At 71.3% G+C, this 113,456-nt stretch carries 98 protein-coding genes, 1 tRNA gene and 1 pseudogene (1 of these 100 running past the window's edge); 40 read left to right on the forward strand and 60 right to left on the reverse strand.

Annotated elements, in window-relative coordinates; all coding sequences use genetic code 11:
- Nucleotides 1-627: 627 nt before the first annotated feature.
- Nucleotides 628-1,674 (forward strand): tryptophan--tRNA ligase, encoded by a 1,047-nt coding sequence (gene trpS / locus ACZ5K7_RS38100; protein WP_468921214.1) that lies wholly within the window; start codon nt 628-630, stop codon nt 1,672-1,674.
- Nucleotides 1,675-1,726: 52 nt separating this feature from the next.
- Here trpS and proC read toward each other — a convergent pair whose 3' ends face one another.
- The 7 genes from proC to ACZ5K7_RS38135 all read right to left on the reverse strand — a co-directional run bounded on the left by proC (nt 1,727) and on the right by ACZ5K7_RS38135 (nt 6,813).
- Nucleotides 1,727-2,539, reverse strand: coding sequence for a pyrroline-5-carboxylate reductase (gene proC / locus ACZ5K7_RS38105; protein WP_468921216.1), 813 nt, complete (start codon nt 2,537-2,539; stop codon nt 1,727-1,729).
- Nucleotides 2,540-2,607: 68 nt separating this feature from the next.
- Entirely contained in the window at nt 2,608-3,390 is a 783-nt protein-coding gene (locus tag ACZ5K7_RS38110; RefSeq protein ID WP_351712220.1) for an ABC transporter permease, read from the reverse strand.
- On the reverse strand, nt 3,387-4,196 hold the full coding sequence (locus ACZ5K7_RS38115) for an ABC transporter ATP-binding protein (protein WP_468921219.1): 810 nt from the start codon (nt 4,194-4,196) through the stop codon (nt 3,387-3,389). Before ACZ5K7_RS38115 ends, ACZ5K7_RS38110 begins: the two co-directional genes overlap by 4 nt.
- Before the next feature lie 448 nt (nt 4,197-4,644).
- A complete protein-coding gene (locus ACZ5K7_RS38120) occupies nt 4,645-5,442 on the reverse strand; it encodes a class I SAM-dependent methyltransferase (protein ID WP_468921222.1) in 798 nt (265 codons plus the stop codon).
- Nucleotides 5,443-5,551: 109 nt separating this feature from the next.
- Nucleotides 5,552-6,070, reverse strand: coding sequence for an EamA/RhaT family transporter (locus tag ACZ5K7_RS38125; RefSeq protein ID WP_468921224.1), 519 nt, complete (start codon nt 6,068-6,070; stop codon nt 5,552-5,554).
- Nucleotides 6,071-6,125: 55 nt separating this feature from the next.
- Entirely contained in the window at nt 6,126-6,473 is a 348-nt protein-coding gene (locus ACZ5K7_RS38130) for an SH3 domain-containing protein (RefSeq protein ID WP_468921227.1), read from the reverse strand.
- Nucleotides 6,474-6,492: 19 nt separating this feature from the next.
- A complete protein-coding gene (locus ACZ5K7_RS38135; protein ID WP_468921230.1) occupies nt 6,493-6,813 on the reverse strand; it encodes an SH3 domain-containing protein in 321 nt (106 codons plus the stop codon).
- Nucleotides 6,814-6,994: 181 nt separating this feature from the next.
- Here ACZ5K7_RS38135 and ACZ5K7_RS38140 point away from each other — a divergent pair, with 181 nt between their 5' ends.
- Nucleotides 6,995-9,103, forward strand: a complete 2,109-nt coding sequence (locus ACZ5K7_RS38140; protein ID WP_468921233.1) for a serine/threonine-protein kinase — start codon at nt 6,995-6,997, stop codon at nt 9,101-9,103.
- Between the two features lie 69 nt (nt 9,104-9,172).
- Here the strand turns inward: ACZ5K7_RS38140 and ilvD are convergent, their stop codons facing one another.
- The 4 genes from ilvD to ACZ5K7_RS38160 all read right to left on the reverse strand — a co-directional run bounded on the left by ilvD (nt 9,173) and on the right by ACZ5K7_RS38160 (nt 13,647).
- Nucleotides 9,173-11,026, reverse strand: a complete 1,854-nt coding sequence (ilvD, locus tag ACZ5K7_RS38145; RefSeq protein WP_450973352.1) for a dihydroxy-acid dehydratase — start codon at nt 11,024-11,026, stop codon at nt 9,173-9,175.
- Between the two features lie 109 nt (nt 11,027-11,135).
- Nucleotides 11,136-11,756: a TetR/AcrR family transcriptional regulator gene (locus tag ACZ5K7_RS38150; protein WP_468921236.1), complete on the reverse strand. Its 621-nt coding sequence runs from the start codon at nt 11,754-11,756 to the stop codon at nt 11,136-11,138.
- A complete protein-coding gene (locus ACZ5K7_RS38155; protein ID WP_351712206.1) occupies nt 11,753-12,583 on the reverse strand; it encodes a sugar phosphate isomerase/epimerase family protein in 831 nt (276 codons plus the stop codon). Before ACZ5K7_RS38155 ends, ACZ5K7_RS38150 begins: the two co-directional genes overlap by 4 nt.
- Nucleotides 12,584-12,714: 131 nt before the next feature.
- On the reverse strand, nt 12,715-13,647 hold the full coding sequence (locus tag ACZ5K7_RS38160) for a Ppx/GppA family phosphatase (RefSeq protein ID WP_351712204.1): 933 nt from the start codon (nt 13,645-13,647) through the stop codon (nt 12,715-12,717).
- An 84-nt stretch (nt 13,648-13,731) separates the two neighbouring features.
- On the opposite strand from ACZ5K7_RS38160, the gene ACZ5K7_RS38165 reads away from it, so the two are divergent.
- Nucleotides 13,732-14,589, forward strand: coding sequence for a DUF3109 family protein (locus ACZ5K7_RS38165; RefSeq protein WP_351712202.1), 858 nt, complete (start codon nt 13,732-13,734; stop codon nt 14,587-14,589).
- A 381-nt stretch (nt 14,590-14,970) separates the two neighbouring features.
- Here the strand turns inward: ACZ5K7_RS38165 and ACZ5K7_RS38170 are convergent, their stop codons facing one another.
- Complete coding sequence (locus ACZ5K7_RS38170) at nt 14,971-16,653, reverse strand: BACON domain-containing protein (protein WP_468921240.1); 1,683 nt, start codon at nt 16,651-16,653, stop codon at nt 14,971-14,973.
- Between the two features lie 210 nt (nt 16,654-16,863).
- Between ACZ5K7_RS38170 and radA the strand changes: the two genes are divergently transcribed.
- Nucleotides 16,864-18,273 carry a DNA repair protein RadA gene (gene radA, locus ACZ5K7_RS38175; protein WP_351712198.1) on the forward strand — a complete coding sequence of 470 codons (1,410 nt, stop codon included), beginning with the start codon at nt 16,864-16,866 and terminating at the stop codon, nt 18,271-18,273.
- Between the two features lie 79 nt (nt 18,274-18,352).
- Nucleotides 18,353-19,477, forward strand: coding sequence for a DNA integrity scanning diadenylate cyclase DisA (gene disA / locus ACZ5K7_RS38180; protein WP_351712196.1), 1,125 nt, complete (start codon nt 18,353-18,355; stop codon nt 19,475-19,477).
- Between the two features lie 259 nt (nt 19,478-19,736).
- Here the strand turns inward: disA and ACZ5K7_RS38185 are convergent, their stop codons facing one another.
- Nucleotides 19,737-20,582: a hypothetical protein gene (locus ACZ5K7_RS38185; RefSeq protein WP_351712194.1), complete on the reverse strand. Its 846-nt coding sequence runs from the start codon at nt 20,580-20,582 to the stop codon at nt 19,737-19,739.
- 279 nt (nt 20,583-20,861) lie between these two features.
- Here ACZ5K7_RS38185 and ACZ5K7_RS38190 point away from each other — a divergent pair, with 279 nt between their 5' ends.
- The 5 genes from ACZ5K7_RS38190 (at nt 20,862) to cseC (ending at nt 25,313) form a co-directional block, all read left to right on the forward strand.
- Complete coding sequence (locus tag ACZ5K7_RS38190; protein ID WP_468921244.1) at nt 20,862-21,737, forward strand: HhH-GPD family protein; 876 nt, start codon at nt 20,862-20,864, stop codon at nt 21,735-21,737.
- A gap of 267 nt (nt 21,738-22,004) precedes the next feature.
- Nucleotides 22,005-22,544 carry a SigE family RNA polymerase sigma factor gene (locus ACZ5K7_RS38195; RefSeq protein ID WP_351748657.1) on the forward strand — a complete coding sequence of 180 codons (540 nt, stop codon included), beginning with the start codon at nt 22,005-22,007 and terminating at the stop codon, nt 22,542-22,544.
- Nucleotides 22,532-23,200 (forward strand): hypothetical protein, encoded by a 669-nt coding sequence (locus ACZ5K7_RS38200; protein ID WP_351712188.1) that lies wholly within the window; start codon nt 22,532-22,534, stop codon nt 23,198-23,200. The genes ACZ5K7_RS38195 and ACZ5K7_RS38200 overlap by 13 nt, the downstream gene beginning before the upstream one ends.
- A 29-nt stretch (nt 23,201-23,229) precedes the next feature.
- On the forward strand, nt 23,230-23,934 hold the full coding sequence (cseB, locus tag ACZ5K7_RS38205) for a two-component system response regulator CseB (RefSeq protein WP_351712186.1): 705 nt from the start codon (nt 23,230-23,232) through the stop codon (nt 23,932-23,934).
- 11 nt (nt 23,935-23,945) lie between these two features.
- Nucleotides 23,946-25,313, forward strand: a complete 1,368-nt coding sequence (cseC, locus tag ACZ5K7_RS38210; protein WP_468921248.1) for a two-component system sensor histidine kinase CseC — start codon at nt 23,946-23,948, stop codon at nt 25,311-25,313.
- Nucleotides 25,314-25,612: 299 nt separating this feature from the next.
- On the opposite strand, the gene ACZ5K7_RS38215 is transcribed toward cseC, so the two are convergent.
- Nucleotides 25,613-27,217, reverse strand: coding sequence for an MDR family MFS transporter (locus tag ACZ5K7_RS38215; protein WP_351712182.1), 1,605 nt, complete (start codon nt 27,215-27,217; stop codon nt 25,613-25,615).
- Between the two features lie 159 nt (nt 27,218-27,376).
- Here ACZ5K7_RS38215 and ACZ5K7_RS38220 point away from each other — a divergent pair, with 159 nt between their 5' ends.
- On the forward strand, nt 27,377-27,976 hold the full coding sequence (locus ACZ5K7_RS38220; protein ID WP_351712180.1) for a TetR/AcrR family transcriptional regulator: 600 nt from the start codon (nt 27,377-27,379) through the stop codon (nt 27,974-27,976).
- Nucleotides 27,977-27,989: 13 nt separating this feature from the next.
- On the opposite strand, the gene ACZ5K7_RS38225 is transcribed toward ACZ5K7_RS38220, so the two are convergent.
- A complete protein-coding gene (locus ACZ5K7_RS38225; RefSeq protein ID WP_468921252.1) occupies nt 27,990-28,541 on the reverse strand; it encodes a M23 family metallopeptidase in 552 nt (183 codons plus the stop codon).
- Nucleotides 28,542-28,985: 444 nt separating this feature from the next.
- Between ACZ5K7_RS38225 and ACZ5K7_RS38230 the strand changes: the two genes are divergently transcribed.
- Entirely contained in the window at nt 28,986-29,588 is a 603-nt protein-coding gene (locus tag ACZ5K7_RS38230) for an HAD family acid phosphatase (RefSeq protein ID WP_351712176.1), read from the forward strand.
- 149 nt (nt 29,589-29,737) lie between these two features.
- Here the strand turns inward: ACZ5K7_RS38230 and ACZ5K7_RS38235 are convergent, their stop codons facing one another.
- Nucleotides 29,738-32,263, reverse strand: coding sequence for an ATP-dependent Clp protease ATP-binding subunit (locus tag ACZ5K7_RS38235; protein WP_351712174.1), 2,526 nt, complete (start codon nt 32,261-32,263; stop codon nt 29,738-29,740).
- Nucleotides 32,264-32,837: 574 nt separating this feature from the next.
- Here ACZ5K7_RS38235 and ACZ5K7_RS38240 point away from each other — a divergent pair.
- Nucleotides 32,838-33,575 (forward strand): SCO3374 family protein, encoded by a 738-nt coding sequence (locus ACZ5K7_RS38240; protein ID WP_468921256.1) that lies wholly within the window; start codon nt 32,838-32,840, stop codon nt 33,573-33,575.
- Here the strand turns inward: ACZ5K7_RS38240 and ACZ5K7_RS38245 are convergent.
- The 10 genes from ACZ5K7_RS38245 to ACZ5K7_RS38290 all read right to left on the reverse strand — a co-directional run bounded on the left by ACZ5K7_RS38245 (nt 33,554) and on the right by ACZ5K7_RS38290 (nt 42,182).
- Complete coding sequence (locus ACZ5K7_RS38245; RefSeq protein WP_351712170.1) at nt 33,554-33,889, reverse strand: histone-like nucleoid-structuring protein Lsr2; 336 nt, start codon at nt 33,887-33,889, stop codon at nt 33,554-33,556. The genes ACZ5K7_RS38240 and ACZ5K7_RS38245 overlap by 22 nt on opposite strands.
- 279 nt (nt 33,890-34,168) lie before the next feature.
- On the reverse strand, nt 34,169-34,702 hold the full coding sequence (locus tag ACZ5K7_RS38250) for an amino-acid N-acetyltransferase (RefSeq protein WP_351712168.1): 534 nt from the start codon (nt 34,700-34,702) through the stop codon (nt 34,169-34,171).
- Nucleotides 34,703-34,711: 9 nt separating this feature from the next.
- Entirely contained in the window at nt 34,712-35,125 is a 414-nt protein-coding gene (locus tag ACZ5K7_RS38255; protein ID WP_468921445.1) for a BlaI/MecI/CopY family transcriptional regulator, read from the reverse strand.
- Nucleotides 35,126-35,307: 182 nt separating this feature from the next.
- Nucleotides 35,308-35,499 carry a hypothetical protein gene (locus tag ACZ5K7_RS38260; protein WP_453028967.1) on the reverse strand — a complete coding sequence of 64 codons (192 nt, stop codon included), beginning with the start codon at nt 35,497-35,499 and terminating at the stop codon, nt 35,308-35,310.
- A 468-nt stretch (nt 35,500-35,967) separates the two neighbouring features.
- A complete protein-coding gene (locus ACZ5K7_RS38265) occupies nt 35,968-36,585 on the reverse strand; it encodes a hypothetical protein (protein WP_468921448.1) in 618 nt (205 codons plus the stop codon).
- Nucleotides 36,586-36,727: 142 nt separating this feature from the next.
- Entirely contained in the window at nt 36,728-37,525 is a 798-nt protein-coding gene (locus tag ACZ5K7_RS38270; RefSeq protein ID WP_351712162.1) for a type III pantothenate kinase, read from the reverse strand.
- 4 nt (nt 37,526-37,529) lie between these two features.
- The gene (gene nadC / locus ACZ5K7_RS38275; protein WP_468921262.1) at nt 37,530-38,507 is read right to left on the reverse strand and encodes a carboxylating nicotinate-nucleotide diphosphorylase; all 978 of its coding nucleotides are present in this window, start codon (nt 38,505-38,507) and stop codon (nt 37,530-37,532) included.
- Between the two features lie 5 nt (nt 38,508-38,512).
- Complete coding sequence (locus tag ACZ5K7_RS38280) at nt 38,513-40,234, reverse strand: L-aspartate oxidase (protein WP_351712158.1); 1,722 nt, start codon at nt 40,232-40,234, stop codon at nt 38,513-38,515.
- Nucleotides 40,231-41,253: a pantoate--beta-alanine ligase gene (panC, locus tag ACZ5K7_RS38285; protein ID WP_351712156.1), complete on the reverse strand. Its 1,023-nt coding sequence runs from the start codon at nt 41,251-41,253 to the stop codon at nt 40,231-40,233. Before panC ends, ACZ5K7_RS38280 begins: the two co-directional genes overlap by 4 nt.
- Nucleotides 41,250-42,182: a Rossmann-like and DUF2520 domain-containing protein gene (locus tag ACZ5K7_RS38290; protein ID WP_468921266.1), complete on the reverse strand. Its 933-nt coding sequence runs from the start codon at nt 42,180-42,182 to the stop codon at nt 41,250-41,252. The genes panC and ACZ5K7_RS38290 overlap by 4 nt, the downstream gene beginning before the upstream one ends.
- Nucleotides 42,183-42,379: 197 nt before the next feature.
- Here ACZ5K7_RS38290 and ACZ5K7_RS38295 point away from each other — a divergent pair.
- Nucleotides 42,380-43,637, forward strand: a pseudogene (locus ACZ5K7_RS38295) (threonine aldolase family protein).
- A gap of 425 nt (nt 43,638-44,062) precedes the next feature.
- Nucleotides 44,063-45,163 carry a DUF5937 family protein gene (locus ACZ5K7_RS38300; RefSeq protein ID WP_468921269.1) on the forward strand — a complete coding sequence of 367 codons (1,101 nt, stop codon included), beginning with the start codon at nt 44,063-44,065 and terminating at the stop codon, nt 45,161-45,163.
- Nucleotides 45,164-45,216: 53 nt separating this feature from the next.
- On the opposite strand, the gene ACZ5K7_RS38305 is transcribed toward ACZ5K7_RS38300, so the two are convergent.
- Together ACZ5K7_RS38305 and ACZ5K7_RS38310 are read right to left on the reverse strand one after the other, a co-directional pair.
- Nucleotides 45,217-45,891 (reverse strand): response regulator, encoded by a 675-nt coding sequence (locus ACZ5K7_RS38305; RefSeq protein ID WP_468921272.1) that lies wholly within the window; start codon nt 45,889-45,891, stop codon nt 45,217-45,219.
- 86 nt (nt 45,892-45,977) lie between these two features.
- On the reverse strand, nt 45,978-47,183 hold the full coding sequence (locus ACZ5K7_RS38310) for a sensor histidine kinase (protein WP_351712144.1): 1,206 nt from the start codon (nt 47,181-47,183) through the stop codon (nt 45,978-45,980).
- A 118-nt stretch (nt 47,184-47,301) separates the two neighbouring features.
- Between ACZ5K7_RS38310 and ACZ5K7_RS38315 the strand changes: the two genes are divergently transcribed.
- Nucleotides 47,302-48,324 carry an SAM-dependent methyltransferase gene (locus ACZ5K7_RS38315; protein ID WP_468921280.1) on the forward strand — a complete coding sequence of 341 codons (1,023 nt, stop codon included), beginning with the start codon at nt 47,302-47,304 and terminating at the stop codon, nt 48,322-48,324.
- Nucleotides 48,325-48,498: 174 nt separating this feature from the next.
- Here the strand turns inward: ACZ5K7_RS38315 and ACZ5K7_RS38320 are convergent, their stop codons facing one another.
- Complete coding sequence (locus tag ACZ5K7_RS38320) at nt 48,499-49,650, reverse strand: NADH-quinone oxidoreductase subunit D (protein WP_382533880.1); 1,152 nt, start codon at nt 49,648-49,650, stop codon at nt 48,499-48,501.
- A gap of 31 nt (nt 49,651-49,681) precedes the next feature.
- On the opposite strand from ACZ5K7_RS38320, the gene ACZ5K7_RS38325 reads away from it, so the two are divergent.
- Together ACZ5K7_RS38325 and ACZ5K7_RS38330 are read left to right on the forward strand one after the other, a co-directional pair.
- Nucleotides 49,682-50,185 (forward strand): PH domain-containing protein, encoded by a 504-nt coding sequence (locus ACZ5K7_RS38325; RefSeq protein WP_468921284.1) that lies wholly within the window; start codon nt 49,682-49,684, stop codon nt 50,183-50,185.
- Nucleotides 50,182-51,510: a PH domain-containing protein gene (locus ACZ5K7_RS38330; protein ID WP_351712136.1), complete on the forward strand. Its 1,329-nt coding sequence runs from the start codon at nt 50,182-50,184 to the stop codon at nt 51,508-51,510. Before ACZ5K7_RS38325 ends, ACZ5K7_RS38330 begins: the two co-directional genes overlap by 4 nt.
- 152 nt (nt 51,511-51,662) lie before the next feature.
- Here ACZ5K7_RS38330 and ACZ5K7_RS38335 read toward each other — a convergent pair whose 3' ends face one another.
- Nucleotides 51,663-52,850 carry a hypothetical protein gene (locus ACZ5K7_RS38335; protein WP_468921288.1) on the reverse strand — a complete coding sequence of 396 codons (1,188 nt, stop codon included), beginning with the start codon at nt 52,848-52,850 and terminating at the stop codon, nt 51,663-51,665.
- A gap of 97 nt (nt 52,851-52,947) precedes the next feature.
- A complete protein-coding gene (locus ACZ5K7_RS38340) occupies nt 52,948-54,075 on the reverse strand; it encodes an alpha/beta hydrolase (protein ID WP_468921291.1) in 1,128 nt (375 codons plus the stop codon).
- 224 nt (nt 54,076-54,299) lie between these two features.
- Here ACZ5K7_RS38340 and ACZ5K7_RS38345 point away from each other — a divergent pair, with 224 nt between their 5' ends.
- From ACZ5K7_RS38345 to ACZ5K7_RS38370, 6 genes are all read left to right on the forward strand, one after another.
- Nucleotides 54,300-56,111 (forward strand): phosphatidylglycerol lysyltransferase domain-containing protein, encoded by a 1,812-nt coding sequence (locus tag ACZ5K7_RS38345; protein ID WP_351712130.1) that lies wholly within the window; start codon nt 54,300-54,302, stop codon nt 56,109-56,111.
- A gap of 112 nt (nt 56,112-56,223) precedes the next feature.
- The gene (folP, locus tag ACZ5K7_RS38350; protein ID WP_351712128.1) at nt 56,224-57,258 is read left to right on the forward strand and encodes a dihydropteroate synthase; all 1,035 of its coding nucleotides are present in this window, start codon (nt 56,224-56,226) and stop codon (nt 57,256-57,258) included.
- Nucleotides 57,255-57,758 carry a nuclear transport factor 2 family protein gene (locus ACZ5K7_RS38355; RefSeq protein ID WP_351712126.1) on the forward strand — a complete coding sequence of 168 codons (504 nt, stop codon included), beginning with the start codon at nt 57,255-57,257 and terminating at the stop codon, nt 57,756-57,758. The genes folP and ACZ5K7_RS38355 overlap by 4 nt, the downstream gene beginning before the upstream one ends.
- A 256-nt stretch (nt 57,759-58,014) precedes the next feature.
- On the forward strand, nt 58,015-58,374 hold the full coding sequence (folB, locus tag ACZ5K7_RS38360; protein WP_351712124.1) for a dihydroneopterin aldolase: 360 nt from the start codon (nt 58,015-58,017) through the stop codon (nt 58,372-58,374).
- Nucleotides 58,371-58,982, forward strand: a complete 612-nt coding sequence (gene folK / locus ACZ5K7_RS38365) for a 2-amino-4-hydroxy-6-hydroxymethyldihydropteridine diphosphokinase (RefSeq protein WP_351712122.1) — start codon at nt 58,371-58,373, stop codon at nt 58,980-58,982. Before folB ends, folK begins: the two co-directional genes overlap by 4 nt.
- A gap of 50 nt (nt 58,983-59,032) precedes the next feature.
- Nucleotides 59,033-59,521, forward strand: a complete 489-nt coding sequence (locus ACZ5K7_RS38370) for a DUF3180 domain-containing protein (RefSeq protein WP_351712120.1) — start codon at nt 59,033-59,035, stop codon at nt 59,519-59,521.
- Between the two features lie 17 nt (nt 59,522-59,538).
- Here the strand turns inward: ACZ5K7_RS38370 and folE are convergent, their stop codons facing one another.
- The 6 genes from folE to dacB form a co-directional block, all read right to left on the reverse strand.
- Entirely contained in the window at nt 59,539-60,144 is a 606-nt protein-coding gene (folE, locus tag ACZ5K7_RS38375) for a GTP cyclohydrolase I FolE (RefSeq protein ID WP_351712118.1), read from the reverse strand.
- Between the two features lie 135 nt (nt 60,145-60,279).
- Nucleotides 60,280-62,319 (reverse strand): ATP-dependent zinc metalloprotease FtsH, encoded by a 2,040-nt coding sequence (gene ftsH / locus ACZ5K7_RS38380; protein WP_468921301.1) that lies wholly within the window; start codon nt 62,317-62,319, stop codon nt 60,280-60,282.
- Nucleotides 62,320-62,526: 207 nt separating this feature from the next.
- On the reverse strand, nt 62,527-63,087 hold the full coding sequence (gene hpt, locus ACZ5K7_RS38385; RefSeq protein WP_351712230.1) for a hypoxanthine phosphoribosyltransferase: 561 nt from the start codon (nt 63,085-63,087) through the stop codon (nt 62,527-62,529).
- A gap of 49 nt (nt 63,088-63,136) precedes the next feature.
- The gene (gene tilS, locus ACZ5K7_RS38390; protein WP_351712114.1) at nt 63,137-64,231 is read right to left on the reverse strand and encodes a tRNA lysidine(34) synthetase TilS; all 1,095 of its coding nucleotides are present in this window, start codon (nt 64,229-64,231) and stop codon (nt 63,137-63,139) included.
- A gap of 191 nt (nt 64,232-64,422) precedes the next feature.
- Entirely contained in the window at nt 64,423-65,556 is a 1,134-nt protein-coding gene (locus ACZ5K7_RS38395; RefSeq protein ID WP_351712112.1) for a zinc-dependent metalloprotease, read from the reverse strand.
- 142 nt (nt 65,557-65,698) lie between these two features.
- The gene (dacB, locus tag ACZ5K7_RS38400; RefSeq protein ID WP_468921306.1) at nt 65,699-67,297 is read right to left on the reverse strand and encodes a D-alanyl-D-alanine carboxypeptidase/D-alanyl-D-alanine endopeptidase; all 1,599 of its coding nucleotides are present in this window, start codon (nt 67,295-67,297) and stop codon (nt 65,699-65,701) included.
- 124 nt (nt 67,298-67,421) lie between these two features.
- On the opposite strand from dacB, the gene ACZ5K7_RS38405 reads away from it, so the two are divergent.
- On the forward strand, nt 67,422-67,913 hold the full coding sequence (locus ACZ5K7_RS38405; RefSeq protein WP_351712108.1) for an inorganic diphosphatase: 492 nt from the start codon (nt 67,422-67,424) through the stop codon (nt 67,911-67,913).
- 163 nt (nt 67,914-68,076) lie between these two features.
- A complete protein-coding gene (locus ACZ5K7_RS38410) occupies nt 68,077-69,732 on the forward strand; it encodes a threonine/serine exporter family protein (RefSeq protein WP_468921310.1) in 1,656 nt (551 codons plus the stop codon).
- 137 nt (nt 69,733-69,869) lie between these two features.
- Here the strand turns inward: ACZ5K7_RS38410 and ACZ5K7_RS38415 are convergent, their stop codons facing one another.
- Nucleotides 69,870-70,832, reverse strand: a complete 963-nt coding sequence (locus ACZ5K7_RS38415; RefSeq protein ID WP_468921451.1) for a DedA family protein — start codon at nt 70,830-70,832, stop codon at nt 69,870-69,872.
- A 141-nt stretch (nt 70,833-70,973) separates the two neighbouring features.
- Here ACZ5K7_RS38415 and ACZ5K7_RS38420 point away from each other — a divergent pair, with 141 nt between their 5' ends.
- Entirely contained in the window at nt 70,974-71,348 is a 375-nt protein-coding gene (locus tag ACZ5K7_RS38420) for a YbjQ family protein (protein ID WP_351712102.1), read from the forward strand.
- Nucleotides 71,349-71,430: 82 nt separating this feature from the next.
- Here ACZ5K7_RS38420 and ACZ5K7_RS38425 read toward each other — a convergent pair whose 3' ends face one another.
- Complete coding sequence (locus ACZ5K7_RS38425) at nt 71,431-72,192, reverse strand: MerR family transcriptional regulator (protein ID WP_468921315.1); 762 nt, start codon at nt 72,190-72,192, stop codon at nt 71,431-71,433.
- Between the two features lie 129 nt (nt 72,193-72,321).
- Here ACZ5K7_RS38425 and ACZ5K7_RS38430 point away from each other — a divergent pair, with 129 nt between their 5' ends.
- A complete protein-coding gene (locus tag ACZ5K7_RS38430; protein WP_351712098.1) occupies nt 72,322-73,608 on the forward strand; it encodes an ion channel protein in 1,287 nt (428 codons plus the stop codon).
- A 47-nt stretch (nt 73,609-73,655) separates the two neighbouring features.
- Nucleotides 73,656-75,065 carry a glutamate decarboxylase gene (locus ACZ5K7_RS38435; RefSeq protein WP_468921318.1) on the forward strand — a complete coding sequence of 470 codons (1,410 nt, stop codon included), beginning with the start codon at nt 73,656-73,658 and terminating at the stop codon, nt 75,063-75,065.
- Between the two features lie 20 nt (nt 75,066-75,085).
- Here the strand turns inward: ACZ5K7_RS38435 and ACZ5K7_RS38440 are convergent, their stop codons facing one another.
- The 3 genes from ACZ5K7_RS38440 to ACZ5K7_RS38450 all read right to left on the reverse strand — a co-directional run bounded on the left by ACZ5K7_RS38440 (nt 75,086) and on the right by ACZ5K7_RS38450 (nt 78,367).
- Nucleotides 75,086-75,625, reverse strand: coding sequence for a DinB family protein (locus ACZ5K7_RS38440; RefSeq protein ID WP_468921321.1), 540 nt, complete (start codon nt 75,623-75,625; stop codon nt 75,086-75,088).
- Nucleotides 75,626-75,914: 289 nt separating this feature from the next.
- A complete protein-coding gene (locus tag ACZ5K7_RS38445) occupies nt 75,915-77,375 on the reverse strand; it encodes an aldehyde dehydrogenase family protein (protein ID WP_351712092.1) in 1,461 nt (486 codons plus the stop codon).
- A 167-nt stretch (nt 77,376-77,542) separates the two neighbouring features.
- On the reverse strand, nt 77,543-78,367 hold the full coding sequence (locus ACZ5K7_RS38450) for a helix-turn-helix domain-containing protein (protein ID WP_351712228.1): 825 nt from the start codon (nt 78,365-78,367) through the stop codon (nt 77,543-77,545).
- A 333-nt stretch (nt 78,368-78,700) separates the two neighbouring features.
- Between ACZ5K7_RS38450 and ACZ5K7_RS38455 the strand changes: the two genes are divergently transcribed.
- Nucleotides 78,701-79,201, forward strand: a complete 501-nt coding sequence (locus tag ACZ5K7_RS38455; protein ID WP_468921325.1) for an ATP-binding protein — start codon at nt 78,701-78,703, stop codon at nt 79,199-79,201.
- Nucleotides 79,202-79,291: 90 nt separating this feature from the next.
- Here ACZ5K7_RS38455 and ACZ5K7_RS38460 read toward each other — a convergent pair whose 3' ends face one another.
- From ACZ5K7_RS38460 to rpmG, 4 genes are all read right to left on the reverse strand, one after another.
- Nucleotides 79,292-79,561 (reverse strand): DUF397 domain-containing protein, encoded by a 270-nt coding sequence (locus ACZ5K7_RS38460; RefSeq protein WP_351712088.1) that lies wholly within the window; start codon nt 79,559-79,561, stop codon nt 79,292-79,294.
- A gap of 659 nt (nt 79,562-80,220) precedes the next feature.
- A complete protein-coding gene (locus ACZ5K7_RS38465) occupies nt 80,221-81,432 on the reverse strand; it encodes a CobW family GTP-binding protein (protein ID WP_468921329.1) in 1,212 nt (403 codons plus the stop codon).
- The gene (locus tag ACZ5K7_RS38470) at nt 81,432-81,683 is read right to left on the reverse strand and encodes a type B 50S ribosomal protein L31 (protein ID WP_351712084.1); all 252 of its coding nucleotides are present in this window, start codon (nt 81,681-81,683) and stop codon (nt 81,432-81,434) included. The genes ACZ5K7_RS38465 and ACZ5K7_RS38470 overlap by 1 nt, the downstream gene beginning before the upstream one ends.
- Nucleotides 81,684-81,692: 9 nt before the next feature.
- Nucleotides 81,693-81,857 carry a 50S ribosomal protein L33 gene (gene rpmG, locus ACZ5K7_RS38475; RefSeq protein ID WP_351712082.1) on the reverse strand — a complete coding sequence of 55 codons (165 nt, stop codon included), beginning with the start codon at nt 81,855-81,857 and terminating at the stop codon, nt 81,693-81,695.
- Nucleotides 81,858-81,919: 62 nt separating this feature from the next.
- Here rpmG and rpmB point away from each other — a divergent pair, with 62 nt between their 5' ends.
- The 4 genes from rpmB (at nt 81,920) to ACZ5K7_RS38495 (ending at nt 83,902) form a co-directional block, all read left to right on the forward strand.
- Nucleotides 81,920-82,156, forward strand: coding sequence for a 50S ribosomal protein L28 (gene rpmB, locus ACZ5K7_RS38480; RefSeq protein ID WP_351747271.1), 237 nt, complete (start codon nt 81,920-81,922; stop codon nt 82,154-82,156).
- Nucleotides 82,157-82,174: 18 nt separating this feature from the next.
- Nucleotides 82,175-82,480, forward strand: coding sequence for a 30S ribosomal protein S14 (gene rpsN / locus ACZ5K7_RS38485; protein ID WP_468921333.1), 306 nt, complete (start codon nt 82,175-82,177; stop codon nt 82,478-82,480).
- Between the two features lie 149 nt (nt 82,481-82,629).
- Nucleotides 82,630-83,214 (forward strand): hypothetical protein, encoded by a 585-nt coding sequence (locus ACZ5K7_RS38490; protein WP_468921336.1) that lies wholly within the window; start codon nt 82,630-82,632, stop codon nt 83,212-83,214.
- 172 nt (nt 83,215-83,386) lie between these two features.
- Entirely contained in the window at nt 83,387-83,902 is a 516-nt protein-coding gene (locus ACZ5K7_RS38495) for a DUF4232 domain-containing protein (protein WP_351712076.1), read from the forward strand.
- Nucleotides 83,903-84,055: 153 nt separating this feature from the next.
- On the opposite strand, the gene ACZ5K7_RS38500 is transcribed toward ACZ5K7_RS38495, so the two are convergent.
- A complete protein-coding gene (locus ACZ5K7_RS38500) occupies nt 84,056-85,186 on the reverse strand; it encodes a DUF2786 domain-containing protein (protein ID WP_468921339.1) in 1,131 nt (376 codons plus the stop codon).
- A gap of 197 nt (nt 85,187-85,383) precedes the next feature.
- Between ACZ5K7_RS38500 and ACZ5K7_RS38505 the strand changes: the two genes are divergently transcribed.
- Together ACZ5K7_RS38505 and ACZ5K7_RS38510 are read left to right on the forward strand one after the other, a co-directional pair.
- Nucleotides 85,384-86,187, forward strand: a complete 804-nt coding sequence (locus ACZ5K7_RS38505) for a Clp protease N-terminal domain-containing protein (RefSeq protein WP_468921342.1) — start codon at nt 85,384-85,386, stop codon at nt 86,185-86,187.
- An 80-nt stretch (nt 86,188-86,267) separates the two neighbouring features.
- Nucleotides 86,268-87,956: a bifunctional 3'-5' exonuclease/DNA polymerase gene (locus ACZ5K7_RS38510; RefSeq protein WP_468921345.1), complete on the forward strand. Its 1,689-nt coding sequence runs from the start codon at nt 86,268-86,270 to the stop codon at nt 87,954-87,956.
- Here the strand turns inward: ACZ5K7_RS38510 and ACZ5K7_RS38515 are convergent, their stop codons facing one another.
- Together ACZ5K7_RS38515 and ACZ5K7_RS38520 are read right to left on the reverse strand one after the other, a co-directional pair.
- Nucleotides 87,957-91,301 carry an AfsR/SARP family transcriptional regulator gene (locus ACZ5K7_RS38515; RefSeq protein WP_468921348.1) on the reverse strand — a complete coding sequence of 1,115 codons (3,345 nt, stop codon included), beginning with the start codon at nt 91,299-91,301 and terminating at the stop codon, nt 87,957-87,959.
- Nucleotides 91,302-91,713: 412 nt separating this feature from the next.
- Nucleotides 91,714-92,607, reverse strand: a complete 894-nt coding sequence (locus ACZ5K7_RS38520) for a glycosyltransferase family 2 protein (protein WP_468921351.1) — start codon at nt 92,605-92,607, stop codon at nt 91,714-91,716.
- A 510-nt stretch (nt 92,608-93,117) separates the two neighbouring features.
- Between ACZ5K7_RS38520 and ACZ5K7_RS38525 the strand changes: the two genes are divergently transcribed.
- From ACZ5K7_RS38525 to ACZ5K7_RS38535, 3 genes are read left to right on the forward strand one after another with little or no spacing between them, the layout of a single operon-like run.
- Nucleotides 93,118-93,336 (forward strand): hypothetical protein, encoded by a 219-nt coding sequence (locus tag ACZ5K7_RS38525; RefSeq protein ID WP_468921354.1) that lies wholly within the window; start codon nt 93,118-93,120, stop codon nt 93,334-93,336.
- Between the two features lie 5 nt (nt 93,337-93,341).
- Entirely contained in the window at nt 93,342-93,518 is a 177-nt protein-coding gene (locus ACZ5K7_RS38530; protein ID WP_468921357.1) for a hypothetical protein, read from the forward strand.
- On the forward strand, nt 93,515-94,474 hold the full coding sequence (locus ACZ5K7_RS38535) for a D-2-hydroxyacid dehydrogenase family protein (protein ID WP_468921360.1): 960 nt from the start codon (nt 93,515-93,517) through the stop codon (nt 94,472-94,474). The genes ACZ5K7_RS38530 and ACZ5K7_RS38535 overlap by 4 nt, the downstream gene beginning before the upstream one ends.
- A gap of 168 nt (nt 94,475-94,642) precedes the next feature.
- Here the strand turns inward: ACZ5K7_RS38535 and ACZ5K7_RS38540 are convergent.
- The 11 genes from ACZ5K7_RS38540 to bldG all read right to left on the reverse strand — a co-directional run bounded on the left by ACZ5K7_RS38540 (nt 94,643) and on the right by bldG (nt 111,510).
- A tRNA-Thr gene (locus tag ACZ5K7_RS38540) sits at nt 94,643-94,719 on the reverse strand.
- A gap of 107 nt (nt 94,720-94,826) precedes the next feature.
- Nucleotides 94,827-96,458, reverse strand: a complete 1,632-nt coding sequence (locus ACZ5K7_RS38545; RefSeq protein WP_468921364.1) for an alpha/beta hydrolase — start codon at nt 96,456-96,458, stop codon at nt 94,827-94,829.
- A 106-nt stretch (nt 96,459-96,564) separates the two neighbouring features.
- Complete coding sequence (locus tag ACZ5K7_RS38550; RefSeq protein ID WP_468921367.1) at nt 96,565-97,770, reverse strand: DNA polymerase III subunit delta'; 1,206 nt, start codon at nt 97,768-97,770, stop codon at nt 96,565-96,567.
- Nucleotides 97,771-98,014: 244 nt separating this feature from the next.
- Nucleotides 98,015-101,299, reverse strand: coding sequence for a dTMP kinase (gene tmk / locus ACZ5K7_RS38555; RefSeq protein WP_468921370.1), 3,285 nt, complete (start codon nt 101,297-101,299; stop codon nt 98,015-98,017).
- 180 nt (nt 101,300-101,479) lie between these two features.
- The gene (topA, locus tag ACZ5K7_RS38560; RefSeq protein ID WP_468921373.1) at nt 101,480-104,302 is read right to left on the reverse strand and encodes a type I DNA topoisomerase; all 2,823 of its coding nucleotides are present in this window, start codon (nt 104,300-104,302) and stop codon (nt 101,480-101,482) included.
- A gap of 255 nt (nt 104,303-104,557) precedes the next feature.
- Nucleotides 104,558-104,755 carry a hypothetical protein gene (locus ACZ5K7_RS38565; protein ID WP_351713407.1) on the reverse strand — a complete coding sequence of 66 codons (198 nt, stop codon included), beginning with the start codon at nt 104,753-104,755 and terminating at the stop codon, nt 104,558-104,560.
- 331 nt (nt 104,756-105,086) lie between these two features.
- Nucleotides 105,087-106,616 (reverse strand): DUF7059 domain-containing protein, encoded by a 1,530-nt coding sequence (locus ACZ5K7_RS38570; protein ID WP_468921376.1) that lies wholly within the window; start codon nt 106,614-106,616, stop codon nt 105,087-105,089.
- A 237-nt stretch (nt 106,617-106,853) separates the two neighbouring features.
- Nucleotides 106,854-107,462, reverse strand: coding sequence for a small secreted protein (locus ACZ5K7_RS38575; protein WP_351713403.1), 609 nt, complete (start codon nt 107,460-107,462; stop codon nt 106,854-106,856).
- Nucleotides 107,463-107,760: 298 nt separating this feature from the next.
- Nucleotides 107,761-110,169 carry a sodium-translocating pyrophosphatase gene (locus tag ACZ5K7_RS38580; RefSeq protein ID WP_351713401.1) on the reverse strand — a complete coding sequence of 803 codons (2,409 nt, stop codon included), beginning with the start codon at nt 110,167-110,169 and terminating at the stop codon, nt 107,761-107,763.
- A 327-nt stretch (nt 110,170-110,496) separates the two neighbouring features.
- A complete protein-coding gene (locus ACZ5K7_RS38585) occupies nt 110,497-110,931 on the reverse strand; it encodes an ATP-binding protein (RefSeq protein ID WP_351713399.1) in 435 nt (144 codons plus the stop codon).
- A gap of 237 nt (nt 110,932-111,168) precedes the next feature.
- The gene (gene bldG / locus ACZ5K7_RS38590) at nt 111,169-111,510 is read right to left on the reverse strand and encodes an anti-sigma factor antagonist BldG (RefSeq protein ID WP_010986038.1); all 342 of its coding nucleotides are present in this window, start codon (nt 111,508-111,510) and stop codon (nt 111,169-111,171) included.
- A gap of 83 nt (nt 111,511-111,593) precedes the next feature.
- Here bldG and ACZ5K7_RS38595 point away from each other — a divergent pair, with 83 nt between their 5' ends.
- A protein-coding gene (locus ACZ5K7_RS38595) for a DEAD/DEAH box helicase (RefSeq protein WP_468921382.1) crosses the window boundary here: on the forward strand, nt 111,594-113,456 show its 5' portion. 606 nt of this gene lie beyond the right edge of the window; the window shows 1,863 of its 2,469 coding nt (coding positions 1-1,863); it begins with the start codon at nt 111,594-111,596; its stop codon lies off the right edge, out of view.

A 113,456-nucleotide genomic window follows, 5' to 3' on the forward strand; every position in this document is an offset into this window, starting at 1 on the left:
CCTCTCGGGCTTTCCTCCGGGCTTCCCTTCGGTCTTGCGTTTCCGACTCTATCAGACCGTTTTCCGATCCGATTTCCTCGGTGCTTTCCAGGTTTTCGCTCTCGCGTTTCCCTTTCCGGCGGTTCCGACTCTATCAGATCCTTTCGGCGTCTGATTCCCAGTCAGCGGGTGTTGCCTTCCCGGCTGTTGGGCCGTTCCGACGAGTGAGACTTTAGCGGATTCCCAGCCTCCGAGCTAATCGGGGGCCGCGTCCTTTCGAACGTGGATTCCTTCATTTCGCACATACGCGCGCCGAAGCAAAGCGACGACGGATCGCCGACTGCTGGCAGGTACTTGCGGAATGGCTGTCCGGGGACCGACCGGAGTCGGCGCTCACGTCGGACAACTCGGAGAACACTACGTAACCGGTTGGGGTGTGTCAACTCGCGGCGGGGCGACCCCCGGGGCGTATGGTGGAGGTCATGACTACGCGTACGTGCACCCAGCAGTGGTGGGCCGCCTGACGGCGGCCGCGCTCACGTACGCATTCAACGGCCGCCATCTCGGCGGCCGTTCGTGTATCTCCCTCCGGAACCTCTGAGGGTCGGCCGCTCGGGACGGCGGCTCCGACCAGGAGGTGGAGAGGGAATGACACGGGTCTTCAGCGGGATCAAGCCGACCGGGCACCTGACGCTGGGGAACTACCTGGGGGCCATGCGGCAGTGGGCTGCCGTGGACCAGCACCAGGCGGACTCCTTGTTCTGCATCGTCGATCTGCACGGGATGACCGTGGACCACGATCCGGCCCGGCTGCGCCGGCTCACCCGGCAGGCGGCGACCCTGTTGCTGGCGTCCGGGCTGGATCCGGAGCTGTGCACCGTGTTCGTACAGAGTCATGTCGACGAGCACACCCGGCTGTCGTACCTCATGGAGTGCGTGGCGACCGACGGGGAGATGCGGCGCATGATCCAGTACAAGGAGAAGGTCGCGAGCGAGGCGGTGCGCGGGCGCGGTGTGCGGCTGTCCCTGCTGACGTATCCGGCGCTGATGGCGGCCGACATCCTGGCCTACGGGGCGGACGAGGTGCCGGTCGGGGACGATCAGGCGCAGCACGTGGAGTTGACCCGGGATCTGGCGGTGCGGTTCAACCAGAGGTACGGGCACACGTTCGTGGTGCCGAAGGCGACCGTGCCGAAGGTGGCCGCGCGGGTGATGAATCTGCAGGACCCGACGTCGAAGATGGGGAAGAGCGACGACTCCGGGGCGGGCATCGTCTATCTGCTCGACGAACCGGAGGTGATCCGGAAGAAGATCATGCGGGCCGTGACGGACAGTGGGCAGGAAGTCGTCTACGACCGGGAGGAGCAGCCCGGGGTCGCGAATCTGCTGGAGATTCTCGCTGCGTGCACAGGCGGGAACCCTGAGTCACTGGCAACCGTTCACGATTCGTACGGCTCTCTGAAGCAGGCCACTGCGGATGCGGTGCTGGACCTGATCGGTCCCGTGCAGGCCAGGCACAGGGAGTTGTGTGTCGATCCGGGATATGTGGAGGAGGTGCTGCGGCATGGGGCGGAGAAGGCCCGGGCGATCGCCCGGCCGATTGTCGACACTGCCTATCGGGCGATCGGGCTGTTGCCGCCCGGTGCCTTCTCGGGAGCTGCTGCGGCGGAACCCGCGTTGAACGCCGTGCGGTAGGCGCGGGCTCAGTTCCTCTCGGTCCTGTTCTGCTCAGTCCTTCTTGTCCTTCTCAGTCCTTCTTGCCGGAGGCGAGTTGGCGGCTGCGGTCGCGGGCGGCTTCGAGGGCGGCGATGAGGGCGGCCCGTACGCCGTGGTTCTCCAGTTCGCGGATGGCGTTGATGGTGGTGCCGGCGGGCGAGGTGACGTTCTCGCGGAGCTTGACGGGGTGTTCGCCGCTGTCGCGGAGCATCACGGCGGCGCCGATCGCGGACTGGACGATGAGGTCGTGGGCCTTGTCGCGGGGCAGGCCGAGCAGGATGCCGGCGTCGGTCATGGCCTCGACCAGGTAGAAGAAGTACGCCGGTCCCGAGCCCGACAGGGCGGTGCAGGCGTCCTGCTGGGACTCGGGGACCTGGAGGGTCTTGCCGACGGCGCCGAAGATCTTCTCGGCGGTGGCCAGGTGGGCGGCGGTGGCATGGCTGCCGGCGGAGATGACGGACATCGCCTCGTCGACGAGGGCGGGGGTGTTCGTCATGACACGGACGACCGGGGTGCCGGTGGCGAGGCGCTCCTCGAAGAAGGAGGTGGGGATGCCCGCCGCGCCGCTGATGACGAGGCGGTCGGCGGGGATGTGCGGGGCGAGTTCGTCGAGGAGGGCGCCCATGTCCTGCGGTTTGACCGTGAGGATCAGGGTGTCGGCGGTCTTCGCGGCCTCGGGGTTGGTGACCGGGGTGACTCCGTAGCGGGCACGGAGCTCTTCGGCCCGTTCCGGGCGGCGGGCGGTGACCAGGAGGTCGGCGGGTGCCCAGCCGGCCCGGATCATTCCGCTGAGCAGGGCTTCGCCGATCTTGCCGGTACCGAGGACTGCGACTTTCTCACTCATACGGTTCAGTCTGACACCGGGAGTAGGAGGCGGGGGGCGGTTGTCCGCTGGGCGGACGTCGTCGGTGGCTATGCCGTGCGTCGCCTCAGGGTGGCCGCTCCCAGGGTCAGCACGAGCAGGGCGCAACCGGCGACGATCAGGATGTCCCTGAGGAAGGTGGCGGTCATGTCGGTGTGGTGGAGGACTTCGTTCATGCCGTCTACGGCATAGGACATGGGGAGGACGTCGGAGAGGGCTTCGAGGGCGGGGTGCATCTGAGAGCGGGGCGTGAAGAGGCCGCAGAGCAGGAGTTGCGGGAAGATCACCGCGGGCATGAACTGGACCGCCTGGAATTCCGAGGCCGCGAAGGCCGAGACGAAGAGACCGAGGGCCGTGCCGAGCAGGGCGTCGAGCAGGGCGACCAGGAGCAGGAGCCAGGGGGAGCCGGTGACGTCGAGGCCCAGGAACCAGACGGCAAGGCCGGTGGCGAGGGCCGACTGGATGATCGCGAGGACGCCGAAGGCGAGGGCGTAGCCGGCGATGAGGTCGGCTTTGCCGAGGGGCATGGCGAGGAGGCGTTCGAGGGTGCCGGAGGTGCGCTCGCGAAGGGTGGCGATCGAGGTCACCAGGAACATCGTGATGAGCGGGAAGATGCCGAGGAGTGAGGCGCCGATGTTGTCGAAGGTGCGCGGGCTGCCGTCGAAGACGTAGCGGAGCAGGACCAGCATCAGGCAGGGGATGAGGAGGAGCAGCGCGATCGTGCGGGGGTCGTGGCGGAGTTGGCGCAGGACGCGGGCCGCGGTGGCGGTGGTGCGGGCGAGGTTGAGGGCGCTGACGGGGGCGGTCGTGGTGGTCGCCGGCTGAGTGGTCATCGTGCGCTTTCCTTCGTGCGGGAGGTGGCGGCCGCTTCGTCGACGAGGTGCAGGAAGGCCGCCTCGACCGTGTCGGAGCCGGTGCGGGTGCGGAGGGACTGGGGCGTGTCGTCGGCGAGGATCTCGCCCTCGCGCATGAGGAGGAGGCGGTGGCAGCGCTCGGCCTCGTCCATGACGTGGGAGGAGATGAGGAGGGTGGCGCCGCGGGTGGTGGTGATGGAGTGGAAGAGCTGCCAGAGGTCGCGGCGCAGGACGGGGTCGAGGCCGACGGTGGGTTCGTCGAGGACGAGGAGTTCGGGGGTGCCGAGCAGGGCGACGGCGAGGGAGACGCGGCTGCGCTGACCGCCGGAGAGGTTGCCGGCGAGGGCGTCGGCGTGGCTGATGAGGTCGACTTCGCCGAGGACGCGTTCGACGTCGGCGCGGCGGTCGGGGGCGGGGCGGGTGGGGTCGAGGATCGAGCCGAAGTAGTCGAGGTTTTGGCGGACTGTCAGATCGTCGTAGACGGAGGGGGCTTGGGTGACGTACCCGATGCGGGTGCGGAGGGTGGGGTGGCCGGCGGGGCGGCCGAGGACGTTGAGGGTGCCGGTGACGTTGGCCTGGCTGCCGACGATGGAGCGCATCAGGGTCGACTTGCCGCAGCCGGAGGGGCCGAGGAGGCCGGTGATCTGGCCGCGGGGGACGGTGAAGTCGAGGCCGCGCAGGACGGTGCGGGGGCCACGGACGGCGGTGAGGCCGGCGGCCTGGATGGCGGGGGGCAGGACGGAGTTGCCGGGCGCCTCGGTCGGCTCCGGCGAGTAATTCACCATGTGATGAATAATCCTCGGCAAGGTAGGGAGCGTCAAGGGGACTGGGCGAGGAGGCAGTCGACGGCACGCCCTCCGTGAGGGCCGCACGGGCGCTGGGGCATGGCCGGAGTCGGTCCCTCGCCGGGACGGCTGAAGTCAGTCCGTCATCGGGACTGCTGGACTCGGCTCGTCACCGGAACACCTGGCATCAGCCCTTCGCCGGGACAGCTGGCGTCGGATCCTCCCCGGGACAGCAGGACTCGGCTCGTCACCCGGACTCCGGGCGCCAGCCCAGCACCGGGACGCCTGGCTTCCGGTCCCCACCGGGACAGCTGGCGTTGGCTCGTCGCTGGGATCGGTTGTCGTGGGAAGGGGTGGCCGCGAGGCGGGTGGGTTTGTCGTGTGGGTGCGGTGGGGCGCCGGTGGCCCGCTGCTGTGTGGGGGCGGCGGGCCGGGGTGCGTGTGTTGGTCAGGTGTTGAGGGCGACCAGGAGGAGGACGTCGTACGTCTCCTCGACCGTTTCCTCCGGGAAGACCTTCAGGAGGTGGGCGCGCTCCTCCGCGAGGAAGGCGGCGCGGCGGTCCTCGGGGGTGAGCAGGAACGCCGAGTGGCTGCCGATGTTGGCGAGGTGGGTGTCGAGGGGGACGCGGCGGCTCCAGCGGACCTCGCGGCGGGTGAAGCGGAGGCGGCCGCTGGGGTCGGCGAGGTCCGTACGGTCGGCGGTCTTGCGCCTCTCCGCTGCGGCGTCCACGCCGAAGAAGCGGCTCATCCGCTCGTTCTGCCCGGCGATCCACTCGATGTCGAGGGCGTCGGTGTTCCACCACAGCGCGAGCGCGCCGCCGGGACGCAGTACGCGCAGCGCCTCCGGCACGGAGTGGGCCGGGTCGGTCCAGTGCCAGGCCTGGGCGTAGGTGAGGAAGTCGGCGGTGTCGTCGGCGAGCGGGAGGGCGTTGCCGTTGCCGCGGACGAGCGGGACGCCGGGGAGCGTGGCCCGGAACTGCGCCGCCATGCCCTCGCCCGGCTCCACCGCGACCACGTCGGCGCCGCGCGCGTGCAGGACGGCGGTCGCGATGCCGGTGCCCGCGCCGACGTCGACCACCCGGGCACCGGTGAGGGTGCGGCCGGCCTCCTCCTCGACGGCGTCGAGGAGAGCGAGCGGGTAGGAGGGGCGGTTCGCGGCGTACTGGGCCGCGGCGGCGTTGAAGGAGTGCGCGCGGGTTGCGTGCGAGGGGGCCGGGTTCGGGGGGCGCGACTGGCTTGTGGTCATACGGCCATGGTCCCGGGGGCGGGGCGGGAGGCGACAGGGGTTTCCGATGGGCGGGCGATGTCGTACTCCGCGCGGTGCCGTACTCCGCGCGGTGCCGTACCGGACGGTGTCAGCGCTTGCGCTTCTTCTTCGACGGGTTGCCCGTGCGGCGCGTGGTGCGGCGCTCGTGTTCCTGGCGGGCGGTGTCGTACTCGGTGCGGTGGAGTCGTTCGCCGGGGGCCTCTGTCAGGGAGCGGAAGAAGTAGGCGAGGAGGGAGCCGACGAAACCGATGGCGAGGAGGCCGCGCAGGGAGGCCTGGCGTTCCGGGTCGGGGCGCTTGCCGAAGCCGTCCCAGGTGTGGCGGAAGGCGAGGGCGCTGCAGATGGCGAACATCGCGACGACCAGGACCGTGACGAAGGACCCGGTGTCGGCGAGTTGCACGCCCTGGTAGGCGAGCCGGAGGACCAGGCAGGAGGCGGCGGCGGCGGCGAGCGAACCCACGGCCACGCTGATGCGGCGGACGATGTAGCCGTCGTCATGGTTGACCCAGGACGTGCCGAAGAAACGGAGGGGCTCGGGGCGGGGGCCGCTCGGGGCCTCGCCGGTGGAGCCCGCGGGGGTGTCCGGGGTGCCTGGTTCGTCGCTCACATGACGATTATGGTGCCGGGGGCCGCGGGCTCCGGGTCGGGGTCGACGTGACCGGTCAGGCGCAGCGGTCGGCCACGTAGCCGTCGCTGCCGGTGTTGACGTAGGTGTCCGAGACGTATTCGCCGTTGTCGATGTTGTCCCAGATGTTCGACGTGCCGTAGTACCCGGACACCGTCGTACCCGGCGTCTGGCAGAAGATCGGAACCTTGGTGCCCTCGGGGAGGGTGCGGGTGATGTTGTAACTGGTGCCCGGGCCGCTGCGGACGTTCAGACGGACGCCCGGGGCGACGGAGTATGTGTTCACGGTGGCGGCCGCGCTGGCGACGGAGGCCGACCCCATGATCATGAGAAAGGCTCCGGCGGAGCCTGCGAGAAGGAGGGAAGCGCGTCTTCTGGATGTCATCCCAGTCCTCCTGGACCGGTCAGGAGCAGCGGTCGGCCACGTAACCGTCGCTGCCCGTATTGACGTAGGCGTCTGACACGAACTCGCCGTTGCTGATGTTGTCCCAGATCTTGGACGTGCCGTAGTACCCGGAGACCGTCGTACCGGGCGTCTGGCAGTAGATCGGGACTTTGGCGCCCTCGGGGAGGACGCGGGTGATGTCGTAACTGGTGCCGGGACCGCTGCGGACGTTCAGGCGGAGGCCCGGGGCGACCGAGTAGTAGCGCACGGACGCCGTCAGCGTCGTGACGGCCTCCTCCTCACCGCTGCTCTCGGCTTCCTGCGCGTGATCAACAGACATGTAGAACTCCCCCCACCGGTCCCATGAGTGCCATGGAGTCCCGTTGATTCCCCCGGATCGAGCCACGAAACACATGTGCGCAACTCGCACGCGGAGGCTAGCAAGCCGCCTCTGTATCGCACGAGTCATCGACTAGGCTCCGTGCGTCGCGCGCCGCGAGGAACAGCACGGGGGTGATCCCATGACGCCACAGCGCAACACCGGAGCGGGCGCGGAAGCGGAACTTCCCGAGTACGCCGGGCACTACCGCCTGGAGTCCTGCCTGGGTTCGGGCGGCATGGGCGTGGTGCACCTGGCCCGCAGCACCTCGGGGCTAAAGCTCGCCGTGAAGGTCGTGCACGCCGAGTTCTCCAAGGACCGTGAGTTCAGGGGCCGTTTCCGGCAGGAGGTGGCCGCCGCGCGCAAGGTCAGCGGCGCCTTCACCGCACCCGTCGTGGACGCCGATCCCGAGGCCGAACGGCCCTGGATGGCCACCCTTTTCATCCCCGGCCCCACTCTGGCCGAGCACGTGAAGCGGAACGGCCCGATGCCCTCTGCCCAGTTGCGTCGGCTGATGGCTGGGCTCGCGGAGGCGCTGCGCGACATTCACAGGGTCGGGGTGGTGCACCGGGATCTCAAGCCGAGCAACGTGCTGCTCGCCGAGGATGGCCCGAAGGTCATCGACTTCGGCATTTCCCGGCCAAAGGACAGCGAACTGCGGACCGAGACCGGCAAGTTGATCGGTACGCCGCCGTTCATGGCGCCGGAGCAGTTCCGGCGGCCGCGTGAGGTCGGGCCGGCCGCCGACATCTTCGCGCTCGGGTCGGTACTGGTGCACGCGGCGACCGGGCGTGGGCCGTTCGACTCCGACAGTCCATACGTCGTCGCCTACCAGGTTGTGCATGACGAGCCCGACCTCACCGACGTGCCGGAGGAACTCGCTCCGTTGGTGCTGCGCTGCCTCGCCAAGGAGCCCGAGGACCGGCCGACGCCCGACGAATTGATGCGGGTCCTGAGGTCGTTGGCGGCCTCGTACGATACGCAGGCGTTCATACCGGCACAGCGGACCAGTGCCACCGGCGACAGCAGTGACATGCCGGAGCCGAAGGAGAAGGAGCCGGAGCGGCGGCGCTGGCCACGCCTCAGCAGGCGGGTCGCCTCGGCCACGGGTGCTGTCGTGCTCGTGCTGGGCGGGGCCGCGGCCTTCGTCCAGTGGGGGGCCGGGAGCGGTCCGGAGCAGCGGGAGAGCAACCCGAGAACCACTGCCGCCGCTTTCGCCGCCTGGCAGGCTAACCCGGTCACCAAGGGCGCGGCCACGCCCCAATGTGCCACCGGTGACGGGAAGTTGTTTTGCACGGAGACGTCTGTGGCCCTCGCCCTGGACCCGGTAACGGGCGCCGTGCTCTGGCGGCACTCCGTCACCGACGCCCACTGGAACAGGCCCCCGGTCCTCTCCGGCGGCCTCGTGCAACTCGTCACGGACGAGGCCCGGCATGTGACGGCGCTCGATCCGGACTCGGGCAGGAGCCGATGGCAGCGGGCCCTGCCCAAGAACAAAGGGATGAAGTACGCCGGCGACATGCTTCTGCTCGCGCGCGCGGACGGCACGGTCACCGGGGTGGACAGCGCGACTGGCACCAGCAAGTGGAGCCGGCCCACAGGGGGGCACGGCACACCGCGGATCGACTTCTTCCCCTCGGATCCGTCGTCGGCGTATGTGACGAGTTCGTCCGCTGACGGGGGCAGCACCCGGGTGACCGCCGTGGACCCGGCTACCGGAGACGTACGGTGGGACACGCCTTTGCATGGTCTGCTACGGCCGGTCGGCGCGCAGGACGGGACGGTCTTCCTGCTGGCCGCTGATCCGGTGTACGGCGACACCGATGCGGTGGTCCGCTACACGCCGGGATCCGGAACCACCCGCCGGGTCAAGCTGCCCGTACCGCGTGCGGACGCGCAGGCCGGCGTGCACGACGGCGTGGTCTACCTGCTGGCCGCCACCGGGTCTCTGGACGCCGTCGACTTGGACGCAGGCAAGCGGACATGGCACCTGGAGACTGCGGTGAGCCGGGGCTCGGCGCCCGTCGCCGACGACCGGCACGTGTACTTCTCAGCCGCCGACGGACGGCTCATGGCCGTGGACACGCATGACGGGAAGGTCGCCGGACAGACCTCGCCCCGCTTCGGAACGGCCTCGGGCGGGGTCACCGCCGCGCTGCCCGCCCCCCTGATCCTCGACACCCACGTCTACGCCACCGCCCCCGACGGCACCGTCTTCGCCGTGGACGCGGGGGATCCCGCCGTCTGGTGATGGCGTACGGCGGAAGGGGCCGCCCCCTTGTGGGAGGCGACCCCTGTCGCATCTGTCACCTGCCCGGCGTCAGCCGAGCTTGCTCACGTCGCGCACCGCGCCGCGGTCCGCGCTGGTGGCCATCGCCGCGTAGGCCCTCAGGGCCGCCGAGACCTTGCGCTCGCGGTTCTTCGGGGCGTACACGCCGTTCAGGGCCTGCTCGCGACGGGCCAGCTCGGCCTCGTCGACGAGGAGTTCGATGGTGCGGTTCGGGATGTCGATACGGATGCGGTCGCCGTTCTCGACGAGGGCGATGGTGCCGCCCGAGGCCGCCTCCGGGGAGGCGTGGCCGATCGACAGACCCGACGTGCCGCCGGAGAAACGGCCGTCCGTGATCAGCGCGCAGGTCTTGCCGAGGCCGCGGCCCTTGAGGAAGGACGTCGGGTAGAGCATCTCCTGCATGCCGGGGCCGCCCTTGGGGCCCTCGTAGCGGATGACGACCACGTCGCCGTGCGTGACCTGCTTGTTGAGGATCTTCTCGACGGCCTCTTCCTGCGACTCGCAGACGACCGCCGGGCCCTCGAAGGTCCAGATCGACTCGTCGACGCCGGCCGTCTTCACCACGCAGCCGTCCACGGCGAGGTTGCCCTTGAGGACCGCGAGGCCGCCGTCCTTGGAGTACGCGTGCTCGACGCTGCGGATGCAGCCCTCCGCCGCGTCCTCGTCGAGGGCCTCCCAGCGCTCGGACTGGGAGAAGGCCTCGGAGGAGCGGACGCAGCCCGGGGCCGCGTGCCACAGTTCCACCGCTTCGGGAGAGGGGGAGCCGCCGCGCACGTCCCAGGTCTTCAGCCAGTCCGACAGGGACGGGCTGTGCACGGAGTGGACGTCCTCGTTGAGGAGACCGCCGCGGTGCAGTTCGCCGAGGAGGGCGGGGATGCCGCCGGCCCGGTGCACGTCCTCCATGTAGTACGTGCGGGTCTTCGCGACGTTCGGCGCGACCTTGGCCAGGCAGGGCACCCGGCGCGAGACCTCGTTGATCTCCTCCAGGCCGAAGGAGACGCCCGCCTCCTGGGCGGCGGCCAGCAGGTGCAGGATCGTGTTGGTGGAGCCGCCCATCGCGATGTCGAGGGCCATCGCGTTCTCGAACGCGGCGAAGGTCGCGACGTTGCGGGGCAGGACCGTGTCGTCGTCCTGCTCGTAGAAGCGGCGGGTGATGTCCATGACCGTGCGGGCCGCGTTGACGTACAGCTGCTTACGGGCCGTGTGGGTGGCCAGGACCGAGCCGTTGCCGGGGAGGGAGAGACCGATGGCCTCGGTCAGGCAGTTCATCGAGTTGGCGGTGAACATGCCCGAGCAGGAGCCGCAGGTCGGACAGGCGTTCTCCTCGATCTTGAGGACGTCCTCGTCGGAGATGTTCTCGTTGGCCGCGTCGACCATCGCGTCGATCAGGTCGAGGGTGCGGACCGTGCCGTCGACGAGGGTGGCGCGGCCGGCCTCCATGGGGCCGCCGGAGACGAAGACCGTAGGGATGTTGAGCCGCAGCGCGGCCATCAGCATGCCCGGCGTGATCTTGTCGCAGTTGGAGATGCAGACCAGGGCGTCGGCGCAGTGTGCCTCGACCATGTACTCGACCGAGTCCGCGATCAGGTCGCGGGACGGGAGGGAGTACAGCATGCCGCCGTGGCCCATGGCGATGCCGTCGTCCACGGCGATCGTGTTGAACTCGCGCGGGATGCCGCCCGCCTCCTTGATCGCCTCGCTGACGATCCGGCCGACCGGCTGGAGGTGGGTGTGGCCCGGCACGAACTCCGTGAAGCTGTTGGCGACCGCGATGATCGGCTTGCGGCCGATGTCCGCGCCCGGTACACCGGAGGCGCGCATAAGGGCGCGGGCGCCCGCCATGTTGCGGCCGTGGGTGACTGTGCGGGACCTCAGCTCGGGCATCGTGGCTCGCTCCTTCAGACAGATAGGGCTGTCATCGAGCGTACGCCCGTTGCCCAGGCCTCGGGACGATGTGTCCGGAATGCGGGACGGGTGTCTCGTCGCGCCGGTCCTACGGCCCGGTCAGATGCCCCTGAACCACCGGCGCCACCCGCGCCACGATCTGCTCCAGATCCGCCGACGCCAGCGGCTCCACCTTGATCACGTACCGCAGCATCGCGCACCCCACCAGCTGCGCGGCCGCCAGTTCGGCGCGCAGTTCCCCGTCCGGGAGATCCAGCTGCTCGGCGATCCGGCGCAGCAGCTGGGCGGCGATCAGCCGGCGGAACACGGCGGCGGCCGTGTCGTTGTTCACGGCCGAGCGGAGGATCGCCAGCAGGGGCGTACGGCTGGTGGGGTTCTCCCAGATGCCGAAGATGAAGCGGGTCAGGCGCTCGCCGACGCCGTCCAGCGGGCCGTCGGCGATCGCGACGGGGGCGTTCAGCGCGGGGGCGAAGGCGATCGAGATGGCGGCCTCGAAGATCTGCTCCTTGGTGCCGAAGTAGTGGTGGACGAGGGCCGAGTCGACGCCGGCGGCCTTGGCGATACCGCGGACGGACGTCTTGTCGTACCCGCGTTCGGAGAACTCCTCGCGGGCGGCGACGAGGATACGGTCCCGGGTGTCCGCCGACTCGGTGCGCGGGGGACGGCCGCGACGGCGGACGCCGGTGCCACCGCTTTCGGTACCGGTCACCGGCGGGGCACCTTCACCGCCGAGGCCAGGTGCAGGCGGGTGAAGGCCAGGGCCTCCGCGAGGTCGGCCTCGCGCTCGGCGCCGGACATCGCGCGCCGGGTGTTGACCTCGATGACGACATGCCCGTCGAAGCCGGTGACCGCGAGGCGCTCCAGGAGTTCGGCGCAGGGCTGGGTGCCGCGGCCGGGCACCAGGTGCTCGTCCTTGGCGGAGCCGCGGCCGTCGGCGAGGTGGACATGGCCGAGCCGGCCGCCCATCCGGTCGAGCATGGCGAGCGCGTCCGTCCGCGAGGTCGCGGCATGGCTGAGGTCGATCGTGAAGTGCCGGTAGTCGTCCTTGGTGACGTCCCAGTCGGGGGCGTACGCCAGCATCTCGCGGTCGCGATAGCGCCAGGGGTACATGTTCTCCACCGCGAATCGGACGTCCGTCTCGTTCGCCATGCGCCAGATCCCCTCGACGAAGTCGCGGGCGTACTGGCGCTGCCAGCGGAACGGCGGGTGCACCACGACCGTGCTCGCGCCCAGCTTCTCGGCGGCGGCCCGGGCCCGCTGGAGCTTGACCCAGGGGTCGGTGGACCAGACCCGCTGGGTGATCAGCAGGCAGGGGGCGTGGACGGCGAGGATCGGGATGCGGTGGTAGTCGCTCAGCCTGCGCAGGGCCTCGATGTCCTGGCTGACCGGGTCGGTCCACACCATGACCTCGACACCGTCGTAGCCGAGGCGCGCGGCGATCTCGAAGGCCGTCGCCGTCGACTCCGGATAGACGGAGGCCGTGGAGAGCGCGACCTTCGCATCCGGGATGCGGACGACGTCCCTTGGTTTTGCCACGAGGGACAGGTTACGGGGTGGGGTTGGGTGGGAGCGGGGCTTGTCTTCGCCGGTGTGACGATCGTCGCGTCGGGGGTGGGGCCGGGCACCTGCTCGCCGTCGCGGGTCGCCCGCGCCCCCCGAGGGAGTGCCTACGCCGAACCCATGTGATCGAGTCGCCGCAGGATCACGCCCTCCCGCAGCGCCCACGGGCACACCTCCACCGTCTCCACCCCGAACAGGTCCATCGCGGCCTCCGCCACCAGCGCGCCCGCCACCAGCTGGCCCGAGCGGCCCTCGGAGACCCCGGGGAGTGCGCCGCGCTGGGCCGTGTTCATGGCCGCCAGCCGCGGGACCCAGGTCTCCAGGGAGCTGCGCTTGAGTTCGCGCTGGACGTAGAGGCCGTCGGCGGAGCGGGCCGCGCCGGCGATACGGGCCAGCTGCTTGAAGGTCTTGGAGGTGGCGACCACGTGGTCGGGGGCGCCGAAGCGGCTGAACTCGCCGACCGTGCGCGCGATCTCGGCGCGTACATGGCGGCGCAGCGCCCGTATGTCGTCCGAGGCCGGCGGGTCGCCGGGGAGCCAGCCGGCGGTGAGCCGGCCGGCGCCGAGCGGCAGCGATACGGCCGTGTCCGGCTCCTCGTCGATGCCGTACGCGATCTCCAGGGAGCCGCCCCCGATGTCTAGGACCAGCAGCTTTCCGGCCGACCAGCCGAACCAGCGGCGTACCGCGAGGAAGGTCAGCCGGGCCTCCTCGGCGCCGGTCAGGACCTGGAGCTCGACGCCGGTCTCGGCCTTCACGCGGCCGAGGACGTCATCGGCGTTGCTGGCCTCGCGCACGGCGGAGGTGGCGAACGGCAGCAGTTCCTCGACGCCCTTGTCCTCCGCGGCCTGCAGGGCCCCATGGATGACACCGATCAGTTTCTCGACCCCGTCGGGACCGATCGCGCCGTTGCCGTCGAGGAGTTGGGCAAGGCGCAACTCCGCCTTGTGCGAGTGCGCGGGCAGCGGGCGTGCGCCGGGGTGCGCGTCCACCACCAGCAGATGCACCGTGTTAGATCCCACGTCGAGGACACCGAGTCTCATGTACGGAACGCTACTGCCAGGTGGCCGGGAACCCATCCTTGGAGGGCGTCCCCGAAGCGGCCTCGCGCGACTTACCCTGTACAGGTGCCAAAGACGAAAAAGACGAAGGACCACAAGGGCGCCAAATCCGCCGACGGTTCTTCTCGGGCGAAGCCACCGAAGAAGTCGAAGACGTCACAGCGGCCTCCGGCAGGGGACGAGAAGGGCCTGGACTTCGCGCGCGCATGGGTGGAGTTCCCGGATCCGGCGGACGACGAGCAGGTGTTCCGCTGTGATCTGACCTGGCTGACCTCGCGCTGGAACTGCATCTTCGGCAGCGGCTGCCAGGGCATCCAGGCGGGCCGCGCGGACGACGGCTGCTGCACGCTGGGCGCGCACTTCTCCGACGAGGACGACGAGAAGCGGGTCGCCGGTCATGTGTCGAGGCTCACGCCGGACATCTGGCAGCACCACGACGAGGGCACGCGGAACGGCTGGGTCTCGGAGGACGACGAGGGCTCCCGCCAGACCCGCCCGTTCAACGGCTCGTGCATCTTCCAGAACCGCCCCGGTTTCGCGGGCGGCGCGGGCTGCTCGCTGCACATCCTGGCGCTGCGGGAGGGCCGCGAACCGCTGGAGACCAAGCCGGACGTCTGCTGGCAGCTCCCGATCCGCCGCACGTACGACTGGATCGACCGCCCCGACGACACGCGCGTCCTCCAGATCTCGATCGGCGAGTACGACCGCAGGGGCTGGGGTCCGGGCGGCCACGACCTGCACTGGTGGTGCACCTCGGCGACCTCGGCACACGGCGCCGGCGACCCGGTCTACATCTCCTACCGCCCGGAACTGACCGAACTGATGGGCAAGGCCGGCTACGACCGCCTGGCGGAACTGTGCGAGGAACGCCTGTCGTCGCAGCTCCCACTGCTGGCCCCGCATCCGGCGGATCCGGCGACCTGAGGCGTCTTTCGGGGGGGGAGAGCAGAGCCGCCCCGCTGACACCGACGACAGCGCCCCGCTCGGGGAGAACGGGGAGAGCAGACCCACTGCACTGGCGCCCATCGAGGCACCCCGACAGGAACACCGGGAACTGCCCGACACCCACCGAGGTGCCCCGTCAGAGACGCCGGGAACTACCCGACGCCCACCCAGGCACCCCGTCAGCGACGCCGGGAACTGCCCGACGCCCACCCAGGCACCCCGTCAGAGACGCCGGGAACTGCCCGACGCCCACCGAGGTGCCCCGTCAGGGGCGCGGGGCTGTATCGATATGCGGCTTCGCCGCGTGGGCGCGGCCAGCCACAGCGGCGCCGCGCTCGCCGACGCACCGCAGCCCACCCCTCACGGACTCGCCGACGCCCCCGCGCTCTCGCTCTCCGTCGGCGAAGCCGACCCCGTCGGACCGGGCGTATCCGATTCGGTCGGCGTCGGCGTGGACGTCGGCTCGCTCGGCGAAGCCGTCGGTGTCGGCTCGGCGGAAGCCGACCCGGTCACCGTCGGCGTCGGCCGCCCCGGAGGCGTCGGCCCCCTCCGCACCGGCGGAGCCATCCCGTACCCGTCGATCGACACCACCGCCCCCGCCGGCGCCACCGCCACCCGCGCGCTCCAGTGCCCGGCCGGCTCCCGCAGATGATCGACGTACACCTTGATCGTGAACGACTCGCCCGGCCGGAGCGTTCCCGAGGGCCGCGAGAAGTACAGCCACCCCGCCGAGGTGGACACCGACCACCGCACCGGCGCGTCCCCGGCCGCCGCCAGCGTGATCAGCGTCGTGTCACCGTCGTTCGCGGCCGTCACCGCGAGGCGCCCCGTACCCGCCTTCGTCCGGTCGCCGCCCACGACGCTGACCACCTCCACCGAGACGTCGGCCTTGCCGTCCTTCCCGATCCGCGGCCCGGGTCTGGTGCTGGCGTTTCCGGCGTTCTCGTAGCCCCCGGCCGCGTCACCGCCCAGGGCGTCGGGGCCGGAGGCCTCGCGCGCGGTCGCGGACGGGCCCTCGTGGCCGTCCGCCGCCGGCGAGCCCCGGTAGGCGGCCCACAGGGCCAGCACCGGCGCGGCCACCACCGTGGCGACGACGGTTGTCGTGACGGCACGCGCGCGTAGCCGGTCGCGGCGGGCCGCGCGGTCCTTGGGGTCCATCGGGAAACCGCGCCGGTCGAAACGCGGAACGGCGGCGCCACGCGCGCGCGTGGGGTGCGCCATGGCCATGTGCAGGGCCGACCGGGGTGCCTCCAGGACCGGCAGCTCGGCGGGGGTGGTGATCGTGCCGGGCCACCGCCCGGGGGCCGCGCGTTCGGCGGTACGGCGGCAGCGCGGGCAGTCGTCGACGTGCCGGACCAGCTCGCGGCGCAGGGCGCTGCTGAGCACCAGCTCGCTGTCCCCGGTGAGGTGGGAGACGCTGGGGCAGCCGCCGGTCTCGACGACGGCGAGCGCCGCGCGGGTGCGTTCCACCTCGCAGGCGGCGGAGGCGAGCAGTTCGCGGGCGCCGGCCGGGTCCATGCCGAGGACGGCGGCGACCTCGTGGGCGGCGAGGTGGTGGCGTACGGCGAGTTCGAGCGCCTCGCGCTGCTCCGGGGTGGTGCCGGCGGCCTCGGGCCAGGCGAGCAGGGCGAGTTCGCGGCGCCGCTGCTCCTCGGTCTCGGCGGCGACCAGCGGTTCGGGGGCGATGTGCCGCCCCGCCGCATGGGTGGCCTGACGTTTCTGCTTGGCCTCGGCCAGCCCGCGCAGACAGGCCCAGCGGGCCAGCGCGTACAGCCAGGCCCGGCGGTCCTTGGCGGCCTCCGGGACGCGCTGGCCGCGCCGCTCGGCGAGGGCGAGGACGTCCCCGAGGGCGGTGGTGGCCGCGTCGTGGTCGCACAGCACGGAGAGGCAGTACGTGAACAGCCCGTCCAGGTACGGCTCGTAGCGCGCCGACGGCCACTGCGCCAGCGCGCGCGCCGCCGTCCGGTCGCGCGCTGCGCGCGCTCCCCGGTGCGCCCGGTGCGCGCCGGTCATGCGGGTCGAGGTTTCCGGGCTGCTGCTCATCACCCGTGCGACCGTAGGCGGCGGCGTAACGTCTCTTCTTGCGCCTTGAGCACTTTTAATCCGTACGGGTGAAACGATCCCTCATAAGGGGACAGGAACCCGATATTCCTCGGCTCGTTCCCGATGAGACCTGGCCGGGACCCCTCCACCCACATCCGTCACGGGCGCCACCGTGGGCCCGCTGTCAGTGGCGGGGGCTACGGTTTCCGCATGGCTGCCCGTACCAAGACCGCGAAAGACCGTCCGTCGTACCGCTGCACCGAGTGCGGCTGGCAGACGGCCAAGTGGCTCGGCCGCTGCCCCGAGTGCCAGGCCTGGGGGACGGTCGAGGAGTACGGCACGCCCGCGGTCCGCACGACGGCACCCGGCCGGGTCACCACCTCCGCCGTGCCCATCGGCGAGGTCGACGGCCGCCAGGCCACCGCGCGGACGACCGGCGTGCCCGAGCTGGACCGGGTGCTCGGCGGCGGCCTGGTCCCCGGCGCGGTCGTCCTGCTGGCCGGCGAGCCCGGCGTCGGCAAGTCCACCCTCCTGCTCGACGTGGCGGCCAAGGCGGCCAGCGACCAGCACCGCACGCTCTACGTCACCGGCGAGGAGTCCGCGAGCCAGGTCCGGCTGCGCGCCGACCGCATCGGCGCCATCGACGACCACCTCTATCTCGCCGCCGAGACCGATCTGGCCGCCGTCCTCGGCCACTTGGACGCGGTGAAGCCGTCGCTGCTGATCCTGGACTCCGTGCAGACGGTCGCGTCCCCCGAGATCGACGGCGCGCCCGGCGGCATGGCCCAGGTGCGGGAGGTGGCCGGAGCGCTCATCCGCGCCTCCAAGGACCGGGGCATGTCCACCCTCCTGGTGGGCCACGTCACCAAGGACGGCGCGATCGCTGGTCCCCGCCTCCTCGAACACCTCGTGGACGTCGTGCTGCACTTCGAGGGCGACCGGCACGCGCGCCTGCGGCTCGTCAGGGGCGTCAAGAACCGCTACGGCACCACGGACGAGGTCGGCTGCTTCGAACTGCACGACGAGGGCATCACGGGCCTCACCGACCCGAGCGGACTTTTCCTGACACGACGTGACGAACCGGTCCCGGGTACCTGTCTGACGGTGACCCTGGAGGGTCGCCGCCCGCTGGTCGCCGAGGTCCAGGCGCTGACCGTGGAATCCCAGATCCCCTCCCCGCGCCGCACCACCTCCGGCCTGGAGACCTCCCGGGTCTCGATGATGCTGGCGGTGCTGGAGCAGCGCGGGCGGATCAGCGCGCTCGGCAAGCGGGACATCTACTCCGCGACCGTGGGCGGAGTGAAGCTCTCCGAGCCCGCGGCCGACCTGGCGATCGCCCTCGCCCTGGCCTCCGCCGCGAGCGACACCCCGCTCCCCAAGAACCTGGTCGCCATCGGCGAGGTCGGCCTCGCGGGCGAGGTCAGACGGGTCACCGGGGTCCAGCGCAGGCTCGCGGAGGCGCACCGCCTGGGCTTCACGCACGCGCTCGTACCGGGCGATCCCGGGAAGATCCCGGCGGGCATGAAGGTCCTGGAAGTCGCCGACATGGGAGACGCGCTGCGGGTACTGCCGCGCTCCCGTCCCCGAGAGGCCCCACGGGAGGCGGAGCAGCGCCGGTAGACTTTGCCCTGGTCTCGCCCGTCCGTACGAACCGCGTGCGGTGCGGGAGCGCCTCAGAACCTGCGACCGGAGGAGTGCAGTGGCAGCCAACGACCGGGCAGCGGCTCCCGGAAAATCCGGTGGGAGTGCCGGTTCCGATGGCCTGATGCGCGCCTCGCTGAGCGCTGTGGCTCCGGGCACGTCGATGCGCGACGGCCTGGAGCGGGTCCTCCGCGGCAACACCGGCGGGCTCATCGTCCTCGGCTTCGACAAGACGGTCGAGACGATGTGCACGGGCGGTTTCGTCCTTGATGTCGAGTTCACGGCGACCCGGCTGCGCGAGCTGTGCAAGCTCGACGGCGGCATCGTGATCTCCTCCGACCTGTCGAAGATCCTGCGGGCCGGCGTCCAGTTCGTGCCGGACGCGACGATCCCGACGGAGGAGACCGGCACCCGGCACCGCACGGCGGACCGGGTCTCCAAACAGGTCGGCTTCCCAGTGGTCTCGGTCTCCCAGTCGATGCGGCTGATCGCGCTCTACGTCGACGGGCAGCGCCGTGTCCTGGAGGACTCGGCGGCGATCCTCTCCCGTGCGAACCAGGCGCTCGCCACCCTGGAGCGGTACAAGCTCCGCCTGGACGAGGTCGCGGGAACGTTGTCAGCGCTGGAGATCGAGGACCTGGTGACGGTCCGCGACGTCTCGGCCGTCGCCCAGCGGCTGGAGATGGTCCGCCGTATCGCCACGGAGATCGCCGAGTACGTCGTGGAACTGGGCACCGACGGGCGGCTGCTCGCGCTCCAGCTGGACGAGCTGATCGCCGGCGTCGAGCCCGAGCGCGAGCTGGTGGTGCGCGACTACGTCCCCGAGCCCACGGCCAAACGCTCCCGCACGGTCGACGAGGCGCTCTCCGAGCTGGACGCGCTGAGCCACGCGGAACTGCTGGAACTGCCGACGGTGGCGCGGGCGCTGGGATACACGGGTTCCCCCGAGGCGCTGGACTCGGCGGTGTCGCCGCGCGGCTTCCGGCTGCTGGCGAAGGTTCCGCGGCTGCCCGGGGCGATCATCGACCGGTTGGTGGAGCATTTCGGAGGCCTGCAGAAGCTGCTCGCCGCGAGCGTCGACGATCTGCAGACCGTGGACGGGGTCGGCGAGGCGCGGGCACGCAGCGTCCGGGAGGGCCTGTCCAGGCTGGCGGAGTCGTCGATTCTCGAACGGTACGTGTAGCTCCGCTGGGGGGCCGCGGTCGTTCGGCTGCGGGTGCGTGGGGCTGGTCGCGCCCGCGCGGCGGTAGCCGCAAATCGATGCAGCCCCGCGCCCCTGAAGGGGCGCTTTAGTCGCGTCAGCTACACCGTGGCGGGCAGTCGTGCCTCCCCCAGTGCCTTTAGGGGCCTGGGCGGTACCCCCCAGGCGGCACGGGTGGGCGCTGGGGGTACCCCCTCTGGAGGAGGCACCCTGCAAGCGCCGGTAAGCCCCCCGGCCCCGGCTAATCCGCCGCCAGCACGAAGGACGCCTGGGCCTTGGTGAACCCGGGGGTCGCGGCTTCCAGCAGGTACGTGCCCGGGCCGGCCGAGCCCGCCGAAGGCGTCGCGCACTGGGGAGCGCTCGGCTTGCGGTCCCACTTCAGGGTGTACGTGATGCTGCTGCCCGCCGGCACCCGGTACCACAGGGTCGCCGCCGTCTTCGGGCAGTCCGCCGACGACCAGTAGCTGTCGTCCGCGCTGGCCGGCGTGATGGTCAACACCGCGTTCTTCGGCCCGAGATCGACCTTGCAGTCGCTGGACGACGTGTTCTTCGCCGTGAGTTCGAAGGTCGGCGCCTGCTCCGGCGAGTACGAGTTGTGCAGGCTCTTCAGGCTCAACGACACCGCCGCGGCCGTGCAGTTGGGGAGGGTGGACGTCCCCGGCAACGAGGCGACCGTACCGCCGGAGCCCGAGGTGACGTCCCCCGAGCCCGACGAGGACCCCGAGGAACCGCCGGAACCGGACGACGCGCCGCCGCCCGACCCGCCCGAACTCCCGCCGTCGGAACCGGAACTGGCGCTGGATCCGGTACCCGTGCTGGACGACGCGCCGCCGCCCCCGCTCGACTCGTCCCGCCCGCCCGGCGCCTGGCTGATCGCCGGCCCGCTGCCGGACGGCCCCGGCGTGATCGTGGACGCGGGATTCTTGCCGTCGGCCCCGTCGGGGCCCTTCTTGCCGCCCCCGCCGCTCGATGTGACGATCCAGGTGATCAGCAGCGCCAGCACGGCGACCACGGACACCATGACGACCCTCCGTCGCCAGTAGATGGAGGAGGGAAGCGGCCCGACCGGATTGCGCAGAGATCCCACGGCGCAAACTGTACGAGAGATCCGTGCACTTCCTCGCCCCACCCGCCGCTCAAACCTCAACTTTTCCGGATCATCATTCCGGCAACTCCCGTCGGCACACCCCCTCTTCGCGTGACAGGCGCGGAGGACCGGTCCCAAGGCGGATCCCCAGGGCAAATCCCAAGGGCTGATCCCGAGGACAGGCGCCCGAAGGACAGGCCCGGACCGGCGGCCACCCCGGCCTCGCCGCGAACCACGTCCAACCCAGCCGTGGCCGGACGTGGCAGGATCGGAAGGGCCATGACTGAGAAGCTCCACACCCCCGTGATCGCCTGGTTCGACGTCCATGCCCGTGACCTCCCCTGGCGCCGCCCGGAGGCGGGCCCGTGGGGGGTGATGGTCAGCGAGTTCATGTTGCAGCAGACCCCGGTCAGCCGGGTGCTGCCCGTCTACGAGCAGTGGCTGGCCCGCTGGCCGCGCCCCGCCGACCTCGCCACCGAGGCGCCCGGCGAGGCAGTGCGCGCCTGGGGCCGGCTCGGCTACCCGCGCCGCGCCCTGCGGTTGCACGGCGCCGCGGTCGCCATAACGGAACGGCACGGCGGCGACGTACCGACGGATCACGCGCAACTGCTCGCGCTGCCGGGCATCGGCGAGTACACGGCCGCGGCCGTCGCCTCCTTCGCGTACGGGCAGCGGCACGCCGTGCTCGACACCAATGTGCGGCGGGTGTTCGCGCGGGCCGTGACCGGCGTGCAGTACCCCCCGAACGCCACTACCGCCGCCGAGCGCAAGCTCGCCCGCGAGTTGCTGCCCGAGGACGAGCGGACCGCGGCCCGCTGGGCCGCCGCCTCCATGGAGCTCGGCGCGCTGGTGTGCACGGCGAAGAACGAGACGTGCCCGCGCTGTCCGATCGCCGGGGAGTGCGCCTGGCGGCTGGCCGGCAAGCCGGAGCACGAGGGGCCGCCACGGCGCGGGCAGACGTACGCCGGTACCGACCGGCAGGTGCGCGGCAAGCTGCTGGCGGTGCTGCGGGAGGCGCACGTCCCCGTGCCGCAGGCGGCGCTCGACCGGGTGTGGCACGAGCCGGTGCAGCGGGCCCGCGCGCTGGACGGGCTGGTCTCGGACGGCCTGGTGGAGCCGCTCGCGGGAGGCCTGTACCGGCTTCCGCTGAGCTGACATACAGCCACATCACAGGGGAAGGGGCCGTGTTACGGCCCCGACCGCCTGGCAAATCGCCAAATAACCGGCCATAAGACCACGCCCGCTTACCCCGGACCTACTTCCGTTACACAACCGACGGACAGCCGAGTGCTAGCCGCAGGCTGCTCCGCACAGCCCCGTGACAACAGGTCCGTAACTTCATTTCTGTGCCCGCCAGGACCGCGGGACGGCAGGAACTCAGGCACAGGGCCGGGGAAAACGGGGAGCGGGAGGCGGTTGATCATGGCGCAGGGCGAGGTGCTCGAATTCGAGGAGTACGTCCGCACTCGACAGGACGCGCTGCTGCGCAGCGCCCGCCGGCTGGTCCCGGACCCGACGGACGCCCAGGACCTGCTCCAGACCGCGCTGGTCCGGACGTACGGCCGCTGGGAGACCATCGAGGACAAGCGGCTCGCGGACGCCTACCTGCGCCGGGTCATGATCAACACACGTACCGAGTGGTGGCGGGCCCGGAAGCTGGAGGAGGTCCCGACCGAGCAGCTGCCCGACGCCTGCGTGGAGGACTCCACGGAGCAGCACGCGGACCGCGCGCTCCTCATGGACATCATGAAGGTTCTGGCACCGAAGCAGCGCAGTGTCGTCGTGCTGCGACACTGGGAGCAGATGTCCACGGAGGAGACGGCCGCCGCCCTCGGCATGTCGGCCGGAACGGTCAAGAGCACGCTGCACCGGGCGCTCGCCCGGCTCCGCGAGGAGCTGGAGTCACGCGACCTCGACGCACGCGCGCTGGAGCGTGAGGAGCAGGAGCGTTGCGCGGCCTGACCGGCACAGGGCCCAGCCGGGGCCCGGCGAGTGCACAGGCGGTGACCACGGCGGCGGCCGTGCTCGCCGCCCTCGCCCTTTTCGCCGCCGCCTGCGGCACCGGCGGCACCGGCGCCCGGGACGAGGGCCCGGCGCACGACGGCTCGACGGAGAAGGCCCCGGCCGCCGCCGCCCCCTCGCCCAACCCGTCCCAGACGTATGCGAAGGTCGACGCGGTCGCCCTGGTGAAGGCCGACCCGGCGGTCTCGGCCACGGTGAAGCGGGACCTGAAGCCGTGCGCGGGCGACGAGTACCCGGTCGACGTGACCTACGGCGATCTGACCGGCGGCCCGGCAGAGGACATCGTGGTGAACGTGCTGACCTGCGGGGACGCGGTCGGGGTGGGGGCGTATGTGTACCGCGACGAGAGCGGCACGTACAAGAACGTGTTCAAGGCCGAGGAGTCCCCGGTCTACGCGGAGATCGACCGGGGCGATCTGAGCGTGACCAAACAGGTGTACGAGAGGGGCGACCCGGTGTCGAGCCCGTCCGGTGAGAACGTGATCACCTACAGCTGGGACGCGAGGCACTTCGTCCAGCAGGACTTCCACCACACCGACTACGGCAACGCGGCCGGCAACGGCGACGCCACGCCGGTCCCCTCCCCCGCCAACTGAGCCCACCCCGACCACACGAGAGAGCAGGGATGGCAGACCAGACCCACGTCCTGTTCGTCGAGGACGACGACGTCATCCGCGAGGCCACCCAGCTCGCCCTGGAGCGGGACGGCTTCGCGGTCACCGCCATGCCCGACGGGCTGTCGGGGCTGGAGGCGTTCCGCGCCGACCGGCCCGACATCGCCCTGCTGGACGTGATGGTGCCGGGCCTGGACGGGGTGAGCCTGTGCCGGCGCATCCGCGACGAGTCCACGGTGCCGGTGATCATGCTGTCGGCGCGCGCCGACTCCATCGACGTGGTGCTGGGTCTGGAGGCGGGTGCCGACGACTACGTCACCAAGCCGTTCGACGGCGCGGTCCTGGTCGCCCGGATCCGTGCCGTACTGCGGCGCTTCGGGCACGCGAGCGGCGGCGACCGGCCGCACGAGGACGCGGCCCCGGTGACCGGCCTCCCGCTGACCTTCGGCGATGTGGAGATCGACACCGAGGGCATGGAGGTGCGCCGGGCCGGACAGCCGGTCGCGCTCACGCCGACCGAGATGCGGCTGCTCCTGGAGTTCTCCTCGGCACCGGGGACCGTACTCTCCCGCGACAAGCTGCTGGAACGCGTCTGGGACTACGGCTGGGGCGGGGACACCCGGGTCGTCGACGTCCACGTGCAGCGGCTGCGTACGAAGATCGGCCAGGACCGGATCGAGACGGTCCGTGGTTTCGGTTACAAGCTGAAGGCCTGAGCGGGGCGGTCATGCGGGGGCTCATCAGATCCATCCGGAGATCCATTCGGCACCGAGGTCCGAGGCTGCGCACCGGGCTCCGGTGGAAGCTGAGCGCGGCGATCGCGCTGGTCGGCGCGCTCGTCGCGATCGCGCTGAGCCTGGTGGTGCACAACGCCGCCCGGGTCTCGATGCTGGACAACGCGCGCGAGCTGGCCAACGAGCGGCTGCAGATCGGCCAGCGCAACTACGAGCTGTACGGGAGGGCGAACTTCCCCGACGTGAAGGTCAACGACCCCCGGCTGCCCCCGGCCCTGCGCGAGCGGGTCGACGCGGGCCGCCGGGCGACCGACGTCATCGACCACGGCAGCGGCGCGCCGGACATCTGGGCCGCGGTGCAGGCCAAGGACGGGCGGGTGCTGTCCCTGCACGGCACCTTCCCGAACCGCAGCAGCAATGTGCTGAAGGACCTCGACCAGGCCCTCGTCATCGGCTCCATCGCGGTCGTGCTCGGCGGCAGCGCGCTCGGCGTGCTGATCGGCGGGCAGCTCTCGCGGCGGCTGCGCAAGGCGGCGACCGCGGCCAACCAGGTCGCCCAGGGCGAGCCGGACGTACGGGTGCGAGAGGCGATCGGCGGGGTCGTACGGGACGAGACCGACGACCTGGCGCGCGCGGTGGACGCCATGGCGGACGCGTTGCAGCAGCGCCTTGAGGCCGAGCGGCGCGTGACGGCCGACATCGCGCACGAGCTGCGTACGCCGGTGACCGGACTGCTCACGGCGGCCGAACTGCTGCCGCCGGGCCGTCCGACCGAGCTGGTCCTCGACCGGGCGAAGGCGATGCGCACCCTTGTCGAGGACGTACTGGAGGTGGCCCGGCTCGACAGCGCCTCCGAGCGGGCCGAGCTCCAGGACATCATGCTGGGCGAGTTCGTCGCCCGGCGGGTGGCCGCGAAGGACCCGGCGATCGAGGTGCGGGTGGTTCACGAGTCGGAGGTCACCACCGATCCGCGCCGCCTGGAGCGGGTGCTGTTCAACCTGCTCGCCAACGCGGCCCGGCACGGCAGGCCGCCCATCGAGGTGACCGTCGAGGGCCGGGTCATCCGGGTCCGCGACCACGGCCCCGGTTTCCCCGAGAAGCTGCTCGCGGAGGGCCCGAGCCGCTTCCGCACCGGCACCGAGGACCGCGCGGGGCAGGGCCACGGGCTGGGCCTGACCATCGCGGCCGGCCAGGCCCGCGTCCTGGGCGCCCGGCTGACCTTCCGCAACATCCGGCCCGCGGGCGCGCCCGAGCACATCCGGGCGGAGGGCGCGGTGGCCGTGCTGTGGCTGCCGGAGCACGCCCCGACGGCCACGGGAAGCTATCCGATGCTGCCGGGTCCGACACAGGCGAGCCGGTGAGCCGGTGAGCCGGTGAGCTGGTGAACGGCTGGGGCTCGGTGAAGAAGGCCTTGGTGCGCTGACGGTCGAAGGTCCACACGGTGGTGATGGCCAGGCCCTGGATCATGGCTGTGCTCTCCTGCCGGACGGTCGCTGTTCTGTCCGTCACGGCAGGCGGGCGGGTCGGCGGAGCGCTTCTCGGACGTTGCGCTCCTGTTCCTGCCCTGGCGAGAAGACGACCGTGCGCCGTTCCCGAGAGGCCAACCGAAAGCGGGTGGCCCCGGAGACGCTCGGTCCCCGGGGCCACCCGCACGCGTTTCTCAGACGGCCTCGACCACCGGCAGCGGTGCCGCCTCGTCGGAGCCCGCCTTCTGGGAGCCGCCGCGCAGCGGCACCTCCTTGACGAACACCGCGGCCACCACGACCGCCACGGCGATCACGGCACCGAGCAGGAAGGCCGAGTGCGTGCCGGCCGACACCGCGTGCTGGTACGCCTCGCGCACCGTGGCCGGCAGCTTCGCCAGGCTCGCCGCGTCCAGCGAAGCCGACTGCTCGGTGACCTTCGAGCCCAGCCCCCCGGCCCGTGCGGCCATCTCGTCCTGGACCCGGTTGTTGAAGATCGCGCCCATGATGGCGACACCGAAGGAGGAGCCGAGCGTACGGAACAGGGTGGTCGACGAGGACGCGACACCCATGTCCTTCATCTCCACGCTGTTCTGCGCGACCAGCATGGTGATCTGCATCAGGCAGCCCATGCCGAGACCGACGACGGCCATGTACACACCGGAGACGAACCGGGTGGTGTCGGTGTCCATCGTGGACAGCAGATACAGCCCGACGGTGAGCAGCACCCCGCCCACGAGGGGGAAGATCTTGTAGCGGCCGGTGCTGGTGGTGACCCGCCCGGCGACCATCGAGGTCACCAGCATCGCGCCGAGCATCGGAAGCAGCAGCAGACCGGAGTTGGTCGCCGACGCGCCCTGCACGGACTGCTGGTACAGGGGCAGGAAGAGCGTGGCGCCGAACATCACGAAGCCCACGATGAAGCCGATGATCGACATCAGGGTGAAGTTGCCGCTGCGGAAGATGTGCAGCGGGAGCACCGGCTCGGCGGCCTTGGTCTGCCAGAAGACGAACCCGATCAGCGCGGCGACGCCGATGGCGATCAGTTCCATGATCCGCGCGGACGTCCAGGCGTACTGGGAGCCGCCCCACGTGGTGACCAGCACGATCGAGGTGATGCCGAGGGTCAGCAGACCGGCGCCGAGGTAGTCGATGCGCGCCTTGCTCCGCTTCTTCGGCAGGTGCAGTACGGCGGTGACGGCGGCCAGCGCGACCACGCCGAGCGGCAGGTTGATGTAGAAGGCCCAGCGCCAGCCCCAGTTGTCGGTGATGGTGCCGCCGACCAGCGGGCCGCCGATCATCGCGAGCGCCATGACGCCGGCCATCATGCCCTGGTACTTGCCACGCTCACGGGGCGGCACGAGGTCACCGATGATCGCCATGACGCCGACCATCAGACCACCGGCGCCGAGCCCCTGAATGGCCCGGAACCCGATCAGCTGGCCCATGTCCTGGGCCATGCCGCTGAGCGCGGAGCCGATCAGGAAGATGACTATGGAGGTCAGGAAGGCGCCCTTGCGCCCGTACATGTCGCCGATCTTGCCCCAGAGCGGGGTGGCCGCGGCGGTGGCGAGGGTGTACGCGGTCACGACCCACGACAGATGCTCGAGGCCGCCCAGATCGCCCACGATCGTAGGCATCGCGGTGCCCACGATCATGTTGTCGAGCATCGCGAGCATCATCGCGACCATGAGCGCGAGCATTACGACCCGTACGCTCTTCGGCTCTTTCTCCGGTTGCCCGACCGCTTCGGGTGCCCCCGGTGTTTCCTGGCCGGTCTCGGCCGCCTGGGTGTCCGCCATCTCTCCCACTCCCCCTGGCGGCAGCTACTTACTTGCCGCCCGGCTAGTTCAGTACACTGGGAAGGTAGACCTGTCACTAGCCGGTCGTCAAGTAAGTTTTCGTAGCGGACGCCGGTATCCGGCAGGGCGAGTTTTCGCGGGAGTGCGAGGAGTAAGAGGATGGGCGTCACCATGGACGGCACCAAGCAGCAGCGCCGGGGCAACACCCGCCAGCGCATCCAGGACGTGGCGCTCGAACTCTTCGCCGAGCAGGGCTACGAGAAGACCTCCCTGCGGGAGATCGCCGAGCGCCTCGACGTGACCAAGGCAGCCCTGTACTACCACTTCAAGACCAAGGAAGAGATCCTGGTCAGCGTCTTCGAGGACCTGACACGGCCGATCCAGGACCTGATCGAGTGGGGCGAGGGCCAGCCGCACACCCTGGCGGTCAAGCTGGAGATCGTACGGCGTTACAGCCGGGCGCTGGCCGAGGCCGGACCGCTGTTCCGCTTCATGCAGGAGAACCAGGCGACCGTGCGGGAGCTGCGGATCGGTGACACCTTCAAGGACCGGATGCGCGGCCTGCGGAACATCATCATCGACCCGGACGCGCCCCTGACCGACCAGGTCCGCTGCATCAGCGCGATGTTCACGCTGCACGCGGGCATGTTCGTCATGCAGGACCTGGAAGGCGACCCCGAGAAGAAGCAGGAAGCCGTTCTGGAGGTCGCCCTGGACCTGGTGACCCAGGCCCACCAGGGTTCGGATCGTCCCGCTTAGACGATCACGCGCCTCAGACGGTCACGCCCTTGGCGCGGAGGAAGGCGACCGGGTTGACGGCGGAGCCGTAGTTCGGGGTCGTACGGATCTCGAAGTGCAGGTGCGGCCCGGTGGAGTTGCCGGTGCTGCCGGACAGCCCGATGGGCTGGCCGGTCCGGACGATCTGCCCGGCCTTCACGCCGATCCGCGAGAGGTGCGCGTACTGCGAGTACTGGCCGTTGCCGTGCCTGATCACGATGGCGTTGCCGTACGCGGGACCGTCACCGGCGCCGTTGCCGCCGGCCTTGACGACGGTACCGCCGTGCGCGGCGACGACCTGGGTGCCGGTCGGCACCGCGAAGTCCTGGCCGCTGTGCTTGGCCGTCCACAGGCCGCCGGCCTGGGCGAAGCTCGCGGAGAGGGTGTACTTCTTCACCGGGTCGATCCAGGCGGCGGCACTGGGGGTGGCGGCCGACGCGACCCCCGACCCCACCACGGCCGTGACTCCGACACCGGCGGCCAGAACGGCGGCACGCTTGCGGAGCGAGGACGTACGGGGGGCACGGAGAGCGGCGCGCAGGGACATCGAAACCTCGTGGAGTAGACAACGGGGACCCCCCTCCGGCTCCGGCTGACACTGACAGCCGCCGAACGGGGCATCTCTTGGTAACCCGAAAGCCGCGCACCCCTCAAATGCCACCATCTACGACATCACCTAGTACCTATACCTAAAATTGACCCTTTCTTGACAGAGCGGCCTTGGCCGGGCAGCCCGGACCCCGCCACTCCCGCCCGGTAGCGACATGGGGCAAAAATCCCCTCCAAGGCCACCTCGGGTCCCACTATCCCGGCTAGTAACCGGCATTTCGCCCGTGCTCTATGTCACCGGCGGCCGAGGCCCGAAGCCCCCGGGGCGTGACCCACGCCTCGCTCGACCTACCCGCAAGTAACCCCGCGGTTCCCTCCGCGCCATATCCTCCACTCATCATGCCCCTGACACAGCCGTGGACGTGAGAGGACACCCCAACCGATGACCACAGGCACCTGGACCCGCCGCATGTCCGTCACCGCCGTCTCCGTGGCCGCGCTCGCCGGGATGGCCGCGCCGGCCCAGGCCGCGACGGAGAGCAGCTCCACCACGGTCGACTACGCCACCTGGCAGAAGGACTGCCAGTCCGTGATGGACCAGGCCCTGCCCTACCTGAAGCAGCGCATCGCCGCCGCCGAGCCGGGCGAGCGGCAGGCGATCGTCTTCGACATCGACAACACCACCCTGGAGACCGACTACGGCTTCAGCTTCCCCCAGCCGGCCAACAAGCCGGTCCTGAACGTCGCCCGGTACGCCCAGGAGCACGGCGTCTCCCTGTTCTTCGTCACGGCCCGCCCGGGGATCATCTACCTGCCGACCGAGTACAACCTCGAACACGACGGCTACGACGTCTCCGGCCTGTACGTCCGCGGCCTCTTCGACCTCTTCAAGGACGTCGCCGCCTACAAGACGGCCCAGCGCGTCGACATCGAGAACAACGGCTACACGATCATCGCGAACATCGGCAACAGCGCCACGGACCTCTCGGGCGGCCACGCGGAGAAGACGTACAAGCTGCCGGACTACAACGGCCAGCTGTCGTAGTCCCACGGCATCCCGGGCGGCATCTGCCTTAGTCCCACGGCAGCCCGCGCGGTGCCTGCCGTAGCCCCGCGCCGGCCCGCGCGGCGGTACGCGAAAGGGGCCGGTGCTTCGAAAAGCACCGGCCCCTTTCTTGGGCGAACCCCGAAGGGCTACGCCTCCTTGCTCAGGTTCGGACCGGCTCCGCCGGCCGCCTGCTCGATCGGCGGGACGTCGGGGAGCGCCGACTTCTCCTCACCCCGGAAGGTGAAGGTCTTGGCCTCGCCCTCGCCCTCCGTGTCGACGACCACGATGTGACCGGGCCGCAGCTCGCCGAAGAGGATCTTCTCGGAGAGCGTGTCCTCGATCTCGCGCTGGATCGTGCGACGCAGCGGACGCGCGCCCAGCACCGGGTCGTAGCCCTTCTTGGACAGCAGCTCCTTGGCGGACTGGGAGAGCTCGATGCCCATGTCCCGGTCCTTCAGGCGCTCGTCCACCTTGCCGACCATCAGGTCGACGATCCGCAGGATGTCCTCCTGCGTGAGCTGCGGGAAGACGACCACGTCGTCGACGCGGTTGAGGAACTCGGGACGGAAGTGCTGCTTGAGCTCGTCCGAGACCTTGTTCTTCATGCGCTCGTAGTTGGACTTCGTGTCGCCCGTGGCCGCGAAGCCCAGGTTGAAGCCCTTGGAGATGTCCCGGGTGCCGAGGTTGGTCGTCATGATGATGACCGTGTTCTTGAAGTCCACGACCCGGCCCTGGGAGTCGGTCAGGCGACCGTCCTCCAGGATCTGCAGCAGGCTGTTGAAGATGTCCGGGTGGGCCTTCTCGACCTCGTCGAAGAGGACGACGGAGAACGGCTTGCGGCGGACCTTCTCGGTCAGCTGGCCGCCCTCTTCGTAGCCCACGTAGCCGGGGGGCGAACCGAAGAGACGCGACACCGTGTGCTTCTCGCTGAACTCCGACATGTCGAGGGAGATCAGCGCGTCCTCGTCACCGAAGAGGAACTCGGCGAGGGCCTTGGACAGCTCGGTCTTACCGACACCGGACGGGCCGGCGAAGATGAACGAGCCACCGGGGCGCTTCGGGTCCTTCAGACCGGCACGCGTACGGCGGATCGCCTTCGACAGCGCCTTGACGGCGTCGACCTGGCCGATGACCCGCTTGTGGAGCTCGTCCTCCATGCGCAGCAGACGCGAGGACTCCTCCTCGGTGAGCTTGAAGACCGGGATGCCCGTGGCCGTGGCCAGCACCTCGGCGATCAGCTCGCCGTCGACCTCGGCGACGACGTCCATGTCGCCGGCCTTCCACTCCTTCTCCCGCTTGGCCTTGGCGGCCAGGAGCTGCTTCTCCTTGTCGCGGAGGGAGGCGGCCTTCTCGAAGTCCTGCGAGTCGATCGCGGACTCCTTGTCCCGGCGGACGGCGGCGATCTTCTCGTCGAACTCGCGCAGGTCCGGCGGAGCGGTCATCCGGCGGATGCGCATCCGGGAACCGGCCTCGTCGATCAGGTCGATCGCCTTGTCCGGCAGGAAGCGGTCCGAGATGTAGCGGTCGGCCAGAGTGGCCGCCTGGACCAGCGCCTCGTCCGTGATGGAGACCCGGTGGTGGGCCTCGTACCGGTCACGCAGACCCTTGAGGATCTCGATCGTGTGCGGCAGGGACGGCTCGGCGACCTGGATGGGCTGGAAGCGGCGCTCCAGGGCCGCGTCCTTCTCCAGGTGCTTGCGGTACTCGTCCAGGGTGGTGGCACCGATGGTCTGCAGCTCACCGCGGGCCAGCATCGGCTTCAGGATCGAAGCCGCGTCGATGGCGCCCTCGGCGGCACCCGCACCGACCAGCGTGTGCAGCTCGTCGATGAACAGGATGATGTCACCGCGGGTACGGATCTCCTTGAGCACCTTCTTCAGGCGCTCCTCGAAGTCACCGCGGTAGCGGGAGCCGGCGACCAGGGCGCCGAGGTCCAGGGTGTAGAGGTGCTTGTCCTTGAGGGTCTCGGGCACCTCGCCCTTGACGATGGCCTGGGCGAGGCCCTCGACGACGGCGGTCTTGCCGACGCCGGGCTCACCGATCAGGACCGGGTTGTTCTTGGTACGGCGGGACAGCACCTGCATGACCCGCTCGATCTCCTTCTCGCGCCCGATGACCGGGTCGAGCTTGGACTCACGAGCGGCCTGGGTGAGGTTCCGGCCGAACTGGTCGAGGACCAGGGACGTCGAGGGGGTGCCCTCGGCAGGGCCGCCGGCGGTGGCGGTCTCCTTGCCCTGGTAACCGGAGAGCAGCTGGATGACCTGCTGCCGCACCCGGTTGAGATCAGCGCCCAGCTTGACCAGGACCTGGGCGGCGACGCCCTCGCCCTCACGGATCAGGCCGAGCAGGATGTGCTCCGTGCCGATGTAGTTGTGGCCCAGCTGAAGAGCCTCGCGGAGCGACAGCTCCAGGACCTTCTTGGCACGGGGGGTGAAGGGGATGTGCCCGGACGGGGCCTGCTGCCCCTGCCCGATGATCTCCTCCACCTGCTGGCGGACCGCCTCGAGCGAAATCCCGAGGCTCTCAAGGGCCTTGGCGGCGACACCCTCACCCTCGTGGATCAGGCCCAGGAGGATGTGCTCGGTGCCGATGTAGTTGTGGTTGAGCATCCGGGCTTCTTCCTGAGCCAGGACGACAACCCGCCGCGCGCGGTCGGTGAACCTCTCGAACATCGTTAATCGCTCCTCAGAGCGGTCAGGCAGTGGGGGGAACTTCCCCTCTCTGTCCTTCCGCAGCTTAGTCCCGCAAGCGGGGACCGCTCATTCCAACTGCCGACACCGTCGATGGCCTCCTGACCCCGAACGCCGACATCTGCTCCAACCCGATGGTGCGAGACGATGTTCCCGCAGGCCAGGCAGTTACCCCTTCCGTCAGTACGCCGATGGCGAACGTGAGACGGCCTCGCCTGCGTGTCGCCCCCTCCCACTAGGGATGTCTTACCCGTCCGGACTGACAGTCCATGCCGTATGCCCCCGGTCCCTCCGCTACGGGCGAACAACCTTGCGTCCCTCCGGACCCCCGCAGGCCCCCTTTTCCGGAACTCTATGCATTCGCACGTATACCCAGCGTAACTCTGGTGGGCTTGCGACGGTTTCACTTGGCATGGCTGGCACCGTCCCTCTGGCCGCTTCAACGGTCCCTCACCCCCGTCGTCCGCTCGGTTTTGGTGTCGATTCCGCCGTCGCGTCCGATTCCGGTTGCGCCCTCGCATCCGGTTCCGGTCGCGTCGCCGGGCCGGACGGGCGGGTGGCCCGGCTCCGGCACTGGTACGAGAACGAACTGGGCTGGGCGACAGTGCCCGAGACGCCCGGCGAACCGCTGCGGCTGGTCACAGGCGTGCGTTTCGACGTGCTGGACGTACCGGCCCCGGCGGGCGCGAAGGCGCTCAGGCATTTGGGGCCGGGCTCTCCGGTGGCACTCCGGGGCGACCGGATGCGGCTGCTGGTGGCAGCGGGCAGCGCGGAGGAACTGCCGGGGCTGCTGGACTGGCTGGAGTGGGGCGCGCTGGTCCTGGATCTGCGGGCGCTGGGCGCGCACGGCCGGATGGTCGCTCCGGTGCGGACGCTGGGCGCGCACGGCCGGATGGACACTCCGGTGCGGACGCTGGGCGCGCACGGCCGGATGGACGCTCCGGTGCGGACGCTGGGCGCGCACGTTCGGACAGACGCTCCGGTGCGGCCCGAGCCGGTCTCCACCGTGACCCGATCGCCTTCCGAAGCCGCCGAAGGCCCCGTCGAGCCGGGGGAACCCCGGGCAGCCGTGCAGGGGGCCGCCGTCTGGTTGCGGCCCCCCGAGTCGGGGTGCGAGGTCGAGGACTCGCTGCCGAGATTGCCGACGCTGTCGACGAGGTCGGCCATGGGGGGCGTTGTGGGCGCCCCCGATCTCGTACGCCTGGTGGACACGGTGGCCACCGAGTGCCACCGGATCCGGTTGCGGCGCGTGGGCCGCGGGCCGGAGGACAGTCAGCCGTTGGCGTCTTCGTAGGCCTGGCGAATCGTCGCCGGAACACGGCCGCGGTCGTTGACCTCGTAGCCGTTCTCCTTTGCCCACGCGCGAATCTGCGCGGTGTCCTGGCTGCCGCCGGCAGCCGCACGGGCCTTTCCACGTCCGCCCGAAGCACGGCCACCGGTACGACGACCACCCTTGACATAGGCGTCGAGAAGGCCGCGCAGCTTGTCCGCATTGGCGGTCGTGAGGTCGATCTCGTACGTCTTGCCGTCCAACGCGAACGTCACGGTCTCGTCCGCCTCGCCGCCGTCGAGGTCGTCGACAAGAAGGACCTGAACCTTCTGTGCCACCGGATTTCCTTTCATCGATAACTTCAGGGCCGGGGTCTGCGGCGCCCGCCGTTTCGCCGCCCCCTGTTATATGCAGTACTGCAGTACGTCGGAAAGCAAACCGCTTTTGCGTGAAAAACACAAACCCCTGGGAGAGACCGAGGGGCCCGCTCCCGCCCGGAAACATACGCGTTTCGGACATAGGGCACCTGGGCAAGGCGGGGTGCCCGGAATAGCGGCCCGATCTCCTACCCGACTCTGCCCCGATGGCCTCTTGTCCGCCGCGATCCCTCTCGGCGATCACAGATGCAGAAGCATCCGGCTGTTGCCCAAGGTGTTCGGTTTCACTCGTTCGAGTCCGAGGAACTCCGCGACGCCCTCGTCATAGGAACGCAACAGCTCCGCGTAGACATCGGTGTCCACAGGCGTCTCGCCGATCTCCACGAAGCCGTGCTTCCCGAAGAACTCGACTTCGAAGGTCAGGCAGAAAACTCGGCGAACACCAAGCCAACGCGCGGTCTCCAGCAACTTCTCCAGCAACTGATGACCGACGCCGGCGCCCTTGAGGCCCGGCTTCACCGCGAGCGTGCGCACTTCGGCGAGGTCTTCCCACATCACGTGGAGTGCGCCGCAGCCGACCACCTCGGCGTTGTCGTCGCGTTCCGCGACCCAGAACTCCTGGATGTCCTCGTAAAGCATCACCGTGGCTTTGTCGAGGAGGATGCGGTCACGGACGTACGCGTCAAGGAGTCGGCGCACCGCCGGGACATCGCCGGTCCTGGCCCGCCGGACGGTGATGGCTTTTGCGGTGACTTCAGGGCGCATCGCTGACATGAGCGGACGCTATCGCCCGCCGCGGTCCGCCATGGAGCCGGGGTTCTCCTCTTGCGGGGCTTCCCGGCCTTCGCGTTCTTCCTGCTGTTCCGGCCTATCCGGACCCTGGACGATCCGTACGGCGTCCCGCAGAGCCTGGCGCTGTTCGTCGCTCATCATGCCGAAGAAGGCGACGAGAGCCGCGGCCGGGTTGTCGCTCTGGGACCACGCGTCGTTCATGAGGGCGGCGGCGTAGGCGGCCCGTGTGGAGACGGCCTCATATCGATAGGCACGCCCTTCGGCCTCCCGCCGCACCCAGCCCTTCTGATGGAGATTGTCCAAAACGGTCATCACCGTGGTGTACGCGATGGACCGTTCCTGCTGGAGGTCTTCCAGGACTTCCCGAACGGTCACCGGGCGGTTCCACTTCCACACCCGCGTCATGACCGCGTCTTCGAGTTCTCCCAATGGGCGAGGCACAGCTCAGAACAATAGTGGGAGAACCAGCCAATGGCGTGCCGGACGGGCACTTTCGCCGACAAAGACGAACAAAAAGGGCGCACGACTCGGGTGGCGCGGCTGTGGCCGCGCGGCGAGTCGTACGCCCGGGGAGGTGCGTTCCGCGATCAGGCGTCGCCGCTCGGGGCGGAGGCCTTCGGGCTGCTCTCTCCGCGCGCCGCGCGCGCGAGGGCGGCGTCCACGGCGGCGTCCTCCTTGGCCTTGGCGGCGCCGCCCTGGGTCTTCACGATCACCCGGACCAGACCGATGAAGAAGACGGCCATGACGACCGGGGGCAGGAGCGCGGAGACATAGTCCATGCGTCCAGGGTAGCCACGGCGGACCGGGCGAAAGGGGCGGGGTGGACGAAGCGCCGCGCAACACGCGCGAGCTGCCGTTTTCCCGGCGGGCTCGGGCGGGTGCCTCCGGGCGGGCGTGGCCGGGGGGCGTGGCTAGGCGGGCACCGCCGAGCAGGCGTGGCTAGGCGGGCACCGCCGGACAGGCGCCGCCGGGCGGGTGCCGCCGAGCAGGCGTGGCTAGGCGGGTAGCGCCGGGCAGGCGCCAGCCGGGCGGGTGCCGGCGGGCGGACGCCGCCGGGCGAGTGCCGTCGGGCAGCAGACCGGGCGGGCGCCGCCGGGCGGGCGGGCGTGGCCGGTCTGCCGTTCGGCCGGCTGCTCGGGGCTGCTGTTCGGTCGGCTGACCGGTCTGCTGTTCGGGTCTGCCGCCTAGCGTGCCGGCGCCCGGTCGGACACTCTGTCGGCCGACCGGGCGGAGGCTCGGCGGGCCGCTCAGCCTGCGGCGAGGCGTTGTTGTGAACCGGCGGGCGGCTGGGTGGGCCGGCGCCGCGGGAAGACCTCGCCCGGGGTCGGAATGGGCCGCTTCGGCACCACGGGCTCGGGGGCCGCGGGCTGCGGGGCGGGCCGCTCGGCGGGCTTCTCCTTCGGCTTCTTCTCCGGCTCCTTGGCCGCACCGCCCGGCAGGGCCGTCAGACGCACCCTGGACGCCGGAACGGCCGGTGCGGGCACCTTGCGGGCCCCCTGCGCGAGCCGGGCCCGCACATCACGCTCCGCGAGCTCCTGACAACGGTTGAGCAGCGCGGCCGCTCCCGGGTTCCCGCGCAGCGCCCGCAGCGCGGCGAGGTCGTCCGGGGTGGGTCGGTGTCCGGCGCCCAGCGCCTCCTCCAGGAGGGCGAGATAACCGGCGACGGTCCCCGGCAGGGCCGCCCGGTACCGGACGAGCTCGGCCACCAGGAAGGCGCGCAACCGGGCCCCCTCACGCAACGCCTCGTCGAACGACTCGGCGAGCCGATGACAGTCCTTGATGTCCTCGGTGGAGGCGGGACCAGGGTGAAGGGCGAGGGCGAGAGCACGGCGGAGCACACGCAGCTCCTCCGCACCGAACGCCATGCCGCCGCGGGATCCATATGGCGTGGGCATGGACCGAAGATACGCGTAAATCAGACAAACTCGACATAGGGGGCAGGGTGTGGCGCGACGGGGCCACCCACCTGGCCGCCGCCCGTCGCGCGCACCCCCGGCCCCCGCCGCCTCACATCCGCGACACGTTCCGCTCGTACACCAGCCGCAGCCCGACCAGCGTCAGCCACGGCTCGTGCTCGTCGATCACCGAGGACTCCCCCAGCACCATCGGCGCCAGCCCGCCCGTCGCGATCACCGTCACGTCGTCCGGATCGTCCGCAAGCTCCCGTGCCATCCGGCCGACCACTCCGTCGACCTGTCCGGCGAACCCGTACACGATGCCCGCCTGCATGGCCTCCACCGTGTTCTTGCCGATCACGCTCCGGGGCCGCGCCACCTCGATCTTCCGCAGCTGGGCGCCCTTGACGCCCAGCGCCTCCACGGAGATCTCGATACCGGGGGCGATCACACCGCCGACGTACTCCCCGCGCGCGGACACCGCGTCGAAGGTCGTGGCCGTACCGAAGTCGACGACGATCGCCGGCCCGCCGAACAGCTCGACGGCGGCGACCGCGTTGATGATCCGGTCCGCGCCGACCTCCTTGGGGTTGTCGGTCAGGACCGGCACCCCGGTCTTCACACCGGGCTCCACCAGAATGGCCGGCACATCGCCGTAGTACCGCCGCGTGACCTCGCGCAGTTCGTGCAGCACGGACGGCACGGTCGCGCAGATCGCGATCCCGTCGATGCCCTCGCCGAGTTCGTCACCGAGCAGCGGGTGCATGCCCATCAGCCCCTGGAGGAGCACCGCCAGCTCGTCGGCGGTACGGCGCGCGTCCGTGGAGATGCGCCAGTGCTCGACGATGTCCTCGCCGTCGAAGAGCCCGAGGACGGTGTGCGTGTTGCCGACGTCGATCGTGAGGAGCATGGGATCACTCCGCCTCGCGCAGATCCAGGCCGATGTCCAGGATCGGCGAGGAGTGGGTGAGGGCACCGACGGCCAGGAAGTCCACGCCGGTGTCGGCGTACGCCCGCGCGTTGTCCAGGGTGAGCCGCCCGGACGCCTCCAGGAGCGCGCGTCCGTGCACGATCGCCACGGCCTCCTCGCACTCCCCCGGCGTGAAGTTGTCCAGCAGGATCAGGTCGGCACCCGCGTCGACGGCCTCGCGCAACTGGTGCAGGGTGTCGACCTCGACCTCGATCGCCAGCTCCGGGAAGGCCTCGCGGACCGCCTTGAAGGCCTGCTCGACGCCGCCGGCGGCGACCACGTGGTTGTCCTTGACCAGGGCCGCGTCGGAGAGGGACATCCGGTGGTTGACGCCACCGCCGCAGCGCACCGCGAACTTCTCCAGGGAGCGCAGCCCCGGGGTGGTCTTGCGGGTGTCCCGCACGCGCGTGGTGGTGCCCTCCAGCGCGTCCGCCCACGCGCGCGTGGCGGTCGCGATGCCGGAGAGGCGGTTCAGGATGTTGAGCGCGCTGCGCTCGGCGGTGAGCAGGTCGCGGGTGCGGGTGGTGATCGACAGCAGCGGCTGCCCGGCCTCGACCCGGTCGCCGTCCTCGACGTGCCGCTCGACCTCGAACTCGTCCGTGCAGACCACGGAGACCACGGCCTCGGCGACCCGCAGCCCCGCGACGACGCCCGCCTCGCGCGCGACGAAGTCGGCGGTCGCCACGGCCTCCTCGGGGATCGTCGCGACGGTCGTCACGTCCACGCCGTTGTCCAGGTCCTCCTGGATGGCCACGTTGGCGATGTCCTCGACCTCCACGGGGTCGAGTCCGGCGGCGGCGAGGAGCTCGGCGAGGGCGGGGTCGAGCCCGCACTCCAGGTACTCCTCGTCGCCCTCGGCGCCGCAGGCACAGCCGTCGCCGCAGCCGCCGCCGTTGGCGAGGGGAAGGTCGTTGGTGCTCACGTCTGTCACTGCTCCTGGGATGGCTGGTGCGGCCGGGTCGGGGGGAAGTCTGCGGTGTCGGTGGTGCCCACGGCCAGCGTCCGGTCCGGATTCAGCCGTACGACGATGTGGCGGCGCCACACGGTGTCGTCGCGGTCGGCGTGGTCCTCGCGCCAGTGGCAGCCGCGGGTCTCCTGGCGGCGCCGGGCCGCCTCGACGAGCACCCGCGCGACGCACAGGAGGTTGGTGGCCTCCCAGGTGTCGACGCCGGGCTCGGCGGTCTTGCCGTACTCGGCGAGGGCGTCACGGGCCTCGGTGTGCAGGTGCTGGAGCTGCTCGGCGGCCCTGGCCAGGGACTCCTCGGAGCGCAGCACGCCGGCGCCCTCGGTCATGATCCGCTGGATCGCGAACCGCGCCTCGGGGGCCTGCAGCGGGTGCGCGGGCTTGTCGGGGTGCGGGACCGGGACGGGCACGCGCGCGTGGAGGCGGTTCTCCGCGTGCCGCGCGGTGATGTCGGCGGCGATGCGCTCGGCGTAGACCAGGCCCTCCAGGAGGGAGTTGGAGGCGAGCCGGTTCGCGCCGTGCACGCCGGTGCACGCGACCTCGCCGCACGCGTAGAGCCCACGCACGGTCGTACGCCCGCGTGCGTCGGTGCGCACGCCCCCGGAGGCATAGTGCGCGGCCGGCGCTATCGGGATGGGCTCGGTGACCGGGTCGATGCCGTGCGCCCGGCAGGCGGCCAGGATCGTCGGGAAGCGGTGCTCCCACATGTCCGCGCCGAAGTGGCGGGCGTCCAGGAACATGTGCTCGGCGTCCTGCTCCTGCATGCGCCGCATGATGCCCTTGGCGACGATGTCCCGGGGCGCGAGCTCGGCCAGCTCGTGCTGCCCCACCATGAAGCGCACGCCGTCGGCGTCGACCAGGTGCGCGCCCTCCCCGCGCACCGCCTCGGAGACCAGCGGCTGCTGGCCCTCCGCGTCGGCGCCGAGGAACAGCACGGTCGGGTGGAACTGCACGAATTCGAGGTCGGAGACCTCCGCGCCGGCCCGCAGCGCGAGCGCCACGCCGTCGCCGGTGGACACCGACGGGTTGGTGGTGGCGGAGAAGACCTGGCCCATGCCGCCGGTGGCGAGGACGACCGCGGGGGCGTGCACGGCGCCCACGCCGTCGTGCTGGCCCTCGCCCATCACGTGGAGGGTCACGCCGGCCGTGCGCCCCTCGGCGTCGGTCAGCAGGTCGAGCACCAGCGCGTTCTCGATCATCCGCACGCCTCGCGCGCGAGCCGCTTCCACCAGCGCGCGCGAGACCTCCGCGCCGGTCGCGTCCCCGCCCGCGTGCACGATCCGGCGCCGGTGATGGCCGCCCTCTCGGGTGAGCTCGATGTCGCCGTCCGCGTCGGTGTCGAAATGGGCTCCGGTCGAGATCAGCCGCCGTACCGCGTCGGGGCCCTCGGTGACGAGGATCCGTACGGCACCCTCGTCGCACATGCCCGCGCCCGCGACCAGGGTGTCGTCCAGGTGCTGTTCGGGGGTGTCGCCCTCGCCCAGCGCCGCCGCGATACCGCCCTGGGCCCAGCGGGTGGAGCCGTCGTCGAGGAGCGCCTTGGTGACGACGACCGTGGTCAGTCCGGCGGCCTCACAGCGCAGGGCGGCGGTCAGGCCGGCGACGCCGGACCCGACGACCACCACGTCCGCGTCGATGGACCACCCGGGGGCGGGTGCGTGCAGTCGTATGCCTGTGCTGGTCACGAGGCGGCTCCGGGAGCGGCGAAGGTGAGCGGGATGTTGTCGATCAGCCGGGTCGTCCCGACCCGGGCGGCGACGGCGAGGACGGCCTCTCCGGTGAAGTCGTCGTCGATCTCGGTGAAGTCGGAGGGGTCGACCAGGGCGACGTAGTCCAGTTCGAGCGGCGGGTCGTAGTGGACGGCCTCGTCCAGGACCGTCCGCACGGCCGCGCGGACGGCGGCGGCGGCGTTCGGCACGGCCTTGGCGACGGCGTGCGCGTCGGCGGCCGCGCGGGACTCCCCTATGGCGCTGAGCGCCTCGGCACGCGCCCGCGTGGACGGCACCTCGCGCGCTCGCGCACGCAACGCCTCCTGCGCCGCGTGCCGGTCGCCTCCGGCGAACAGCGCGCGCGACAGCGTGAGCGCCGTGCGCCGCTCGTCGGCCGACAGGTAGCGGTTGCGGCTGGAGAGCGCGAGCCCGTCGGCCTCACGCACCGTCGGTACGCCGACGATCTCGACGCCGAAGTTCAGGTCCCGCACCATGCGCCGGATCACGGCCAGCTGCTGGGCGTCCTTCTGCCCGAACAGGGCCGCGTCGGGGCGGGTGAGGTGCAGCAGCTTGGCGACGACGGTGAGGACGCCGTCGAAGTGCCCGGGCCGCGAGGCGCCCTCCAGGAGCGTGCCCATGGGGCCTGCGGTGACTCGGACCTGGGGTTGGCCGCCGGGGTAGACCTCCTCGGCCGAGGGGGCGAACACGACGTCCGCGCCCGCCTGTTCGGCGATCTTGAGATCGGCGTCCAGGGTGCGCGGGTAGCGGTCCAAGTCCTCGCCCTGCCCGAACTGCAGAGGGTTCACGAAGACGGTGACGATCACGAAGCCCTTGCCGCCGACGTGCTCGCGGGCCGCCCTGATCAGCGTCGCGTGTCCCTCGTGCAGAGCGCCCATGGTCATGACGACGGCGGTGCGGCCGGGCACCGCGAAGTGGTCGTGCGCGTACTTCAGGTCGTCGACGGTGGGGGCGAGTTCGAAGGGGCGGCGGCTCATCGGTCTTCCCCGTTCTCTGACGTGTTCGTGCCGCCGGCGAGGACGCCGAGGAGGTCCTCGGCGAGTTCCGGCTTCAGCAGGCCCTGGGCGAGCGCCCGGTCGGCCGTGGCGCGGGCCATCGCCAGATAGCCGTCGACGGCCTGCGGGGCGTGCCGGCGCAGCTCCGTGACGTGCGCGGCGACGGTGCCCGCGTCCCCGCGCGCGACCGGCCCGGTCAGCGCCGCGTCGCCGGAGCGCAGGGCGTTGTCCAGGGCGGCGCCGAGCAGCGGGCCGAGCATCCGGTCGGGGGCCTCGACACCGGCCGTGCGGAGCAGCTCCATGGACTGGGCGACCAGGGTGACCAGGTGGTTGGCGCCGAGGGCGAGGGCCGCGTGGTAGAGCGGGCGGTTCTCCTCGGAGATCCACTCCGGCTCGCCGCCCATTTCGATGACGAGTGCCTCGGCGGCCAGCCGCAGCTCCTCGGGCGCGGTCACCCCGAACGAGCAGCCCGCGAGCCGCTGGACGTCCACCGGCGTCCCGGTGAAGGTCATCGCCGGGTGCAGGGCCAGCGGCAGCGCGCCCGCGCGCAGGGCCGGGTCCAGGACCTTCGCGCCGTATCGCCCGGAGGTGTGCACGAGCAGCTGGCCCGGCCGTACGGCGCCGGTCTCGGCGAGGCCGGCGACCAGGCCGGGCAGGGCGTCGTCGGGGACGGTCAGGAGCACCAGGTCGGCGCGCTGGAGGACCTCGGCGGGGGGTACCAGCGGGATGTCGGGCAGCATCGTCTCGGCGCGCCGCCTGGAGGCGTCGGATACCCCGGATACGGCCACCGGGCGGTGCCCGGCGAGCTGCAGGGACGCGGCGAGCGCGGGGCCCACCCGACCGGCGCCGACGACGCCGACGGTGAGCCGCGCGGGGCGGTCACTGGGGTCTGGCTGTTGGACTGTACTCACGCGACAGTGGCCTTCCCGTTCCAGTCCGCTCTGGGTACCGGACGATTTCTCGTCATGTTAACGCTATCGGGTTCGGCCCAAGTTGGCTGTCCACAGGCTGTGGGTCACCGGTCACATCGCCCCGGGCGTCCCTCCGGGCTTCCTCCCGGGCGGAAATGCGAGGCCCGCCGGTGCCGCGTGACGGCATCATCCAGGGTATGAGCGATACGGCGACCCCCCAGGACGAGACCACCCGGGACGAGACCCCCCAGGGCGACCAGCCGGACGAACCCGCTTCGGCGGAGCAGCGGATGCGGGAGCGGCGCTCGGCCGCCTACCGGAAGGCCGAACGCGTCCTCGCGCGCGTGGGCGCGCGCGCCTCGCTCCGCGAACGGCTCGCGCGTCCTCGCGCGCGTGGGCGCGCGCGCCTCGCTCCGCGAACGGCTCGCGCGGCTCCAGGAAGCGGCACCCGAGGTGTACGACCTTGACGAACCGGCGGACCTCTACGGCAACGGAGTCGTCGAGGCACTGGAGGCGCGCGTCGCGGCTCTGCTGGGCACCGAGGCCGCCGCGTTCTTCCCGACCGGCACGATGGCCCAGCAGGTGGCCCTGCGCTGCTGGGCGGCCCGCACCGGCAACCCCACGGTCGCCCTGCACGCCCTCGCCCACCCCGAGGTCCACGAACGCAACGCCTTCCGCGAGGTCGCCGGCCTGCGCACGGTGCGCGTGACCGCTGAGCCCCGGCTGCCCACCGCCCAGGAGATACGCGGCTTCGAGGAGCCCTTCGGGGCGCTGATGCTGGAACTGCCCCTCAGGGACGCCGGTTACGTGCTGCCTTCCTGGGAGGAGCTCACGGAGGTCGTGGAGGCGGCGCGGGAGCGCGACGCGGTGGTGCACTTCGACGGCGCGCGCCTGTGGGAGTCGACCGTCCACTTCGGGCGCCCCCTGCACGAGATCGTGGACCTGGCGGACAGCGTCTACGTGTCGTTCTACAAGTCCCTCGAAGGATTCGGCGGCGCCGCACTGGCCGGCCCGAAGACCCTGGTCGAGGAGGCGAAGACCTGGCGGCACCGGTACGGCGGGACGGTCTTCCAGCAGTTCCCGACCGCGCTCGCGGCCCTGGCCGGCCTGGAGCGCGAGCTGCCCCGCCTGCCGGACTTCGTACGGCACGCGCGCGTGGTGGCCGGGGCGCTGCGCGAGGGCTTCGCCGAGGCGGGCCTCCCCTGGGCGCGCGTCTTTCCCGAGGAACCGCACACCCACCAGTTCCAGGTCTGGCTGCCGTACGACGGCGACGTGCTGCTGGAGGCGGCGGTGCGCCAGGCGGAGGAGACCGGCACCTACCTGTTCAGCGGCCCCTGGGAGGCCACGGGTCCGGGGCTGGCCACGACCGAGGTGACCGTGACGGCGGCGGGCCTGGAGTGGACGGCGGCGGAGGTGCGGGCGGCGGTCGCGGACTTCGTGGAACGGTTGCCTTAGACGCCGCCTACCGAAAGTCCCCCTCGGGGGCGCGGGGAACTGCGCGAGCAACCACACACGGCCCGCACCCGCCGTCGCGCAGCACCTGGCACCGCCGTGAGCGACCGGCGCACGCCCCTCACCACGCGCGCGGGCGCACCCACCGCGCCAGAGCCCCCCGAACCGGCCCGCGCGCCGGCCGCCCCGCGACGACGGCGCGGAAACGTCGGTACTCACGCGCCTCGCGCGCCACGCGTATGTCGTGCGCGCCGGGCGCCGGCGGCGCGGGCTCCCCGTGCTGCTGAGCGCGGTATGTGTCGAGGAAGTACTGCTGGACGATGCTCATGGCTCCCCAGCCTGCGCGCCCGCCGGGCGGCCGTCGCGTCGATTGACGGCGCCCGTCAATCGAGGGAGGCGTTGTCGGTGGCGGGGTGCACGATGGTGACATGAGCGTGCGTATCGACATCGCGGGGCTGCGGCCGGAGAGGGTCACCGTCGTGCCCTCACCCCTGGCCGAACTCGGCATGGCGCTGCACGCGCTGTCCGAACCGGGGCACCATCCCGGCCTCCAGGGCTGGGTGACCGGCGTGACCGCCCGGATGGAGCCGCATCTGGCCGACCGGATGTGCGAGGCGGACTTTCTGTGGCGGTCGACGTTCTCGGACCTGTTCCTGCCGTACGCGGCCGTTCCCGGCGCCGTCCCGGGCGGCACGCTGGCCGAGGAGCTCGGCCAGCTGGACAAGCTGACGGACGAACAGTTCGTGGACGCGGCCCTGGAGTTCACGTGCGTGCTCTCGTACGACACGCGGGCACCGGCTCTCCTGTCGGATCCGGTCGGGCGCCGGAGGGCGCTGGAGGTGGCGGCCTCGCGCGGTCCGCAGCAGGTCCGGTTCGCGCAGCGGCTGCTCGACGATCCCCCGAGTGTGCGCGCGTGGCTGCGCCGGTTCCTGGAGGACTGCGCCGAGGCGTTCTTCGACGATGCCTGGTCACGGCTGCGCCATCAGCTGGCGGCCGACGCCCGGCACAAGACGGAGCTGCTGCGCCGCAAGGGGCTGGCCGAGGCGCTCGCGGCGGTCTCGCCGGTCGTGACGCTCGACGAGGCGGGCGCGCGGATCACCGTGGACAAGCTCACCGACGGCCACGCCGTGGCCGAGGCCGACGGCCTCCTGCTGGTGCCCACGAGCCTGGGCTGGCCGCATCTGATGGTCCTGCACCGCTACGGCTGGCAGCCGGTGCTGCACTATCCGGTCGGCTCCCCGGAGCTGACCTCCCCGGCGTCGGTGGAGGCGCTCACGCTGCGGATGGCGGCGCTGTCCCATCCCGTCCGGATGCGGCTGTGCCGGTACCTGGCGCGCAGCGCGTACACCACCAGCGAGCTGGCGCAGGTGCACGGCCTGTCGGCTCCCGAGGTGTCCCGGCACCTGGGCGTGCTCAAGAAGGCGGGCCTGGTCACGACGCGCCGCCGCGGCCGGTACGTACTGCACCAGCTGGACGTCACGGTCGTCGCCCGCCTCGGCAGCGACTTCCTGGAAGGGATACTCCGCTAGCCGCTAGCCGCAAACCCCTAACCGCGCGGCCGTACGCCGGCCACGCGCGCGGGTCAGCCGTGGCCGCCGCCCGCGCGGACCAGCCCGGTCTCGTAGGCGAGGACGACCACCTGCACCCGGTCGCGCAGCCCGAGCTTGGTCAGGATGCGGCCCACGTGGGTCTTCACGGTCGCCTCGGAGAGCACCAGCCGGCTCGCGATCTCGCCGTTCGACAGGCCCTGCGCGACGAGCACCATGACCTCACGCTCGCGGTCGGTGAGCCGGTTCAGCTCCTGGTGCTGGGACTCCTTGCCGGCGGAGGGCAGCATCGGTGCGAAGCGGTCGAGGAGCCGCCGGGTGGTGGAGGGAGCGACGACGGCGTCGCCGCTGTGCACGGAGCGGATGGCGGCCAGCAGTTCGCCCGGCGGCACGTCCTTGAGCATGAAGCCGGAGGCTCCCGCCTTCAGCCCCGAGAAGGCGTACTCGTCGAGGTCGAAGGTGGTCAGGATGAGCACCTTCGGCGGGTCGGGCTCCAAGCAGATGCGGCGGGTGGTCTCCACCCCGTCCAGCTTGGGCATGCGCACGTCCATCAGAACGACGTCCACGTCGCTGGACTTCAGCACCTGGAGGGCCTCGACGCCGTCGCCCGCCTCCGCGACGACCTCCATGTCCGGCTGGGCCGCGAGCACCATCCGGAACCCGGTGCGCAGCAGCACCTGGTCGTCGACGAGCATCACGCGGATCGTCATCGGGTCCTCTTCCGTTTCCGTTCATCGGCTTGTTGCGGGGCTTTCCCGGGGGCGTGACAGGTGTCAACCAGGGGCGTGCGTCCGTGTCAATGCGCCGGTTTGAGCGGCAGCAGAGCACTGATGCGGAATCCTCCGCCGGGACGGGGCCCCGCGTCGAGGGTGCCGCCGACCATACCGACCCGCTCGCGCATGCCGATCAGGCCGTGCCCCTGCCCGTCCGCGCCGCCCTCCTCGTACATCTCGTGCGGGGCGCCCTTGCCGTCGTCCTCGACCAGCAGGCCGAGCCCGTCGTCGAAGTAGACCAGCCGCACGCTGGCGCCCGTGTTGGGACCGCCGTGCTTGCGGGTGTTGGTGAGCGCCTCCTGCACGATCCGGTAGGCCGTGAGCTCGACGCCGCTGGGCAGCGGACGCGGGGTGCCCTCGACCTTGAAGTCGACGGGCAGGCCGGAACTGCGGCACTGCTCGATGAGGTCGTCTATCTGCTCGACGTCCGGCTGCGGAACGTACTCGCCGACCTCCTTGTGCTCGCCGGTGCGCAGCACGCCCAGCAGACGGCGCATCTCGGCGAGGGCCTGGCGGCCGGTGGAGGAGATCGTCTCCAGGGCCTTCTTTGCCTGGTCGGGGGCGGCGTCGAGGACGTAGGCGGCGCCGTCGGCCTGGACCACCATCACCGACACGTTGTGCGCGACCACATCGTGCAGCTCGCGCGCGATCCGGGCGCGCTCGGCCGCGACCGCGACCTTGGCCTGCGCCTCGCGCTCCTTCTCCAGCCGGGCGGCGCGCTCCTCCAGCTGCGCGAAGTAGGCGCGGCGGGTGCGCATGGAGTCGCCGAGCACCCAGGCGAGCACGAACGGCACCGTCTGGAACACCACGATCGCCAGGTGCCCCAGGAGGCTCGTCCTCTCCTGCGGCCACCGGATCTGCGCCAGCGGCGCCGCGCACAGCCCCGCGTAGAGGGCGAACCGGGACGCCCAGCGCTCGCCGACAGCGGCGACCGTGCAGACGATCACCAGCATGGCGAAGTTGGCGACCGTCGTCTCGACGTTCAGGATCAGCTGGGCCAGGCCGGTGGCGGCGGCCAGCACCAGCATCGGCTCCGGGAAGCGGCGGCGCAGCGCGACCACCACGGCCATGACGACGGACACCGCCAGCATGGCCGCGGTCGAACCGTGGTGGTCGCGCGCCTCACTGAGATTCACGACGCTCACGCAGGAAACCCCGAGCAGGACGACGGCCCAGAAGCTGTCGACCCATGTCGGGTTCCTGCGGAGGAAGTCATAGAGGCGCTGCACGTAACCCAGAGTAGGGAAGCGTGATAGGTGCAGGGGTCAACCGGAGGGCCGATCCCTGTTCCGCACACGTACTCCGCAAGGTGGAGAAGGTGATCACCTGTGCGCCTAGTCTGGCCCGGTGACGGATGAGGCGACGCGAGAGACGGCAGACGACGTCCGTGGCTGGCGTGCGGCCACCGAGGCGGCCCTGTACGGCCCCGGCGGCTTCTACCGCCGCCCGGAGGGACCAGCGGGGCACTTCCGTACGTCGGTCCACGCGTCGCAGTTGTTCGCCGAGGCGGTGGCCGGGCTGCTGTGCCGCGTCGACGAGGCCCTGGGGCGCCCCGAGACGCTGGACTTCGTCGACATGGGTGCCGGCCGGGGCGAGCTGGTCGCCGGCGTGCTCGCCGCGCTGCCCGCCGATGTGGCGGCACGCACGCGTGCCTGCGCCGTCGAGGTCGCCGACCGCCCGCCCGGCCTGCCCGACCGCGTCACCTGGCTGACCGAGCTGCCGCGCACGGTCACCGGCCTTCTCTTCGCCAACGAATGGCTCGACAACGTCCCGGTCGACGTCGCAGAGGTGGACCCGGCCGGTGTGCCCCGGGTGGTGCGCGTCCGGCGCGACGGCACCGAACTGCTCGGCGAGCGGGTGTCGGGCGCGGACGCGGAGTGGCTCGCGCGGTGGTGGCCGCTGGGCGCCGAGCCGGGGCTGCGCGCGGAGATCGGGCTGCCCCGGGACCGGGCGTGGGCGGACGCCGTCGCCTGTGTGCGGAAGGGGCTCGCGGTGGCCGTGGACTACGCGCACACCGTGGACACGCGCCCTCCGTTCGGCACGCTCACCGGTTTCCGTGAGGGGCGCGCGACGGCGCCCGTCCCGGACGGGTCGTGCGACATCACGGCGCACGTCGCGCTGGACGCGTGCATGGCGCTCGACACGGCGTACGGCCTCCCCGAAGCGCTCTTCTGCACACAACGCGTCGCCCTGCGCGCCCTGGGCCTCGTAGGCGCACGCCCCCCGCTCACGCTCGCCTCCACACACCCCGCCACCTACATGCGCGCCCTCGCGAGCGCCGGCGAGGCCGCCGAACTCACCGCCCCCGGCGGCCTCGGCGACTTCGGCTGGCTGCTGCAGCCGGTCGGCATCGAGAATCCGCTGCTCTGACACCCACCCGGCGCGCGCACACCCTCGCCTCGCACCGCACGCCCGGCGTGCACGGCCCAGCGCCGCACCTCTCACACGCCCGCGCGCACGACCCCGCGCCTCGCACTGCACGCCCGGCGCTCACAATCCCACGCCGCGCGCCGCACAACCCCGCCCCCACACACACCCCGCGTCCTACTTGTCGATGTCCCCCACCACGAAGAACATCGACCCCAGAATCGCGACCATGTCCGCCACCAACGTCCCCGGCAGCAGCTCCATCAGCGCCTGGATGTTGTTGAACGACGCCGAGCGCAGCTTCAGCCGGTACGGGGTCTTCTCGCCCTTGCTGACGAGGTAGTAGCCGTTGATGCCGAGGGGGTTCTCGGTCCAGGCGTAGGTGTGGCCCTCGGGCGCCTTGAGGACCTTGGGGAGCCGCTGGTTGATCGGCCCCGGCGGCAGCTCGGCGACCCGGTCCAGGCAGGCGTCGGCCAGGTCCAGGGCGTTGTGGGTCTGCTCCAGGAGGCACTCGAAGCGGGCCAGGCAGTCGCCCTCGGTCCGGGTGACCACCCGGAGGGTGTCCTGGAGCTCGCCGTAGGCCAGATAGGGCTCGTCCCGGCGCAGGTCGAAGTCGACGCCCGAGGCGCGCGCGATGGGCCCGCTCACGCCGTACGCGTGCACGGCCTCCGGCGTGAGGGTGCCCACGCCCCGGGTGCGCCCGCGGAAGATCTCGTTGCCGAGGACCAGGCCGTCGAAGACGTCCATACGGGAGCGGACGGCGGAAACGGCGGCACGCGCGCGTACGGTCCAGTCGGCCGGGAGGTCCTCCTTGAGGCCGCCGACGCGGTTGAACATGTAGTGCATGCGCCCGCCGGAGACCTCCTCCATGACGTTCTGGAGCTCCTCGCGCTCGCGGAACGCGTGGAAGACCGGGGTGATCCCGCCCAGCTCCAGTGGGTAGGAGCCGAGGAACATCAGATGGTTGAGCACCCGGTTCAGCTCGGCCAGCAGGGTGCGCGTCCACACCGCTCGGACGGGCACCTCCATGCCGAGCATGCGCTCGACGGCGAGGACGACGCCCAGCTCGTTGGAGAAGGCCGACAGCCAGTCGTGGCGGTTGGCGAGCATGATGATCTGCCGGTAGTCGCGCGCCTCGAAGAGCTTCTCCGCGCCGCGGTGCATATAGCCGATCACCGGCTCGGCGGAGACGATCCGCTCGCCGTCCAGCACGAGCTTCAGGCGCAGCACGCCGTGCGTGGAGGGATGCTGGGGGCCGATGTTGAGCACCATGTCGGTGCTCTCCGCGGCGCCGCCGATGCCGACCGTGGTCTCCGTCGTAGGAGTCATGGACCCAGTCTCTCGTACGTACGCTGACCTCATGGAGACGGGGAGCCCGGCCGGCGCCGGGGCGACGGAGACCGAACCGGTGTGGGCAGGGCTGCCGCCCGGCCTGCTGCGGATGCGCAGGCTGCTGCTGGTGGTGTGGCTGGGGCTGCTCACGCTCGCCGTGGGCCTGCTGACGGGTCTGCTCGCGGGTCCGGTGTGGGCGGCCTTCGCGCTGCTGCCGCTGGCCGTGGCGGCCTGGGGCTGGGTGCTGCTCGGCCGCAACTGGCGTTCCTGGCGGTACGCCGAGCGCGAAGACGACCTGCTGATCAGCCGTGGTGTGCTGTGGCGCGAGGAGACCGTGGTGCCGTACGGGCGGATGCAGCTGGTGGAGGTGACCTCGGGGCCCGTCGAGCGGTACTTCGGCCTGGCGAGCGTGCAGCTGCACACCGCGGCCGCGGCCACCGACGCGGCCATCCCCGGCCTCGACCCGGCCGAGGCGGAACGGCTGCGCGACCGGCTCACCGAGCTCGGTGAAGCCCGATCGGCGGGCCTGTGACCGCGCCCGGCGTGGACGGCGCCATACGCCCCGCCAAGGCCGTGGGCGAGCGGCGGCTGCATCCCGTGACGCCGTTCCGGCGGGCGTGGGCGCCGGTCGCGGTGCTCACCGGCTGGGCGGTGCACGACCCGAACCAGGCCCAGGAGCAGCTGACGAAGCTGACCACGACCATGCTCCTGGCCGGACTCGCCGTCCTGGTCACGGCGGGCGCGCTATACGGCTTCCTGAGCTGGTGGTTCACCTACTTCGCGGTGACCGACAGCGAACTGCGCATACGCACCGGCCTGTTGTTCCGACGCACCGCGCACATCCGGCTGGAGCGGATCCAGGCCGTCGACGTGACCCAGCCGCTCCTCGCGCGCGTGGCGGGCGTCGCCAAGCTGCGCATCGATGTCGTCGGCACCGACAAGAAGGACGAGCTGGCCTTCCTGGGGCAGGGCGAGGCGCGTGCGCTCCGTGCGGAACTGCTGGCGCGCGCCGCCGGATTCGCGCCCGAGACGGCGCGCGAAGTCGGCGAGGCGCCGGCGCACGAGCTGATGCGCGTGCCGCCGGGCAAGCTCGCGCTCTCCCTCGTGCTGACGGGCGCCACCTGGGGCTCCCTGGCCGCCGCCCTCGTCGTACCGCCGGTGCTGTGGCTGGCCACGCACAGTGTGTGGACGGTGCTCGCCACCGCCCTGCCGCTGCTCGGCGCGGCGGCCACGACCAGTGTGGGGAGGTTCGTCGGGGAGTACGACTGGACGCTCGGGGAGTCCCCGGACGGGCTGCGTATCGACCACGGGCTGCTCGACCGGACGCACGAGACGGTGCCGCCGGGGCGGGTGCAGACCGTGCGGATCGTGGAGCCGCTGCTGTGGCGGCCGCTGCACTGGGTGCGGGTGGAACTGGACGTGGCCGGGTCGGCGAACTCGGTGCTGGTGCCGGTCGCCCCGCGCGCGGTCGCCGAGTCGGTCGTGGCGCGTGTGCTGCCCGGTGTGACGGTGCCCGGTGAGCTGCCGCGGCCGCCCCGGCGGGCCGGCTGGTGCGTGCCGTTGTGGTGGCGCGGGTACGGGCTCGCGGTCACGGACACGGTGTTCGCCGCGCGGCACGGGCTGCTGCGCCGGCGCCTGGCGCTGGTCCCGCACGCCAAGGTCCAGAGCGTACGGCTGACGCAGGGGCCCTGGGAGCGGCTGTGGCGGCTCGCGGACGTTCATGTGGACACGGGGGCCGACAAGACCGTGACGGCCCGTCTGCGGGACGCGGAGGCGGCCGCGTCGCTGCTGCGGGAGCAGGCCGAACGGTCCCGGACGGGGCGCCGGTCGGCCCGCCCGGACCGCTGGATGGCCTGAGCACGCACCCGAGGCGGCGCGGAGGCCCGAGGACGGGCCGAGGACGGGCCGAACACGGGCCGAACACGGGCCGAACACGGACCGGGGAACGCTTGAGCCGGGGCACCCGGCGGGTGCCCCGGCTCAGGACCGGCGCGGGTTTCCGGTGGTGTTCAGGAGGCGGCGCTGCGCAGGCCCCCGATGTTGATCTGCTCGGTCTCGTCGTGCGCGGTCAGGTCGATGACCTGGCCGACGCGCCGGGTCTCCGGGTCGGCGGGCTTGAACTCGGCCTCGGACTCGGCCTTGTGGAGGGCGAGCGCCTCCTGGCCGACGACGTCCGCGAGGTCCTCGTTGTGCATGGACTCCAGCCCGCCGGCGGACGCGCCCTTCTGGGTGCCGAAGAAGTCGAACCCGCCGGTGACCAGCGGACGCGGGATGGGTGCGGCCGGCAGCACGGCCACCGCGGTCGGCACCGTGAAGTGCCCGCTGGGCTTGACGGAGTTGACGGACGGTGCCGTCGTGGTGGGGGCTTCCTGCTCGGTCGGCGCCGGGGTGGTGTCCGCCGGCTCGGCGGTGGTGACGGCGGCCGCGCGCGTGTGCCCGTCGACCGCCTCGGGCTGCCCCTGTTCCTCGTCCTCCGGTGCGGACTCGCTCTTCGGCGCCTCGGGTGCGGCGGCCGTCTCCGGCACGTCCTCGGTGCCGGTGTCGGCCTCGGCCGCCGGGGCATCGCCCTCGTCGAAGCGGGCCAATGCCACCTTGGCCCGCAGGAACAGTTTGGAACCCTCCGGGGAGAAGACCGCGGGAGTCGTCTCCTCGACCTCCAGCTCCGCACCGTCCTCGCCACTCAATTCGAGCTCCTCCGCCTCTTCGGCGGTCCGGGCGGCAGGCAGCGCGTTCGACGGCGCGGTGGCCTCGATCTCCAGCAGCCGGCGGCCCTCCAGGGCGCTCGCGCGCTCGGTCTCGGCGGTGGCGTAGCGGCGCAGCAGGGACGCGTGCTCGTTGCGCAGTCCCGCCAGCTCCGCCCGCTTCGCGCGCAGCCGCTGCTCCAGCTTGGCGCGCAGCTCCCGCGACTCCTCGAGGTCGGTCTCCAGCTCGGCGATCCGCTCCTCGTGGCGCCACTCGTCGCTCGCACGCGCGCGTGACAGGTCGGCCACCTGCTTGCCCGCCTCGGTGTCCCAGCGGCGCATCACGGCCGCACCGACGGCCGCGGTCGCCGCGGCTATCGCGGCCAGCGTGCGCAGGGCCGTCGGTTGGGAGAACAACCAGGGGCCCAGCGCGCAGACGAGGGAGACACCGGCGATCGCCGAGGGAGGCAACAGCCTGTGCAAAGGCGGGGAATGACGGTGACGTCCACGTGGCATGGCCAGAAACTTACCGCGCGTAGGCGAATCGTGGTGCCCCGGGCCGTAAAAACACGGCGACAACGAAGTCTTCACACGGCATCGCCGGAGACCGGGGTCAGCGGTCACTCAATCGGCCGCTGATCCACTGGAGCGTCGCGGGGATCTCGCGGCGCCAGGTGTTGAAGTTGTGGCCGCCGCTGTCGAGGATGATCGACGAGATCCGGGTCAGGTTCGTGGCCTGCACGCGCGCGATGAATTTCAGCGTGTCCTTGTAATTGGTCTCTCCGATTCTGCTGCTGGTGACCAGCAAGGACGTGTCCGGAGCGGGTTCGTGCCCGAGGAGCCACCACAGGTTCGCGCGGTCGCGAAGTTCTCCGTCGCCCTGGAAGAGATCACCGGTCGTGGGGTCGACGGGCGCCTTGTAGTACGGGGACAGGCCCGCGCCGGCCGCGTACACGCCGGGGTGGTGCATCGCCAGCTTGAGCGCGCAGTAGCCGCCGGTCGAGTCTCCGACGATCCCCCAGCTTCCCGGCTTCCCGCCGACCCTGTAGTGCGCGGCCACAGCGTCGGGCAGGTCCTTGGCGAAGAAGCTCTCGCTCCGCGGGCCCCCCGGGACGTCCACGCACTCGGTGTCCCGGGGCGGTGCGACCGTGGGCCGCAGCATCACCAGGATCATCGGCCGCATCCGCCCGTCCTTGGCCAGTTGCTGTGCCGTACGCGGGTAGTGCAGTTTGTCGACGAGCGACCGCGCGGTGCCCGGGTAGCCGGTGAGGACGACCGTCACCGGGAACGTGCGGGTGCGGTACTGCGGCTGGAAGTACTCCGGCGGCAGGTACACGTAGGCGGGCGTGGCGATGTGGGTCGTTCGGCCGACGATGTCGACCTGCTGGATCTGACCGGCCGACTGTGGCTGCACACCGGGGGCGCCGTGCACGCGGGAGGTGGCGATCACGTGGAGCGGGCCGCCGCCCGCGCCGCCCACCGCGTGGTCGACAACGACACCCTGGTCCGTCTCCCTGCCGAACAGGTCTGCCCAGCTGGCGTAGAAACCGAAGGACTGGTTGGCCGCTATCCCGAGGCATGCGAAGAGCACCGTCTGCGTGGCCAGGAGAAGGCCGACGCGACCGCTGACGGCCTGCCAGTTCCGGCGGGACAGCCGGGGCCACAACCACACCGTGCCGGCGAACAGCAGTACGGCGAACAGGATCGCCAATGCCAGCGTTTTATCGCTCGTGAGTCCCATGAGGTGCTCCCTGCCTGCGCTTTCCCCCGTGACGACCGCCGCTTTCAGCGAGGCTTGCCCCGGACTTTCCTTGGCCTTTGACCCGGCTTTCCGATGGGGAGTGAACCTCTCCCCCCGAGACACCGTCCTAGAGGGCGCAATGTCGCCGGATGCCCGAATCGGGCCCGGATCCAAGGTCTCTCGCAGAACTACGGGATGCGATGTCTGTCAGGATAGATGGGGAAATGTCGGGCGGGGTTCCGGGCCGATCAAGCCGGGCGCGGCGCATAGTCCGTGGTCCGCGCCCTGAGGCGGTCCCCGCTCTGGTCGGCAGGGCGTGCGCGGTCGTAGGCGTCCTGGACATCGCCGCGGGTGTGTTCCCGCGCTTCCGGCACAGCCGTATGCACGCCATGGCCGAGGTACTGCCCGGGTCGCTGGGGCCGTTCGCCGCCGCGCTCTCGCTCAGCGTGGGCGTGCTGTTGCTGCTGCTCGCGCACGGGCTCAAGCGGCGCAAGCGCCGGGCGTGGCGGGCCGCGGTCGCGCTCCTGCCGGCCGGCGCGGTGTCGCAGTTCGTGTACCGGCACTCGCTCATCGGCGCCCTGATCTCGCTGGCGCTGTTCGTGCCCCTGGTGCTCCACCGTGACGAGTTCAAGGCACTGCCGGATCCGCGCAGCCGGTGGCGCGCGCTCGCCAACTTCGTTCTCATGAGCGCCGGTTCGCTCGCCCTCGGGCTGGTCGTCGTCAGCGCCCACCCGAAGCGCACGATCGGCGACCCGAGCCTGGCCGACCGCATCACCCACGTCCTGTACGGCCTGTTCGGCTTCGAAGGCCCCGTCGACTACGAGGGATCCACCTCCTGGACGGTCGCCTTCTCGCTCGGCGCCCTCGGCCTGATCACCGCGGTCACCACCATCTACCTCGCCTTCCGCCCCGAGCACCCCGCCGCGCATCTCACCGCGGAGGACGAGGCCGGCCTGCGCGCCCTCCTGGAGAAACACGGCGCCCGCGACTCCCTCGGCCACTTCGCGCTCCGCCGCGACAAGGCGGTGGTCTTCTCGCCCAGCGGCAAGGCGGCGGTCACCTACCGCGTGGTCTCCGGCGTGATGCTCGCCAGCGGCGACCCGATCGGCGACGTGGAGGCCTGGCCCGGCGCCATCGAACGCTTCATGGACGAGGCCAAGGCCCACTCCTGGACCCCCGCCGTGATGGGCTGCTCGGAGACGGGCGGCGAGGTGTGGACCCGGGAGACCGGCCTGGACGCCCTCGAACTGGGCGACGAGGCGGTGGTGGACGTAGCGGATTTCTCGCTCGCCGGACGCGCGATGCGCAACGTGCGCCAGATGGTCAAGCGCATCGAGCGGGCCGGCTACGAAACCCGGGTGCGGCGCATCCGTGACCTCGGCGAGGCCGAACTGGACCGCATCCGCCGGGCGGCGGAGGACTGGCGCGGCACCGACACCGAGCGCGGCTTCTCGATGGCCCTGGGCCGCATCGGCGACGCCGCCGACGGCGACTGCCTGATCGCCACCGCCCACAAGGCCGACGAGACGCCCGGTCCCTACGGCGACCTCAAGGCGATCCTGCACTTCGTGCCCTGGGGCACCGACGGCGTCTCCCTCGACCTGATGCGCCGCGACCGCGCGGCCGACCCTGGGATGAACGAACTGCTCATCGTGGCCGCCCTCCAGGCCGCCCCGAAGCTCGGCATCACCCGGGTCTCGCTCAACTTCGCGATGTTCCGCTCGGCGCTCGCGCGGGGCGAGAAGATCGGCGCGGGCCCGGTGCTGCGCGCCTGGCGCGGGCTGCTGGTCTTCCTGTCGCGCTGGTTCCAGATCGAGTCGCTGTACAAGTTCAACGCCAAGTTCCAGCCGCGCTGGGAGCCGCGCTTCGTGGTCTACCGGGCCTCCGGCGACCTCCCGCGGATCGGTCTCGCCGCCATGCAGGCCGAGGGCTTCGTCAACCTCGCCCTCCCGCTGCCGCGCTTCCTGCGCCGCGGCACCCCGGCCGCCCGCCCCTGCGCCCACGGCGTAGCCGAACATGGCATACGGGCGGCATGACCGCATGACCGGCCCGAGCGGACGCCCCTCCCCCTCCAGCCCGCGGGCTCCGCTCGGGCCCACCCGAAGGCCGCACGGCGAGGCCGCCGTAACCTGGGCCTACGCTGAACGTATGAGCAACCACAGCGGACGTGGCCAGGTGACAGGGCTTCCGGCATGGGACCGGTGCGCGGTCATGGGGGTCGTGAACGTCACCCCCGACTCCTTCTCCGACGGCGGCCGCTGGTTCGACACGACGATCGCCGTCAAGCACGGACTCGACCTCGTCACCGAGGGCGCCGACCTCGTCGACGTCGGCGGTGAGTCCACCCGCCCCGGCGCCACCCGTGTCGACGAGGACGAGGAACTGCGCCGTGTCATCCCGGTCGTCCGCGGCCTCGCCGCCGAGGGCGTCGTCGTCTCCGTCGACACCATGCGCGCCCGCGTCGCCCAGCAGGCCCTCGCCGCCGGCGCGGCCCTCGTCAACGACGTCAGCGGCGGCCTCGCCGACCCCGACATGATCCCCGTCGTCGCCGAGTCGGGCGCCCCCTTCGTCGTCATGCACTGGCGCGGCTTCCTGGAGGGCGGCAACGTCCGGGGCGTGTACGACGACGTCGTCGCCGAAGTCCTCGACGAACTGCACGCGCGCGTGGACGCCGTCCTGGCCGGCGGCATCTCCCCCGACCGCATCATCGTCGACCCCGGCCTCGGCTTCTCCAAGGACTCCGAGCACGATCTGACCCTGCTGGCCCACCTCGACCGGCTGCACGCCCTCGGGCACCCGGTACTCGTCGCCGCCTCCCGCAAACGGTTCCTCGGCCGGGTCCTGGCCGGGCCCGAGGGGGCGCCCCCGCCGGCCAGGGAGCGCGACGCGGCGACGGCCGCCGTCTCCGCCCTCGCGGCGCACGCCGGCGCGTGGGCGGTGCGCGTGCACGAGGTGCGCGCCACGGCCGACGCGGTTCGGGTCGCGCGCGCCATAGAGGTCGCGCGCACCATAGAGAGGGCGCGCACGGGACCGGACACGCCGGGCGCGCACACCTCACAACCGGCGCACGCCTCGCATGCCTCGTCGGCCGCGCAACCCGCACACGCCTCGCCGGCCTCACAGCCCGCGCACGCCTCGCAGAACCCTCCCCGCCCTCCCCGCCGCGCAGAGGGAGCCCGGTGAGCGCCCCCCACACCGACGTCGAGCAGGTCGAGGCCGCCAACACGGCCTTCTACGAGGCGCTGGAGCGCGCCGATTTCGAAGCGGTGTCCGGCCTCTGGCTCACCCCCGCCGACCTGGGCGTCGACGAGGAGTACCACGATCCGGCGGACAGCGGCGTGGTCTCCTGCGTGCACCCGGGCTGGCCGGTGCTGACCGGCCGCGGCGAGGTCCTGCGGTCGTACGCGCTGATCATGGCGAACACCGACTACATCCAGTTCTTCCTCACCGATGTGCACGTCTCCGTCACCGGCGACACGGCCCTGGTGACCTGCACGGAGAACATCCTCAGCGGCGGCCCGGCCCCCACGGGCGGGCAGGAGCTCGGCCCGCTGGTGGGGCAGCTGGTCGTCGCCACGAACGTGTTCCGGCGTACCCCGGACGGCTGGAAGCTCTGGTCCCACCACGCCTCCCCGGTGCTGTCCGAGACCGACGAGGACGAGGACGACGACACGCCCTCCTGAGCGGCCGCGCCGGCCGCGCGGTCCGCGTGGCGCAAGGAGTGGCTGGAATCACGAACTCGCCGGTAGGTCCGGCTACCGGCCCGTGAGCCGCCGGGTTCTCCAGGGAAAACGCGCGATGAACCCTGGCGCCCCCGGCACGGGCCGCCGCCCCGTGTCCCGGCTCTGTCAGTGCTCGCAGGTAGATTCGTCTGAGGCCGGTCGATCGCCCGCACACGATGCGACCTCGCCGTTACCGACGATTGCAGGAGTGATTCGCGTGGATCGTGTCGCGCTGCGCGGCCTGAAGGCCCGCGGGCACCACGGTGTCTTCCCCAAGGAGCGCGAGGAGGGCCAGACCTTCCTCGTGGACCTCGTCCTTGGGCTGGACACCCGGCCTGCGGCGGCCGACGACGACCTGACGAAGACCGTGCACTACGGCGTGGTGGCCGAAGAGGTCGTCGCCGTGGTCGAGGGGGAGCCGGTGAACCTGATCGAGACGCTCGCCGAGCGGATCGCCCAGGTCTGCCTCAAGCACGAGGGGGTAAGAGAGGTCGAGGTCCAGGTCCACAAGCCGGACGCGCCCATCTCCGTCCCCTTCGACGACGTCACCGTCACCATCACCCGGAGCCGAGTATGACCGCATCCTCCCTGCGGGGTCCCAGCGACCCGACTGTCCAGCCGGTGCCCGCCTCCGTCGTCGAGCAGGTCGACGCCGCCGACACCACCCTCTCCAACCCCAAACGCGCCGTGGTCGCCCTCGGCTCCAATCTCGGCAACCGCCTGGAGACCCTGCAGGGCGCCATCGACGCCCTGGAGGACACCCCGGGCGTCCGCATCAAGGCCGTGTCGCCGGTGTACGAGACGGAGCCGTGGGGCGTCGAACCCGGCAGCCAGCCGACGTACTACAACGCGATCGTGGTGCTGAAGACCACCCTCCCGCCGTCCTCGCTGCTGGAGCGGGCGCACGCGGTGGAGGAGGCGTTCAACCGGGTGCGGGACGAGCACTGGGGGCCGCGCACCCTGGACGTCGACATCGTCGCGTACGCGGACGTCGTCTCCGACGATCCGCAGCTGACCCTCCCGCACCCGCGGGCCCATGAGCGCGCCTTCGTGCTGGCCCCCTGGTACGACGTCGACCCCGAGGCGCAGCTGCCCGGCCGCGGCACGATCGCCGACTTGCTGGCGGTCGTCACCCGGCACGGTGTGGAAGCACGTGCGGACCTGGAACTCCGACTGCCCGAGTAGTCGTTAAGGTCGACACGACCACATCACTGCGGGGGAGCTGAAGGAACACAGTGAAAGAGCTGCGGATCAGGGTGCTGGCCGGCGTCTTCGTCGTGGCCGGGGTGCTCTCCTGGGCGGGGGCCCGCCTGTGGAACTCGGTGGGGACCCTCCCCAGCGTGCCGGTGGCCGCCCCGATCGTCCTCGCCCTGATCGCCGTGGTCCTGCTCTCCACGGCGCTGTCGCTGCGCGCGCGCCTCAAGGCCCAGCGCGAGCGCCGCCCCGGGGCCAAGGGTGTCGACCCCCTGATGGCCGCCCGCGCGGTCGTCTTCGGCCAGGCCAGCGCCCTCGTCGCCGCCCTCGTCGCCGGCATGTACGGCGGCACCGGCGTCTTCCTCCTGGAACTCCTCGACCTCCCCACCCGCCGCGACCAGGCCCTCTACGCGGCCTTCTCGGTGGTCGCCGGCATCGGTGTCATAGCGGCGGCGGTGTTCCTGGAGCGGGTGTGCAAGCTCCCGGAGGACGACGACAACCACCACAGCGGGGCCGAGCCCGTCGCCTGAGCCCCGCCCGGGGAAGGTCAGCGCGCCAGTATCAGGCTCATCGCCTCGGCGCGCGTCGTGGCGTCCCGGAGCTGGCCTCGGACCGCCGACGTCGTCGTCTTGGCGCCCGGCTTGCGGATGCCCCGGACCGACATGCACATGTGCTCCGCCTCGACGACGACGATCACACCCCGGGCCTCCAGGATCCGCATCAGGGAGTCGGCGACCTGCGTGGTGAGACGTTCCTGCACCTGCAGACGGCGGGCGAACACCTCGACCAGGCGCGCGAGCTTGGACAAGCCCGTGATCTTGCCGGTCTCCGCCGGGATGTAGCCGACATGGGCGACGCCGTGGAACGGCAGCATGTGGTGCTCGCACAGGCTGACGATCTCGATGTCCTTGACCAGGACCATCTCGTCGTGCCCGAGGTCGAACGTCGTCGTCAGGACCTCTTCGGGCTGCTGGTAGTTCCCGGCCAGCAGCTCGCGGTACGCCCGCGCCACCCGCGCCGGAGTCTCCCGGAGCCCTTCACGGTCGGGGTCCTCGCCCACCGCGATCAGGAGTTCACGTACGGCGTTCTCGGCGCGTTTCTCGTCGAATTCACCGATGGTGCCCTCGCCGTCCAGGGTCACGGGGTCGGTCATCTGGGTGCCTCGTTCCTTAGGGAGGGCGCCTGTGGGTCACGCGCCTCATCTGCGGGCATACCGGAATGCCGCGCCCCCCAGGCTAGATCCTGGGGGGCGCGGCATCCATTCCGAGCCAGGCGAGACCGGTGTGAGTCAGCTCTCGGGACGGTCCTCCGGGGCCTTCTCGACCGCCGGGGCGGACTCGGCCGCCGTGGACTTCGCGGTGCTGATCGCCGGCGTCGCGCCGTTCGCCCCGTTCGTCAGTGCGAGCTCCCTCGGGGAGAGCACCGGCGGGCGGGTGGACGGCGTACGGCGGGAGGAGCCGGTCCACGCGGGCCGCGCGGGCCGCTTGTGGAGCGCCGAGAAGATCTCGGCGATCTCCTCCTTGCCCAGGGTCTCCTTCTCCAGGAGCTGGAGCACCAGGTTGTCGAGGACGTCGCGGTTCTCGACCAGGATCTCCCAGGCTTCGTTGTGAGCGTTCTCGATGAGCTTCTTGACTTCCTCGTCCACCAGGGCGGCGACCTCTTCCGAGTAGTCGCGCTGGTGGGACATCTCACGGCCGAGGAAGGGCTCGGTGTTGTCGCCGCCGAACTTGATCGCGCCGAGACGCTCGGTCATGCCGTACTGGGTGACCATCGCGCGGGCGGTGGCCGTGGCCTTCTCGATGTCGTTGGCGGCGCCGGTGGTCGGGTCGTGGAAGACCAGTTCCTCGGCCGCGCGGCCGCCCATCATGTAGGCGAGCTGGTCGAGCATCTCGTTGCGCGTGGTCGAGTACTTGTCCTCGTCCGGCAGCACCATCGTGTAGCCGAGAGCCCGGCCGCGGGACAAGATCGTGATCTTGTGGACCGGGTCGGAGTTGGGGGAAGCCGCCGCGACCAGGGCGTGGCCGCCCTCGTGGTACGCGGTGATCTTCTTCTCCTTGTCCGACATGATCCGGGTCCGCTTCTGCGGGCCCGCGACCACGCGGTCGATCGCCTCGTCGAGCATCTGGTTGTCGATGAGCTTGCGGTCGCTGCGGGCCGTGAGCAGCGCCGCCTCGTTCAGCACGTTCGACAGGTCCGCGCCGGTGAAGCCCGGCGTGCGGCGGGCGACCGCCGCGAGGTCGACGTCGGGCGCGACCGGCTTGCCCTTCTGGTGGACCTTGAGGATCTCCAGACGGCCCAGCAGGTCCGGCGGGTCGACCGCGATCTGGCGGTCGAAACGGCCCGGGCGCAGCAGCGCCGGGTCGAGGATGTCGGGCCGGTTCGTCGCGGCGATGAGAATCACACCGCCCTTGACGTCGAAGCCGTCCATCTCGACGAGCAGCTGGTTCAGGGTCTGCTCGCGCTCGTCGTGACCGCCGCCGAGGCCGGCGCCGCGATGGCGGCCGACCGCGTCGATCTCGTCGACGAAGACGATCGCCGGGGCGTTCGCCTTGGCCTGCTCGAAGAGGTCGCGGACCCGGGAGGCACCGACACCGACGAACATCTCGACGAAGTCGGAACCGGAGATCGAGTAGAACGGCACCCCCGCCTCGCCGGCGACGGCGCGCGCGAGCAGCGTCTTGCCGGTGCCGGGACGGCCGTAGAGGAGCACGCCCTTGGGGATCTTGGCGCCGACCGCCTGGAACTTGGCCGGCTCCTGGAGGAATTCCTTGATCTCGTGGAGTTCCTCGACGGCCTCGTCACAGCCCGCGACGTCCGCGAACGTCGTCTTCGGGGTGTCCTTGGTGATGAGCTTCGCCTTGGACTTGCCGAAGTTCATGACCCGGGAGCCGCCGCCCTGCATCTGATTCATCAGGAACAGGAAGACGACGACGATGAGGACGAAGGGGAGCAGGGAGAGCAGGACACCGACGAAGGCGTTCTGCTTGGTCGGCGAGACGGTGTAACCGTCGGGGATCTGCTTGTCCTGGAACTTGCCTTGCAGGGTGTTGGCGATGGTCACGCCCTGGTCGCCGATGTAGCTCGCCTGGATCTTCGAGCTGCCGTCGACCTTCTCGCCGTTCTTGAGCGTGACCTTGATGGTCTGCTCGTCACCGGTGGTCAGCTTCGCCGATTCCACCTTGTTGTTGTTGATCGCCGCCACGACTTGGCCGGTGTCTACCGTCTTGTAGCCGCCGGACGAGCCGACGACCTGCATCAACACGACCACGGCAAGGACGGCCAGCACGATCCACATGACCGGCCCACGGAAGTATCGCTTCACGTCCATCCATACGGAGCGTGTCGCCCCGTCCCTCCTGCCATAGTGAGTTTGATAAGACAGTTCTTCTGACGGTACCCCAGCATGAGTGCCCGAAGCCGCACGGAGCGACTCGGACGACTGGTAAACCCGTCTCTGCATGCTCCAACGGCGCGAAACCCGCTGGGGTTCCCGATCGTCTTACGCAAGTGGACCCTCCGGCGTCTCAGCCGGGGTTCAGCCGCCGTAGACGTGAGGCGCGAGCGTACCGACGAATGGAAGATTGCGGTACTTCTCGGCATAGTCGAGGCCGTAGCCGACGACGAACTCGTTGGGAATGTCGAACCCGACCCACTCGACGTCGATGGCCACCTTGGCCGCGTCCGGCTTGCGCAGCAGGGTGCAGATCTTCAGGGTCTCGGGCTCGCGGGAGCCGAGGTTGTTGATCAGCCAGGACAGGGTCAGTCCGGAGTCGATGATGTCCTCGACGATCAGGACGTGCCGACCCTTGATGTCCGTGTCGAGGTCCTTGAGGATCCGCACCACACCGGAGGACTGGGTGCCCGCGCCGTAGGAGGACACGGCCATCCAGTCCATGGTGACAGGGGTGGACAGCGCCCGGGCGAGGTCTGCCATGACCATCACGGCGCCCTTGAGGACGCCGACGATGAGCAGGTCCTTGCCCGCGTACTCCGCGTCGATCTTCGCGGCCAGCTCGACCAGCTTCGCGTCGATCTCTTCCTTGGTGATGAGTACCCGCTGGAGATCGGCACCCATGTCTTTCGCGTCCACCCGCATCACTTTCGGTCGTCCCACCGGCGGAGCCCGGACCCCGGGGGGTACGGAATCAGCCTTGCCGGATCACCAGTCTGCCACCCTGGCGCTGAGCCACGACCTTGCCGGGGAGATTGATGGCTCCCTGGCCGCGCCAGCCGGTGATCAGCCGGTCGACTTCCTCGATGTGCCGGGCGAAGAGCGAACCGGCCGGTGCGCCCGCCTCGATGGCCGCGCGGCGCAGGATCCGGCGGCGGACGGCGGGCGGCAGGGCGTAGAGCTTGGCGCACTCCAGCAGACCCGCGGCGTCCCGTACGGAGGCCTCGGCCTGGCTGGCCCAGGTGTCCAGGGCGTCGGCGTCGTCCCGGGATAGCTGGGCGGTACGGGCAAGGGCCTCGACGACGCCCTTGCCCAGGGCTTTCTCCAGCGCGGGCAGGCCCTCGTGGCGGAGCCGGGAGCGGGTGTAGGCCGGGTCCGCGTTGTGCGGGTCGTCCCAGACCGGCAGGGACTGGACCATGCAGGCCTTGCGGGCGGTCTGCCGGTCCAGCTGGAGGAACGGGCGGCGGTAACGGCCGTCGGCCCCCGAGACCGCGGCCATTCCGGACAGGGAGCGGATGCCCGAACCGCGGGCGAGGCCGAGCAGGACGGTTTCGGCCTGGTCGTCTCTGGTGTGGCCGAGCAGGACCGCGGTGGCGCCGTGCCGCTCGGCGGCGGCGTCCAGGGCGGCGTAGCGGGCGTCCCGGGCGGCGGCCTCGGGCCCGCCGTCGCGGCCGACGATCACGGTGATCGACTCGGCCGGATCCAGGCCGAGTTCGCGCAGCCGTAGGACGACCTCTTCGGCCCGCAGGTCGGAGCCGGGCTGCAGGCCGTGGTCGACGGTGATGCCGCCCGCGCGGACGCCGAGTTTGGGGGCCTCGAAGGCGAGGGCGGAGGCGAGCGCCATCGAGTCGGCGCCGCCGGAGCAGGCCACGAGGACGAGCGGGGAGGGGGGCCGCTCGTTCGGTGACTGTTCCGGGATGTCTCCGACGGGGCGCGTGAGGCGCGCGACGATGCGCCCACCGGCGCGCTCACCGGTGGTACGGCTGCATCGGCTGGTGTCGGTGAGGATGTCGTGGAGGACGCGGCGGACCGCCAGGCGTATCGCCGCGACCGCAGGATGGGGACCCATGTCCGGTTCCCTTCATGAAGTTTTCGGGGGGTGAACCCGAGATCGGTCACTCAGAGTGTGTAGATGGTGACAGAACCGGGCCGTTCCCCGAGCATCGCACGCCTACCCATCGCTCACGGTCCCTCGGACGGGTGATTGGAGGGGCGTTCGCCTGCCGTAGGCGGGATCCGATTCACCACACCTGCGTCGGTTCACGACTCGGCCTTGCGATGCACCCGCGCGACCCAGTCCGCCGGTTTGGCGATCTCGGCCTTGGTCGGCAGGGTGTTCGGGGAGGTCCACACCCGGTTGAAGCCGTCCATGCCGACCTGTTCGACGACGCCCCGGACGAACCGCTCGCCGTCCCGGTACTGGCGGAGTTTGGCGTCCAGGCCGAGCAGCTTGCGCAGGGTCATGTCCAGCCGGGAGGCACCCTTGGCGCGCCGCTGCTGGAACTTCTCCCGGATCTCGGCGACGGTCGGTACGACCGCCGGTCCGACCCCGTCCATGACGAAGTCGGCGTGGCCCTCCAGGAGGGACATGACGGCGGTGAGCCGGCCGAGGATCTCGCGCTGGGCCGGGGTCTGGACGAGTTCGACGAACGACCGTCCGCCGTCGTCCTCCTCGGCCTCGGGGCGGCTCCCGGCGAGCGACTGGGCGGCGTCCCGGATCCGTTCGAGGACGGTCATCGGGTCGACGTCGGTCTCCGACAGGAACCCCTGGATCTCGCCCTCCAGATGGGCGCGCAGCCACGGCACCGCCGTGAACTGGGTGCGGTGCGTCTCCTCGTGCAGGCACACCCACAGGCGGAAGTCATGGGGCTGTACGTCGAGTTCGCGCTCCACGTGGACGATGTTCGGGGCGACCAGCAGCAGCCGTCCGCCGCCGTGCTCGTCCGCGGGGAGGTCGCGGGAGGCGGGGGCGAAGGTCTCGTACTGGCCGAGCACCCGGGAGGACAGGAACGACAGCAGCATGCCGAGTTCCACGCCGGTGACCTTGCCGCCGACCGCGCCCAGGACCGCGCCGCCCGGGCTGCCGGCCCGCCGCTCCTGCATCTTGTCCAGCAGCGGCTTGAGGAGTTCGCGGAACCCGGCGACGTTCGCCTTCACCCAGCCCGGGCGGTCCACCACCAGGACGGGGGTGTCGTGGATGTCGTCGTTGCCCATACGAGTGAAGCCCCGGACGTGTTCCTCCGAGGCCTTCGCGTGCCGCCGCAGCTCCGCGACGATGGCCCGGGCCTCGTCGCGGCTCACCTCGGGGCCCGGCCGCACGAGCCGGGTCGCGGTCGCCACCGCGAGATTCCAGTCGACCATCCCAGAAGAAGCAGCGCCACCGATGCTCGTCATGCGTCAACCGTACGTTAGCGCTCCCACTTGGGGCAGGCCGTGGAGGTTGGTGGAGGTGCGGCTGTTTTGTGCGGTGGGCGGGGTCGGTGGTGCTTGCGCCGGCCGATGCGGGCGTCGGTCCACGGCGGCCGGGCGCCGCGGTTCACAGGCCCGCCAGCGCCGTCGCCGTCCGGTCCAGTGCCTCCTGGGCCTCCTGCGGACTCGTCGTGTCCGCCGCGAGGAAGGCGAACGCCAGCAGGCGGCCGTCCTTGTCGACGACCGTGCCCGCCAGGGTGTTGACGCCGGTCAGGGTGCCGGTCTTCGCGCGTACGACGCCGGCCGCGCCGTTGGTGTAGCGGCTGCTCAGGGTGCCCGTGAAGCCGGCCACCGGGAGGCCGGTGAGGACCGGGCGCAGGCCCGGCCGGTCCGCGTCGGCGGCCTTGACGAGCAGGGCGGTGAGCAGGTTCGCCGTCAGCCGGTCGTCACGGTTCAGGCCGCTGCCGTCGTGGAAGGAGGCGCCGGTCATCGGCAGGCCCAGCTTGGTGAGTTGGGCGTCGATCGCGGCGGCTCCCCCGTCGAAGCTGGCCACCTTGCCGCTCGCGAGCGCGGTCTGGCGGGCCAGGGCCTCAGCGATGTCGTTGTCGCTGTTGGTCAGCATGCGCTCGACGATCGCGGACAGCGGCGGCGAGGAGACGGTGGCGAGGGTGTCGGCCCGGCTGCTCGCCTTGGAGGTGCCGGGCGCCGAGGTCTTGATGCCGGCCTCGGCCAGGAAGCCGGCGAACTTCTGTGCCGCGGCGGCCGCCGGGTCGCTCACCCGGGCCACCGGCCCCTCGACGGAGTCGTCGGTGCGGGCCTCGTCGGCCATGAGGGGGCTCACGCGCGCGAGGTTGTCGTTGACGCCGATGGGGTGCAGGTCGGGGCCGCTGTAGAGCGTGGTGTCGTACGAGAGCGTGATCTGTTTGATGCCCCGCGCGGTCAGTGATCTGGCCGTCTCGGTGGCGAGGGTGCGCAGGCTGGCCCAGCTGCCGGCGTTCTTGCGGGCGGTCAGGGTGGGGTCGCCGCCGCCGACGAGGACGACTTCCCTGGTGCCGGGTTCGAGGGCCACGCGCGTGGTGATGCGGTGGTCGGGGCCGAGCGCGGAGAGGGCGGCGACGGCGGTGGCGATCTTGGTGGTGGAGGCGGGCGTGAGGGCGGTGTCGGCGCCGGCGCCGTAGAGGCGCCCGCCGGTGGCCACGTCGACGACCACGGCGGTGCGGGTGTCACCGAGCGCCGAGGCGTCCAGGAGGGGCCCCAGGAGGTCCGTGACGGCCGTTCCGGTGATTCCGGCGGGCTCACCGCTCGGCGCCGACTTCACGGTGTTCGTGGCGGCGCCGAGGCCCGTCAGGACGGATCCGGCGCTGGGCGCGGGGCTGGGTTCTCTCGCAACGGAGTCGGAACCGTGATCTGCGCCACCCGTCCGTTCCAGAGCGGCGGCCCGGTTCCGCTCGGCCGTACGCTGACCGTCGGCGTCCCACGGGCCCGCCGCGGTCACCGCACCGGCGGCCAGCGCGAGCCCGGCCGTGGCGGCGCCCGCGGTGTACTGCCAGGTCCTGAAGGTCCGAGGACGAGGGGGGCGGACCAGAGTGCGCGGCCGGGGTCCGGTCACGCGCCCGATGCGTGCCAACTGCGGCCCCACGGCCCGCGCCAACCGCGTGACCTGCGGTTTCGTGGCGGTCACCACGCGTGTCAGACGCGGACGCACGGCACTCGCGATCTTCCGCACACGCGGTTTCGCGGACTGCCAAGGCCTCAGCTCTGGCACGACCACCAGCCCCTTTCGCGATCACACACCAGCGTGAGGGACACTTAACCACCAGAACTATGTGTTGATCATGGAGGAGCCACCGGTGGAGTTCGACGTCACGATCGAGATCCCGAAGGGTTCGCGGAACAAGTACGAGGTGGACCACGAGACCGGTCGGATCCGCCTGGACCGTCGTCTCTTCACCTCGACCGCCTACCCGGCCGACTACGGCTTCGTCGAGAACACCCTCGGCGAGGACGGCGACCCGCTGGACGCGCTGGTCATCCTGGAGGAGCCGACGTTCCCGGGCTGCCTCATCAAGTGCCGCGCGATCGGCATGTTCCGGATGACCGACGAGGCCGGCGGCGACGACAAGCTGCTGTGCGTCCCGGCCACCGACCCGCGCGTGGAGCACCTGCGCGACATCCACCACGTGTCGGAGTTCGACCGCCTGGAGATCCAGCACTTCTTCGAGGTCTACAAGGACCTGGAGCCCGGCAAGTCCGTCGAGGGCGCCAACTGGGTGGGCCGCACCGACGCCGAGGTGGAGATCGAGCGGTCTTACAAGCGCTTCAAGGAGCAGGGCGGTCACTGATCCAGTCCGCGCACGGGAAACGGGCCGCACGCACGCGTGAGGCCCGTTTTTCGTGTCCGCAGCGGGTCCACCGGCCCGCACGGGCGGGTTTTTGGTGGCCGCTGTGTGGTCATGCGCATACTGAGGCGTAAGTGAAGTTGTCGTTCCAGGGAGCGTTACGACGGTGACGGAGGAGGACGACCGCAAGCCCCGGTCGGACGAGGCGCGGTACGACCCGGAGATCACGTCCGAGTTCGCCCTTCCGGCGGGCATCGCGGTCCCCGAGGCCGGCGTCGAGCCCGAGACCACGTCCGAGTTCGTGGTGCCGAAGGGGCTGGCGACGTCGCAGCCGGTGCCCGGCGAGCCGGAGGGCTCGGCGTTCACCATGCCGAGCACCTTCAGCGCCTACGACGCTCCGGCCGCCTTCACGCCCGCCTCCGGGTTCCCCACGGTCAGTCTCGTCAAGGACGCGCCGTGGCAGGACCGGATGCGCACGATGCTGCGCATGCCGGTGGCCGAGCGGCCGGCGCCGGAGCCGGTGCAGAAGGCCGAGGAGGGCGGGCCAGCCGTTCCGCGCGTGCTCGACCTGACGCTGCGTATCGGGGAGTTGCTGCTGGCGGGCGGCGAGGGCGCGGAGGACGTGGAGGCCGCGATGTTCGCGGTCTGCCGGTCGTACGGGCTCGACCGCTGCGAGCCTGGCGTCACCTTCACGCTGCTGGCGATCTCCTACCAGCCCTCGCTGGTCGACGACCCGGTGACGGCGTCCCGGACGGTACGGCGGCGCGGAACCGACTACACGCGGCTGGCCGCCGTCTTCCGGCTCGTGGACGACCTCACCGACCCCGAGACCCATGTCTCCCTGGAGGAGGCCTACCGGCGGCTCGCGGAGATCCGCCGCAACCGGCACCCGTACCCCGGCTGGGCGCTGACCGGTGCGAGCGGGCTGCTCGCCGGGGCCGCCTCGGTGCTCGTCGGCGGTGACTACCTGGTGTTCGTGGCGGCCGCGATCGGCGCGATGCTCGGCGACCGGCTGGCGTGGCTGTGCGCGGGGCGGGGGCTGCCGGAGTTCTACCAGTTCATGATCGCCGCGATGCCGCCGGCCGCGATCGGGGTGGCGTTCGCGCTCGCCCACGTCGACGTCGCGGCGTCCGCCGTCGTCACCGGTGGACTGTTCGCGCTGCTGCCCGGGCGGGCCCTCGTCGCGGGCGTACAGGACGGGCTCACCGGCTTCTACATCACCGCCTCCGCGCGCCTGCTGGAGGTCATGTACTTCTTCGTCGGCATCGTCATCGGGGTGCTGACGATCCTGTACTTCGGCGTGAAGCTGGGCGGCCGGCTCAACCCCGACGCGACGCTGATCGGCTCCCAGCGGCCGCTGCTGCAGATCGCCGCGTCGATGGTGCTGTCGCTGACCTTCGCGGTGCTGCTCCAGCAGGAACGATCCACCGTGCTGGCCGTGACCCTCAACGGCGGTGTGGCGTGGTGCGTCTACGGCGCGATGCACTACGCCGGGGATATCTCGCCGGTCGCCTCCACGGCCGCGGCGGCCGGGCTGGTGGGGCTGTTCGGACAGCTGCTGTCGCGGTACCGGTTCGCTTCCGCGTTGCCCTACACGACCGCGGCGATCGGGCCGTTGCTGCCGGGGTCGGCGACCTACTTCGGGCTGCTGTCGATGGCCCAGAACGAGGTCGACAAGGGGCTGGTGTCGCTGGCCAAGGCGGCGTCGCTCGCCATGGCCATCGCCATCGGGGTCAATCTGGGGTCGGAGATCTCGCGGTTGGGGCTGCGGGTGGGTTCTGCGGGGAAGCGGCGGGCCGCGAAGCGGACGCGGGGGTTCTGAGCGCGTCAGTTTGAGCGGCGCGGTCTGAGCGGCGCGGTCTGAGCGCCTCGGGAGGGGCACATCGGTCCGTGCGCGACCGCAGGTCGTGGGGGTTGATCGCGCGGTTCCCCGCGCCCCCAGAAAGCGGGTGTTGCCGCTTACGGTGCTTGGTAGTGGTCCTCGCTGTACGGGTACTGCTGCTGGCCGTAGCCGTTCTGGCTGTAGCCGTTGTCGCCGTAATACGGCTGCTGCTGGTACGGCTGCTGCGGTTGGCCGTACTGCGGCTGCTGCTGCTGCGGCTGGCCGTACTGCTGCTGCGGCTGCGGTTGGCCGTACTGCTGCTGCGGAGGCTGCTGCCGGCCGTACTGCTGCTGGGGCTGCTGCTGGGGCTGCTGCTGGGGCTGGCCGTACGTCGGGTCGATCCTGCGGAGCTGGGTCGTCGCGTCGTCCATCATCGGCGGGGCAGGGTGCTGCGGGAGCGGCTGCTCCGTCGGCGTCGCCTTCCTGCTCTTCGAGCGGGCCCGCAGGAACTCGATGATGATCGGGACCACCGAGACGAGGACGATCAGGATCAGGATCGCCTCGATGTTGTTCTTGACGACGTCGATCTTGCCGAGCCAGGAGCCGAGCAGGGTGACACCGGCGCCCCAGAGGACACCGCCGATGACGTTGAACACCAGGAACGAGCGGTAGGCCATGCCGCTGACGCCGGCGATGATCGGCGTGAACGTGCGGATCACCGGCACGAAGCGGGCCAGGATCAGGGACTTCGGGCCGTGCTTCTCGAAGAACTCGTGCGCCTTGGCGATGTTCTCCTGCTTGAAGAGGCGGGAGTTCGGGCGGTTGAAGAGCGACGGGCCGACCTTCTTGCCGAACATGTAGCCCGCCTGGTCGCCGAGGATCGCGGCGACGCAGATCAGCGCGACGGCGGCCCACAGGGGGAAGTCCAGCTGGTTCGAGGTGATCAGCAGGCCGCAGGTGAACAGGAGGGAGTCACCCGGCAGGAAGAAGCCGATCAGAAGGCCGGACTCGGCGAAGACCACCAGGAGCAGGCCCCAGATGCCGAACGAGTCGAGAAGTTGGTTCGGATCCAGCCAGCTCGGGCCGAGGGCGAGCGTCATCACGGTTCCGGGCTCCTGTGGGGTGAGGGCACTGCGGGTTCCTTGTGCGGCCGCACAAAGCTATCAACGCAATGTGTCCACCCCAGGTTCCACCGATGGATCCAGGATGCACTGTGCCCGCCCTGGGGAATAGCTGTGGACATGGGAATCGAGGAATACGGCGGCGGTCAGGGGCCCCAGCCCGATGTGCTGGTGGTCACCACGAACGACGTTCCCGGGTACCGGGTGCGGGAGGTCATCGGCGAGGTCTTCGGGCTGACCGTGCGCTCCCGGCACCTGGGCAGTCAGATCGGCGCGGGTCTGAAGTCGATGATCGGCGGTGAGCTGAAGGGGCTGACGAAGACGCTCGTCCAGACCCGCACGCAGGCGATGGAGCGGCTGGTGGAACAGGCACGCGCGCGTGGCGCCAACGCCGTGCTGGCCTTCCGGTTCGACGTGACCGAGGCGGCGGACGCGGGGACCGAGGTGTGCGCGTACGGCACGGCCGTCGTCCTCGACAAGCTCGACCAGGCCTAGCTGGGCCAGATGGGCCCAGGCGGGCCTGGACAGGCGCAGACAGGCGTAGGCGGGGCCCAGACGGGCCCGGCCGGCCGCCGGGTCACGGCGTGTGCCGGGCCGCGTTCGCCTCGATAGCCCCCTTCAGGTGTTCGGCCAGGCCCGGGGCCATCGAGTCGTAGAACGCCTTGAAGCGCTCGTCGGACACGTACATCCCGGCGAGACAGCGGTGCATCTCGTACGGGCAGTCGTAGAACCAGGCCGAGATGTGCCGCCGGTGCTCCTCGGCCATGTCCATGGCCCGCGCGCCGGTCGGCGGCTCGGCCTGGTTCACCAGGGCGGCGTAGCGCTCGCCCCAGTCGTCGGCTTCGGCCTTCATGCGCTGCCAGTCGGCCTTGGTGTAGCGGGCGGCCCGGCGCTGCGACTCGGCGTAGGCGTCGGTGCCGCCCCAGCGCTGCTCGGCCTCGTCGGCGTACTGCTCGGGGTCCTTGTCGCCGAAGACCTCGAAGCGTTCCTCGGGCGTGAGGTTGATGCCCATTCTGCGTGCCTCCATGGCGTGCTCCACGGCCTCGGCCATCTTCCGCAGCTTCTCGATCCGGGCGGTCAGCAGTTCGTGCCGGCGGCTCAGCCGCGCGCGCGGGTCCGCTTCCGGGTCGTCGAGCAGGGCCGCGACCTCCTCCAGCGGGAAGCCGAGCTCCCGGTAGAACAGGACCCGCTGCAGCCGGTCGAGGTCGGCGTCGCCGTACCGCCGGTGTCCGGCGGGGCTGCGCTCGCCCGGGACCAGCAGGCCGATCTCGTCGTAGTGGTGCAGGGTGCGCACGGTGACCCCGGCGAATCGGGCGACCTGTCCTACGGAGTAGCTCACTTCCGCTCCTTTCCGCGCTCCACCTTGGGTCCTCACGTCACGTGAGGTGCAAGTCCGTTGGGTTCGGGGCCTCCCGGCGGCCGTGCACTCCAGGATGTTGTGTCCGTTTCGCCCGCTTATGGTGAGGCCGTGGCCCAGGACACCGCGCGGCAGGCGCTCCCCACCCCGCCCTCGGCCCCCGCGCGTGCCCTGCTGCCGCTGATCCTGCCCGCCCTGGTCGTCGGGGTCGGCAGCAGCCTGCTGTACCTGGTGGTGAGCTCGCTGGCGGAGCGGTTGCAGCACGTGCTCTGGAACAACCTGCCGGACGCGCTCGGCATCGGGCGGTACTCGGTGCTGTGGATGCTGGTGATGCTGACCGCGACCGGTGTCGCGGTCGGGCTGGTGGTGTGGAAGGTGCCCGGGCACGCGGGGCCCGATCCGGCCACCCTCGGTCTGGAGGCGGTGGCGCTGCCTCCCGTCGTCCTGCCGGGGCTGCTGCTGGCGACCGTTCTGATGCTGGCGGGCGGGCCGAGTCTCGGCCCCGAGAACCCGATCATCGCCGTGAACGTGGGGCTGGCGCTGTGGCTGGGACGCCTCGCGATGCCCCGGATGCCGGGGTCGCTGTGGCCCGCGCTGGCCGACGCGGCGACCCTCGGCGCGCTGTTCGGCACGCCGGTGGCGGCGGCCCTGGTGATCTCCGAGGCACTGGCCGGGAAGCCGCTGAAGGGAGCGCTCTGGGACAACCTCTTCGGGCCGCTGATGGCCGCGGGCGCGGGAGCGATGACGACGGCCCTGGTGGCCCGTCCGGCCCTGGACCTCGGGCTGCCCGCGGTCGGGCGGCTGCGCTGGGCCGATCTGCTGACGGCCCTGGTGATCGCCCCCGTGGCCGCGCTGCTCGGCATGCTCGCCGTCTACGCCTTCCCGTACGCCCATGGGGCCTTCCGGCGCCTCGGGCACCCCATGGTGGCTCTTCCGGCCGGCGGTGTGGTTCTGGGCCTCCTGGGCGCGCTGGGCGGCCATCTGACGCTCTTCAAGGGGCTGGACGAGGTCGCGGAGCTGGCGAAGGACCCGGAGGGCTGGTCGGCCGGGCAGTTCGCGGTGATGGCGGTCGTCAAACTGGCCGCGCTGCTGGTGGCCGCCGCCTGTGGTTTCCGCGGTGGCCGGATCTTTCCGTCGGTTTTCATCGGCGCGGCCCTCGGGCTGTGCGCCCACGCCCTGGTGCCCGCCGTCCAGCCCTCGGTGGGCGTGGCGGCAGGTGTGCTGGGCATGCTGTTGGCGATCACCAGACAGGGCTGGGTGAGCCTGTTCACGGCCGCCGTGCTCGTGGCCTCGCCGACGATCCTCGCCCTGCTGTGCATCGCGTCGCTGCCGGCCTGGCTGCTGGTGACCGGACGGCCGAAGATGCAACTGCGGGCGGACGGCACGGCCCTGCGCTGAACTTTCTGAAGCCGAACCTTGTGAAACTGCCCTAGGAGGCACCTGTCATGCCGCTCCACAAAGGATCCGGGAAGCACCGCGAGCGCTCCCTGTCCGTCAACCCGTTCTTCGGTGAGGCGAACCCGGTCGCCGGCATGGCCGAGGCCCCGCCCACACACCGGCTGCCGGACGGCCCGCTGCCGCCCTCGACCGCCTACCAGCTGGTTCACGACGAGCTGATGCTGGACGGCAACGCCCGGCTGAATCTGGCCACGTTCGTCACCACCTGGATGGAACCGCAGGCCGGGGTCCTGATGGCGGAGTGCGACGACAAGAACATGATCGACAAGGACGAGTACCCGCGCACCGCCGAGCTGGAGCAGCGCTGTGTGGCGATGCTCGCCGCACTGTGGAACGCGCCGGACCCGGCCGGCACCATCGGATGTTCGACGACGGGCTCCAGCGAGGCCTGCATGCTGGCCGGGTTGGCGATGAAGCGCCGCTGGACGCAGCGCAACGCCGACCGCTATCCGGGCACCGCCCGGCCGAATCTGATCATGGGCATCAACGTCCAGGTCTGCTGGGAGAAGTTCTGCAACTTCTGGGAGGTGGAACCCCGGTTCGTGCCCATGGACGGCGACCGCTACCACTTGGACCCGCAGGCCGCCGCCGAGCTGTGCGACGAAAACACCATCGGGGTGGTCGCCATCCTCGGCTCCACCTTCGACGGGTCGTACGAGCCGGTCGCCGACCTCTGCGCCGCCCTGGACGCCCTCCAGGAGCGCACCGGGCTCGACATCCCGGTCCATGTCGACGGCGCGTCCGGCGCGATGATCGCGCCCTTCCTGGACGAGGACCTGGTGTGGGACTTCCGTCTGCCGCGGGTGGCGTCGATCAACACCTCGGGGCACAAGTACGGCCTGGTCTACCCGGGCGTCGGCTGGGCGCTGTGGCGCGACAAGGAGGCGCTGCCCGAGGAGCTGGTCTTCCGGGTCAACTACCTGGGCGGCGACATGCCCACCTTCGCCCTCAACTTCTCCCGCCCCGGCGCCCAGGTGGTCGCGCAGTACTACACGTTCCTGCGTCTCGGCCGGGACGGCTACCGCGCGGTGCAGCAGGCCTCCCGGGACGTGGCGACCGGGCTCGCCCAGCGCATCGAGGCGCTCGGCGACTTCCGGCTCCTCACCCGGGGCGACGAACTGCCCGTGTTCGCCTTCACCACCGCCGACCACGTGACGTCGTACGACGTCTTCGACGTCTCCCGGCGGCTGCGGGAGAGCGGCTGGCTGGTGCCGGCGTACACCTTCCCGGCGAACCGGGAGGACCTGTCCGTGCTGCGGGTGGTGTGCCGCAACGGCTTCTCCAAGGACCTGGCCGAGCTGTTCCTGGAGGACCTGACCCGGCTGCTGCCCGAACTGCGCCGGCAGCCGCATCCGTTGACCAGGGACAAGGACGCGGCCACCAGCTTCCACCACTAGAGGCGGCCTAGAGCGGCTAGCTACGAGGCCTGCTCCAGGGCCACGAGTTCGAACGCCGTCTTCCCGTCCAGGGACTCGCGGACGATGTCGGCGTGGCCCGCGTGCCGGGCGAGTTCGCGGATCAGGTGGAGGCAGACCCAGCGCATGGAGACCCGGCCCTCCGGCGGGAACCAGGGCTGGGGCGGGAGCGGGAAGGTGTCGTCGAGGCTGTCGACGGAGCGGATGAACTTCTCCGTCTCGGCGGCGACCTCCTCCCAGTAGGCGAGCTGCGAGGCCACCGTCTCGTCGCCGACCAGCTGGAAGGTCTCGTGCCAGTTCGACTGGTCGCGCTCGATCGCCGGCGGCTCCTGCTTGGCGCGGGCGATCCAGCTCTGCTCGACCTCGGCGACGTGCTTGAGCAGGCCCGACAGGGTCAGCTCGCTGGCGCTGGGCCTGCTGGCCGCCTGCTCGTCGGTCAGGCCGAGCAGTGTCCGGCGGATGCCGCCGCGCTGCTCCTCGATGAAGGAGAGCAGTGCTCCGCGCTCGTCGCCCTGTGCTTCGGGGGAAACGTGAGTGACCATGACCGGCAGCCTTTCCTCGGGTCGTGTCTTGCCCTGACACCGACGAAGCTACGGGCCCTTTAGGACAGATCGCGTCCTAAAGGGCCCGTCGCGGCCGAACTCGTCCGAGGGGGCTAAGGGCCTGTCTGACAATTCCCGTCTGCCTCACGACGCCATGCACGCACTCTCGCCGCACCGGGCGCAGACCCAAGTACGTCCAGTACGAGGGCCTACGCCCGGCACGCCGAGAGCACGCACCTGACGCCGCGAGGCCGCCCTCCGGGCAACGACGGGAATTGTCAGACAGGCCCTAGAACGGGAAGCCGCTCCGGCCGTGCTGGACCGAGATCCACTTCAGGGTGGTGAAGGAGTCCACGGTGGTCTCGCCGTTGAGGCGGCCGAGGCCGGAGTGCTTCTCGCCGCCGAAGGGGACGACCGGCTCGTCGTGGACCGTGCCGTCGTTGACGTGGAACATGCCGGTGTCGATCTGCTTGGCGAAGGAGACGCCCCGCTCGATGTCACCGGTGTGGACCGCGCCGCTGAGGCCGTACGGGGTGTCGTTGACGAGGCGTACGGCCTCCTCCTCGCCGTCGAACGGGATGAGGAAGGCGACCGGGCCGAAGACCTCCTGCCGGAGCAGGTCGGAGTCGGCCGGGACGTCGGTGAGGACCGAGGGCTCGACCAGGTTGTCGGTGGTCGTGCCGTGCAGCAGGGCCGTAGCGCCCTCGGCGATGGCCTGCTCGACCGTGGCCGAGATCGACTCCGCCTGCTGGGAGTTGATCAGCGGGCCGATGACGGTCGCCGGGTCGCTCGGGTCGCCGGTCTTGAGGGTCTTCACCTTGGCGACGAACTTCTCGGTGAACTCGTCGGCGATCGAGCGGTCGACGAGGACGCGGTTGGCGGCCATGCAGACCTGGCCCTGGTGGACGTACCGGCTGAAGACCGCCGCGTCGACCGCGTAGTCGATGTCGGCGTCGTCGAGGACCACGATCGCGCTGTTGCCGCCCAGTTCGAGCACCGAGCGCTTGAAGAGCGAGGCGCAGACGGTGGCCACGTGCCGGCCGACCTTGTCGGAGCCGGTGAAGGAGATGACCTTCGGAATCGGGTGCTCGATGAAGGCGTCGCCGATCTCCGCGATGTCGGTGACGACGACGTTGAGCAGGCCGCCCGGCAGGCCCGCGTCCTCGAAGAGCTTCGCGACCAGGGTGCCGCCGACGATGGGGGTGTTCTGGTGCGGCTTGAGGACCACGGCGTTGCCGAGCGCGAGCGCCGGGGCGACCGACTTGATCGACAGCAGGAAGGGGAAGTTGAAGGGGCTGATCACGCCCACGACACCGACCGGTACCCGGTAGACGCGGTTTTCCTTGCCGTCCACCGGTGAGGGCAGGATCCTGCCCTCGGGACGCAGCGACCACTGGATCGACTCGCGCAGGAACTCCTTGGCGAGGTGGAGCTCGAAGGCGGCTTTCAGACGGGTGCCGCCAAGCTCGGCGATGATCGCCTCGGAGATCTCCTGCTCACGCTCCTCGATGAGGCGCAGGGCCTTCTCGAAGACGGCACGGCGGGCGTAGGGATTGGTGGCGGCCCACTGCTTCTGGGCGCGCGCGGCGGCCTGGTAGGCCTGATCTATCTCCTCGACCGCGGCTATGGTGATCGACGCGAGCTTCTCCCCGTCGTACGGGTTGAAGTCGATGATGTCCCAGGAGCCGGTCCCCGGGCGCCACTCACCGTCGATGTACTGCTGGGCCAGGTCGGTGAAATAGGACGACATGTGATCCCTCGATCCCCTGCTGCGTCGGCAGTCGATGCAGACACCCGATCCACATCCACATCACGGTCTGATCACGCGTCATCGTACTTGCGTGACAGGGGAGTTGGGACACCAGTTCGGCGATCTTCCGGCAGGGTCGAGGGTAATCCCCCGGTGCGTCGATATATCTACGACAGCTGGAGCAGCCCGCGCAGCAGATCCCGGCTCTCGTCCGGTCCGGGGCTGTCCTGCTGGAGCTCCTTGAGCGCCTGCTCGTACTGGGCGACGTCCTCGCGCTTGTCGAGGTAGAGGGCGCTGGTGAGCTGCTCCAGGTAGACCACGTCGGACAGGTCGGACTCCGGGAAGCTCAGGATCGTGAAGGAGCCGCCCTCACCGGAGTGGCCGCCGAAGCTGAACGGCATGATCTGGAGCCGTACGTTGGACCGTTCGGAGATCTCGACGAGGTGCTGGAGCTGACCCCGCATCACCTCGCGGCTGCCGTAGGGCCGGCGCAGGGCGGCCTCGTCGAGGACGATATGGAAGTCGGGGGCGTTTTCGGCCACGAGGTACTTCTGCCGCTCCATGCGCAGGGTGACCCGGCGCTCGACATCGTCCTCGCTGGCCCCCTTCATGCCGCGCCGCACCACGGCGCGCGCGTACTCCTCGGTCTGGAGGAGGCCGTGCACGAACTGCACCTCGTACGCGCGGATCAGATGTGCCGCGCCCTCCAGGCCGACATAGGTGGGGAACCAGCTCGGCAGGACGTCCGAGTAGCTGTGCCACCAGCCCGCCACGTTGGCCTCCCGGGCGAGGGAGACGAGCTGTTCGCGCTCGGCCTCGTCGGTGATGCCGTACAGCGTCAGCAGGTCTTCCACGTCCCTCGTCTTGAAGCTCACCCGACCCAGCTCCATACGGCTGATCTTCGATTCGGAGGCACGGATCGAGTACCCCGCGGCCTCGCGGGTGATGCCCCGGGCCTCACGCAGCCGCCTGAGTTGCGAGCCGAGCAGCATTCGCCGCACCACCGATCCGGGCTCTCCCGCGCTCACGTTCGCCAGCCTCCCCAACCGTCTTCAGGGCCCGCAGTCTGCCACTAAAACACTTCGAGCAGTACTCGTCCGGTTACGGAAACGGCAAGCGGCCAAAGTTTATGCACAGGAAGTTGCAAGCAGGTAGTGAGCCATCGGCTGCAAGTTGGCGGAAAAAATGGCCAACAAGCGGTACGGGAGGGTCCAATTCGGTCGCGTGCACGTGCATCTGCCCTTGCATCTGCTGTGCGCATCCGAAACCATGGTCCCGCGCCACCGCTGCATCGCAACGACCGCGAATTCCCGGGAGTGCCTCGCATGGGGACGAATGGATCGACCATGCTCAAGCCATTACGGCAGGGCCTTCCGCCGCTTGATCCCGCGGCCGTGTCCAACGCCGCCTCCTGCGCCCTGCCGGCCCGCTACGAAGCGGTGCGCGAGGCCCGGCTGTTCACCCGGAGAACGCTCGACCAGTGGGACGTCGGCGAGCGCTTCGACGACGTCTGCCTCGTCGTCTCGGAGCTTGTCACCAACGCCCTGCGGCATGCGGTGCCCGGCGAGTCCGAGCACTCCGTCGCGCCGCAGGCGCCGGCCGTGCGGCTGCACCTGATGCGGTGGACCGAGCGGCTGGTGTGCGCGGTGCGCGACCCGAGCCACGGCACCCCCGTCCCCGGAGACTCCGACGACTCCTCGGCGGAGTCCGGACGTGGGCTCTTCCTGGTCGACTCCTTCAGTGACAGCTGGGGCTGGCACCCGCTGGCGGGCACCCTCAGCGGCAAGGTCGTATGGGCCCTGTTCCGGCTCCCGTCCCCCGAATAGGAAACCCGGCGTCTTCGGACGCCGGGTTTCTACGCGCGTTACCGTGCGCGCTGCTACGAATGCGCCGGGTTTCTGCCGATGCGCCCGGCCTCAGCTCACTATCAGGTGATCGAACTCGCCGTCCTTGACGCCGAGGAGCATCGCCTCGATCTCCGCGCGGGTGTAGACGAGCGCGGGCCCGTCCGGGAAGCGCGAGTTGCGGACCGCCACGTCACCGCCCGGCAACCGCGCGAACTCGACGCAGGAACCCTGCGAGTTGCTGTGCCTGCTCTTCTGCCAGGCCACTCCGTCCAGCTGCGTCGCAGCCATGCCGTTGTACACGTCAAACCCCCCGTACACGCCGTCAACGTCGAGGTCCACAGGTCGCTCCCCGGTGGTGCACTAACTGGCTGATGTGGCCATTGATGCTGTGGTCAACTGACCCGGATCATAACCCTGTTCACGTGCAGATGCATGAGCAGATGCACGTGCACGCGGGGTGTTCCTCCGGTTACAGCTTTGACGACCGCTTTACCCAAGCTGTTCCAGCGTCTGCCCCAGACCTGCGCAGACATGCGACCGCCAGCCCGTCCATGATCTTGCGCGCCACCATCTGCGCCGGGTCCTCCGGATCGAACCCCTCATGTACTAGGAAGAGACGCGTACCGCGGCCCTGGTGTTCCAACGTCCGTGTGATGGTCCGGTGAGCGAGATCGGCCGGATCGGGATCGGGCCACCGGACGGAGAGCATCCACTCCGGGTCGTCGGCGGGAAACCGCAGGTCGACGAGGTCGCAGAGGGTGTCAGGACGCGTGGACCGACGTCATCCGGTACCGGTGACCTGGCCTCAGGACGGAAGTTCACGGCCCCCTGCATCTGCCGCTGCACGAGCGGATCGGGCCCCGCGGGGGCTCGCCAGACCTTCACGGGCGGATACGGAAGGAACCGGTCCACACGGATAGTAGGTCACGTCCGCCTGGACCTGCGGGTCGGGCCGGTTCTTCACCGGCTCGCGACCGGTCGTGCGGGGCAGAGCGGGGTCAGACCTCCAGGAGGGTGTCGAAGGCGGGCGGCAGCCGTTTCCAGGCGGCGCGCCCGCCGGCGTACTCGGCGTCGGTCAGCAGGCAGGACTCCAGCAGCCGTTCGAGCCCGTCGCGGTCCAGGCCGGGGGACGTGAAGACGAGGTGCTGGCAGCAGTCGCCGTGCTCCGGGTGCCAGTCCAGCGCGGCGGCGGCCCGGCGTACCGGGGGGACCAGCTCCCAGGCCGCCTCCGGGAGGGCGGCGAGCCAGGGCCCCGCGCTCTCCACGCACAGGGCGCCGCCCGCCGCGTCCCAGTGCAGCAGCACGTCGGGCTTCTCGGCGAGCCAGAACCGGCCCCGGCTGCGGGCGGCCGCACAGGTCAGGTCCTCCAGGGCCGCGTACAGCCGCTCGGGGTGGAAGGGGCGCCTGCGGTGCCAGACCAGGGTGGTGACACCGTGGCCGTCGGCCTCGGCGGGCAGCAGGGCGCAGGCCGGGTGCTGGGCGGCGGCGGCCGCCTCCACGTCGAAGCCGGCGAGGGCGGCCCGGGCCAGCGGGGTGTCCGGCCCGGGGCCCGCCGAGTCCCCCGGGTTGCCGCCCGGCAGGAGGACTCGGCGGGCTGTCGGGGGGCCGCCCGGGAGGGGGAGCCGGCGGGCGGTGGGGTGGAGCTGCGCGAGCAGCTCGCGGTCCTCGTCGTCGGCCTCCGGGGAGTCGACGACGGCGAGGACAGGGGCGTACTCCAGCTGCCGGGCGAAGGTGTCGGCGACCGTACGCCGGTCGGTGGCGGCCGCGGCCAGGCCGGTGTCGGCGAGGTCGTCGCCGTTGCCGAGGTACGGCAGCAGCAGCGCCGGGTCGACGGCGGTGATCACACCGGTGACCGTGAGCCCGCCCGCGACGATCACCTCGGCCATCGCCTTGGGCTCGACGGAGTCCCACAGCTCGACGATCGCGAGCCGGTTGACGCCGTCGGCGGCGAGCCGACGCAGTTCGGGCACCAGGTCCTCGCGCAGGGCACAGCAGGCACAGTCGTCGACCGGGGGCGTCTCGGCGGTGGACAGCAGGCCGGTGGCGTCCCGGACGGTGCGTACGACCATGCCCTCGGCGGCCGTCGAGAGGTCGTGGTGGAGGACGACCGCGCCGGGGACGTCGGCGAGCAGCCGGGTGACCGCCTGCCTGCGGGCGTCGGCGTGCAGCCCGCCGACGATCACGACGGGGAGCGGGGAGGCGGGGAGCATCAGCCCTGCCGCCTTCCGTACCGCCGCTCGAAGCGCTCCACGCGCCCGGCGGTGTCCAGGACGCGGGCGGTGCCGGTGTAGAAGGGGTGGCTGACGTTCGAGATCTCGACGTCGACCACCGGGTAGGTCCGGCCGTCCTCCCACTCGATCGTCTTCTCGCTCGTCATCGTCGAGCGGGTGAGGAAGGCGTGGTTCGCGGCGCGGTCACGGAACACGACCGGGCCGTAGGAGGGGTGGATTCCCTTGCGCATGGCGGCGGTTCAGCGCTCCTCTCGGAAGTCGACGTGCCGGCCGGCGGCCGGGTCGAACTTGCGCAGGGTCATACGGTCCGGGTCGTTCCGGCGGTTCTTGCGGGTCACGTAGGTGTAGCCGGTCCCTGCGGTGGACCGGAGCCTGATGACCGGACGGAGTTCGTTGCGTGCCATGGCTGCCATTACTGAAAATGAATCCCATTAGCACTAATTTCCAGGACGAGAGGTACGTCACCATGTCCGCGCACTGCATGCTGACCGGCGCCCGGCCCGGCTTCGGCAACCGGATCTCGCACTCCCACCGGCGGACCTCCCGCCGCTTCGACCCCAACATCCAGACCAGGCGCTACTGGCTGCCGGACGAGAACCGGCACGTACGGCTCCGGCTGAGCGCCCGTGCCGTGAAGACGGTCGACACGATCGGCGTGGCGGCGGCCGTGGCGCGCATCCGCGCGCGGGGCGTGAAGGTCTGACGGGGGCGAGGCACCGATATGGCGAAGAAGAGCAAGATCGCGAAGAACGAGCGGCGGCGGGAGACCGTCGCCCGCCACGCCGCCCGCCGGGCCGAACTGAAGGAGATCCTCCGGCGGCCGGCCGGCACCGCGGCCGAGCGGCTCGCCGCCGGGCGTGAGCTGCGCGGGCAGCCGCGCGACGCGAGCGCCACGCGCGTACGCAACCGCGACCAGGTGGACGGCCGCCCGCGCGGCTACTTCCGCGCTTTCGGTCTGTCCCGCGTGAATCTGCGGGAGCAGGCTCACAGCGGATACCTACCTGGCGTCCGTAAATCCTCCTGGTGACTGCTGGTAGCTTGCCGCTGTCGTTCGGGCGAACGGGCGGCCGACCCCTGGAGCTTGGGAGCGTTGCGGTGACCACGGCTATGGCGAGTACGGCTACGACGCACACGGAGACAGCGGCGGCTTCGGCCGCGACCGCTGCCGCGGCGCACATGGAAACGGCTTCCGCCGGGGCCTCGGCCGCGGCGCGTGGGGCATCGGCCGCGGCGCGTCGGGAAGCGGCCGCGACGGTCGCATCGGCCGCGCGGCCGACCGCGCGGATCGTGGCCGCCGCCGCGGCGGCGCTGGTGGGCGCACTCGGGCTGGCCGCGTGCAGCAGCGGCGGCGACTCAGGCGGCTCCGGCGACTCCTCGGCCACCTCGTCGGGCACGTCCGCGGCCGCGACGGCCACGTCCGGATCGGACGGCGCCACGGCCTCGTCCGACGCTCTGCAGGGCAGTTGGATCACCACGAGCGGTGGCAAGATCGTCGCCCTTGTGATCACCGGAAAGCAGGCCGGACTCTTCGAGACCGGCGGGTCCGTGTGCAGCGGAACCGCCGGCGAGGAGGCCGGGATGCGGATGATCCACCTCACCTGCACGGGCGGCAGCAAGGACCGGGTCACCGGAATGGTCGACTCGGTCAGCAAGAGCGGCATGAACGTCACCTGGTCCGGTAAATCCGGCGAGGAGACCTACACCAAGGCGGAGGGCGGCAAGCTGCCGTCCGGGCTGCCGACGGCAAGCCTTGGTCAGTAGGACTAATAGGGGCAATAGGGGCGCATCCGGCGGCTGGGGCGTACTTCCAACGACCCGCGCCGACCGGTGGAAGTACGGCGCAAAGCGGTCGAGGGCGGGGGCGGGCGCGCGGGACCCCGGCGGGGGCGTGATGATGCTGGGACACCGCCACGACCTCGATGGGGATCTGCTCATGCGCGCCATTCCGCTTACCGTCACAGCCCTCGCCGCCGCCCTCGCCCTGACCGCCTGCGACGACGGCAACGCCGGCACCAGCGGCAAGAACAGCACGGCCTGCGAGGTCGGCAAGGTCTCCGTCCAGGTCGGCTCCGCGAGCGTCGCGCCGGCCGCGGGGGACACCGGCGAGGTGCCGGTGTCCATCACGAACCAGAGCGCACCGTGCACGCTGGACGGTTTCGCCGGTGTCACGCTCAAGGCGGGCGGCACGTCGGCGACGCTGACCACCCTGTCGGGCGCGAAGTCCGAGAAGCTCAAGCTCGCCAAGGGCGACTCCGCGACGTTCTCGATCAGTTACGTGCGCGGCAAGGACGGCGACAAGGCGAGCCTCGCGGCCACGTCGGTGACGGTGTCCCTGCCGGGGAGCGACGCGACTGAAAGCTTCCCCTGGAAGTACGGCCCGGTGGCCGGCAAGGGCTCCGCGGACAAGCCGGACGCGACGGTGGGGGCGTTCCAGCAGGCAGGGGACTGAATTCCTGGCGGGCGGCCGGACCGGGCTGGGCTGGCCGGACGGGTTGGGCCGGGTTGGACCGAGCCGGACCGGGTTGGACTGGCCGGACTGCTGAGCCGGGCCGGGCTGGACCGGACCGGGCCGGACTGAGCCGGGCCGGGCCGCTCGCTGGGCCTAGGGCAGTGGGGAGCGTGAGTGGACCTGGGCCCGGTCCGCCGCTCTCGTGCCCTCCGTCCAGCCCGCCTCGTCGGTCACCCCGCGCAGGCGGGTCGTGGTGGTCTCCGGGAACATCCGCTCCATGCGGTCGGTCACGGCCATCTCTCTGGTGGCCAGGACCGGCAGCAGGTCCTGGGGTGCCTCCGTCTCGGTGACGGCCGCCCGCGCGGCGGCCGCCAGCCGGTCACCGACCCGGTGGGCGTACGCCGCCAGGAAGGACTGCCGGAAGGTCTTCGTCCGCTTCCGGCCGCCCCTCCTCTGCGCCGCCTCCGCCTTCGTCATCGCGTGCGTGGCCTGCACCAGCAGGGAGGTGTAGAGCAGCTCGACCGCCTCCAGGTCCGCCTCGAAGCCGACGACCGTGGAGAAGGCCAGCGGCTCGTTCCACACCGCCCGGCAGTGGTTGGCCGTGGCGACCGCGTCCAGCAGCACCGCCTTGGCCTGCTCGTACGGCGGCTCGACCCCGATCCGGCAGGCTCCGGGCGCGTCCGGTGCGGGCGCCCCCGCCGCGAGCAGCGCCTCGTCGACGCTGTGCCGGGCCATCAGCTCCTGCGCCTTGGCACTGAGCGCCTCCGCCTCCTCCGGGAAGCCGGTCGCCTCGGCCTTGGCGAGCAGCGCGCGGATCCGGGTGAGCATGCGGGACTCCGGCCGGTGCGTGGCCGCGCGGGGCCCGGACTCGTCGAGGGGCTCAAGGGTGGGCAGCCGCAGCAGCAGCCGGTACAGCTCCAGGACGGCGGTGGCGTACGAGAAACGGTCGCCCACGCGTGCGTGGGCGACCGGCAGCGCGTCCAACTGCGCCTGCCAGCGGGGGCCGCGCTGCCGGTCGTCCGGCACCTGCGCCCGGATCAGCCCGGCGGCCAGCCGGACGTGCGGGTCGTCCAGCTCGCGCCGCACCAGTCGTACGACGTCGGCGGGCTGCCAGCCGCGCCGCCAGGCCGCCGCGACGAACTCCCGGCCCCGGCGCGTCAGTTCCGCGTCCGCGCCGGAATCGGCCGCGAGGAGGGACGCGCCCGTGTCGAGGCCGGAGTCGGTGCCGTCGTACAGGGCGCTCTGGAAGGCTCGGTCGACGGTGGTGGGCTGGCTGCTGGTCACACATCGATCGTGCCACGTGCCACCGACAGCACCGGACGGTCGTCCACACCCTGTGGACAACTGTCCGACGGCCCGCCGCCCCAGGCCCCGGAATCCGCTCGGACGCGCGCGTGACGGTGCGATGCGCGGTCGGCACCATGCACCACAGGTGTCAACCGAAGGTTGACATCCCCAGGGTGTCAACTTACGGTTGACACATGGCGACCAACCCGAACATCACGGCATCCGTCCGCCTCGACGACCTCATCGCGGCGATCAAGACGGTTCACCCCGAACCCCTCGACCAGCTCCAGGACGCGGTGCTCGCCGCCGATCACCTGGGCGACGTGGCCGACCATCTGATCGGCCACTTCGTCGACCAGGCCCGACGCTCGGGCGCGTCCTGGACCGAGATCGGCAAGAGCATGGGCGTGACCCGGCAGGCGGCCCAGAAGCGCTTCGTGCCCAAGGAGTCGGCCGACCTCGACCCCAGCCAGGGCTTCAGCCGCTACACCCCCCGCGCGAAGAACGTGGTCATGGCGGCCCACAACGAGGCGATCGCGGCACGCAACCCTGAGGGCCGCCCCGAGCACCTGGTCCTCGGCCTCCTCTCCGAGCCGGACGGCATCGCGGCGAAGGCGATCGTCGCGCAGGGCGTCCTGCTGGACACCGTGCGCCAGGCCGCGACGGCCGCGCTCCCGCCGGCCGCCGAGAACGTCCCCGACCTCGTCCCCTACGGCCCGGAGGCCAAGAAGGCCCTCGAACTCACCTTCCGCGAGGCCCTACGTCTCGGCCACAACTACATCGGCACCGAACACCTGCTGCTGGCCCTCCTGGAACACGAGAACGGGGAGGGCGTCCTCAGCGAACTGGGCATCACCAAGCCCGCGACCGAGGAGTACATGCGCAAGGTGCTGGGACTGCTGCTGGAGCAGAAGAACGCGGCGGCGGAGGCCGCGGGCGCGGCGGCGGAGGCGGGCGGGCCGAAGGACGGCGAGGCGAAGGAGGGCGAGGCGGGCTGAAAAGTCCGTCGAGACGCAGAATCTCCAGGCCAGAACCCCAGGTCAGGACCATTGTCAGTGCCGGGTGCCACACTCGCAGCATGACCGACCGGTGGGCTCTCGCTCCGGCCGAGGACGGTGGCGTGGATGTCGCCCCCCTCGGTCCGGACGGGCTGCCCGCCGGGCCGGTGCGGCGGGAGTCCGATCTCGCCGGGGCGGTCAGGGGCCGCCCGGAGGTCACGCGCTGGGTGTGGCGGTCGACCGCCGACGTCTACCCGCGTCTGCTCGCCACGGGGGTGCGAGTAGAGCGGTGCTACGACATCGAGGACGCCGAGACACTCCTGCTGGGCCACGAGGGACGGTCCGGTGAGCCGCGTTCGGCCGCCGCCGCCCTGGCCCGCCTCCGCGGCGGCCCCGTACCACCCGATCCACCACAGCGCTCGGCCGAACCGGGCGCGCAGTCCCCGCTGTTCGAGCCTCAGGGCACCGCCCGCCTGACGCTCGACGAACTCCTCGCGGTCTACGCCGAGCAGCAGCGCCGGCACGACCGGACCGAGCACCCGGAGCGGATGCGGCTGCTGACGGCCGCGGAGTCGGCGGGGATGCTGATCGCCGCCGAGATGAACCGCGCGGGCCTGCCCTGGAGCGCCGAGGTCCACCGCGAGGTGCTGCGCGAACTGCTCGGCGAGCGGTACGCGGGCGGCGGTGAGCCCCGCCGGCTGGCCGAGCTGGCGGACGAGGTGTCGGCCGCGTTCGGCAGGCGGGTGCGCCCGGATCTGCCCGCCGATGTGATCAAGGCCTTCGCCCAGGCCGGGATCAAGGTGAAGTCCACCCGCCGCTGGGAGCTCTCCGGCATCGACCATCCGGCGGTGGAACCGCTCCTCGCCTACAAGAAGCTGTACCGGATCTGGGTGGCGCACGGCTGGACCTGGCTCCAGGACTGGGTGCGCGACGGCCGGTTCCGGCCCGAGTTCCAGGCGGGCGGCACGGTCACCGGGCGCTGGGTGACCAACGGCGGGGGCGCGCTGCAGATCCCCAAGGTGATCCGGCGGGCCGCGGTCGCCGACCCCGGCTGGCGGCTGGTGGTCGCCGACGCCGACCAGATGGAGCCGCGGGTGCTCGCGGCGATCTCCCGGGACCCCGGGCTGATGGAGGTCGCGGGGCGGGAGACCGACCTGTACCAGTCCGTCTCCGACCGCGCCTTCTCCGGCGACCGCGGACAGGCCAAGCTCGCCGTGCTGGGCGCGGTCTACGGCCAGACCTCCGGCGACGGCCTGAAGAACCTGGCCGCGCTCAGACGCCGTTTCCCCCGGGCGGTGGCCTACGTCGACGACGCGGCGCGGGCCGGCGAGGAGGGCCGGCTCGTGCGGACCTGGCTGGGCCGGACCTGTCCGCCGGCGGCCGGTGCGGGCGACGGCACGGAGGAGGCGGGCATGCCCCAGCAGGAAGCGGAGGAGCCCGCGGCCGACGGCTGGGTACCGGGCTACGCGTCCACCAACTCCCGGGCCAGAGGCCGCTTCGCCCGCAACTTCGTCGTCCAGGGCAGCGCCGCCGACTGGGCTCTGCTGATGCTCGCCGCGCTGCGCCGGACCTGTGCGGACCTGGCGGCCGAGCTGGTCTTCTTCCAGCACGACGAGGTGATCGTGCACTGTCCCGAGGAGGAGACCGAGGTGGTCGTGGCGGCGATCCGGGAGGCGGCCGACCTGGCGGGACGGCTGACGTTCGGGGAGACGCCGGTCCGCTTTCCGTTCACGACCGCGGTGGTGGAGTGCTATGCCGACGCGAAGTGATCAGTCACCGGCCGCCAGCAGCTCGCGCAGCTCCACGAGGACGTCGGGCTCGTCGGTGCCGTCCAGGGCGGCCAGGGCCGCGCGCCAGACGTCGTGCGCCTCGTTCGTGCGCCCCTGCTCGCGCAGGAGCAGACCGAGCTGGTGGCGGGCGAGACCGCCGCTGTAGCGGTCGGCGCGGGCGTCGGCGCGGTGCAGGAGTTCGGCGCACTCGTGGTGGGCGCGGTCGGTGCGGCCGAGTTCGCGCAGGGCACGGACCAGACCGAGCCGGGTCTGGGACTCGCCGTGCCAGTCGCCGTGGCGGCCGAGGATGCGCAGGCTCTCCTCGAAGTGCGGGGCGGCGGCCGCCGGTTCGCCGAGGGCGAGGTGGGCGTAGCCGATGTTGCAGTGCGCCGAGTGCTGGACGATGACGGCGCCGATGGCGTCCCCGATCGCCAGTGAGCGCCGGTGCTGCTCGATGGCGGCGCGGGGGTCGGTGTGCTCGTAGAGATTGCCGAGGTGGCTGTGGGTGACGGCCTCGCCGTAGGGGTCGTTCAGCTGCCGGGAGTACTCCAGGCTCTGCCGCAGCGCCTCGCCCGACTCGTCGTACCGTCCGAGCCCCTCAAGGAGCAGCCCCCGGTTGTTCAGGCAGCGCCGGATCCAGGACACCACGTCCAGCCGCCGCCAGACGGCGAGGGCCTGGTCGGTCAGGGCGAGGGCCTCCCGCTGGCGGCCGGTCAGGAAGTGCAGCCCGGCGAGGTCGCCCAGGGCGTAGGCCTCGGCGGGCTCGTCGCCCAGACGCCGGGCGGCGGCCAGACCGGCCGTGCCGAGCACCTCCATCTCGGCGACCCGGCCGCTGCGCAGGACGTAGGGGAAGAGCAGCCGGACGAGCGTGGAGAGGTGGGCGCTGATCCGCGGGTCGGCGGTGTCGGCGTACCGCTCCACCAGGGCGACGATGTTCTCCAGCTCCAGATCGCCCCAGGCGAAGGCATGTTCGGCACACTCGAAGGGGGGCAAGGCGGCGGAGTACGGCTGGTGTTCGGCGGGCTGGGCGGTGGTGGGCCGGAGCCGGTCGCCCTGTTCGAAGCCGGGTTCGAGGATGGCGACGAGGGCGAGTTCGGCGACGGCGGCGAACCAGCGCAGGGCGGTGAGTGCGGACTCGGTGCGGTCGGGCCGGCCGGTCCCCTCGGCCAGCTCCCGTGCGAAGTCCCGTACCAGGTCGTGCGGGGTGTAGCGGCCGTAGGCGGTCTCCTCCAGGAGAGCCACGTCGACCAGCCGGTCCAGGGCGGCCTCGGCGCGGCGTGCGTCGGTGCCGGTGAGGCGGGCGATCAGGGGTGCGCCGTAGGTGGGCAGGTCGAGGGCGCCGATGTGGCACAGGGCGAGGGCGGCGTCGCGGTCGGGTGACCGGTCGGAGGCGGCGAGGGCGTCATGGGCGACGGCGAGGGAGCGCCGGACGCTCAGGTCGTCGTATTCGAGGTGCTGCAACCTGCCCTCGGTGGCGGCGAGTTGACCGGCCAGCACCTCGGGGGTGAGGGCGCGGCGGGCGGCCAGCCGGGCGGCGACCACCCGCAGGGCGAGCGGCAGTCGGCCGGTGAGGCCGACGAGCGGGTGACCGGCGTCGATCTCGTCCCGCCCGCTGACCGTGCGCAGCAGGGCCGCGCTGTCCTCGCCGGTCAGCGGTCCGAGCGGAAACCGGCGGGCGCCGTCGAGCGCAGTGAGCGGCGAACGGCTGGTGACAATCACCGCGCAGCCGGGGCCGCCGGGGAGCAGCGGCCGTACCTGGGCGGCGTTCGCGGCGTCGTCGAACAGCAGCAGGGTGCGGGTCGGCGCGAGCAGGGAGCGCAGCAACGCAGCGGCCGCGTCCGGGTGTTCGGCGATGTGCCGGGGGTCGGCGCCGAGGTCCCGCAGCAACGCGACGAGCGCCTGGGCGGGGGCGAGCGGGGGCACGCCAGGGGTCGCGCCGTGCAGGTTGACGTAGAGCTGACCGTCAGGGAAACGTTCCCGCAGCTGATGGGCGACATGCAGGGCGAGGGCGCTCTTGCCGACACCGGCCATCCCGCTGACGACGGCGACGGCCGGGGCGGGCCCGGTGGTGAGCGCACTGCCCAGTTCTTCCCGGACGGCGGTGCGTCCGGTGAAGTAGGCGGGGGGCGGGGGAAGTTGAGCGGGCCGGGGCGCCGGGGAGTCGCCGCGCGTAGAACCGGGACCGGCGGGCTGCTCCTCATCCGGACCATACCCCGCACCGGCGTCAGCGCCCTCGCCTGCCGACCGACGGTCCGCCGACGCGCCGGTCAGAGACGCGGGCCGACCGTCCACCGACGTGCCGGTCAGAGACGCGGGCCGACCGTCCACCGACACGCCCGGCGGGGACGCAGGTCGACCGTCTGCCGACGCGCCCGGCAGAGACGCGGGCCGACCGTCCGCCAACGCGCCCGGCAGGGGCGCGGGGAACCGCGCGACCAGCCACGACGCTCCCGCACCCGCCTCACCACCCTCACGCGCCTCCTCACCCGGCATGACCTCGCCCGGCACCCGCGCGTCCAGCCCACCTCTGTCGGCCGCATCGGCGCCTCGCACGCCCTCGTACGACCCGCCGCCGGTCTCCCTCATCCCGCCGCTCCCCCGCAGCACCTCCACATGGGCCTCGCGTACCGACGCCCCCGGCTCGACGCCGAGTTCCTCGATCAGGCGGTTGCGCAGGTCGCGGTGGACGGCGAGGGCCTCGGCCTGGCGGCCGGTGCGGTGGAGGGCGAGCATCAGCTGGCGGTGGTACGCCTCACGCAGCGGGTACTCCGCGACGAGCGCCGCCAACTCGGGTACGACGCCGCCCAGTCGCGGCCCGCCGAGGGCGAGCTCCGCGTCGTAGCGCCATTCCAGCAGGAGCAGCCGGGCCTCCTCCAGGCGCTGCACGAAGGCGTAGCCGCCGAAGTCGGCGGAGAGGCCGCAGAGCGGACTGCCGCGCCAGAGCGCGAGCGCCTCGGCGCACGCGCTCAGCACCGGCGCCCACTCCTGGCGCCCGTGCGCCGTGCGCGCCCGCGCCACCCGCGTGTCGAACACGTCGACGTCCAGCTCACCGTCGTCGACGCGCAGCAGATAACCGGGCGGTACGGCGCGCAGCCGCTCCGGGTCGTCGAGGAGACGGCGCAGCCGGGTGACGTGGTTGTGCAGCGAGGCCTGCGCGGACACCGGGGGCGCCCCGCCCCACAGCGCCTCCTTGACCGACCCGACGGAGACGACCCGCCCGGCATCCAGGAGCAGCGCGGCCAGCAGGGCGCGCACCTTGGGGCTGCCGATGGGCCGGACCTCACCGCAGGGGAGATACAGCACCGGCGGTCCCAGCAGTCCGAACCGCAGCTCGTACCGCCGCATCACTCCGCCCATCACCTTCCCGCACGGTCGTGGCCGACCGCGCCGCACGGCGGGGATGCCCGCCGGTACCCGGCTCCTGGCGGAATCCGATCCCGTCGAGGACGAGTTCCCGCCACCTTCTCCGTGCCGTCGGGGCCGGAATCCGCAGGGTTTCCGGCCTGTTCCCGGAGTCGTACGACGCCTTCACGCCAACCGGCCGGCGACCTCCGGGAGAACCGCTGGCCATATGTTAGCGATCCGTTGGCGAACCCTGATGTGATCTTCGCATCGGACCGGGCCCGACGGCGCGCGTGTATACCGCGCAACTCGGGGGAGTGTCGCCGCAGGCCTGGATCCGGGGACGCGAGAGGGTCCCGGTCGTCGGAGGTGAACGCCCGGGGCCCTCGTCCTGTTTCCAGCACGGCCACCGGGCTCAGATGACGGGCGGGCGGCCGAGCCGGGTGAGCCGCCAGACCGTGCGCCAGCGCATGGGCCGGCGTTCGCCGGCGGGTTCGCGCATCCCCTCCACGAAGCCCCCGAACCACGCGCGCAGTCCGCCCGTCGAACGAGTGCGCAGGACGGTGATCAGCGTCCACACGGCCAGGTGGACCGGGATCAGCGGCAGGGGCAGCCGACGGCGGGTCAGCCAGACGCGGTTGCGGGCGGTCACCCGGAAGTAGACGGCATGCCGGGCCGGCGAGGTCCGGGGGTGCTGGAGGAGCAGCTCGGGTGCGTAGAGGATCTTCCAGCCGGCGTCGGCGGCCCGCCAGGCCAGGTCGGTCTCCTCGTGCGCGAAGAAGAACTCGGCGGGCCAGTCGCCGGTCTCCGCGAGCATGGCCATGCGCAGGGCGTGCCCGCCGCCGAGGAAACCGGTGACATAACCCCCGCGCATCGGGTCGGCGTTGCCGACGCGCGGCACGTGCCGCTGCTGGGTCTCGCCCTGTTCGTCCGCGATGCGGAAGCCGACGATGCCGAGGCGGGGGTCGGCGGCGAACAGATCCCGGACCTGCCGGAGCACCTCGACGTCGACGAGCACCCCGTCGTCGTCCAGTTCGACGACGACGTCCACGTCGCCGTACACCCGCAGCCGGGCGAGGGCGATGTTGCGGCCGCCGGGGCAGCCGAGGTTGTCCTCGACGTCGACGGTGGTGACCTCGCCGGGCAGGTCGAGGCGGCGGGCGAACTCGGGGAGCCGGCAGCCGTTGCCGACGATCACGATGCGGTCCGGGGCGAGGTCCTGCTTGGCGACGGACCTGAGCAGGGCGTCGACTGCGTCGGGCCGGTTCCCCATGGTCACCACGGCAACCGCGAGCCTCGGCTGCACCATGCCCTCACCCCATCCCGCCGGCGGCGGTACCCCCGCCTGACCGAGGGACACTCACCGTTCACCAGGATGTTGCCTCACATACCCCATAGCTCCGGGCATGGGCCGACTTTGTGTCGGCTTTGACAATGATTTGATCGACTATTTTCGCCGACCATAAGTTCCCCTCCGCGAGGACCTGTTCCACAACTCCTTGTTCGATTCGCCTGCCGGAACCGCGGGATTCGCGCTCCCCACCGGGAACGGGACATGACGGCGGAACATGACGATGTCACGCAGGCCATGACATCACATGACTTGGCTTCATGTCGGCACCGAGTGTGACGGCACGTCAGCACAGAACGTGATCGACAGGACACGAACGGGGGACGACTGCTCAGCCTCGCCACCTGGGACGCCCGGCACGAGCCCTTCGAACGCCGGCTGGAGGGCGCGGCGCTCGGACAACTGCGCTCGCCGGCCCGCTCGGCCGAGTGGAGCGACGGCCGGCCCGGCCAGGTACGCGCCGCCCTGATGGACGACTTCAGCGCCGTCGCCTTCCACCGGCGCCGGACGCGCTGCGGGGCGGACTCGTACAACCGGAGCCTGCCGGGCGCGCGGCGGGCCGCCTACCGTGCCGCCTGGCCGGCCGACCGGATGGGCGACGGCCGGCCGGGCTCCCCCGGTGTGCTCGCCTGGTCGCCTGGTGGGGATGACCGCGTGGACACCCCACCGGGAGCGCCCTCGGTGTGACGGCCATGGCTCAACCGGTCACGTCGGCCGGCCTGCCCGACCTCGACGGCCGTATGGACCTGATGGACGACCCGTTCCGCGGTGCCGTGATCGACCAGGGCAGGATCGTGCTGCCGGGCGCCCCCGGGACCGGGCGCGCGCTCGCGCCCCGACAGCGAGCACACCTGGGAGAACCGACATGAAATTCCGCTGCGCCGTACTCGACGACTTCCAGAACGTGGCGAGCACGTACGCCGACTGGTCGGCGCTGGGCGACCGGGTGGAGGTCGTCTCCTTCACCGAGCACGTCGCCACCGAGGACGAACTCGCCGCCACTCTCGCCGACTTCGACTTCGTGGTCACCCTGCGCGAGCGGGTGCCCTTCCCGGCCTCGCTGCTGAACCGGTTGTCCCGCCTGAGGCTGCTGATCGCCTCCGGTATGCGTAACTCGGTGATCGACTACGCGGCCGCGAAGGCGGCAGGCGTCACGGTGTGCGGCACCCAGAGCTCGTCGACACCGCCGCTCGAACTCACCTGGGCCCTGCTGCTCGGCCTCGCCCGCGGCATCGTCCAGGAGAACAACGCCCTGCGCGACGGCGGCCCCTGGCAGTCCACCGTGGGCGCCGACCTGGACGGCCGCACGCTCGGCCTGCTCGGGCTGGGCAAGATCGGCAGCCGGGTGGCCCAGGTGGGGCTGGCCTTCGGCATGAAGGTCACGGCCTGGAGCCAGCACCTCACGAAGGAACGCGCGGACGAGGTCGGCGTCGAACTGGCCTCCTCCAAAGAGGAGTTGCTGGCGATCAGCGACTTCGTCTCCGTCCACCTCGCGCTGGGCGACCGGACCCGTGGCCTGATCGGCACCCCCGAGCTCGCCCTGCTCAAGCCCACCGCCTATCTGATCAACACCTCGCGGGCCGCGATCGTCGACCAGGACGCCCTGCTCGCCGCGCTGCACGAGGGCCGTATCGCCGGAGCCGGCGTCGACGTCTTCGACGTGGAACCCCTGCCCGGCGACCACCCGATGCGCACCGCGCCGCGACTGCTCGCCACCCCGCACCTCGGCTATGTCTCCCGCGCCAACTACGAGCGCTACTACGGCCAGGCCGTGGAGGACATCCAGGCCTACCTCGCCGGCGACCCGATCCGGGTCCTCGGCTGACGTGCCGCCGTGAGCTCCGGCGGCGGCCCGGGGTCCCTTCCCGCCCGGAACGGGCAACGGAGACCAGCACCGGGACCGCTGCCGGCCGCCCGGCCCGCGCCAAGCGTCGCCGTTGCCTCCGCTGAACGAAAAAACCCAGCTCAGACACTGTCCGAGCTGGGTTTCCAGTGGAGCCGCCTTCGGGATTCGAACCCGAGACCTACGCATTACGAGTGCGTTGCTCTGGCCATCTGAGCTAAGGCGGCGCGTCGCCCGCACTATGGTGCGATCAGCGACGTCGGTAAGTCTACACAGTTTCCGAGGGTGCTCGGGACACGCCCCCGCAGCGGGGCTCCCGGGGCGCGGGCAGGGGCTATGAGCAGCGCTTTCCCTGCGCCGGAGGGGTGCCCTTGAGGAGGTAGCTGTCGATCGCCGAGTCGATGCAGGCGCTGCCCCGGCCGTATGCGGTGTGGCCGTCGCCGACATAGGTGAGGAGACGGGCCGAGGTGAGCTGGCGGGCCAGGGACCGGGCCCAGGGGTACGGCGTCGCCGGGTCCCGGGTGGTGCCGACCACGACGATCGGCGCGGCGCCCTTCGCCTCGATGCGATGCGGCTCCCCTGTGGCCCTCACCGGCCAGTACGTGCAGTTCAGCGAGGCCCAGGCCAGGTTGGCCCCGAACACCGGCGACGCCTTCTCGAACTCGGGCAGCGCCTTCTCGACCTGTTCGGGGCCGGTGAAGGCGGGCGGCAGGTCCAGGCAGTTCACCGCGGCGTTGGCGAACATCAGGTTCGAGTAACGGCCGTCGGGATCACGCTCGTAGTAGCTGTCGGAGAGGGCGAGCAGGCCCGCGCCGTCGTTCTCCTTCATCGCCGCATGCAGCGCGTCGCGCAGCTGTTCCCACTCCCCCTGGTCGTACATCGCCGCGATCACACCGGTCGTGCCGAGGGACTCGGTGAGCTTGCGGCCGTCCGCGTCGCCGGTCGGGATCGGGTGCGCGTCGAGCTTGCGGAAGAACGTGCTGAGGTTGTCCGCGATCTGCGTCGGCGTGCTGCCCTTCGCGCCCAGCGGGCAGTCGGTGCGCTTCGCGCAGTCCTTCGCGAAGGACTGGAACGCCGTCTCGAACCCCGCCGTCTGCTCCAGGTTCATCTGGCGCGCGGACAGGGAGGGGTCCATCGCGCCGTCCAGGACCATCCGCCCGACCCGCTCCGGGAACAGCCCCGCGTAGGTCGCGCCGAGGAAGGTGCCGTACGACGCCCCCACGTAGTTCAGCTTCGGGTCGCCGAGCACCGCCCGCAGGATGTCCATGTCGCGTGCCGAGTCGGCGGTGGAGACATGGCGCAGCAGTGCCGCCGAGTGCGTCCCGCACGCCTCCGCGAACTTCTTGTACTCCCCGACCAGTTCGGCCGTCTCCTGCCGGTCGTCGGGCGTCACGTCGGTCTCGGTGTACGTGTCCATCTGCGGTCCGTCGAGGCACTCGACGGGCTCGCTGCGGGCGACTCCACGCGGGTCCATCGCGACCATGTCGTAGCGTGCCCGCACCTCGGAGGGGTAGCCGATACCGGCGTACTGCTGGAGGTAGTCCACCGCCGAGCCGCCAGGTCCGCCCGGGTTGACCAGCAGCGAACCGAGCGGCTTCGCCTTGCCGGTCGCCTTCTTCCGGGCCACCGCCAGCCGGACCTCACCCACGCCGGGCTTGGCGTAGTCGAGCGGGGCCTTCATCGTCGCGCACTGGAAGCCGGGGACGCCGCAGCTGCGCCAGCTGAGCTTCTGGTCGTAGTACGGCGCCAGCGCGGACGGGGTCGAGCGGGGCAGCGCGGCCAGCTGCGCGGTGCCGGCCGAGGCCGAAGTCGACGCGCTGTCCGGCGAGGAACACCCGGAGACGAGCAGGGCGGCGGCCGACAGCAGAGCCGCCGCGGTCAGGGCGCTGGTGCGAGTCCGGGTCCGGGTAAGCGTCCGGGAACGGGTATGGATCCGGGTACGGCGGAGGGTTCGCCTGGTGTGCATCAATCGAGCGTAACGCTGAGAGATGATCTACGTGCGGTGCGTGTTGACTGTGGCTCGTACGGGTGACCCCGGTCAACGACGTGAACGCCGCCCCTCGGTGCGACGCTCAGCCCGCTCTGAGTGCCATCGTCATCGCCTCCACCGCCAGCAGCGGCGCCACATTGCGGTCGAGGGCGTCCCGGCAGGCGGCGATCGCCTCGATCCGGCGGAGGGTGGACTCGGGCGAGCCGGCGCGGGCCAACCGCTCCAGGGCGTCCTCGGCGTCCCCGTTGGCGATCGCGACCCTGGAGCCCAGCTGGAGGGCGAGAACGTCGCGGTAGAAGCCGGTGAGGTCGGTGAGGGCGACATCGAGGCTGTCCCGCTGGGTCCTGGTACGACGGCGCTTCTGCATGTCCTCCAGGTCCTTCATCACACCCGCCGTGCCGCGCGGCAGCCGCCCGCCCTGGACGGCGCCGAGTGCCGCCTTCAGCTCCTCGGTCTCCTTGCCGTCCACCTCCTCGGCGAGCTGCTTGGCGTCCTCGGCCGCCGCGTCCACCAGCTCCTGGGCGGCCTTCAGGCACGCGCCGATCTCGTCCAGCCGCAGCGGCAGCTTCAGCACGGCGGCACGGCGCGCACGGGCGGCCGGGTCGGTGGCCAGCCGGCGGGCCCGGTCGACATGTCCCTGGGTGGCGCGGGCGACCGCCTCGGCCACCTGGGGCTCGATGCCCTCGCGCCGTACGAGCATGTCGGCGACCGCCGCCACCGAGGGGGTGCTGAGGTTCAGGTGACGGCAGCGGGAGCGGATCGTGGGCAGCACGTCCTCGATCGACGGCGCGCAGAGCAGCCAGACCGTGCGGGGGGCCGGCTCCTCGACGGCCTTGAGGACGGCGTTGGCCGACTTCTCGTTCAGCCGCTCGGCGTCCTCGACGAGGATGATCTGCCAGCGGCCGGTCGCCGGAGACGTGTAGGACTTGCGGACCGTGTCGCGCATGTCCTTGACCAGGATCTCGGAACCGACGGCGGCGACCGCGGCGACGTCCGCGTGGGTGCCGATCAGCGTGGTGTGGCAGCCGTCGCAGAAGCCGCAGCCGGGGGCTCCGCCGAGGGCGCGGTCGGGGCTCACGCACTGGAGCGCGGCGGCGAAGGCCCGTGCCGTCTGGTTCCGCCCGGCGCCGGGCGGGCCCGTGAACAGCCAGGCGTGCGTCATCTTCGACGTCTCCGGCAGCGGCTGGTCGGCCGCGACGGCGGTGACCAGGGCGTCGGCGTCCCGGGCGGCGGCGGTGAGCACCTCGCTCACCCGCTCCTGCCCGACGAGGTCGTCCCATACGGTCATGGGTCACGCCGCCCTTTCGTCCGTCACGCGTCCTGATCCCTGATTCCGGATCCGGAGTCCACCGGTTCCGTGGCCTCGCCCTCCATTGTGCGGGCGCCCACTGACAACGGGTTCCACACCGACGGTTCCCGCGCCGACAGCTCCCGCAGCCCCGACGGGTCCCCCACCGACGGCAACGGGGGCGGCACCGGCCGGCATCCCGACCCGCACCGCCCCCGTACGAGCGTCTCCGGCCCGCAACGGGTCAGCCGCGCCGCCCGCGACCCCGGCGGCCCCGCCCGTCGTCGAACTCCTCCTCCTCGTACGACCCCAGCAGCTCGTCCGCCAGCGACGGCAGGTCGTCCAGCGGGGTCTCCTCGGCCCAGTCGGGCCGGGGGCGCTGTCGCCGGGCCGTGCCGTCGTCGTCGACCTGCGGCAGCTCGCGCGTACGGCCCTCGGAGCCGTCAGGGTTGCCGCCGGGGCCGTCCGCCCGCTCGTCCCGGAAGAAGCCGGGCGGCATCCGGTCCGCCGGAGCATCGGCGGGAGCGGTGGCGTCGTCGCGCACGGGAGGCAGGACGGCGGTCTCGTCGGCCGCACCCACCGAAGGCAGCACTGCCGTCTCGTCGGCCGCACCCACCGAAGGCAGCACGGCCGTCTCGTCCGCGGCTCCCGGCACCACAGGTGGCAGCACGGCCGTCTCGTCGGCCGCGCCCGCCGGCGGCTGCGGCAGCTGCGCCGTCACCTCGGACTCGGACTCCCGGGGCGCGGGCTCGCGGTCCGCGCGGACCGGCCGCAGCACCGTCGTCTCGTCCACCGCGCGCCTGGGCGCGGCGGGCGGCTCCTCGTCCGGCCGCACCACCGGAGTCGGCATGGTCGTGGCCTCCGGTGTGACACCGGGCGCCGTCGGCCGGGGCGCGGACGACTCCCGGGCGGCCACGTCGGCCGCGGCCGCCGCCTCCGCCGCGGCGCGCCGCGCCTGCTCGGCCTTGAGCAGGGCCTCCTCGGCCTTGCGCTGCTTCTCCAGACGCCGTTCCTCGGCCTCGGCGTGCAGCCGGGCCTCCTCCTCGGCCTGCTGGCGGCGCCGCTCCTCCTCAGCCTGGCGGCGGGCTTCGGCCTCCGCGCGGGCCTTCTCCTCGGCGAGCAGCCGGGCCTGCTCCTCCTCGGCACGCCTGCGGGCCTCCTCGGCGCGCAGCCGGGCCTCCTCCGCCTGCCGTTCGGCCTCGCGGCGCTGCGCCTCCTCCAGCTCGCGGCGCTTGCGCTCCTCCTCCTCGGCGCGGAGCTTGGCGAGCTGCTCCTGGCGCTCCCGCTCCAGGCGCTCCTCCTCGGCCTTGCGCGCGGCCTCTTCCTCGGCCTTGCGGCGGGCCTCCTCCTCGGCGGCCTTCCGGGCCTCCTCGGCGGCCTTGATCTCGGCCTCGGACAGCGGCAGCACGGTGTCGAGCCGGGCCCTGATGACGGTGGTCACCGACTCGGGCTCCTGGCCGGCGTCGACGACCAGGTAGCGGCCGGGGTCGGAGGCGGCCAGGGTCAGGAAACCGGCCCGCACGCGCGCGTGGAACTCGGCGGGCTCCGACTCCAGCCGGTCGGGTGCCTCGGTGAACCGCTCGCGGGCGGTCTCCGGCTCCACGTCCAGCAGGACCGTGAGATGCGGGACCAGTCCGTCGGTCGCCCAGCGGTTGATACGGGCGACCTCGGTCGGGGAGAGATCGCGTCCGGCGCCCTGGTAGGCGACCGAGGAGTCGATGTACCGGTCGGAGATGACGACCGCACCGCGCTCCAGCGCGGGCCGGACGACGGTGTCGACGTGCTCCGCGCGGTCGGCGGCGTACAGCAGCGCCTCCGCACGGTGCGACAGACCGGCGGACGAGACGTCGAGGAGGATCGAGCGCAGCCGCTTGCCGACCGGGGTGGCGCCGGGCTCGCGGGTGAGGACGACCTCGTGCCCCTTGGCGCGGATCCACTCGGCGAGGGCCTCGGCCTGGGTGGACTTCCCGGCGCCGTCGCCGCCCTCCAGGGCGATGAAGAAACCGTTGGTCGTGGGCGTCTGCGCCGGGTCGTCGCCGCCGAGCAGCGCGTCCCGCAGGTCGTGCCGGAGCGGTACGCCCGCGCGGTCGTCGACCTTGGCGAGCACCAGCGCGGCCACCGGCAGCAGCAGCGCGCCGACCAGCATCAGGGTGAACGCGGCGCCGCCGTGCGCGAACACGAACTTGCCGTTCTCCAGCCGGTGCGGCCCGATCAACGCGGCCACCAGGGGCGCGATCACCGCGCCGAGCGCTATGGCGACCCGGACCACCGCGTGCAGATGCTCGGTGGTGCGGGCCTTGCGGTAGTCCTCGGTCTCCTGGTCGAGCAGGGTGTGCCCGGTGTTGGCGGCCACACCGGCGCCGATACCGGCCAGGGCGACGATCAGCAGCACGGTGGTGACGTCCGGGACCAGGCCGGCGGCCAGCAGCGCGATGCCGGTGAAGGCGATGGCCAGCGAGAGCAGCCGGCGGCGCGAGAGCGTCGGCAGCAGCGCGGGCGCCGTACGGATGCCGACGGCGACTCCGCCGGTCAGCGCGAGCACCAGCAGGCCGTACAGGACCGGGCCGCCGCCCAGGTCCTTGGCGTGCAGCACGGAGACGGCGACCGCCGCGGAGATCGCGCCGGCGACGGCGGCGCAGGCCGTCACGAGCAGCGGGATGGCGCCGGTACGGCCCCGGTCGATGCCGGTGCCGGCCTTGGGGCGGCGCAGGCCCTCCAGAGGCGACCGCGCGCGCGGGGTGCGCGTGCCGGGCACCTCCAGGTAGACCAGCACCGAGAGGGAGGCGGCGAACAGCCCCGCCGCCACGTACGACCCAAGAGCCGCCTGGTGCTGGGCGAACCACTCGATGCCCGTGCCCAGCAGGTTGTTGATCAGAGAGGCGACGACGAGCGCGGCGGCCGCGAGCGGTACCGCCAGGAAGGTCGTACGCAGGGACAGGCGGCGCAGCCCGTCCAGGTGGTCCGGCAGCGGTCGTACCGTCGCGCCCTCGGGGGGCGGGGCGGGCAGCAGCGCGGGGGCCGCGCTTTCCCGGCAGACCGTCCAGAAGCGCTCGGCGACGCCGGTGACGAAGGCCGTCACCAGCAGCACTGCCGGGGCGTTCTCCGGCGTCCAGTCGATCCACAGGGGCGCGACGATCAGCAGGGCCGCGCGCAGGCCGTCGGCGCCGACCATGGTCCAGCGGCGGTCCAGCGGGCCGTCCTGGGCGGTCAGCGTGGTCAGCGGGCCCAGCAGGACCGCACCGAAGAGCAGGGTGGCCAGAATGCGCACGCCGAAGACGATCGCCACCGCGAACGCCACGCCTCGGTAGCCACCGCCGAACGAACCCTGCGTGATCGCCGCCTGAAGCGTGAGCACGACAAGCACGAGGAGCGCCAGCGTGTCGCCGACGCCGCTGACTAGCTGGGCGCTCCACAACCGCCTCAGCTCGGGTCGGCGCAGCAGCGAGCGGACGGCGCGTTCGCGGGAATCCGCTACCAGTGCGTCGTCCGGTTCTGTCTGTGGGGCCGTTGGCTGCTCGGCTGGCGTCATGCTTTCAGCCTATCGGCAGCCACCGACAGGTCATGGCGACCGTCCACAGGTACGCACACCCCGACACCAAGTTGATGCCGGGGCGTTCGCATTGCGAAGGCGGTGTGAACCAGTGTGGCCGATATGCACCGACCTGGCCGATATGAACCGGTGTAACCAGTATGAGTACCTGAGGGTGGCTCAGTCCTCTGCGGTCGCCTTGGCAGCCGTCGCCTTCTTGGCGGCCGTCTTCTTCGCGGCCGTCGTCGTCTTGGCGGCGGTCTTCTTGGCAGCCGTCTTCTTCGCGGGCGCGGCCTTCTTGGCGGCCGTGGTCTTCTTCGCGGGCGCCTTCTTCGCCGTCTTCTTGGCGGGCGCCTTGGCCCGCTTCTCGGCGAGCAGTTCGAAACCGCGCTCCGGGGTGATCTCCTCGACGCTGTCGCCGGAGCGCAGGGTCGCGTTGGTCTCCCCGTCGGTGACGTACGGCCCGAAGCGGCCGTCCTTCACCACGACCGGCTTCTCGCTGACCGGGTCGGTGCCCAGCTCCTTCAGCGGCGGCTTGGCGGCGGCCCGGCCCCGCTGCTTGGGCTGGGCGTAGATCGCCAGCGCCTCTTCGAGGGTGATCGTGAAGAGCTGGTCCTCGGAGGTGAGCGAACGCGAGTCCGTGCCCTTCTTCAGGTACGGCCCGTAACGCCCGTTCTGCGCAGTGATCTCCTGGCCCTCGGCGTCGGCGCCGACCACGCGGGGCAGGGACATCAGCTTGAGGGCGTCGGCGAGGGTCACCGTGTCCAGCGACATCGACTTGAACAGCGAGGCCGTGCGCGGCTTGACGGCGTTCTTGCCGGTCTTCGGGGTGCCCTCGGGGAGCACCTCGGTGACGTACGGGCCGTAGCGGCCGTCGCGGGCGATGATCTGGTGGCCGCTCTCCGGGTCGGCGCCCAGCTCGAAGTCGCCGCTCGGCTTGGCGAGCAGCTCCTCCGCGAGCTCGACGGAGAGCTCGTCCGGCGCCAGGTCCTCCGGCACGTCCGCGCGCTGGTGGCCCTCGGAGTCCTTCTCGCCGCGCTCGACGTAGGGGCCGTAACGGCCGACCCGCAGCACGATGTCGTTGCCCACCGGGAACGACGACACCTCGCGCGCGTCGATCGCGCCCAGGTCGGTCACCAGCTCCTTGAGGCCGCCGAGGTGGTCGCCGTCGCCGTTGCCCGCGTCGGCCGCACCGCCGGTGGCTGCGCCCTCGCCGAAGTAGAAGCGCCGGAGCCACGGCACCGCCTGGGCCTGGCCGGCGGCGATGCGGTCGAGGTCGTCCTCCATCCTGGCGGTGAAGTCGTAGTCGACCAGCCGGCCGAAGTGCTTCTCCAGCAGGTTGACCACGGCGAAGGACAGGAAGGACGGCACGAGGGCCGTGCCCTTCTTGAAGACATAGCCGCGGTCGAGGATCGTGCCGATGATCGACGCGTACGTCGACGGACGGCCGATCTCGCGCTCTTCCAGCTCCTTGACCAGCGAGGCCTCGGTGTAGCGGGCCGGGGGCTTGGTGGAGTGCCCGTCGACCGTGATCTCCTCGGCGGAGAGCGCGTCGCCCTCGCCGACCTGGGGCAGCCGGCGCTCGCGGTCGTCCAGCTCGGCGTTCGGGTCGTCGGCGCCCTCGACGTAGGCCTTGAGGAAGCCGTGGAAGGTGATCGTCTTGCCGGAGGCGCTGAACTCGACGTCCCGGCCGTCGGCGGCGGTGCCGGCGATCTTCACGGTGACGCTGTTGCCGGTCGCGTCCTTCATCTGGGAGGCGACGGTCCGCTTCCAGATCAGCTCGTAGAGCCTGAACTGGTCACCGGTCAGGCCGGTCTCCGCCGGGGTGCGGAAACGATCACCCGAGGGACGGATCGCCTCGTGCGCCTCCTGGGCGTTCTTGACCTTCGCGGCGTACACACGGGGGGACGAGGGCAGGTAGTCGGCGCCGTACAACTGCGTGACCTGGGCGCGGGCGGCCGTGATCGCGGTGTCGCTCAGCGTCGTGGAGTCCGTACGCATGTACGTGATGTAGCCGTTCTCGTACAGCTTCTGGGCCACCTGCATGGTGGCCTTCGCGCCGAAGCCGAGCTTGCGGCTGGCCTCCTGCTGGAGGGTCGTCGTACGGAACGGGGCGTAGGGCGAGCGGCGGTACGGCTTGGACTCGACCGAGCGGACCGCGAACCGGGTGTTCTCCAGGGCGGCGGCGAGGGCGCGGGCGTTCACCTCGTCGAGGTGGAGGGTGTTCGCGGTCTTGAGCTGCCCGAGCGAGTCGAAGTCGCGGCCCTGGGCGACGCGCTTGCCGTCGACGGCCTGCAGGCGGGCGACGAGGGACGAGGGGTCGCTCGGGTCACCTGCCCGGCCGGTCGCGAAGGTGCCCGTCAGGTCCCAGTAGTCGGCGGAACGGAACGCGATGCGGTCGCGTTCCCGCTCGACCACGAGCCGGGTCGCGACGGACTGGACACGGCCGGCCGACAGGCGCGGCATGACCTTCTTCCACAGGACCGGCGAGACCTCGTAGCCGTAGAGGCGGTCGAGGATCCGGCGGGTCTCCTGGGCGTCGACCATGCGCTGGTTCAGGTCGCGCGGATTGGCGACGGCCTCGCGGATCGCGTCCTTGGTGATCTCGTGGAAGACCATCCGCTTGACCGGGACCTTGGGCTTGAGGACCTCCAGGAGGTGCCAGGCGATGGCCTCGCCCTCGCGGTCCTCATCGGTGGCGAGGAAGAGTTCGTCGGAATCCTTCAGCAGGTCCTTGAGCTTCTTGACCTGCGCCCTTTTGTCGGCGTTGACGACATAGATCGGCTCGAAGTCGTGCTCGACGTCCACGCCGAGGCGCCGGACCTCGCCGGTGTACTTCTCGGGCACCTCCGCGGCGCCGTTGGGAAGGTCGCGGATGTGCCCGACGCTCGCTTCGACGACGTATCCGGGGCCCAGATAGCCCTTGATCGTCTTCGCCTTGGCAGGCGACTCGACGATGACGAGTCGGCGGCCGCCCTGTGCGGTCTCGCTGGTCGGGGACAACTTCGCTCTTCTCTCCGGTCGACGCTGGGGCCTCCCCAGGCCTTGCTCCCGGGGTCGTGGCACGGGCACGGATACCCGCTCACTTGGTGACGCTGCGGAGTGTGACGGTACATCCCGCCCCCGTGTCAAACGGGAAAAGCCCACAACGGCCACTCGAACGGTAACCCGACTACCGCCATTCCTGCCGCCCGGAGTCCCCGGCCGCCCTTCCGGCCCTGCCCGGAGCGTGATGCTCCGATTACCGGCACCGCACCCTCAGAGGCGGGTCAGGCAGTACGCCCCGAGGCCCAGCGCGATCACCGCGGCGAGGCTTGCGAGGGTCGCCGATGCGATCTGACTCACACCCTGGGCGACGGGTTCACCACGCCGGACCCGGATGCCGGTCCACACCAGCAGTGCGCCTCCGAACAGGGCGAACACCGCCCCCGCGAAGATCGCCGGTCCGTTCTCCATGACCCGCGCGCCCCTTCCCTGCCGTCCGTGACTGTCCAGCGCCGGGAGACTGACACGGGCGGACGGCGGGCGGGAGGCGGGCGGGCGAAATCGAGGTGAACGAGACACCGTCACCGTCTCGAACATGTGACCGACGGACTACGGGGCAAACATTCTGGCCACATTTTTCCGGCCCTTTTCTTTTCCCGGCGTGTCCCACGGGCCGCCGGACCCCACCGCGACGGGCCGCCCGGGCCCCTCACCCCGAGTGCACGGCCGCCGAGTGCACGGCCCTCGGGTGCACGGCCCTCGGGTGCACGGGGGAGCTCCGGCGGCCCGGCCTTCCGGTCCGTCAGCCCGCCGGCTCCAGGAACCCCTGTTCCACCAGCAGCCGGATCTGCGCGGGCGTGCGGTCGCGGAGCAACACCGGGTCCTCGCCCATCAGCTGGGCGATGGCGTCGAGAATCCGCCCCGCGCTCAGCGAGCCGTCGCACACTCCTGCGAACCCGGCGCCGACCGTGTCCACCTTGGTCGCGCGGCGCATACCGCGGTGCTGGCGCAGCACCACGTGCTCCGGGTCCTCGGCGCCGGGCAGCCCGACCTGCTCCTGGACCACCTCGACGGCGAGCCGGAAGTGGCCTTCGAGCAGATCCGCGTCGTCGTGCTCACGGAGATAGTCGAGGCGGTCGAAGTGCGCGCGGATCGTCTCACCGAGCGGCTGTTCGATCGGATGCGGCCACTCCTCCACCGTGACCGAGGGCACAGCGGCCGCCGTCTTCCGCAGCGTGATCCAGCCGAATCCCACCCCCTTGACCTTGCGCGCCTCGAACTCGTCGAGCCACGCGTCGTACCGCGTCTGGTACTCCGCCGTATCCCCGCGGTGGTCACCGGAGTCCCGGAGCCACAGCTCGGCGTACTGGTTGACGTCCTGCACCTCGCGCTGCACGACCCACGCGTCGCACCCGCGCGGCACCCACGACCTGACCCTGTCCTGCCAGTCCTCCCCCTCGACGTGCTGCCAGTTGGCGAGGAACTGCGCGAACCCGCCCTCGGCCAGCCGCTCCCCGGCCTGTTGAACGAGCGAGCGGCACAGATCGTCCCCGCTCATCCCGCCGTCCCGGTACGTCAGCCGGGCGCCCGGCGAGATCACGAACGGCGGGTTGGACACGATGAGGTCGTACGTCTCCTCCTCCTTGACGGGCTCGAACAGCGAGCCCTCACGCAGGTCGGCCACCGGGGCGCCGGACAGCGCCAGCGTGAGCGCCGTGATGTGCAGCGCGCGTGGGTTGACGTCGGTCGCCGTCACGCGCGTGGCGTGCTGGGCGGCGTGCAGAGCCTGGATTCCGGAGCCGGTGCCGAGGTCGAGGGCGGCGGAGACAGGCATGCGGACGGTGATGCCGGCCAGCGTCGTGGACGCGCCGCCGACACCCAGGACGACACCCTCGTTGCGCTGTCCGATGCCGCCGGCGCCGCCGACCGCGCAGCCGAGGTCGGAGACGATGAACCAGTCCTCGCCGTCGGGCCCGCCGTACGGCCGTACGTCCACGGTGGCCGCGACCTCGCCGCCGCCCGCGCGGGCCAGCCAGCCGCTCTCCAGAAGGTCGTCGACGGGCAGCATGCCGGCCACGCGCGCGTGCGGCACGGGCTGCTGGAGCAGGAACAGCCGGACGAGCGTCTCCAGCGGTGTGTCCCCGCGGGTGGCCCGGAGCGCGGGCACCGTCTCGCTGCGGGCCAGCGCCGCGTACGCGGGGGCGCCGAGCAGTTCCAGGAGCCCGTCGGCGGTGAAGGAGGCGCCCAGCAGGGCGGTGCGCAGCCGGGCGGCGACGTCGGGACGGTCGGAAGCGGGGAGGGTGGCGAGGCCGGAGTCAGTCACGCCCTCCATTGTGGCCCGCACCCCCTCGCGGACACCGCCTCAGCTCGCGGCGACCGGGGCCCTGCCCGGCACCCACCGACCCGCGGAGCGGCGCCCCGCCGGTCCGGGCGCCCGGACCGGCCGCCGGGCCCCTCGGTCCCTGACCTCCGGCCGCCGGCTTCCGGCCTCCAACTGCCAGCTTCCGGAACGATCACCGGCCCCCCGCGACAGACCCCAGGCCTTCGCGTTGGACGCCGGCTCGTGCCGTCAGCTCGCGGTCGATGAGGCCGACGCGGGAGCCGACGCCGTCGCGGACACCTTCTTGCAGCTGGCCTGCTCGGCGATCGCGTTCTTGACCTCGCCCTGCTCCAGGGCCTGCAGCGCCGCGGTGCCGCTCTTGTTCTGCGTCTCCAGGTCCGCCATCTGGGAGGCCACGTCGTGCAGACCGGAGGCGAACTTCGCCTGGTTCTTCGTGTCGAGCCCGTCGACCTTCTTCTTCAGGTCGGCATAGGACGCGGAGAGGCTGTTGAGATTCTTGACGACGTCCTGCTGGCGCTTGGCGCCGTCGTCGATCCCGGGGGGCGCGCCGGCGCTGCCGATGGCCGTGGCGAGCGCCTTGTAGCCGTCGGACATGTCCTGGAAGGCCTGGGAGTCGGTCTTCTGGATGGTCGCGGGCGAACTCGTGGTGTCCGAGGCCGTCTGCGCGATGGCCTCGTTGGCCGCCTTGATCTTCGCGTCCTGCGCCGGCACCGCGTCGCACACGGTCTTGGCCCAGGCGATCAGCTTGGGGTCGGTGCCCTTGTTGCTGCTGCACCCGGACAGCGCCACTACGAGTACCGCACCGCCGGACAGTGCGGCCGCGAGCTTCTTGTTCACCGGATAGGTCCCTTCAATGGCTCTCGGCCCCCGGAATCTACACGGCGCACGGACAGCACCCCCATGGACAGCACCCACTAAGTATGCTTTTAGGCATATTTGCACCATGAGAGAGAAGGCTCACGACGAGACGAGGGGCACACCCGGAGCCGGAGCGCACGCCCACACCCAACCGCGCACGAGAACCGGCGGGCGCCCCCGGCGCACGAAACGGGCGGACGGCGTGTCAGTACACGCCATCCGCCCGCTCGTTGGCCGGGCCCCCTCGCGAGAGCCCTGGTGGCCGTCGTAAGACCGCTTACGAAACCACCGCTGGATCGGCCGACTTGGCCACGCGTTCCGCGCTGTCCTCGTCGTCGCCGACGGTGATGCCGCGCCGCTTGGAGATGTACACCGCGCCGACGATCACGACCAGCGCGAGGACCGCGATCAGGATCCGGATGCCGATGCTCTTGTCATGGCCGTAGGAGAACCTGATCACCGCGGGTGCGATGAGCAGGGAGACCAGGTTCATGACCTTGAGCAGCGGGTTGATCGCGGGTCCCGCGGTGTCCTTGAAGGGGTCACCGACGGTGTCGCCGATCACCGTGGCGGCGTGGGCTTCGCTGCCCTTGCCGCCGTGGTGGCCGTCCTCGACGAGTTTCTTGGCGTTGTCCCAGGCACCGCCGGAGTTGGCCAGGAAGACGGCCATCAGGGTGCCCGCGCCGATCGCGCCGGCGAGGTAGGAGCCGAGGGCGCCGACGCCGAGCGTGAACCCGATGAAGATGGGCGCCATCACGGCGAGCAGTCCCGGCGTGGCCAGCTCCCGCAGGGCGTCCTTGGTACAGATGTCGACGACCTTGCCGTACTCGGGCGTCTCCGTGTAGTCCATGATCCCGGGGTGCTCGCGGAACTGCCGCCGCACCTCGTAGACCACCGAACCCGCCGACCTCGACACCGCGTTGATGGCGAGTCCGGAGAAGAGGAAGACGACCGCCGCGCCGGCGATGAGGCCGACGAGGTTGTTGGGCTGTGAGATGTCCATCGACAGGGTCAACGGAGCGCCCGCACCGGTCAGTTTCACCCCCACGTCCTGCACGTTCGTGGTGATCGCGTCCCGGTACGACCCGAAGAGCGCCGACGCCGCGAGGACGGCGGTGGCGATGGCGATGCCCTTGGTGATGGCCTTGGTGGTGTTGCCGACGGCGTCCAGGTTGGTGAGCACCTGCGCGCCCGCGCCCTGGACGTCGCCGGACATCTCGGCGATGCCCTGGGCGTTGTCGGAGACCGGCCCGAAGGTGTCCATCGCGACGATCACACCGACCGTGGTGAGGAGGCCGGTGCCGGCCAGCGCCACCGCGAACAGCGCCAGCATGATCGACGTACCGCCGAGCAGAAACGCCCCGTAGACGCCGAGGCCGATCAACAGGGCGGTGTAGACGGCCGATTCGAGGCCGACCGAGATGCCGGCGAGGACCACGGTGGCCGGGCCGGTCAGCGAGGACTTGCCGATGTCCATGACCGGACGCCGGTTGGTCTCGGTGAAGTAGCCGGTCAGCTGCTGGATGACGGCCGCCAGCAGGATGCCGATGGCGACCGCGACCAGTGCGAGGATCCGCGGATCGCCGTCCTTGGCCCTGATGGCCGCGTCGGAGATGCCGTCGAGGTCGGCGTACTTACCGGGCAGGTACACGAAGACCGCGATCGCGACCAGCACGAGCGAGATCACCGCGGAGATGAAGAATCCGCGGTTGATGGCGCTCATGCCGCTGCGGTCGCTGCGGCGCGGAGCGACCGCGAAGATGCCGATCATGGCGGTGAGCACACCGATGGCCGGTACCAGGAGCGGGAAGGCCAGACCCGCGTCCCCGAAGGCCGCCTTGCCGAGGATCAGCGCGGCGACCAGGGTCACCGCGTACGACTCGAAGAGGTCGGCCGCCATGCCCGCGCAGTCGCCGACGTTGTCGCCCACGTTGTCGGCGATGGTCGCGGCATTGCGCGGGTCGTCCTCCGGAATGCCCTGTTCGACCTTGCCGACCAGGTCGGCGCCGACGTCGGCGGCCTTGGTGAAGATGCCGCCGCCCACACGCATGAACATGGCGATCAGAGCGGCACCGAGGCCGAATCCTTCGAGCACCTTCGGCGCGTCGGCCGCGTACACCAGCACCACACAGGAGGCGCCGAGCAGGCCGAGCCCCACCGTGAACATGCCGACCACGCCGCCCGTGCGGAAAGCGATCTTCATGGCTTTGTGCGAGACGGCGGTGAGATCCTTTTCCGGCTCGCCTTCCGCCGGGGTGGCTTCCCGGGCCGCCGCGGCGACACGGACATTGCTGCGTACGGCGAGCCACATGCCGATATAGCCGGTGGCCGCCGAGAAGGCCGCGCCGATCAAGAAGAAGATCGATCGGCCGGCGCGTTGATTCCAGTCGTCCGCGGGCAGCAGCAGGAGCAGGAAGAACACCACGACGGCGAATACGCCCAGGGTGCGCAACTGCCGGGCCAGATAGGCGTTCGCGCCTTCCTGGACCGCCGCCGCGATCTTCTTCATGCTGTCGGTGCCCTCGCCGGCCGCGAGTACCTGGCGCACCAGGATCCAGGCGACCACGAGCGCGGCCAGCGCCACGACGGCGATCACCGCGACCAGGACCCGGTTGTCGTCGGTCAGGACCGCGGCCGCGAGGGTTGTGGGGTGACCCAACTGATGAGGGGTAGAAAGCCCCGCCATTCGTCCTCCTTGACGCTTGGGCTGAGCTCAAGATGTGGACGGATTCTAGGTACCCGCGAGTGATCTAAACAGGGGACGGTAAGCGGAATTGGCCTTCTCGTGCTCTTCAGCAAATGATCGAGGTCACGCCGACGAACCCGAAAGTGGTAACGCCCTAAAACCATTGACGATCACCTTTGGCCTATTCGGCGCTTGATCAAATTATCGGGCGATCCGTCGGGGCATTGATCGTGAATTCTTTCACGAATTCGGCGACCGGATGACATCCGAAGGAAAATAACAAGAAGGGCCCTGCTCAGCAGGGCCCTTCTCATGATCGGGTGACTCTCAGGTGAGCGCGACTCCGGGCGGGGTGGTCGGCCAGGTCATGCGGATCAGGCCGCCGTGCTCCCCGGCGGTGACCTCAACGTCGTCGACGAGACCACTGATGACCGCGAGGCCCATCTCGTCCTCCTCGGCCTCCACGTCCGCGTCCGGCGTCGCACCGGTCGCCCGGTCGACGGGGACGGAACGGGGTGCCTCGTCGCCGACCTCGATGGAGAACTGCTTCTCATCCTCGATCAGCGCCACCCGCACCGGCTCGGTGATGCCGGCGCTCTGGTGCAGACCGACAGCACGGGAACAGGCCTCGCCGACGGCCAGCCGGACCTCGTCCAGGACGGCCTCGTCCACTCCGGCCCTGCGTGCCACCGCCGCCGCCACCAGTCGGGCGGTGCGGACGTGCTCGGGCAGCGCGCTGAAGCGGAGTTCAACGGTGGCCATACGTCCCCCTCGGAACTACAGGCGTGCGGTAGGGGGCCGGATCGCCGAAAACCCGGCCCCCCGATGAATTGCGTCCGTCGCGGGCCTGCGACCCGTGAACGGCTGCCGGCACGGGCATGCGGGCCCGAGCGGGCGGGGGCGACACGGGCCTGCGTACGGCTCTGTACGAGGCCGTGTCGGAGGCCGACCGGACGGCGCGGACCGATCGGCGGTCCGGGAGACGTCGGCCGGCCCGGGTCAGTCGGTGGCCGCCACCGCTTCCTCGACCGAGGTGTGGATCGGGAACACCTTGGTGAGACCGGTGATTCGGAAGATCTTCAGAATGCGCTCCTGGTTGCAGACCAGGCGCAGTGAGCCCTCATGGGCTCGCACCCGCTTCAGGCCGCCGACCAGCACGCCGAGCCCGGTGGAGTCGAGGAAGTCCACGCCCTCCATGTCAACGACGAGGTGGAAATTCCCGTCGTTCACCAGCTCGACCAACTGCTCGCGCAGCTTGGGCGCGGTATATACGTCGATTTCGCCACCGACCTCAACGACCGTGCGATCGCCGACGGTACGGGTCGACAGGGACAGGTCCACGGATCCTCCAGCACCTTGCTATCGAGCGGGTCGCCCCTTGGGACACCTCGGCTTGCGGCCCCCGGGACGGTACGCCAGCCGCGATGGCATTCAATCACTTACCGGCAGGCGTGCACGACGCCTTGGCCCCATTGTCCGTCACGCCAGTGACACACTCGGTCCCGATGGCCATAAATCACCGATCCGATCGACCCTCGGTTCCGGCCGCGTCCGGGTTCTCTCCGGGCACGGTCCTGGACCGGCTCGCCTCCGGGCCGAGCCGGGCTTCGCGCATCACTCATACGGAGCACTTGCCCCCGCGAGCGGGTCGGCATGCCGTCTGGCCTGACCGGATTCGTTCGGAGGTTGTCGCCGCCGTGCAGGCGGGCGGCATCGAGCACCCCTGGGAGCACCAGGCGCTGGCCGCCGAGCACGCCCTGGACGGCGACTCGGTGGTGGTCGCCACCGGCACCGCCTCCGGCAAGTCCCTGGCCTATCTCGTGCCGGTCCTCTCCACCCTCCTGGACGGCTCCGAGGCACCCAACGGCCGCGGCGCCACCGCCCTCTACCTGGCGCCCACCAAGGCACTGGCGGCAGATCAGTGCCGTTCGGTGAAGGAACTTTCACAACCGCTGGGTACCGCCGTACGGCCCGCGGTGTACGACGGCGACACCCCGTACGAGGAACGGGAGTGGATCCGCCAATACGCCAACTACGTCCTGACCAACCCGGACATGCTGCACCGCGGGATACTTCCCGGGCACGCCCGCTGGTCCTCCTTCCTGAAGTCGCTGAAGTACGTCGTCATCGACGAGTGCCACACCTACCGGGGTGTCTTCGGCTCGCACGTCGCCCAGGTGCTGCGCCGCCTGCGCCGCCTGTGCGCCCGCTACGGCGCCTCCCCGGTCTTCCTGCTGGCCTCCGCGACCGCCGCCGAGCCGGCCGTCGCCGCCCGCCGTCTCACCGGCCTGCCGGTCGTGGAGATCGCCGAGGACGCCTCCCCGCGCGGCGAGCTGGTCTTCGCCCTCTGGGAACCGCCGCTGACCGAGTTGCACGGCGAGAAGGGCGCCCCGGTCCGCCGTACCGCCACCGCCGAGACCGCCGATCTGCTGACCGACCTCGCCGTGCAGGGTGTGCGGTCGGTGGCCTTCGTGCGCTCCCGGCGCGGCGCCGAGCTGATCGCCCTCATCGCCCAGGAGCGGCTCGCCGAGGTAGACCGTTCCCTCGCCCGGCGTGTCGCGGCCTATCGCGGCGGCTACCTCCCCGAGGAGCGGCGCGCCCTGGAACGCGCGCTGCACTCCGGGGAACTCCTCGGACTGGCCGCCACCACGGCCCTGGAGCTGGGCGTGGACGTCTCCGGGCTGGACGCCGTACTGATCGCCGGTTACCCGGGTACGAGGGCCTCTGTGTGGCAGCAGGCGGGCCGCGCCGGCCGCTCGGGGCAGGGCGCCCTCGCGGTCCTGGTGGCCCGCGACGACCCGCTGGACACGTTTCTCGTCCACCATCCCGAGGCCTTGTTCGACCAACCGGTGGAATCGACGGTCCTCGACCCCGACAACCCGTACGTCCTCGCCCCGCACCTGTGCGCCGCCGCCGCCGAGATCCCGCTCACCGACGACGACCTCGACCTGTTCGGTCCCGCCGCCAAGGAGCTGCTGCCGCAGCTGGAGGCCGCGAAGCTGCTGCGCCGCCGTACCAAGGCCTGGCACTGGACCCGGCGGGAGCGGGCCGCCGAGCTGACCGACATCCGCGGCGAGGGCGGCCGCCCGGTGCAGGTCGTCGAGACGGGCACAGGACGGCTGCTCGGCACGGTGGACGCGAGCGCCGCGCACTCCACGGTCCACGAGGGCGCGGTCCACCTGCACCAGGGCCGCACGTACCTGGTGCGCTCCCTGGACCTGGAGGACTCGGTCGCGCTGGTCGAACAGGCCGAGCCGCCGTACTCCACGGTCGCCCGCGACACCACG

It is taken from the genome of Streptomyces sp. NPDC031497, assembly GCF_055580905.1.

What these genes read in the sequence shown, in the direction of transcription:
- ACZ5K7_RS38115 (WP_468921219.1), bottom strand. Translation starts at nt 4,196, where the DNA reads ATGGTGAATTACTCGCCGGAGCCGACCGAGGCGCCCGGCAACTCCGTC.
- ACZ5K7_RS38525 (WP_468921354.1), top strand. Translation starts at nt 93,118, where the DNA reads ATGGACGACTTCAGCGCCGTCGCCTTCCACCGGCGCCGGACGCGCTGC.
- ACZ5K7_RS38530 (WP_468921357.1), top strand. Translation starts at nt 93,342, where the DNA reads ATGGCTCAACCGGTCACGTCGGCCGGCCTGCCCGACCTCGACGGCCGT.
- ACZ5K7_RS38565 (WP_351713407.1), bottom strand. Translation starts at nt 104,755, where the DNA reads ATGGAGAACGGACCGGCGATCTTCGCGGGGGCGGTGTTCGCCCTGTTC.
- ACZ5K7_RS38340 (WP_468921291.1), bottom strand. Translation starts at nt 54,075, where the DNA reads ATGGGACTCACGAGCGATAAAACGCTGGCATTGGCGATCCTGTTCGCC.
- ACZ5K7_RS38220 (WP_351712180.1), top strand. Translation starts at nt 27,377, where the DNA reads ATGGGCGTCACCATGGACGGCACCAAGCAGCAGCGCCGGGGCAACACC.
- cseC (WP_468921248.1), top strand. Translation starts at nt 23,946, where the DNA reads ATGCGGGGGCTCATCAGATCCATCCGGAGATCCATTCGGCACCGAGGT.
- ACZ5K7_RS38195 (WP_351748657.1), top strand. Translation starts at nt 22,005, where the DNA reads ATGGCGCAGGGCGAGGTGCTCGAATTCGAGGAGTACGTCCGCACTCGA.
- ACZ5K7_RS38545 (WP_468921364.1), bottom strand. Translation starts at nt 96,458, where the DNA reads ATGCACACCAGGCGAACCCTCCGCCGTACCCGGATCCATACCCGTTCC.
- ACZ5K7_RS38325 (WP_468921284.1), top strand. Translation starts at nt 49,682, where the DNA reads ATGGAGACGGGGAGCCCGGCCGGCGCCGGGGCGACGGAGACCGAACCG.
- ACZ5K7_RS38160 (WP_351712204.1), bottom strand. Translation starts at nt 13,647, where the DNA reads ATGAGACTCGGTGTCCTCGACGTGGGATCTAACACGGTGCATCTGCTG.
- ACZ5K7_RS38445 (WP_351712092.1), bottom strand. Translation starts at nt 77,375, where the DNA reads ATGTCGTCCTATTTCACCGACCTGGCCCAGCAGTACATCGACGGTGAG.
- rpsN (WP_468921333.1), top strand. Translation starts at nt 82,175, where the DNA reads ATGGCGAAGAAGAGCAAGATCGCGAAGAACGAGCGGCGGCGGGAGACC.
- radA (WP_351712198.1), top strand. Translation starts at nt 16,864, where the DNA reads ATGGCTGCCCGTACCAAGACCGCGAAAGACCGTCCGTCGTACCGCTGC.
- ACZ5K7_RS38140 (WP_468921233.1), top strand. Translation starts at nt 6,995, where the DNA reads ATGACGCCACAGCGCAACACCGGAGCGGGCGCGGAAGCGGAACTTCCC.
- ACZ5K7_RS38130 (WP_468921227.1), bottom strand. Translation starts at nt 6,473, where the DNA reads ATGACATCCAGAAGACGCGCTTCCCTCCTTCTCGCAGGCTCCGCCGGA.
- ACZ5K7_RS38235 (WP_351712174.1), bottom strand. Translation starts at nt 32,263, where the DNA reads ATGTTCGAGAGGTTCACCGACCGCGCGCGGCGGGTTGTCGTCCTGGCT.
- ACZ5K7_RS38580 (WP_351713401.1), bottom strand. Translation starts at nt 110,169, where the DNA reads ATGGCGGGGCTTTCTACCCCTCATCAGTTGGGTCACCCCACAACCCTC.
- ACZ5K7_RS38450 (WP_351712228.1), bottom strand. Translation starts at nt 78,367, where the DNA reads ATGCTGCTCGGCTCGCAACTCAGGCGGCTGCGTGAGGCCCGGGGCATC.
- ACZ5K7_RS38120 (WP_468921222.1), bottom strand. Translation starts at nt 5,442, where the DNA reads ATGACCACAAGCCAGTCGCGCCCCCCGAACCCGGCCCCCTCGCACGCA.
- ACZ5K7_RS38465 (WP_468921329.1), bottom strand. Translation starts at nt 81,432, where the DNA reads ATGCTCCCCGCCTCCCCGCTCCCCGTCGTGATCGTCGGCGGGCTGCAC.
- hpt (WP_351712230.1), bottom strand. Translation starts at nt 63,087, where the DNA reads ATGCGGGTGGACGCGAAAGACATGGGTGCCGATCTCCAGCGGGTACTC.
- folK (WP_351712122.1), top strand. Translation starts at nt 58,371, where the DNA reads ATGACCGCATCCTCCCTGCGGGGTCCCAGCGACCCGACTGTCCAGCCG.
- tilS (WP_351712114.1), bottom strand. Translation starts at nt 64,231, where the DNA reads ATGGGTCCCCATCCTGCGGTCGCGGCGATACGCCTGGCGGTCCGCCGC.
- ACZ5K7_RS38335 (WP_468921288.1), bottom strand. Translation starts at nt 52,850, where the DNA reads ATGCCACGTGGACGTCACCGTCATTCCCCGCCTTTGCACAGGCTGTTG.
- ACZ5K7_RS38520 (WP_468921351.1), bottom strand. Translation starts at nt 92,607, where the DNA reads ATGGTGCAGCCGAGGCTCGCGGTTGCCGTGGTGACCATGGGGAACCGG.
- ACZ5K7_RS38345 (WP_351712130.1), top strand. Translation starts at nt 54,300, where the DNA reads ATGTCGGGCGGGGTTCCGGGCCGATCAAGCCGGGCGCGGCGCATAGTC.
- panC (WP_351712156.1), bottom strand. Translation starts at nt 41,253, where the DNA reads ATGAGCCGCCGCCCCTTCGAACTCGCCCCCACCGTCGACGACCTGAAG.
- tmk (WP_468921370.1), bottom strand. Translation starts at nt 101,299, where the DNA reads ATGACGCCAGCCGAGCAGCCAACGGCCCCACAGACAGAACCGGACGAC.
- ACZ5K7_RS38570 (WP_468921376.1), bottom strand. Translation starts at nt 106,616, where the DNA reads ATGGAGGGCGTGACTGACTCCGGCCTCGCCACCCTCCCCGCTTCCGAC.
- folP (WP_351712128.1), top strand. Translation starts at nt 56,224, where the DNA reads ATGAGCAACCACAGCGGACGTGGCCAGGTGACAGGGCTTCCGGCATGG.
- ACZ5K7_RS38135 (WP_468921230.1), bottom strand. Translation starts at nt 6,813, where the DNA reads ATGTCTGTTGATCACGCGCAGGAAGCCGAGAGCAGCGGTGAGGAGGAG.
- ACZ5K7_RS38440 (WP_468921321.1), bottom strand. Translation starts at nt 75,625, where the DNA reads ATGGTCACTCACGTTTCCCCCGAAGCACAGGGCGACGAGCGCGGAGCA.
- ACZ5K7_RS38215 (WP_351712182.1), bottom strand. Translation starts at nt 27,217, where the DNA reads ATGGCGGACACCCAGGCGGCCGAGACCGGCCAGGAAACACCGGGGGCA.
- ACZ5K7_RS38535 (WP_468921360.1), top strand. Translation starts at nt 93,515, where the DNA reads ATGAAATTCCGCTGCGCCGTACTCGACGACTTCCAGAACGTGGCGAGC.
- ACZ5K7_RS38305 (WP_468921272.1), bottom strand. Translation starts at nt 45,891, where the DNA reads ATGACGATCCGCGTGATGCTCGTCGACGACCAGGTGCTGCTGCGCACC.
- ACZ5K7_RS38395 (WP_351712112.1), bottom strand. Translation starts at nt 65,556, where the DNA reads ATGACGAGCATCGGTGGCGCTGCTTCTTCTGGGATGGTCGACTGGAAT.
- ACZ5K7_RS38585 (WP_351713399.1), bottom strand. Translation starts at nt 110,931, where the DNA reads ATGGCCACCGTTGAACTCCGCTTCAGCGCGCTGCCCGAGCACGTCCGC.
- ftsH (WP_468921301.1), bottom strand. Translation starts at nt 62,319, where the DNA reads ATGGACGTGAAGCGATACTTCCGTGGGCCGGTCATGTGGATCGTGCTG.
- trpS (WP_468921214.1), top strand. Translation starts at nt 628, where the DNA reads ATGACACGGGTCTTCAGCGGGATCAAGCCGACCGGGCACCTGACGCTG.
- folE (WP_351712118.1), bottom strand. Translation starts at nt 60,144, where the DNA reads ATGACCGACCCCGTGACCCTGGACGGCGAGGGCACCATCGGTGAATTC.
- ACZ5K7_RS38515 (WP_468921348.1), bottom strand. Translation starts at nt 91,301, where the DNA reads ATGCGGCGGTACGAGCTGCGGTTCGGACTGCTGGGACCGCCGGTGCTG.
- ACZ5K7_RS38415 (WP_468921451.1), bottom strand. Translation starts at nt 70,832, where the DNA reads ATGACGCTCGCCCTCGGCCCGAGCTGGCTGGATCCGAACCAACTTCTC.
- ilvD (WP_450973352.1), bottom strand. Translation starts at nt 11,026, where the DNA reads ATGCCCGAGCTGAGGTCCCGCACAGTCACCCACGGCCGCAACATGGCG.
- ACZ5K7_RS38300 (WP_468921269.1), top strand. Translation starts at nt 44,063, where the DNA reads ATGAGCGTGCGTATCGACATCGCGGGGCTGCGGCCGGAGAGGGTCACC.
- cseB (WP_351712186.1), top strand. Translation starts at nt 23,230, where the DNA reads ATGGCAGACCAGACCCACGTCCTGTTCGTCGAGGACGACGACGTCATC.
- ACZ5K7_RS38420 (WP_351712102.1), top strand. Translation starts at nt 70,974, where the DNA reads ATGGGAATCGAGGAATACGGCGGCGGTCAGGGGCCCCAGCCCGATGTG.
- ACZ5K7_RS38260 (WP_453028967.1), bottom strand. Translation starts at nt 35,499, where the DNA reads ATGGACTATGTCTCCGCGCTCCTGCCCCCGGTCGTCATGGCCGTCTTC.
- ACZ5K7_RS38170 (WP_468921240.1), bottom strand. Translation starts at nt 16,653, where the DNA reads ATGAGCAGCAGCCCGGAAACCTCGACCCGCATGACCGGCGCGCACCGG.
- ACZ5K7_RS38190 (WP_468921244.1), top strand. Translation starts at nt 20,862, where the DNA reads ATGACTGAGAAGCTCCACACCCCCGTGATCGCCTGGTTCGACGTCCAT.
- rpmG (WP_351712082.1), bottom strand. Translation starts at nt 81,857, where the DNA reads ATGGCACGCAACGAACTCCGTCCGGTCATCAGGCTCCGGTCCACCGCA.
- ACZ5K7_RS38455 (WP_468921325.1), top strand. Translation starts at nt 78,701, where the DNA reads ATGGGGACGAATGGATCGACCATGCTCAAGCCATTACGGCAGGGCCTT.
- ACZ5K7_RS38320 (WP_382533880.1), bottom strand. Translation starts at nt 49,650, where the DNA reads ATGACTCCTACGACGGAGACCACGGTCGGCATCGGCGGCGCCGCGGAG.
- ACZ5K7_RS38490 (WP_468921336.1), top strand. Translation starts at nt 82,630, where the DNA reads ATGGAAACGGCTTCCGCCGGGGCCTCGGCCGCGGCGCGTGGGGCATCG.
- ACZ5K7_RS38510 (WP_468921345.1), top strand. Translation starts at nt 86,268, where the DNA reads ATGACCGACCGGTGGGCTCTCGCTCCGGCCGAGGACGGTGGCGTGGAT.
- ACZ5K7_RS38250 (WP_351712168.1), bottom strand. Translation starts at nt 34,702, where the DNA reads ATGTCAGCGATGCGCCCTGAAGTCACCGCAAAAGCCATCACCGTCCGG.
- ACZ5K7_RS38495 (WP_351712076.1), top strand. Translation starts at nt 83,387, where the DNA reads ATGCGCGCCATTCCGCTTACCGTCACAGCCCTCGCCGCCGCCCTCGCC.
- ACZ5K7_RS38230 (WP_351712176.1), top strand. Translation starts at nt 28,986, where the DNA reads ATGACCACAGGCACCTGGACCCGCCGCATGTCCGTCACCGCCGTCTCC.
- ACZ5K7_RS38225 (WP_468921252.1), bottom strand. Translation starts at nt 28,541, where the DNA reads ATGTCCCTGCGCGCCGCTCTCCGTGCCCCCCGTACGTCCTCGCTCCGC.
- proC (WP_468921216.1), bottom strand. Translation starts at nt 2,539, where the DNA reads ATGAGTGAGAAAGTCGCAGTCCTCGGTACCGGCAAGATCGGCGAAGCC.
- ACZ5K7_RS38435 (WP_468921318.1), top strand. Translation starts at nt 73,656, where the DNA reads ATGCCGCTCCACAAAGGATCCGGGAAGCACCGCGAGCGCTCCCTGTCC.
- rpmB (WP_351747271.1), top strand. Translation starts at nt 81,920, where the DNA reads ATGTCCGCGCACTGCATGCTGACCGGCGCCCGGCCCGGCTTCGGCAAC.
- ACZ5K7_RS38550 (WP_468921367.1), bottom strand. Translation starts at nt 97,770, where the DNA reads ATGACCGTATGGGACGACCTCGTCGGGCAGGAGCGGGTGAGCGAGGTG.
- ACZ5K7_RS38505 (WP_468921342.1), top strand. Translation starts at nt 85,384, where the DNA reads ATGGCGACCAACCCGAACATCACGGCATCCGTCCGCCTCGACGACCTC.
- ACZ5K7_RS38255 (WP_468921445.1), bottom strand. Translation starts at nt 35,125, where the DNA reads ATGACGCGGGTGTGGAAGTGGAACCGCCCGGTGACCGTTCGGGAAGTC.
- ACZ5K7_RS38265 (WP_468921448.1), bottom strand. Translation starts at nt 36,585, where the DNA reads ATGGCGTTCGGTGCGGAGGAGCTGCGTGTGCTCCGCCGTGCTCTCGCC.
- ACZ5K7_RS38470 (WP_351712084.1), bottom strand. Translation starts at nt 81,683, where the DNA reads ATGCGCAAGGGAATCCACCCCTCCTACGGCCCGGTCGTGTTCCGTGAC.
- ACZ5K7_RS38270 (WP_351712162.1), bottom strand. Translation starts at nt 37,525, where the DNA reads ATGCTCCTCACGATCGACGTCGGCAACACGCACACCGTCCTCGGGCTC.
- ACZ5K7_RS38110 (WP_351712220.1), bottom strand. Translation starts at nt 3,390, where the DNA reads ATGACCACTCAGCCGGCGACCACCACGACCGCCCCCGTCAGCGCCCTC.